Source organism: Streptomyces nigra, assembly GCF_003074055.1.
Lineage (GTDB): Bacteria > Actinomycetota > Actinomycetes > Streptomycetales > Streptomycetaceae > Streptomyces > Streptomyces nigra.
This window is the reverse complement of sequence record NZ_CP029043.1, coordinates 2,741,518-2,856,860: the sequence shown is the minus strand read 5'-3', so window position 1 is coordinate 2,856,860 and position 115,343 is coordinate 2,741,518. Positions and strand designations below refer to the sequence as shown.

At 70.7% G+C, this 115,343-nt stretch carries 92 protein-coding genes, 2 tRNA genes, 2 pseudogenes and 1 riboswitch (2 of these 97 only partly in view); of the genes and pseudogenes, 62 read left to right on the top strand and 34 right to left on the bottom strand.

Features of this window, described 5'->3' with window-relative positions; translation table 11 throughout:
- A protein-coding gene (locus DC008_RS13120; RefSeq protein ID WP_244221352.1) for an MFS transporter crosses the window boundary here: on the bottom strand, positions 1-1,269 show its 5' portion. The gene continues 12 nt to the left of window position 1, outside the view; 1,269 of the gene's 1,281 nt are visible here — the first part of the coding sequence; the start codon lies at positions 1,267-1,269; the stop codon falls past the left edge of the window.
- A 134-nt stretch (positions 1,270-1,403) separates the two neighbouring features.
- On the opposite strand from DC008_RS13120, the gene DC008_RS13115 reads away from it, so the two are divergent.
- The 4 genes from DC008_RS13115 to DC008_RS13100 all read left to right on the top strand — a co-directional run bounded on the left by DC008_RS13115 (position 1,404) and on the right by DC008_RS13100 (position 7,196).
- The gene (locus tag DC008_RS13115; RefSeq protein WP_108707136.1) at positions 1,404-2,372 is read left to right on the top strand and encodes a LysR family transcriptional regulator; all 969 of its coding nucleotides are present in this window, start codon (positions 1,404-1,406) and stop codon (positions 2,370-2,372) included.
- A gap of 248 nt (positions 2,373-2,620) precedes the next feature.
- Positions 2,621-3,679, top strand: coding sequence for a superantigen-like protein SSL4 (locus DC008_RS13110; protein WP_235072978.1), 1,059 nt, complete (start codon positions 2,621-2,623; stop codon positions 3,677-3,679).
- Positions 3,679-5,922, top strand: a complete 2,244-nt coding sequence (locus DC008_RS13105; RefSeq protein ID WP_108707134.1) for a bifunctional polysaccharide deacetylase/glycosyltransferase family 2 protein — start codon at positions 3,679-3,681, stop codon at positions 5,920-5,922. The genes DC008_RS13110 and DC008_RS13105 overlap by 1 nt, the downstream gene beginning before the upstream one ends.
- Before the next feature lie 74 nt (positions 5,923-5,996).
- Positions 5,997-7,196: an acyltransferase family protein gene (locus DC008_RS13100; RefSeq protein WP_108707133.1), complete on the top strand. Its 1,200-nt coding sequence runs from the start codon at positions 5,997-5,999 to the stop codon at positions 7,194-7,196.
- Between the two features lie 109 nt (positions 7,197-7,305).
- On the opposite strand, the gene DC008_RS13095 is transcribed toward DC008_RS13100, so the two are convergent.
- A complete protein-coding gene (locus tag DC008_RS13095) occupies positions 7,306-10,791 on the bottom strand; it encodes a DNRLRE domain-containing protein (protein ID WP_108707132.1) in 3,486 nt (1,161 codons plus the stop codon).
- Positions 10,792-11,347: 556 nt separating this feature from the next.
- On the opposite strand from DC008_RS13095, the gene DC008_RS13090 reads away from it, so the two are divergent.
- The 12 genes from DC008_RS13090 to DC008_RS13040 all read left to right on the top strand — a co-directional run bounded on the left by DC008_RS13090 (position 11,348) and on the right by DC008_RS13040 (position 31,390).
- The gene (locus DC008_RS13090; protein WP_244221351.1) at positions 11,348-18,604 is read left to right on the top strand and encodes a polymorphic toxin-type HINT domain-containing protein; all 7,257 of its coding nucleotides are present in this window, start codon (positions 11,348-11,350) and stop codon (positions 18,602-18,604) included.
- A 21-nt stretch (positions 18,605-18,625) separates the two neighbouring features.
- Positions 18,626-19,003 carry a hypothetical protein gene (locus DC008_RS13085; protein WP_108707131.1) on the top strand — a complete coding sequence of 126 codons (378 nt, stop codon included), beginning with the start codon at positions 18,626-18,628 and terminating at the stop codon, positions 19,001-19,003.
- A gap of 337 nt (positions 19,004-19,340) precedes the next feature.
- Complete coding sequence (locus DC008_RS35225) at positions 19,341-19,610, top strand: hypothetical protein (protein ID WP_123954003.1); 270 nt, start codon at positions 19,341-19,343, stop codon at positions 19,608-19,610.
- Between the two features lie 370 nt (positions 19,611-19,980).
- Complete coding sequence (locus tag DC008_RS13080) at positions 19,981-20,982, top strand: hypothetical protein (RefSeq protein ID WP_108707130.1); 1,002 nt, start codon at positions 19,981-19,983, stop codon at positions 20,980-20,982.
- A gap of 165 nt (positions 20,983-21,147) precedes the next feature.
- Entirely contained in the window at positions 21,148-22,530 is a 1,383-nt protein-coding gene (locus tag DC008_RS13075) for an MFS transporter (RefSeq protein ID WP_108707129.1), read from the top strand.
- 126 nt (positions 22,531-22,656) lie between these two features.
- Complete coding sequence (locus DC008_RS13070) at positions 22,657-23,808, top strand: uroporphyrinogen-III synthase (protein WP_108707128.1); 1,152 nt, start codon at positions 22,657-22,659, stop codon at positions 23,806-23,808.
- A gap of 486 nt (positions 23,809-24,294) precedes the next feature.
- Positions 24,295-24,894, top strand: a complete 600-nt coding sequence (locus DC008_RS13065) for a CGNR zinc finger domain-containing protein (protein WP_108707127.1) — start codon at positions 24,295-24,297, stop codon at positions 24,892-24,894.
- A 319-nt stretch (positions 24,895-25,213) separates the two neighbouring features.
- Positions 25,214-25,735: a sigma-70 family RNA polymerase sigma factor gene (locus DC008_RS13060; RefSeq protein WP_010039908.1), complete on the top strand. Its 522-nt coding sequence runs from the start codon at positions 25,214-25,216 to the stop codon at positions 25,733-25,735.
- 59 nt (positions 25,736-25,794) lie between these two features.
- A complete protein-coding gene (locus tag DC008_RS13055; protein ID WP_164492303.1) occupies positions 25,795-26,577 on the top strand; it encodes an anti-sigma factor family protein in 783 nt (260 codons plus the stop codon).
- An 82-nt stretch (positions 26,578-26,659) separates the two neighbouring features.
- On the top strand, positions 26,660-29,017 hold the full coding sequence (locus DC008_RS13050; RefSeq protein ID WP_108707125.1) for a HelD family protein: 2,358 nt from the start codon (positions 26,660-26,662) through the stop codon (positions 29,015-29,017).
- A 317-nt stretch (positions 29,018-29,334) separates the two neighbouring features.
- Complete coding sequence (locus DC008_RS13045; RefSeq protein ID WP_055624605.1) at positions 29,335-30,756, top strand: NAD-dependent malic enzyme; 1,422 nt, start codon at positions 29,335-29,337, stop codon at positions 30,754-30,756.
- Positions 30,757-31,108: 352 nt separating this feature from the next.
- On the top strand, positions 31,109-31,390 hold the full coding sequence (locus tag DC008_RS13040) for an HU family DNA-binding protein (protein ID WP_007498188.1): 282 nt from the start codon (positions 31,109-31,111) through the stop codon (positions 31,388-31,390).
- Between the two features lie 199 nt (positions 31,391-31,589).
- On the opposite strand, the gene murA is transcribed toward DC008_RS13040, so the two are convergent.
- The gene (gene murA, locus DC008_RS13035; protein WP_055624604.1) at positions 31,590-32,936 is read right to left on the bottom strand and encodes a UDP-N-acetylglucosamine 1-carboxyvinyltransferase; all 1,347 of its coding nucleotides are present in this window, start codon (positions 32,934-32,936) and stop codon (positions 31,590-31,592) included.
- Positions 32,937-33,234: 298 nt separating this feature from the next.
- On the opposite strand from murA, the gene DC008_RS13030 reads away from it, so the two are divergent.
- From DC008_RS13030 to DC008_RS12985, 10 genes are all read left to right on the top strand, one after another.
- A complete protein-coding gene (locus DC008_RS13030; protein WP_164492302.1) occupies positions 33,235-33,807 on the top strand; it encodes a YqgE/AlgH family protein in 573 nt (190 codons plus the stop codon).
- 29 nt (positions 33,808-33,836) lie between these two features.
- Complete coding sequence (locus DC008_RS13025; RefSeq protein WP_019754409.1) at positions 33,837-34,124, top strand: DUF3039 domain-containing protein; 288 nt, start codon at positions 33,837-33,839, stop codon at positions 34,122-34,124.
- Between the two features lie 216 nt (positions 34,125-34,340).
- The gene (locus DC008_RS13020; RefSeq protein ID WP_108707123.1) at positions 34,341-35,654 is read left to right on the top strand and encodes an extracellular solute-binding protein; all 1,314 of its coding nucleotides are present in this window, start codon (positions 34,341-34,343) and stop codon (positions 35,652-35,654) included.
- Positions 35,651-36,556 (top strand): carbohydrate ABC transporter permease, encoded by a 906-nt coding sequence (locus DC008_RS13015; protein ID WP_108707122.1) that lies wholly within the window; start codon positions 35,651-35,653, stop codon positions 36,554-36,556. Before DC008_RS13020 ends, DC008_RS13015 begins: the two co-directional genes overlap by 4 nt.
- A 5-nt stretch (positions 36,557-36,561) precedes the next feature.
- Positions 36,562-37,404: a carbohydrate ABC transporter permease gene (locus DC008_RS13010; protein WP_055624600.1), complete on the top strand. Its 843-nt coding sequence runs from the start codon at positions 36,562-36,564 to the stop codon at positions 37,402-37,404.
- A 1-nt stretch (position 37,405) separates the two neighbouring features.
- Positions 37,406-39,037 (top strand): beta-N-acetylhexosaminidase, encoded by a 1,632-nt coding sequence (locus tag DC008_RS13005; protein WP_108707121.1) that lies wholly within the window; start codon positions 37,406-37,408, stop codon positions 39,035-39,037.
- A 245-nt stretch (positions 39,038-39,282) separates the two neighbouring features.
- Positions 39,283-40,176, top strand: coding sequence for an FAD binding domain-containing protein (locus DC008_RS13000; protein ID WP_055624598.1), 894 nt, complete (start codon positions 39,283-39,285; stop codon positions 40,174-40,176).
- Positions 40,173-41,618 carry a 2Fe-2S iron-sulfur cluster-binding protein gene (locus DC008_RS12995; protein ID WP_108707120.1) on the top strand — a complete coding sequence of 482 codons (1,446 nt, stop codon included), beginning with the start codon at positions 40,173-40,175 and terminating at the stop codon, positions 41,616-41,618. The genes DC008_RS13000 and DC008_RS12995 overlap by 4 nt, the downstream gene beginning before the upstream one ends.
- Positions 41,615-43,927 (top strand): xanthine dehydrogenase family protein molybdopterin-binding subunit, encoded by a 2,313-nt coding sequence (locus tag DC008_RS12990; RefSeq protein WP_108707119.1) that lies wholly within the window; start codon positions 41,615-41,617, stop codon positions 43,925-43,927. The genes DC008_RS12995 and DC008_RS12990 overlap by 4 nt, the downstream gene beginning before the upstream one ends.
- Positions 43,928-44,191: 264 nt before the next feature.
- A complete protein-coding gene (locus tag DC008_RS12985) occupies positions 44,192-45,385 on the top strand; it encodes an SUKH-4 family immunity protein (RefSeq protein WP_108707118.1) in 1,194 nt (397 codons plus the stop codon).
- A 198-nt stretch (positions 45,386-45,583) separates the two neighbouring features.
- On the opposite strand, the gene DC008_RS12980 is transcribed toward DC008_RS12985, so the two are convergent.
- Positions 45,584-46,813, bottom strand: a complete 1,230-nt coding sequence (locus DC008_RS12980; protein WP_108707117.1) for an LPXTG cell wall anchor domain-containing protein — start codon at positions 46,811-46,813, stop codon at positions 45,584-45,586.
- A 200-nt stretch (positions 46,814-47,013) separates the two neighbouring features.
- Positions 47,014-47,088 (bottom strand) — tRNA-Cys (locus DC008_RS12975).
- Positions 47,089-47,297: 209 nt separating this feature from the next.
- On the opposite strand from DC008_RS12975, the gene DC008_RS12970 reads away from it, so the two are divergent.
- The 8 genes and pseudogenes from DC008_RS12970 to DC008_RS12935 all read left to right on the top strand — a co-directional run bounded on the left by DC008_RS12970 (position 47,298) and on the right by DC008_RS12935 (position 55,877).
- Positions 47,298-48,752, top strand: coding sequence for an MFS transporter (locus DC008_RS12970; RefSeq protein ID WP_108707116.1), 1,455 nt, complete (start codon positions 47,298-47,300; stop codon positions 48,750-48,752).
- A gap of 31 nt (positions 48,753-48,783) precedes the next feature.
- Positions 48,784-48,981, top strand: a complete 198-nt coding sequence (locus tag DC008_RS12965) for a hypothetical protein (RefSeq protein ID WP_108707115.1) — start codon at positions 48,784-48,786, stop codon at positions 48,979-48,981.
- A pseudogene (locus DC008_RS12960) lies at positions 48,978-49,349 on the top strand (type II toxin-antitoxin system death-on-curing family toxin). The gene DC008_RS12965 and the pseudogene DC008_RS12960 overlap by 4 nt, the downstream one beginning before the upstream one ends.
- 107 nt (positions 49,350-49,456) lie before the next feature.
- Positions 49,457-51,247: a DEAD/DEAH box helicase gene (locus tag DC008_RS12955; RefSeq protein ID WP_055624590.1), complete on the top strand. Its 1,791-nt coding sequence runs from the start codon at positions 49,457-49,459 to the stop codon at positions 51,245-51,247.
- Between the two features lie 353 nt (positions 51,248-51,600).
- On the top strand, positions 51,601-52,242 hold the full coding sequence (locus tag DC008_RS12950) for an IclR family transcriptional regulator (RefSeq protein ID WP_055624649.1): 642 nt from the start codon (positions 51,601-51,603) through the stop codon (positions 52,240-52,242).
- Between the two features lie 74 nt (positions 52,243-52,316).
- Positions 52,317-53,087 carry a chorismate synthase gene (locus DC008_RS12945; RefSeq protein WP_108707114.1) on the top strand — a complete coding sequence of 257 codons (771 nt, stop codon included), beginning with the start codon at positions 52,317-52,319 and terminating at the stop codon, positions 53,085-53,087.
- The gene (gene menC / locus DC008_RS12940; protein ID WP_108707113.1) at positions 53,084-54,193 is read left to right on the top strand and encodes an o-succinylbenzoate synthase; all 1,110 of its coding nucleotides are present in this window, start codon (positions 53,084-53,086) and stop codon (positions 54,191-54,193) included. Before DC008_RS12945 ends, menC begins: the two co-directional genes overlap by 4 nt.
- An 892-nt stretch (positions 54,194-55,085) precedes the next feature.
- Entirely contained in the window at positions 55,086-55,877 is a 792-nt protein-coding gene (locus DC008_RS12935; protein ID WP_108707112.1) for a YlbL family protein, read from the top strand.
- Positions 55,878-55,926: 49 nt separating this feature from the next.
- On the opposite strand, the gene DC008_RS12930 is transcribed toward DC008_RS12935, so the two are convergent.
- The 5 genes from DC008_RS12930 to DC008_RS12910 are packed head-to-tail and all read right to left on the bottom strand — an operon-like array spanning position 55,927 to position 60,147.
- Positions 55,927-56,886: a glycine betaine ABC transporter substrate-binding protein gene (locus tag DC008_RS12930; RefSeq protein WP_108707111.1), complete on the bottom strand. Its 960-nt coding sequence runs from the start codon at positions 56,884-56,886 to the stop codon at positions 55,927-55,929.
- Positions 56,887-56,936: 50 nt separating this feature from the next.
- Positions 56,937-57,764 (bottom strand): ABC transporter permease, encoded by an 828-nt coding sequence (locus DC008_RS12925; RefSeq protein WP_108707110.1) that lies wholly within the window; start codon positions 57,762-57,764, stop codon positions 56,937-56,939.
- The gene (locus DC008_RS12920; protein WP_108707109.1) at positions 57,761-58,999 is read right to left on the bottom strand and encodes a betaine/proline/choline family ABC transporter ATP-binding protein; all 1,239 of its coding nucleotides are present in this window, start codon (positions 58,997-58,999) and stop codon (positions 57,761-57,763) included. The genes DC008_RS12925 and DC008_RS12920 overlap by 4 nt, the downstream gene beginning before the upstream one ends.
- The gene (locus tag DC008_RS12915; RefSeq protein ID WP_108707108.1) at positions 58,992-59,639 is read right to left on the bottom strand and encodes an ABC transporter permease; all 648 of its coding nucleotides are present in this window, start codon (positions 59,637-59,639) and stop codon (positions 58,992-58,994) included. Before DC008_RS12915 ends, DC008_RS12920 begins: the two co-directional genes overlap by 8 nt.
- Before the next feature lie 28 nt (positions 59,640-59,667).
- Positions 59,668-60,147 carry an Lrp/AsnC family transcriptional regulator gene (locus tag DC008_RS12910; protein ID WP_055624583.1) on the bottom strand — a complete coding sequence of 160 codons (480 nt, stop codon included), beginning with the start codon at positions 60,145-60,147 and terminating at the stop codon, positions 59,668-59,670.
- Positions 60,148-60,272: 125 nt separating this feature from the next.
- On the opposite strand from DC008_RS12910, the gene hppD reads away from it, so the two are divergent.
- Positions 60,273-61,418: a 4-hydroxyphenylpyruvate dioxygenase gene (hppD, locus tag DC008_RS12905; RefSeq protein WP_108707107.1), complete on the top strand. Its 1,146-nt coding sequence runs from the start codon at positions 60,273-60,275 to the stop codon at positions 61,416-61,418.
- Positions 61,419-61,442: 24 nt separating this feature from the next.
- Here hppD and DC008_RS12900 read toward each other — a convergent pair whose 3' ends face one another.
- Complete coding sequence (locus DC008_RS12900; RefSeq protein WP_108707106.1) at positions 61,443-62,882, bottom strand: tetratricopeptide repeat protein; 1,440 nt, start codon at positions 62,880-62,882, stop codon at positions 61,443-61,445.
- A gap of 109 nt (positions 62,883-62,991) precedes the next feature.
- On the opposite strand from DC008_RS12900, the gene DC008_RS12895 reads away from it, so the two are divergent.
- A complete protein-coding gene (locus tag DC008_RS12895) occupies positions 62,992-64,392 on the top strand; it encodes an FAD-binding oxidoreductase (protein ID WP_244221350.1) in 1,401 nt (466 codons plus the stop codon).
- A 22-nt stretch (positions 64,393-64,414) separates the two neighbouring features.
- Here DC008_RS12895 and DC008_RS12890 read toward each other — a convergent pair whose 3' ends face one another.
- The gene (locus tag DC008_RS12890) at positions 64,415-64,828 is read right to left on the bottom strand and encodes an SsgA family sporulation/cell division regulator (RefSeq protein ID WP_055624579.1); all 414 of its coding nucleotides are present in this window, start codon (positions 64,826-64,828) and stop codon (positions 64,415-64,417) included.
- Between the two features lie 272 nt (positions 64,829-65,100).
- Here DC008_RS12890 and DC008_RS12885 point away from each other — a divergent pair, with 272 nt between their 5' ends.
- Both DC008_RS12885 and DC008_RS12880 read left to right on the top strand, forming a co-directional pair.
- Positions 65,101-66,573, top strand: coding sequence for an RDD family protein (locus tag DC008_RS12885; protein ID WP_108707104.1), 1,473 nt, complete (start codon positions 65,101-65,103; stop codon positions 66,571-66,573).
- 89 nt (positions 66,574-66,662) lie between these two features.
- Positions 66,663-67,382 (top strand): RDD family protein, encoded by a 720-nt coding sequence (locus DC008_RS12880; protein ID WP_108707103.1) that lies wholly within the window; start codon positions 66,663-66,665, stop codon positions 67,380-67,382.
- 10 nt (positions 67,383-67,392) lie between these two features.
- On the opposite strand, the gene DC008_RS12875 is transcribed toward DC008_RS12880, so the two are convergent.
- Positions 67,393-67,650, bottom strand: coding sequence for a hypothetical protein (locus DC008_RS12875; RefSeq protein WP_107096811.1), 258 nt, complete (start codon positions 67,648-67,650; stop codon positions 67,393-67,395).
- Positions 67,651-68,039: 389 nt separating this feature from the next.
- Between DC008_RS12875 and DC008_RS12870 the strand changes: the two genes are divergently transcribed.
- Together DC008_RS12870 and DC008_RS12865 are read left to right on the top strand one after the other, a co-directional pair.
- Positions 68,040-70,385: an immune inhibitor A domain-containing protein gene (locus DC008_RS12870; protein ID WP_108707102.1), complete on the top strand. Its 2,346-nt coding sequence runs from the start codon at positions 68,040-68,042 to the stop codon at positions 70,383-70,385.
- A gap of 122 nt (positions 70,386-70,507) precedes the next feature.
- The gene (locus tag DC008_RS12865; RefSeq protein WP_055623358.1) at positions 70,508-70,867 is read left to right on the top strand and encodes a hypothetical protein; all 360 of its coding nucleotides are present in this window, start codon (positions 70,508-70,510) and stop codon (positions 70,865-70,867) included.
- A gap of 13 nt (positions 70,868-70,880) precedes the next feature.
- On the opposite strand, the gene DC008_RS12860 is transcribed toward DC008_RS12865, so the two are convergent.
- Entirely contained in the window at positions 70,881-71,471 is a 591-nt protein-coding gene (locus DC008_RS12860) for an isochorismatase family protein (protein ID WP_108707101.1), read from the bottom strand.
- A gap of 138 nt (positions 71,472-71,609) precedes the next feature.
- Positions 71,610-72,968, bottom strand: a complete 1,359-nt coding sequence (locus tag DC008_RS12855) for a nicotinate phosphoribosyltransferase (protein WP_108707100.1) — start codon at positions 72,966-72,968, stop codon at positions 71,610-71,612.
- A gap of 91 nt (positions 72,969-73,059) precedes the next feature.
- Between DC008_RS12855 and clpS the strand changes: the two genes are divergently transcribed.
- From clpS to DC008_RS12820, 7 genes are all read left to right on the top strand, one after another.
- Positions 73,060-73,377, top strand: a complete 318-nt coding sequence (gene clpS / locus DC008_RS12850; RefSeq protein ID WP_055623360.1) for an ATP-dependent Clp protease adapter ClpS — start codon at positions 73,060-73,062, stop codon at positions 73,375-73,377.
- Between the two features lie 12 nt (positions 73,378-73,389).
- On the top strand, positions 73,390-73,998 hold the full coding sequence (locus DC008_RS12845; RefSeq protein WP_108707099.1) for a DUF2017 domain-containing protein: 609 nt from the start codon (positions 73,390-73,392) through the stop codon (positions 73,996-73,998).
- Between the two features lie 363 nt (positions 73,999-74,361).
- Complete coding sequence (locus DC008_RS12840) at positions 74,362-75,801, top strand: amino acid permease (RefSeq protein WP_108707098.1); 1,440 nt, start codon at positions 74,362-74,364, stop codon at positions 75,799-75,801.
- Between the two features lie 159 nt (positions 75,802-75,960).
- Complete coding sequence (locus tag DC008_RS12835; protein WP_108707097.1) at positions 75,961-76,383, top strand: M67 family metallopeptidase; 423 nt, start codon at positions 75,961-75,963, stop codon at positions 76,381-76,383.
- A gap of 134 nt (positions 76,384-76,517) precedes the next feature.
- Positions 76,518-76,613, top strand: a complete 96-nt coding sequence (locus DC008_RS36330; RefSeq protein WP_309544746.1) for a putative leader peptide — start codon at positions 76,518-76,520, stop codon at positions 76,611-76,613.
- A 115-nt stretch (positions 76,614-76,728) separates the two neighbouring features.
- Complete coding sequence (locus tag DC008_RS12825) at positions 76,729-77,007, top strand: MoaD/ThiS family protein (RefSeq protein ID WP_055623364.1); 279 nt, start codon at positions 76,729-76,731, stop codon at positions 77,005-77,007.
- 5 nt (positions 77,008-77,012) lie between these two features.
- Positions 77,013-77,963, top strand: coding sequence for a PLP-dependent cysteine synthase family protein (locus DC008_RS12820; RefSeq protein WP_108707096.1), 951 nt, complete (start codon positions 77,013-77,015; stop codon positions 77,961-77,963).
- Between the two features lie 12 nt (positions 77,964-77,975).
- Here DC008_RS12820 and DC008_RS12815 read toward each other — a convergent pair whose 3' ends face one another.
- Both DC008_RS12815 and DC008_RS35425 read right to left on the bottom strand, forming a co-directional pair.
- On the bottom strand, positions 77,976-78,392 hold the full coding sequence (locus DC008_RS12815; RefSeq protein ID WP_108707095.1) for a hypothetical protein: 417 nt from the start codon (positions 78,390-78,392) through the stop codon (positions 77,976-77,978).
- The gene (locus DC008_RS35425) at positions 78,389-78,526 is read right to left on the bottom strand and encodes a hypothetical protein (RefSeq protein WP_164492301.1); all 138 of its coding nucleotides are present in this window, start codon (positions 78,524-78,526) and stop codon (positions 78,389-78,391) included. Before DC008_RS35425 ends, DC008_RS12815 begins: the two co-directional genes overlap by 4 nt.
- A 307-nt stretch (positions 78,527-78,833) precedes the next feature.
- On the opposite strand from DC008_RS35425, the gene DC008_RS12810 reads away from it, so the two are divergent.
- The gene (locus DC008_RS12810) at positions 78,834-79,586 is read left to right on the top strand and encodes an MBL fold metallo-hydrolase (protein WP_108707094.1); all 753 of its coding nucleotides are present in this window, start codon (positions 78,834-78,836) and stop codon (positions 79,584-79,586) included.
- 62 nt (positions 79,587-79,648) lie between these two features.
- Here the strand turns inward: DC008_RS12810 and DC008_RS12805 are convergent, their stop codons facing one another.
- Together DC008_RS12805 and DC008_RS12800 are read right to left on the bottom strand one after the other, a co-directional pair.
- A complete protein-coding gene (locus DC008_RS12805; protein ID WP_108707093.1) occupies positions 79,649-80,902 on the bottom strand; it encodes a PTS transporter subunit EIIC in 1,254 nt (417 codons plus the stop codon).
- Between the two features lie 163 nt (positions 80,903-81,065).
- On the bottom strand, positions 81,066-82,355 hold the full coding sequence (locus DC008_RS12800; protein ID WP_108707092.1) for a PTS transporter subunit EIIC: 1,290 nt from the start codon (positions 82,353-82,355) through the stop codon (positions 81,066-81,068).
- 177 nt (positions 82,356-82,532) lie between these two features.
- Between DC008_RS12800 and DC008_RS12795 the strand changes: the two genes are divergently transcribed.
- The 4 genes from DC008_RS12795 to rdgB all read left to right on the top strand — a co-directional run bounded on the left by DC008_RS12795 (position 82,533) and on the right by rdgB (position 84,786).
- The gene (locus DC008_RS12795; protein ID WP_030610403.1) at positions 82,533-82,766 is read left to right on the top strand and encodes a PTS sugar transporter subunit IIB; all 234 of its coding nucleotides are present in this window, start codon (positions 82,533-82,535) and stop codon (positions 82,764-82,766) included.
- An 86-nt stretch (positions 82,767-82,852) separates the two neighbouring features.
- A complete protein-coding gene (gene rph / locus DC008_RS12790; protein ID WP_108707091.1) occupies positions 82,853-83,599 on the top strand; it encodes a ribonuclease PH in 747 nt (248 codons plus the stop codon).
- Between the two features lie 145 nt (positions 83,600-83,744).
- The gene (locus tag DC008_RS12785) at positions 83,745-84,149 is read left to right on the top strand and encodes a hypothetical protein (protein WP_108707090.1); all 405 of its coding nucleotides are present in this window, start codon (positions 83,745-83,747) and stop codon (positions 84,147-84,149) included.
- Between the two features lie 34 nt (positions 84,150-84,183).
- Positions 84,184-84,786, top strand: coding sequence for an RdgB/HAM1 family non-canonical purine NTP pyrophosphatase (gene rdgB / locus DC008_RS12780; RefSeq protein ID WP_108707089.1), 603 nt, complete (start codon positions 84,184-84,186; stop codon positions 84,784-84,786).
- A 47-nt stretch (positions 84,787-84,833) separates the two neighbouring features.
- Here rdgB and DC008_RS12775 read toward each other — a convergent pair.
- The 4 genes and pseudogenes from DC008_RS12775 to bcp all read right to left on the bottom strand — a co-directional run bounded on the left by DC008_RS12775 (position 84,834) and on the right by bcp (position 86,555).
- Positions 84,834-84,917, bottom strand: a tRNA-Leu gene (locus DC008_RS12775).
- Positions 84,918-84,949: 32 nt separating this feature from the next.
- The gene (locus tag DC008_RS12770; RefSeq protein WP_244221349.1) at positions 84,950-85,444 is read right to left on the bottom strand and encodes an HNH endonuclease signature motif containing protein; all 495 of its coding nucleotides are present in this window, start codon (positions 85,442-85,444) and stop codon (positions 84,950-84,952) included.
- A pseudogene (locus DC008_RS12765) lies at positions 85,441-85,932 on the bottom strand (HNH endonuclease signature motif containing protein); the annotation flags it as partial. The gene DC008_RS12770 and the pseudogene DC008_RS12765, both read right to left, overlap by 4 nt.
- Before the next feature lie 155 nt (positions 85,933-86,087).
- Complete coding sequence (gene bcp / locus DC008_RS12760; RefSeq protein ID WP_055623374.1) at positions 86,088-86,555, bottom strand: thioredoxin-dependent thiol peroxidase; 468 nt, start codon at positions 86,553-86,555, stop codon at positions 86,088-86,090.
- Between the two features lie 94 nt (positions 86,556-86,649).
- Here bcp and DC008_RS12755 point away from each other — a divergent pair, with 94 nt between their 5' ends.
- From DC008_RS12755 to DC008_RS12745, 3 genes are all read left to right on the top strand, one after another.
- Entirely contained in the window at positions 86,650-86,979 is a 330-nt protein-coding gene (locus DC008_RS12755; protein WP_055623375.1) for a DUF3618 domain-containing protein, read from the top strand.
- 51 nt (positions 86,980-87,030) lie between these two features.
- A complete protein-coding gene (locus tag DC008_RS12750; protein WP_029381647.1) occupies positions 87,031-87,387 on the top strand; it encodes a GroES family chaperonin in 357 nt (118 codons plus the stop codon).
- A gap of 46 nt (positions 87,388-87,433) precedes the next feature.
- Positions 87,434-87,503: riboswitch (guanidine-III (ykkC-III) riboswitch) on the top strand.
- A gap of 38 nt (positions 87,504-87,541) precedes the next feature.
- The gene (locus tag DC008_RS12745; RefSeq protein ID WP_108707087.1) at positions 87,542-87,862 is read left to right on the top strand and encodes a DMT family transporter; all 321 of its coding nucleotides are present in this window, start codon (positions 87,542-87,544) and stop codon (positions 87,860-87,862) included.
- Between the two features lie 7 nt (positions 87,863-87,869).
- On the opposite strand, the gene DC008_RS12740 is transcribed toward DC008_RS12745, so the two are convergent.
- Positions 87,870-90,227 carry a transglycosylase domain-containing protein gene (locus DC008_RS12740; protein WP_108710673.1) on the bottom strand — a complete coding sequence of 786 codons (2,358 nt, stop codon included), beginning with the start codon at positions 90,225-90,227 and terminating at the stop codon, positions 87,870-87,872.
- A gap of 232 nt (positions 90,228-90,459) precedes the next feature.
- Here DC008_RS12740 and DC008_RS12735 point away from each other — a divergent pair, with 232 nt between their 5' ends.
- From DC008_RS12735 to DC008_RS12720, 4 genes are read left to right on the top strand one after another with little or no spacing between them, the layout of a single operon-like run.
- Complete coding sequence (locus tag DC008_RS12735) at positions 90,460-91,260, top strand: ABC transporter permease (RefSeq protein WP_108710672.1); 801 nt, start codon at positions 90,460-90,462, stop codon at positions 91,258-91,260.
- Entirely contained in the window at positions 91,253-92,074 is an 822-nt protein-coding gene (locus tag DC008_RS12730; RefSeq protein ID WP_108707086.1) for an ABC transporter permease, read from the top strand. The genes DC008_RS12735 and DC008_RS12730 overlap by 8 nt, the downstream gene beginning before the upstream one ends.
- 9 nt (positions 92,075-92,083) lie before the next feature.
- Positions 92,084-93,091, top strand: a complete 1,008-nt coding sequence (locus DC008_RS12725; protein WP_108707085.1) for an ABC transporter ATP-binding protein — start codon at positions 92,084-92,086, stop codon at positions 93,089-93,091.
- 33 nt (positions 93,092-93,124) lie between these two features.
- Positions 93,125-93,820, top strand: coding sequence for a DUF1707 SHOCT-like domain-containing protein (locus tag DC008_RS12720; protein WP_108707084.1), 696 nt, complete (start codon positions 93,125-93,127; stop codon positions 93,818-93,820).
- A 14-nt stretch (positions 93,821-93,834) separates the two neighbouring features.
- Here DC008_RS12720 and DC008_RS12715 read toward each other — a convergent pair whose 3' ends face one another.
- Entirely contained in the window at positions 93,835-95,172 is a 1,338-nt protein-coding gene (locus DC008_RS12715) for an SGNH/GDSL hydrolase family protein (protein ID WP_108707083.1), read from the bottom strand.
- Between the two features lie 335 nt (positions 95,173-95,507).
- Between DC008_RS12715 and DC008_RS12710 the strand changes: the two genes are divergently transcribed.
- Together DC008_RS12710 and DC008_RS12705 are read left to right on the top strand one after the other, a co-directional pair.
- Positions 95,508-96,770: a DUF445 domain-containing protein gene (locus tag DC008_RS12710; protein WP_208645856.1), complete on the top strand. Its 1,263-nt coding sequence runs from the start codon at positions 95,508-95,510 to the stop codon at positions 96,768-96,770.
- Positions 96,771-96,866: 96 nt separating this feature from the next.
- Entirely contained in the window at positions 96,867-98,375 is a 1,509-nt protein-coding gene (locus DC008_RS12705; RefSeq protein ID WP_108707081.1) for an MFS transporter, read from the top strand.
- 129 nt (positions 98,376-98,504) lie between these two features.
- Here the strand turns inward: DC008_RS12705 and DC008_RS12700 are convergent, their stop codons facing one another.
- The 9 genes from DC008_RS12700 to DC008_RS12660 all read right to left on the bottom strand — a co-directional run bounded on the left by DC008_RS12700 (position 98,505) and on the right by DC008_RS12660 (position 112,998).
- On the bottom strand, positions 98,505-98,807 hold the full coding sequence (locus tag DC008_RS12700) for a hypothetical protein (RefSeq protein WP_108710671.1): 303 nt from the start codon (positions 98,805-98,807) through the stop codon (positions 98,505-98,507).
- A gap of 116 nt (positions 98,808-98,923) precedes the next feature.
- Positions 98,924-99,790 carry an LLM class flavin-dependent oxidoreductase gene (locus DC008_RS12695; RefSeq protein WP_108707080.1) on the bottom strand — a complete coding sequence of 289 codons (867 nt, stop codon included), beginning with the start codon at positions 99,788-99,790 and terminating at the stop codon, positions 98,924-98,926.
- 190 nt (positions 99,791-99,980) lie between these two features.
- Positions 99,981-100,190: a hypothetical protein gene (locus DC008_RS12690; protein WP_108707079.1), complete on the bottom strand. Its 210-nt coding sequence runs from the start codon at positions 100,188-100,190 to the stop codon at positions 99,981-99,983.
- Between the two features lie 196 nt (positions 100,191-100,386).
- The gene (locus tag DC008_RS12685; protein ID WP_108707078.1) at positions 100,387-100,632 is read right to left on the bottom strand and encodes a hypothetical protein; all 246 of its coding nucleotides are present in this window, start codon (positions 100,630-100,632) and stop codon (positions 100,387-100,389) included.
- A 182-nt stretch (positions 100,633-100,814) separates the two neighbouring features.
- Positions 100,815-102,677 (bottom strand): DUF1998 domain-containing protein, encoded by a 1,863-nt coding sequence (drmB, locus tag DC008_RS12680; protein ID WP_108707077.1) that lies wholly within the window; start codon positions 102,675-102,677, stop codon positions 100,815-100,817.
- A complete protein-coding gene (locus DC008_RS12675) occupies positions 102,674-105,931 on the bottom strand; it encodes a helicase-related protein (RefSeq protein ID WP_108707076.1) in 3,258 nt (1,085 codons plus the stop codon). Before DC008_RS12675 ends, drmB begins: the two co-directional genes overlap by 4 nt.
- Positions 105,928-107,832, bottom strand: a complete 1,905-nt coding sequence (locus DC008_RS12670) for a UvrD-helicase domain-containing protein (RefSeq protein ID WP_208645854.1) — start codon at positions 107,830-107,832, stop codon at positions 105,928-105,930. Before DC008_RS12670 ends, DC008_RS12675 begins: the two co-directional genes overlap by 4 nt.
- Positions 107,829-112,592, bottom strand: a complete 4,764-nt coding sequence (locus DC008_RS12665; protein WP_425276539.1) for a DEAD/DEAH box helicase — start codon at positions 112,590-112,592, stop codon at positions 107,829-107,831. Before DC008_RS12665 ends, DC008_RS12670 begins: the two co-directional genes overlap by 4 nt.
- Positions 112,593-112,770: 178 nt before the next feature.
- Entirely contained in the window at positions 112,771-112,998 is a 228-nt protein-coding gene (locus tag DC008_RS12660) for a hypothetical protein (RefSeq protein ID WP_055623390.1), read from the bottom strand.
- Between the two features lie 533 nt (positions 112,999-113,531).
- Between DC008_RS12660 and DC008_RS12655 the strand changes: the two genes are divergently transcribed.
- Positions 113,532-115,343, top strand: partial view of a helix-turn-helix domain-containing protein gene (locus DC008_RS12655; protein ID WP_108707073.1) — the 5' portion only. 345 nt of this gene lie beyond the right edge of the window; only the first 1,812 of its 2,157 coding nucleotides appear in the window; it begins with the start codon at positions 113,532-113,534; the stop codon falls past the right edge of the window.

Here is a 115,343-nt window from a genome sequence, read left to right as displayed (position 1 = left end):
TGTTGCCGGGCTGCCACCCTCCTGAGCGTCCCGCCCGCCCCGGCGTCCCAGGACCGGTGCCAGAGCCGCCACCAGCAGGGCGACCCCCGCCGCCGCGACCGGCACGGCGTACCCGGCGGACGGGGACAGGTGGTCCGTCGCGAAGCCGCCGGCCGCGCTGCCGCAGGCGATGCCGCCGAGCAGGGCCGTCACCGCCAGGGTCATGCCCTCGTTGAGACGGCCCGGCGGGGTGCGCCGCTGCACCAGGGCCATGTTGGTGATCATCGTGGGCGCGGTGGCCATCCCGGCGATCAGGAGGGCGCCGGCCAGGAACACGAGCGAGCCGGTGCCGGCAGCCACCGCGGGCAGGACCAGCAGCGCGGTCATCGCCGCCACGCACCACGGGTAGCGGCGCTCGGGGGACCCGGTGAGCCGCAGCCGCCCGTACAGCAGGCCCGCCGCGCAGGACCCGGCGGCCTGGAGTCCCAGCACCGCGCCCGCGGCCGCCCGATGACCCTGCTCGTCGGCGAACGCGAGCGTCACGACCTCCGTCGCCCCGAACACCGCGCCCAGCGCGAGGCAGACGGCGAGCAGCGCGGGCATGCCGGGCGCCCGCAGCGGCGCGGGGCCGGACGCCGAGACCGGGCCGTGCGCGGGCGGCTCGGTGGACCGCTGGGCGGCGAAGGCCAGCACCCCTGTCACGAGCAGGGCCACGGCGACCAGCGTGCCCGCCTCCGGGAAGACGGCCCCGCACAGGAAGGCCGCGAGCACCGGGCCCAGCATGAAGCACAGTTCGTCGACGGCCTGCTCGAAGGAGTTCGCGGTGTGCAGCGCCCCCGCGTCGTCCTTCAGCAGATGCGCCCACCGCGCTCGGGACATGCCGCCGGTGTTGGGCGTGGTCGCGGTGGCGGCGTACGACGCGAACAGCGTCCAGGCGGGGGCGCCGTACCGTACGCACAGCACCAGGGCGATGCTGCCCAGTGCCGCGAGGAGCGTGGCCGGGACGGCGACCCGGGCCTGCCCGTACCGGTCGACGAGCCGCGCGATCCAGGGCGCGACGACCGCGGTGGCCGCGAGCCCGGTCGCGGTGACGGCCCCGGCGAGGGCGTACGACCCACGTGTGCCGGCGATCATCACGACCGCGCTCACGCTGAGCATGCCCATGGGAAGCCGGGCCGCCAGATTGGCGACGGTGAAGGCGAGCGCGCCGGGCCGGGCGAACAGCCGCCGGTAGGGTCCCGGTGGGCGGCTCCGCCCTGGAGACAAAGGGGTCTGCTGGGCATTCGTCATGTTCCGGACTTCCCTGGCATCAGGGGCACTTCGTATGGTCGACTGCGGCATGCGCCCAGCCTCACCCGCCGCCGATCACGGGGTCCAACACCTGCTCCGCGCGGATTCACGCACCCCTGTTGTAAGTTCACCGCATGCCGGCCCCCTCCCACCTCGACCCCCGTCTGCTGCGCGCCTTCCTGGCCGTCGCGGAGGAACTGCACTTCACCCGCGCAGCCGCCCGTCTGTACGTCGCCCAGCAGGCGCTCAGCCGGGACGTGCGCCGCCTGGAGCGCGAACTCGGCGCCGAGCTGTTCGTGCGCACGACCCGGCAGGTCACCCTCACCCCCGACGGCGAGCGGCTCGTGCCGTACGCCCGCCGTGCCCTCCAGGCCCAGGACGACCTGCTCGCCGCCTTCGGGCAGGCCCGCCCCCTGCTCGTGGACCTGAACTCGCCCGGCCTGCGCACCACCCGCGCGGTCCTGCACCGGGCCCGCGAACTCGCCCCCGACCTGGAGCTGATGGCCCGCTACGAGAGCGGTCTCACGGGCGCCGCCGCCGACCTGCTCGCCGGGCGCCTCGACGCCTCGTTCGGCCGGTTCGCCGGCCTGGACCCGGCGCTGCGGGCCGGCCTCGACCACCAGCCGGTCCGGCTGGAGCCGATGGCCGTCGTCCTCCCCGAGGACCACCCCCTGGCCGCCCGGGACACGGTGCCGCTGGCCGCGCTCGCCGGGGAGACCGTCTACGCCGGCGCCGGCAACCCCCGTACGCCCGAGTGGACCGCCCTGGCGCGCGCCCTGTTCGAGGGGCGGGGTGTCGAGATCGCCGCCCCGGCGCCGCTGGCCGTCGGCGACGAGGAGTTCCAGCGGCTCATGGCGAAGACGCGTAACCCGGTGCTCGCCGTGGTCGGCTTCCCCCCGATGCCGGGCACCGTCCTCCGTCCGCTGACGGACCCGGTCCCACTGTCACCAGTATCACTTGTATGGAGAAACGGTCTCGAGCATCCCGGACTTATCGCCCTTCGGCGGGCGGCAGCGCAGGTCACAGGGGAGGAAGGGTGGCTGAATCGACCCCCTGAGGGATGGATTCCGGCCACCGACGCATGCGTCATGGGCGTCCATTAATTGGCACGTGGCAACCACGAAACCTCCGCGTGCGCTACATTCTTCGCCTGAGCACAGTGTGGTAAGGGGGGCGCTCGGACCGGGTGGGGGCTCGGTACGGCGACGAGTGCTCGGAGTCGTGTGCGCACCCGGAACGGTCCCGTGGGGGGATGTGGGTGCGCGTGAAGAAGTGGCGAGAAGACGCCCAACCGGAGTGGCCCCAGGCCGCGTACCGGTCTGTGGGCGATTCTTCCGCGGGGGGCGCCGGGGTGGACACCCAGGCATTCCCGGCGACCGGGGAGACCGGGCTCCCGGGTCGGGGGCCGCGCTCCCGGACCGAGGCAAGGGAGACGGACATACTCCAGGGTGGCAGGCGTGCCTCGACGGACGCCGACAAGACGGAGATCCTGCGCGGCGGCCCCGCCGCGCACGGCGACGAGACCGCGGTCCTCCCCGGCGTCGGAAGACCGGCGGAACCGCCCCGGCACGGCCGTCACGCGGCCCCCGGCACCGACCCGTTCGCGGCGTCCGGCGGTCCGCGCACCGCACCCGTGCGCGACCCGTGGGCCGAGCACGAGCAGACTGCGGGTACCGGCGCGACCCACGACCCGCACGAGGTCACCGTCCAGCTCGACGGCGTCGGCCTCCAACTGGACGGCATGCTGCGCGCCGCCAAGGACGCCCCCGGCGGCCCCGAGGGCTCCGACGGACCGGTGTTCGTCGACGAGACGGGCCGCCGCAGCCGCCGCTTCCGCCGGCTCGGCATGGCCGTCGCACTCGCCTGCGCCGTCTACGCCGTCGTCATCGTGACCACCCTGCTGTCCGGCAACTCCGACGCGCCCTGGCTGCCCGTCGAGGGCCCCAAGGAGAAGCCGGCCGGCCAGGTCGACACCTCACCGCAGCCCGCCGAGTCCGCGACCGTGCCCTCCGAGACCTCCGACGTCGCCCCGGGCGCCTCCCCGTCCGCCTCGGCCGGCGAGAGCGTCCTGCCCGGCGCCGGCAGCACCGCGCCCGGCGCGTCCGCCGACGCCCAGGACCCGGCCGCGACCGGCGCCGCGAAGCCGACCGGCACCAAGGGCCCGGCCAACCCCGGCGGCGGCAACCCGACACCCGACCGGGACCCGTCCACGGACCCGGTCACCGACCCCACCGCACCGAGCCCGACGGACGGCGGCGGCACCACCACGGAGCCGACCGACCCCACGACCACCGAAGACCCCGGCACGGGGACGGTCGCCAACGGCCCGAGCAACCCTGAGCCCGTCGCGCAGGAGCCCGGAGGCACCACCTCCGCTCCCGCCGCCCCGTTCCCGGAGAACACCTTCTGATGGCATCCCGCAACCGCCGCCGTGGGGCAGAGCACGGAGCCCGCGGCGGCTCCTCGCGTCGCCACGCACCCGAACACCGCGCCCGCCCCGCCGCCCCGCGCCGCCGCCGCGTCCCCATGCGCCTGCTCCTGCCCTGCCTGGTCCTCGTCGCGCTGATGGCGATGCTGATGCTGCGGGGCTACGTCCACAGCGAGATCCTGGCGGACCACCGGGTTGCGCCCGCAACCGCGAACGACAGGGTGCCCAAGGACGTACTCACGGGTGGTCCTGTCATCGACACCCGGAACGGTAAAGCCGCCACACTCCGGGTACCGGACGACAAGGTGGTGCTCACCTTCGACGACGGCCCGGACCCCGAGTGGACGCCCAAGGTGCTCGACGCGTTGAAGCGGAACAACGCGCACGCGGTCTTCTTCATCACCGGCACGATGGCCTCCCGCTACCCCGACCTCGTCAAGCGCATGGTGGACGAGGGCCACGAGATCGGGCTGCACACCTTCAACCACCCCGATCTCTCCTACCAGTCCAAGAAGCGCATCGACTGGGAGCTCTCGCAGAACCAGCTGGCGCTCGCGGGTGCGGCCGGCATCCGCAGCTCCCTGTTCCGGCCGCCGTACTCCTCCAAGTCCAAGAACATGGACAACAACTCCTGGCCGGTGACGGAGTACATCGGCAGCCGGGGCTACCTCACGGTGGTCAACGACAGCGACAGCGAGGACTGGCGCAAGCCGGGCGTCGAACAGATCGTCCGCAACTCCACACCCAAGAAGGGTGAGGGCGCCATCGTCCTGATGCACGACTCCGGCGGTGACCGCCACCAGACGGTGCAGGCGCTGGACACGCTCATCCCACAGCTCCAGGGCCAGGGCTACGAGTTCCGCAACCTCACGGAGGCCCTGAAGGCGCCGAGCGCACACACCCAGGTCACCGGCCCGGAACTGTGGAAGGGCAAGGCCTGGGTCTTCCTGGTCGGAGCCTCCGCCAGCATCACCTCGATCCTGGTCGTCGGCCTCGCCGCGATCGGCTTCCTCGTCATCGCCCGCTTCGGCCTGATGCTGCTGCTGTCCGCGATCCACGCCCGCCGGACGCGCCGCCGGGACTTCACCTGGGGCCCGAACGCACCGATCACCGAGCCGGTGTCGGTGCTCGTGCCCGCGTACAACGAGGCCAAGTGCATCGAGAACACGGTGCTCTCCCTGACGCGCAGCGAGCACCCCATCGAGATCATCGTCATCGACGACGGCTCCAGCGACGGCACGGCCCGCATCGTCGAGGCGATGGGACTGCCCAACGTCCGTGTCGTCCGTCAGCTCAACGCCGGCAAGCCCGCGGCGCTCAACCGCGGCCTCGCCAACGCGCGGTACGACCTGATCGTGATGATGGACGGTGACACGGTGTTCGAACCGTCCACGGTCGGCGAACTCGTACAGCCCTTCGCCGACCCGCGCGTCGGAGCGGTGGCGGGCAACGCCAAGGTCGGCAACAAGGACACGCTCATCGGCGCCTGGCAGCACATCGAGTACGTGATGGGCTTCAACCTCGACCGCCGTATGTACGACGTCCTCCAGTGCATGCCGACCATCCCCGGCGCGGTGGGCGCGTTCCGCCGCTCGGCCCTCGAGCGGGTCGGCGGCATGAGCGACGACACCCTCGCCGAGGACACCGACATCACCATGGCGCTCCACCGGGACGGCTGGCGTGTCGTGTACGCGGAGAAGGCCCGGGCCTGGACCGAGGCACCCGAATCCGTGCAGCAGCTGTGGTCCCAGCGCTACCGCTGGTCGTACGGCACGATGCAGGCGATCTGGAAGCACCGCCGCGCCCTCGTGGAGAAGGGGCCCTCGGGCCGCTTCGGCCGGGTCGGCCTGCCCCTGGTGTCGCTGTTCATGGTCCTGGCACCCCTGCTCGCCCCCCTCATCGACGTCTTCCTGATCTACGGCCTGATCTTCGGTCCGACGGAGAAGACGATCCTCGCGTGGTTCGGTGTCCTCGCCATCCAGGCGGCCTGCGCCACCTACGCGTTCATCCTCGACCGTGAACGCCTCACCCCCCTGATCTCGCTGCCCCTCCAGCAGATCCTCTACCGCCAGCTCATGTACGTCGTCCTGCTCCAGTCCTGGATCACCGCCCTCACCGGCGGCCGCCTGCGCTGGCAGAAGCTGCGGCGCATGGGCGGGGTGTCCGCCCCGCCGACCGTGCCGGCCCAGGACCGGCAGATCCTGGACGAGAGGCCCGTGCGATGAATCCTCCCTACGACCCCGCGGGGGCCACCGTCCCCGGCGCGGTCCCCGCAGCGCGCCATGCCGCGGACACGGCCATGGTCACCCAGCCCTACGCCGACATCGAGGGACCGGTCGCTCCGACCGCTCCCGAACAAACCCGGCCGGCCCCGAAGCGGGACCGCTACTTCGACCTCCTCAGGGCCCTCGCGCTGTTCCGCGTGGTGCTGTACCACCTGACCGGCTGGGCCTGGCTGCCGCTGGTGTTCCCCTCCATGGGCGTCATGTTCGCGCTCGCGGGCAACCTCATGGCCCGCTCGCTGAAGCGCCCGGCGATCCAGGTGATCAGGAGCCGCATCCGTCGCCTCCTGCCCCCGCTGTGGCTTCTGGGAGTCATCGGCGTCACGGGCATGGTGATCCAGGGCTGGGGTCCTGACCCCGACAACCACCCCGGCTGGTGGTGGATCCACCTCGCCTACTGGATCGTCCCGTTGAGCGACCCGCCCTATGCCGAGGGACTGCCCGGGCTCCACGGCGTCATCGGCGAGAACTGGGCCGCCGACCTCGCGGGCCCGCTGTGGTACATCCGTGCCTACCTCTGGTACGTCCTCCTCTCGCCGTTCCTGCTCAAGGCTCTGCGCGCCATGCCGGTGGCGACGATCCTCGCGCCGCTCGCGCTGTCGCTGGCCTTCGAACAGGGCTGGATCAACCTTCCCGGCGAGCGGTTCCCGTCGGCGCTCACCGACTTCAGCACCTTCGGCGCCTGCTGGATCCTGGGAATGGCCCACCAGGAGGGCGTACTGCGGCGGCTCCCGCGCTACATCGTGCCGTCGGTCGCTCCCGTCTTCGCCCTCGTCGGCCTCTGGTACGCGCTGAACCACGACTTCTCCATGGACCACGATCTGGACAGCATGCCGCTGGCCCAGGCGCTCTGGTCCTTCGGCACGGTCCTACTGCTGCTGCACCTCAGTCCGTCCTGGTCGGAGTGGCCTCGCCGGCTGCGACGCTGGGACCGGGTGATCACCCTGCTCAACTCCCGGGCGGTGACGATCTACCTGTGGCACAACATCTGCATCCTGATCGCCGCGACCATGTGGGACCAGCTGTGGCAGTTCGACGTGATGTGGATGCACTTCTCCTGGCTTCTGGAGAGCCCCTGGCCCGTGCTGGCGTTCACCTGGGTCCTGATCGGCAGCTGCATCGTCTGGTTCGGCTGGGCGGAAGACCTCGCCGCGAAGCGGAAGCCACAGCTGTGGCCGGACGGCTCGGCGAAGAAGGGACACCGCCGAGCCCGGTGATGACTCGCTCTTCCGGACCAGCCGCTTGATCTGATCACTCCCCGGCGCGATGACGAGGGCCCGCTTCCTTCGAGGAAGCGGGCCCTCAGTCATTTGTTCCTGACGGGGGTCACCCGATGGTGATGCGCTTCGGCCACCAATCGTTGGTGCTGATCACCTGGGTTCCGGGCTCGGCTACGGCTGTCTTGCCGCCCGCGTGGAAGTACACGGTGCCGTTCGGGCGTACGGACCAGATGTCAGGGATGCCGTCGCTGTTGGCATCCGGTGTGCCGTGCAGGAAGGGCATGCTGCTGCTGGACCAGCCTGTACCGCTGCAGTACGTATCCGTACCGCCGGCGGAGTTGGCTGCCGAGGCCAGGGAGTTCAGGTCGACCGCGTCGGAACTCGCTGCGATGCCCTTGCGCAGGAGCAGCCGACCCGAAGTGTCCGAGCGGTAGACGAGATCCGTGACGCTGTCGCCCGACATGTCCCCGACGATGACGATGTCGCGCCCCTTCCAGGAGGAGCTCGACAGCCGGACCGCCTGATCAACGGTCGCGCCGTGGTAGCCGGTGAACGCCCACAGCTCGTCGTCGGTTCCGGCAGCGTTCTCCACGGTGACGAAGAAGTCGGTGCGGCTGTCGCCGGTGACGTCGCCCGCAGCCACGATCTGAGTGAAGGACGCGGGGCTCGGCGCCCCGGCGGGCAGCAGGATCTCCTGGCGCCGATCGATGTTCACCGCTCCGTACCCGTCCCCGGGGTACACCCACAGCCTGCCACCGACCCGGACGACAAGGTCCTGCAGACCGTCGCCCCCGTAGATGTCGCCGTTGTGAGTGATGAGGGCGCCCTTGAAGTGACCACTGGGCGGAGCTGAGTACGGAGGCTTGTCGTCGTCGCCGTTCGGGTCCTTGTCGGGGTTGGCCCGGTAGGCGCCGGCCATGGAGTAGTCGAGGTCGCCGGTTCCCTTGGTCAGGTCGGAGCTCTTGGCCTGGGACGGGTACATGGCGAGGTTGCCGGCCTCGGTGACAGCCATGAGGTCAGGCAGCTGATCGCCGGTGAAGTCCCCTGCCTTGTCCGCCTGGTCACGTGGGGTGACGTAGAAGAAGTACTTCGTCGGCTCCGAGGGATTGTCGGAGCTGTCGACGGCCCGGACATAGAGCACGTTCGGCCCCGCGGTGGGTGGCTTGGCATTCGAGATGGTCGCACTGACGGTGGTGGCGGCGCCGGCGGTGCGGGCCACGCTGCCGGTGTAGCTGGGTGAGTTGAAGCCGTACTCGTAGCGCACGACGTCGGTGTTCAACGCCCGCACCGTGAAGGAACCCGGCGTCCCGAACTTCTTCTCGGACCAGTTGCTGTCCTCGCCGTCATTGCCGAAGCCGTCCTCCTCGCCGTCCGCATTCGGGAAGTCGATGGAGCTGACCTTGGGAGGCCGCGGCGCCGTCGTGTCGAGCACGAACCGGCACGGCGTCTTCGGGTACCAGCTCGAGGTGGAACCGGCGTCGTCGACGGCGCGCACTCGCCATGAGTACGTGGCTCCGCTCTTGAGGGAGTCGGTGGAGAACCCGGGGGTGGTGCGCAGTGCCGTGTCCGAGTCACCGCCTACGGGAACCTTGCCTTTGGACTTCAGCAGGTCACCGGTGCTGTCCCACTGTCCAGTAGGCCAGAGGTCGAAGTCGAAGAAGTCGAGGTTCTTGTCCTTGTCCGTGCTCTTGGCCGTGAAAGTGAGGTCAGCCGAACCCATCCGGACGTAGGGCTTGGTCGTGGTGCACTTGCCGTCCGGTCCCATGTCCAGGGAGTTCGCCACGATGGAGGGTTTGCGGTTGTAGACCAGCTCGAGCACCGGGGCGTGGTCGCCATTGGCGTGGAACTTCTTCCAGGCGTACTGGGCGTGCTCGTCCCGGGCCCGGAGCCCAAAGGTGATCATTTCGTCGCCCTCGTCGGCGGTCTTCTGAGCTCCCTTCTTGACGTCGAAGGTTTCGTAGGCGTCGCGGCAGTGGGACTTGTAGCCATGAGCGAAGCTCTTGGTGGCCAGTTTGTTGCCGTCGTGAAGTCCCGGGGCGTTCTTCCAGTTCGTGTGGGAGTCGATGTCGTCGGTGAGGTGGACGCTCATCGAGCGGGCCTGGCAGGACCAGGAGTAACTCTCCAGCATGCGCAACTTCGCGCTGGTGATCTTCGTACCCTTCAGATCCTTGTCGAAGGAGATATTGAAGAACGAGCGAGAGGTGCCCCATGTGTCGGATTCGAATCCGACGCGCGCTTCCTGGGTGCCGCCCTTATTGAAGCCCTTGCCGTTGTAGAAGGTGGCATTGGGATGCCGGTTGTAGGCCGTGGTCCAGTTCTGGGTGTGCTTCTTGACCGACGGGTCGATGAAGACCGGGTACGTCGTGTCAGGGTCGTTCAGGAATTCCTGGTCGGGTGTCAGCGTCCAACGCCCCGCTGCCAAATCGGCTTCCACGAGGTTGCCGCGCGAGTCGGGCGACGGCCCGTCCAGAGAGGGCAGGCTCAGGGTGGAGGCTGGTCCCGTCTGCGAGGGGCTGGGGGTGGGTTCGGCGGGTGCCGGAGGCAGGGACGATTCGCTGGCGGTGGGCTCCGGACCGTCGGTCGCGGAAGGCAGCGACTCGACGTCGGCGTCCCCTTGTTCGTCGGACTGAGGAGCCTCTTCCTCCGTTGCGCTCGGGCTCTCCGACGGGGATTCGGTCGCCGTGTCGGTCGGATCCGGTGACTCCTCCTCGGTCGGCTGGGCGCTCGCCCCGACACCGCCGTCGGTGACGGCCGGCTGTCCGCTGTTGTCCCACATCAGGGGGGTGGGTGAGAGTGCGACTTCCTCGCCGTAGGCGTTCTCCGCACCGACGATGCCCGAGATGGGATTGAGGCGGAACGTCAGACTCGCGGAGTGCAGGCCGTAGGAGAGCTGCTGCGCATGAGGGTCGGAAGCGGCTTCCCGGTTCTTCAGCACCAGGACCTGACCGAAGCCGTCGTCGTCGGCGGTCAGAACCAGGTCGCCGCCGGGGAAGATCTCCGGATACAGCGCACGGCTGCCATCGATGATCGGAGCGGGCACCGGCCCGGGCCAGGTGAGTTGGATCGCGTGCTGTTCGCCTTCGCTCCCCACATACAAGGTGACCAGGGGCGTTCCACTGTCGTCGGCTGCGACATCGCGCAGGAGCGAGACGCGACGCACAGTGGACCGCGAAGAGCGAGACTCACCACGTTCCTTCGAACCGGAGGAGAAGACCATCCGCGTATTGGTTGCCCTCGGTTCCCAGCCGGCCTTGGTCCGGCGCAGGCTGGGATCGATCGTCTTCCACTCACCCCCGACCTTCGCCCGGATGGGGGAGGAACGCAGATGTTTCTCCATCAGGCCGTCGGGTCTGGCCCAGGTGGTCGAGCGTTCCGTTCGCGCAGCCGTGACCTCGACGTTCCTGCCTGTCGTGGCTGCTTGAGCGAGCGCAGCGGGCTCGGTCACCGTTCGCGATGGACGGTCGCCGGGCCCTCCGGCTTCGTCGTCGGCCATCTGAAATCCGGCATACACCACACCGGTGGCAGCGACCGCGGCTGCGACCAGCGCGGCGGTGGACCGACGGCCGGGTGTGCGACGCCAGTTGCGCGTCATCGGGCGATTCCCCTTCCCAGAATGCCGACGGGCAGGCTGGGCGCCGCCGGTACGATCGGCCGGCCAAGGCCCATTCGACTCCTGGTCCCGGAGAGGGTCCCCCGATTCAGAATGGATATGGCGAGCGAGGCGATGATGACTCATGGAGAGGCTGTCGTCATCCGGTGGGTTTCCTGTGCCCGCGACAGCCGCTGACCCGTGCACCGTGAACGGCCGACGCAGGCAGGTCCTCTTGACGCCCGGACTCATTTGAAACCGAGATCAAAAAGTCCCATCTTCAGGTGAGAAAGGGTCAAAATGACGGCACTTTTACGGCGTTGGCGCACCGGGCTTCGCTTGTGGGGCTTATCGCAGCTCAAGCTTCCTTTGGTGAGTATGCAGCTCTGTATGTCCGGCTTGACGCGACGCATCCAATTACGTGGCGTGACCATGTTCACATCGTGCGTGACGATCTGGTGTTTCTTCACATTGGGGCCACAGAATCTCCGGGTCTGACAACAACATCATGCGTGGCCCCTAACCGGTCCCGCCTCGAGTGGTCCGGGGGGACCCCGTCGTGTTCGGCCACATCTCGCACACTCGTCGCCGTGTCGCGCGCACCACCGTTCCCACGGTGGCCGCCGCGTTGTTGCTGGCGCTGCTGCCCACGCAGTCGCTGGCTTTGCCGCCCGTCCCGAGCCCGTCGCAAGACGAGGCGGGACGCGAGACGGTGGAGTTGGAACGGCTCAAGGCCGAGGAGCCTGTCCCGGGACAGACTGTCTCTCGTGATCTTGAGACTCTGAAGGCGAAGGTACCCAGGGATCTGCTCCAGGCTCCTACGGGCAGCACCACCCCGCCGTCCAACCTGACGGGTACGGTGAACTTCGGTGCCACTGCGACACCGGCCTCCGCCGGTACCCCCCGCCAGGCCGCCACAACTCCGGTCGGCAACCTGCCGGTCAGCCTCGGTCAGGCCCCCGATCAGCCGGCGCCCACGGGTACGTGGCAGGTGACCATTCCCGACCGAACGTCTCCCGTGAGCGACGGGGTTGACGGAGCCGTCCTGACGGTGCGTGCTCCGGAGACCGGCGCGGTCCCGGTCAACGTGAGACTCGACTACGGCAAGTTCGAGAACCTCTACGGAGCAGACTGGGCTTCCAGGCTCCGTTTCGTGCAATTCCCCGAGTGCTACCTGACGGCGCCGGACGACGAGGCGTGCCAGGAGTACGAAGAGCTGGAGACCACCAACGACACCGCGTCCAAGTCGATCACCGCAACGGTCGATCCGGCGGCCGACGGGACGGTCACCCCCGCCGCTGCCGACTCTGGGCCCGGTGCCGGCGCGGGCGTGGTCCAGGCTGCCTACAACTCCGCGACGAAGGTGACGCCGGCGGCGGCAGGGGACACCGCCGTGATCGGAGCCACGGACTCGGGCGGCGGCAGCGGCGGCTCCTTCAAGGCCACGTCCCTCGCGTCCAACGGCAAGTGGGAGGTTGCGGGATCATCCGGTGCGTTTACCTGGGCTTATCCGTTGGACATCCCACCGGCGCCTGCCGGACCCACACCCAAGGTGTCGTTCGACTACAACTCGCAGAGCGTGGACGGCCGCACCGCCGTCTCCTCGCCCCAGGCATCGTGGATCGGCGAGGGCTGGAACTACGACGCCGGCTACATAGAACGCCGCTACCGCAGCTGCCAGGACGACCGGAAGGCGCTCGACGCGGGCACTGCGAACAACACGGCCAAGAAGGACAAGACGTCCGACCTGTGCTGGGTGTCCTACAACGCCGTGATGTCCTTCAACGGCAGGACCACCGAGCTCGTCCGTGATGCCTCCGCGTCCAGCAACCCCGAGACCGACACGGAGCGGTACCGCCCTCAGCAGGATGACGGTACGCGCATCGAGCACAAGGTGGGCGGGGCCAACGACGACAACAACGGTGAGTACTGGCTCGTCACGACCCGGGACGGGACGAAGTACTACTACGGCCTGGACGAGGTCGGCGGGGGCCACGCCGACACCAATTCCGTGTCCACCGTGCCCGTCTTCGGCAACCATCCGAAGGAACCCTGCCACGCCGACAGCTTTGCCGACTCGCGTTGCGGTGCCGGAAAGCAGCAGGCCTGGCGGTGGGGCCTCGACAAGGTGGTGGACGTTCACGGCAGCACGATGGTCGTCAACTGGAAGCAGGAGACGAACTACTACGCCGTCTACAAGAAGACCAAGACGCCGGAGCAGTACGACCGGCATGCGTACCCGGTGTCCATCGAGTACGGCATGCGCAGCGATCTCACCAAGCCCTCGGCGAAGATCGAGTTCAATGTCGCCCAGCGCTGCCTGAAGTCCACGACCGCCTGTGACTCGGCCAACTTCGCGAAGACCGCGGACCCGGGCGCCTACAGGCCTTGGTGGGACACCCCCGGCAACCTCAACTGCAAGTCGACGTCCAAGCTATGCCCGCGATTCCCGTCATTTTGGACTCAGCTGCGTCTGGACTCGGTGACGACGAAGGCTGCCCGCGCGGGGCAGACGGGACTCGGGCTCGTCGACAAGTACTCGTTGCATCAGTCCTTCCCCGAGGACTGGTACGACACTGCGCCCGGCCTGTGGCTCAACTCCATCACCCGCACCGGCTACGCGCCCGGCGACACCACGGGCACGCTGCAGTCCAAGGACGGGATCAGCTTCTCCGCCTATACGGTCGGCTCCACCTCCGAGTTGCACACCAGGCTTCTGGACCGCCAACTGCCCAACCTGGTGCTCACGGGCAAGAGCGACCAACGACCCGCTTTCACCCGACCCCGTATCGGCACCGTCTCCACCGAGCATGGTGGTGACATCGAGGTCGAGTACAAGGGCGGCTGCGCGACCGAACCGTCAACGGACAAGGGAAAGAGCAACAGCACCTGCTTTCCCGTGCGATGGTCTCCCGACGGTGATGAGCGAACGCCCGCGAAGGCGTGGTTCAACAAGTACGTCGTCCACTCCGTGACCGAGCGGGACAAGGTCACCTCGAAGGGCGAAGCCGTCATCTCGACGTACTCCTACTTCGATCCCGCCTGGGACAAGAGCGACGACGAGTTCACACGCCCCTCGCTGCGAACGTATCGCGAATGGAAGGGTTACCAAAAAGTCTCCATCCGCAAGGGCAGCAAGAGCACGTCTGAACAGGGCGACGTGAACTCGCAGTCGTACGTCGTGACCCGCTATTTCCGAGGCGTCGGCGGCGAGGTGAAGGACAGCACCGGTACCTACGTCCTCCTGGCGGACGACGGCCCAGAGTTCGCGGGTATGCAGGCGGAGAAGATCACTTACCGCGATTCCGACGGCAAGGTGCAACGGCGCGCTCTGACCTTCCCGACCTCGAAGCAGACCGCTTCCCGGCCGCGTGAGAACGAGGACGGCACCGCGGGAGAACCCCTGGTCGCCCACCGCGTCGGAGTGAAGCGGACCGACGACATACAGACGGCCGATCCCAGCTGGCGCGCCGTGCGGACGCTGACCACCTACGACGACACGTACGGTCTGCCCCAGCAGGTGGAGACGTCTGTCGTCAAGCCCAATGGGAGTGGCGGAGAGACTTTCTCCGACCGCAGTTGCACCACCACGACATACGTCCACAACACCTCGGCATGGCTGATCGGCCTGCCCAAGGAGCAGCACAGCACCGGCACCTCCTGCGCCGACGAGGCAACAGCCGATCCGGCCACACAGCTCAAGGCAGCACTACGCAACACATACGACGACAAGTCCTACGGTGAGGCACCGTCCCGCGGCCTGGTGACCACACAGGCCGAGATCGACGGCAGCGGTACGTCGTACTCCGTCGCAGCCAAGACGACCTACGACCCACTGGGCCGCATCCGCACCGTCACCCGCTCCGGCAAGGGTATGGAGGAGATTAAGTACACCCCTGGTGACGCCGGCGGCCCGGTGACCGAGGTGCAGTCGATCAACGCCAAGGGGCACACCACCACCACGGCCTACGAACCGGGGCGTGGCCTCGCCCTGTCCACCACCGACCCCAACGGCCGCGTCCAGCGGATGGAGTACGACGCCCTCGGCCGCCTGGTGAAGGGCTGGTCGCCCTCGCGCTCCGCCGCCGGCCAGTCGCCGAACGTGCAGATCTCCTACCAGATGGCCGTCGCGACCCCTGACAAGAGCCGTCCGGCAGCCGTCACCGTCCAGACGCTGAAGGACGACGGTACGTACGCACAGGCGACAACGCTCTACGACGGCCTCCTGCGGGAAGTCCAGAAGCAGACCGAAGCCCATGGCCCGGGCCGGATCATCGTGGACACCAAGTACAACGACCACGGTCTCCTCCTGGAGAAGACCGCGGGATACCTGGCGAAGGGCGAACCGAGCACCGAGCTCTTCGCGCCCAGGTCGAAGTCCCTGATCCCCAGTTGGACCAGATACCGCTACGACGGCATGGAGCGCCAAATCCGTGCATCCGTCTACCACAGCGGCCACTACAAGTACGCGTCGTACACCAGCTACAGCGACACCAGTACGTACGTCAACCCGGCTGGATCCACGGCTCCCCGGATCCGGACCTACCAGGACGCCCTCGGACGAGTCACCTCCGTCAAGCATTACAGCCAGGAGGACAGCGCATCGCCCACGGGCCGCACCACGACATACGACTACGACGCACGCGGCAACCGGGCCAAGGTCACCGATCCGGCCGGCAACGCATGGTCGTACGTCTACGACGCACGAGGCCGCGTCACCTCGGCCACGGACCCTGACACCGGTACCGCGGAGACCTGGTACGACGCGGCGGACCGGCCCATCCGTGTGAAGAACGCCCGCGGCCAGGAGTCGTTCACCGAGTACGACGTCCTCGGCCGTGTGCTGAACGTCCGTGAAGGATCAGCTTCCGCCGCCCCGACCAAGGAGTTCACCTACGACGCGGCGACCGGTGGTATCGGACAACCCGCCACCAGCAAGCGCCACACCGACAGCGGCGACTACGAGAACCGAGTCACCGGCTATGACGCGGAGTACCGCGTCACCGGTAGTGAGACGGTCATCCCGGCCAACTCGATGACCACCGGTCTCTCCGGCACCTACTCCTACGCCTACACGTACACCCCGACCGGAAGGCAGCACTCGGTCACGCTGCCCGCCGCGGGCGGTCTGGCGCGCGAGAAGGTCGTCACGCGTTACAACAGCGATGGCCTGCCGGAGACGACGTCGGGCCTGGCCTGGTACACCTCGGACGCGACCTACTCGCCCTTCGGCGAGCTGCTGCGCTCCGTCTCCGCCGCCCAGCCGTACCGGGTCTGGACGACCAATTTCATCGACCCACACACAGGCAGCCTGCAGCGCACGGTCACCGACCGGGAAACGAGCGGCGAACACCGGATCAGCGACAGCTACTACTCCTACGACGCCTCCGGGACCATCACCTCCAATGCCCGCCGGCTGACGGAGTCCACCGGCTCGACCTGGGACACCCAGTGCTTCACCTACGACGTCATGGGCGAGTTGGTGCACGCCTGGACGTCCAAGGTCACACCGACCGGAAGTGGCACTGGATGCAAGGCCGCGAACGGCGCCACGTGGGGCTACCGCACCGATTACGCCGCTTCCACGGGGCCGGTCGCGGACGCGCCTGACGAGGCCACGGACGCGAGCAGCCCGGATGCTTCCTTGTCATCGGGGCTCACCGCGACGGCTCCGGATGCCGAGACGGTGTCCACGGGTGCCACGGCCTACCGCCAGTCGTTCACGTTCGACTGGATCGGCAACCGCGCGACGATGACCGAGCACGACACGGCGGACGCGACGAAGAACGTCGCGCTGACCTACGGCTACGGCAAATCGGGCTCGAGCGGCAAGATCCAGCCGCACACCATGGCCTGGGCCAGTTCCAATCCCTCGGGCAAGGGTGGTTCCTTCACCTACGACGCCTCGGGCAACACGACCGTCAGGGACCTGGCCAGCACGACGCAGCGCCTCGTGTGGACGCCCGAGAACAAGGTCGACTCGATCACGGACGACGGCAAGAAGACGACGTACGTCTACGACGCACAGGGCAATCGCCTTCTGGAGAACTCGCCCTCCGGGTCGACGCTGTACTTGGGCGAGACGGAGCTGACCACGGACGCGTCGGGGACGTTGACCCGTGCCTCCCGCTCCTACAGCCAGCCCGGCGCTCCCACCGTGGTCCGCACGACGACGAACGGCGCCACCACGGGCCACAAGCGCACTGTGCTGCTCGCCGACCACCTCGGCACGGCGAACACATCCGTGGAGGTGGCAGCCGGTCAGGCGGTTTCCCGCAGGGCCTTCAAGCCCTACGGCGAAGTACGCGGAATCAAGCCGGGCACCTGGCCCAACAAGCGTAGCTACCTGGGCACGGGTATCGACGACGCGGCCACCGGTCTGACGCACATCGGCGCGCGCGAGTACGACCAGAACTCGGGCCGCTTCCTCTCGGCCGACCCGATCATCGACATGGCAGACCCGCTCCAGATGAACGGGTACGCCTACAGCAACAACAGCCCGGTGAGCAAGAGCGACCCGACCGGGCTGATGCTGGACGTCGGTCATGGGAGCGGAGCCCGATGTACGGCTGACTGTGTTCGTGACGTCTCTGACGACGAACGTCCCGCGGCGGACTGGACGCTCGAGGGAGAAGTACAGCAGGACGTCAACGGGGACGGTTACATCTCGATTTTCCCCACCGTCCACGTCGACGCCAAGTGGAAGAACGCCACCAAGTACATCAACGCTTTCTATAAGCAGATTGACGCAGTTTGCAGCGACTACGGCCGTGAATCATGTGCCGATACGTCCATCGCGCATAACGCGGCGACGGTAAACGTTGCGAAGGGTGGTGCCTGCTTGGACGCGGGGAGGAAGTGCCCAGCAGGCCTCGAATATGGGCTGTCTGCCGCAATGGCATCTGGGTTTATGGTTGCCGCAGAAGAGAGCGGAGGGCGGGGCGGCGCCCGTCTCGGCCGGAGCCCTAAATCTAAGGGGTCCAGTTCCTGTAAGTGTTTCCTCGCCGGCACCGACGTTCTAATGGCTGATAGAAGCTCCAAGGATATCGAGGATGTAGAGGTCGGCGATGAAGTGCTGGCAGCGGACCCCAAGACCGGTGAAAGCGGTCCGCGCAAGGTAACTCGCCTGATCGTCACCGACGACGACAAACTCTTCAACGAGCTGTCCGTCGCAACAGCGGACGGCATCGAGAAGCTGACAGCCACGCACGAACACCCGTTCTGGTCCCCATCCGAGCGGCGCTGGGTTGAAGCGCGAGGCCTGAAGAAGGGCTCCACCCTCCTCACGGAGGAGGGCGAGACGGTCGTCGTCACGGCCAATCGGCCATTCGCCAAGCGCGCACGCACGTACAACCTTACGGTTGATGACCTGCACACGTACTATGTGCTGGCGGGCGAAACGCCGGTTCTCGTTCACAACAGCAACTGCGGTGTCAGTGATCTCAGGGTTGCTGTCGGCAAGGGAGCTGCCCGGGATTACCAAATGTCTGTCGCAGGCATGGTAGAAGTTCGACTGCGCGGCGGAGGTGAGAAGATTTGGGCTGATGGTGTCGATGGCGCCTCGATTCTTGACGCAAAGTACGTCAGTGGTAAGTCGAGTCCATTCATCCCGCCGGGAATTAAGAACGCTAAGGTGCAAGGATTCATTGATGCTGATATCGCCAATGAGATGCGGCGCTATGCAGCGGTGATCGGTGACAGTGGGAACCACTACACAAATCTTAGAATCGTCACGAACAACAGTGCTGCGGTGCCGTACTTCGAAGGGATGATGGCGAAGTATGGTGTCCCTGGGAGTGTTTCAGTGGTGCCGTGAGGGCCGGAAGGGCGAGGAAGTATGACGTACCTCGTGTTCGCCAGTGAAGAGGATGTCGACTGGCGATTCGAGCAGGGGGAGCTGGCTGAGGTTCTCTTGCGAGACTGGCCTGGGGCGGAAATCCAAGATCCAACACCCGTGGATGCAGAAGCTGACGGGCGTGGCCTTCGCTGGATTTGTCACATTGGTGGTCATGAGATCGAGGCGTGGCTCAACAAGCAGGGCACATGCCTCTACATCGATGGCGAGTTCGACGCCGCGGCAGAGCTGACGAGTTGGTTTCGGGGTTGCACGCCTCGTGAAGTTGAACTCTCGATGTGTGACGATGTCTACTCGTTTCAAGTGGGCATCGGATACGGGGCCTCAGCTCGCGAGATTGTGGAATCTGTTCCAGACTGACTCTGCGATCTGACGGGTCTGCGGCTACCGTTGCTGACCAGTCCTGTTTACTCGCGAACATGAAGCCCCGTCAGGTGATGCCTGACGGGGCTGCTGCGTGGGGTGACGGCAGTAGTTGGCGGCAACGTCAGCGGACGAGGGCAGCGCAGGGTGGCGGGTTCATCGCCGTCGGAGCGTGCCGTCTTGGCGTTCTCGGGCTATCGAGGGCCGCGCCGAGGTGTCGATGGCATCGCGCTGGGGGTGGAGCCTGAGTGGGCGTAGGCGGTGGCGGTGACGCCGATGTGGGGCGTGGCCGAGGAGTTCCTGCGACGGAGGCCGGTCTTGCGGAGGAGTGGTAATGGCTGCTGCAGCTGTGGTCGCGGCCCATATTCCGGCCGGGCGACAGTTGGACTGGATTGATGAACATCCGAGCATTACAGAATGGCTGGCAAAGCCGAGTACTGCTTCCCTCGCCTCGGCTGTGCTTCAGGCGCTGGAAGTGACATTGCCTGCAGGTAGCTGGTTCTGGTTTAGCTGGGCTGACGCTGAAGAGAGGGACGAGCCTCAGGCTGAAATCGACAGTTTGAGATTTGTACTGCGCCCTGTCAGCGAAGGCGAATCTGCATAGTGCTGGCCGATCCACACATGATGGTTGGCGTGCATGTGAAAAGCCCTACCGAAGCGGGATTGGATGGGGCAGCGGTTTGGCGGCAAGCGCTGATGGCAATGTCAGCGCACGACAACAGCGGCAGGCGGGTCGCCGGGGTCGTGGTTCTGGCCGCTGAGGGCGTTGCCCAGGACTTCGTTGATCACGACGAGTTCGACACCGCGTTCCAGCAGGAGTGGTGGGGTAGAAGTGTTCTGCCCGCTCGGAGTGAAAGCCCTGTCCCACCTCCACGGACGTCCGGCGTCCTCGACGGCGGATTCCCATGGAAGACTGGCCCGGTCGCGGTGGTGGACGGGGTCGCCGGGTGGTCCGGTGGGGGAGTGGGTGACGCGTGAGCAAGCGGCAGGTCCAGAAGATGCTGCGGTTGATCGCGAGCGGTCAGCCCGTGGAGCTCACGAGCCCGATGGCCTCGGTGAAGAAGCTCGCCCATCTCGCCTTCATCGCCCAGCAGTTCGGCTACGAGTATCTGGACGTGAAGCAGGGCGGGCGCAACAACGCCCTCGTGATGCTGATCGCGCCCGACCCCAGCCCCCAGGCCCGCGCGCGGGCCGCGCAGAACTGGGCGCAGTACCCGGACGCCGGTGACGGCGTCTCGGTGCCGCCGCTCGTGCCCGACGCGCACGAACTGCTCAAGGCCCGCATCAACTTCGACCTCACCGGCCGGCATGTCGAGAAGCGCCTGTACTGGGCGGCCGCCGGTATCACCGGTGGCTTCTTCTTCTCCGCCCTGAAGGCGGACATCGAGGGCGACTCCGCCCTCTTCACCACCCTCACCTGGGTGGGGCTCATGGCGCTGCTCGCCGTCGGCGTCGTCGTCACCCGCAAGCGCAACGCCAAGTTCGCCGCGCGGCTCACGGCCGCCGGGTTCACGCCCGTGCGGGACGAGACGGGCCGGCTGCGGTATCTGCCGGCGAGCGGGAGTGGGCCGTACGGGCGACAGGCTCCGGCAACTCCTGGGGGATACGGGCAGCAGGCCCCGGCCGCCGCGCCGGGCGTCCCCGGTGGGTACGGGCAGCAGGCTCCGGTAGCTCCCGGTGGGTACGGACAGCAGGCTCCGGCCGCTCCCGGTGGGTACGGACAGCAGGGCCCGGCGTCCTACGCCCAGCCCGCCGCCCCGGGGCCGTACGCCGCGCCCCAGGCGCCTCAGCAGCCGTACCCGCCTCAGCAGCCCCAGCAGCCCCAGGGTCCCTACGCGGCGCCCCCGCAGCAGCCGTACGGGCAGGCATACGGTCAGCCGCAGCCGCCGTACGGGCAGCCGCCGCAGGCCTACGGGCAGGCGCAGCCGCCGTATCCGCAGCAGAACCCGCACTGGCAGCCTCCGCAGCAGCCCTGACCGGTCCGTACGGGCCGGGCTCGCGGGACCTCTCATCCGCCCCGCCCGGCGGGTGAGAGCAACGTTCCTTGCCGGTCACCGGGTGCCACAGACCGGAAACGCGGCCTCCCTACCTTCGGGACCAGCCACTCGCAGGCGACCGAGCCCGAAGACCGTGGAGGCGCCATGACAGCCCCGAGCACTGCCCCCGTCGCGAGCAGGGGAGGCCGCTGGATCGACCACTGGGACCCCGAGGACGAGACCTTCTGGAACACCACCGGGGAGCGGATCGCCCGCCGCAACCTGTTCTTCTCCGTGCTCTCCGAGCACATCGGGTTCTCGATCTGGACCCTGTGGTCCGTGATGGTGCTGTTCATGGGGCCGGAGTACGGCCTCACCCCCGCCGACAAGTTCACCATCGTCTCGATGGCCACCCTGGTCGGCGCCGTCGTCCGCGTCCCCTACACCTTCGCCGTCGCCGTCTTCGGCGGCCGGATGTGGACGGTGGTCTCGGCGAGCCTGCTGCTCGTGCCGACCGTCGCCGCCTTCGTGGTGATGGAACCGGGGACGTCCTTCACGACCTTCCTGCTCTGCGCGATGCTGGCCGGCGTCGGCGGCGGCAACTTCGCCTCCAGCATGACCAACATCAACGCCTTCTTCCCGCTGCGGAAGAAGGGCTGGGCGCTCGGCCTCAACGCGGGCGGCGGCAACATCGGCGTGCCCGTCGTGCAGCTCGTCGGTCTCGCCGTGATCGGCGCCAGCGGCGGCCCGCGCCTGCTGCTCGGCCTCTACATCCCGTTCATCGTGGTCGCCGTGGTCCTCGCCTGGCTGAAGATGGACAGCATCTCCTCCGTCCGCAACGACACCGGTGCCGCCAAGGACGCCGCGAAGGACCCGCACACCTGGATCATGTCCTTCCTCTACATCGGCACCTTCGGCTCCTTCATCGGCTACAGCTTCGCCTTCGGCCTGGTCCTGCAGACCCAGTTCGGCCGTACGCCCCTGCAGGCCGCCTACGTCACCTTCATCGGCCCGCTGCTGGGCTCCCTGATCCGTCCCCTCGGCGGCTCGCTCGCCGACCGCTTCGGCGGCGCGCGGATCACCCTGTGGAACTACGTCGCCATGGCCGCCGCGACCGGCGTCGTCATCGTGGCGTCCATCCGCGAGTCGCTGCCGCTGTTCACCGTGGCCTTCATCGCCCTGTTCGTCCTGACCGGGCTCGGCAACGGCTCCACGTTCAAGATGATCCCCGGCATCTTCCACGCCAAGGCGCTCGCCCGGGGCCTGGAGGGCGACGCGGCCGCCGCCTACGGCCGCCGGCTCTCCGGCGCCTCCATGGGGCTCATCGGCGCGGTGGGCGCCCTCGGCGGACTCGGCATCAACCTGGCCTTCCGCCAGTCCTTCCTCAGCGTGGGTTCCGGCACCGGCGCCTTCGTCGCCTTCCTCGCCTTCTACGGCCTCTGCTTCGCGGTCACCTGGGCCGTATACCTTCGCCGTCCGGCGCCCGCGGCGACCTCCACGGCTTCGGCGACGGAGACGAAGCAGCAGCTCAGCTACGCCGAGGTGTGACGTAACACCGCTGACACGTGGCCGATCCGAGCCTGTCACGCACCGTTGACAGGCTCGCTCGGCATGCGGACGCACGTGTGCGGGCGTCCGGCACCGGCACCACGACTCGAGTGCGGAACGAGAGTTATGTACGACGAACAGCAGCAACCCGACCATGGACCCCTCGCCGGGTTCACCGTGGGCGTCACCGCCGCGCGCCGTGCCGACGAGCTCGGGGCGCTGCTCCAGCGGCGCGGCGCCGCCGTCGTGCACGCACCGGCGCTGCGCATCGTGCCGCTCTCCGACGACAGCGAACTGCTCGCCGCGACGAAGGAGATCATCCAGCGGCATCCGGACGTCGTGGTCGCCACGACCGCGATCGGCTTCCGGGGCTGGATCGAGGCCGCCGACGGCTGGGGCCTCGGCGAGGATCTGCTGAACCGGCTGCGCGAGGTGGAGCTGCTCGCGCGCGGGCCCAAGGTCAAGGGCGCGGTGCGGGCGGCCGGGCTGACCGAGGAGTGGTCGCCGTCCAGCGAGTCCATGGCCGAGGTGCTGGACCGGCTGCTGGAGGAGGGCGTCGAGGGCCGCCGGATCGCCGTCCAGCTGCACGGCGAACCGCTGCCCGGCTTCGTGGAGGCCCTTCGGGCCGGCGGGGCGGAGGTGCTGGGGGTGCCCGTGTACCGGTGGCTGCCGCCGGTGGACATCGGGCCCGTCGACCGGCTGCTGGACGCGGCGATCTGCCGTTCGCTGGACGCGGTGACCTTCACCAGCGCTCCGGCCGCCGCCTCGCTGCTGACGCGGGCCGAGGAACGCGGACTGCTCGACGAGCTGCTGGCCGCGCTCGGCCACGACGTCCTCCCGGCCTGCGTGGGCCCGGTCACCGCCCTGCCGTTGCAGGCCCGGGGCATCGACACCGTGCAGCCCGAACGCTTCCGGCTCGGGCCGCTGGTGCAGCTGCTGTGCCGGGAACTGCCCGGCCGCGCCCGGTCGTTGCCCATCGCCGGGCACCGGGTCGAGATCCGCGGCCACGCGGTGCTGGTCGACGGGGAGCTGCGGCCGGTGCCGCCCGCCGGGATGTCCCTCCTGCGGGCGCTGGCCCGGCGGCCGGGCTGGGTCGTGGCCCGCGCCGACCTGCTGCGCGCGCTGCCCGGTGCCGGGCGCGACGAGCACGCCGTGGAGACGGCGATGGCCCGGCTGCGTACGGCCCTGGGGGCGCCGAAGCTGATCCAGACGGTGGTGAAACGGGGGTATCGGCTGGCGCTGGATCCGGCCGCCGACGCGAAGTATGGGGGCGAGTGAGGGGGTTGGGGTGAGCCCCTGTTGGGCTGTGCCCGGCGTGGGGGTGGCCGTCTCTCGGGGGCTGCCGCCCCCGAACCCCTGCTGTCGGCCCTGAACGGGCCTCGTCCTCAAACGCCGGACGGGCTGGGTGGCCGAGCCCGGCCCCGAAGGGTTCCGCCGGACGGGCTGGATGTGCCGCGCCCAGCCTCGAAAGGTCCCGCCGGACGGGATGGATGTGCCGCGCCCAGCCTCGAAAGGTTCCGCCGGACGGGCTGGATGTGGCCGCCCGGCCTCGATGGGTCCCGCCGGGAGGGCTTGGCTGGGTGTGGCCGGCCGGCCTCGAAAGGCTGCCCTCGGACGGGCTGGATGCCTGGGTGTGCCTCGGTACGAGGGGTTCCGGCGGAGCGCCGTGACGGGCACTGTGGGAGGGAACGGTTCCCCAGCCCCCTCACGCATCCACCGGCCCCCGCCGACGGGAGACGGTGACCCCTAGGCGGTGACAGGCACATGGCACCGGGTACGGCCACGGCCGCGTACGAGCTGCGGTTCGGCGCGGGGCGGATCAGTCTGGATCTGCTCGCGACCGCGCACCCTTGTGAACGGTTCGTCTCCGTCGAGGTGTTGTGCGCGTGGATCACCGGGTCGGGGCTCGTGCCCCCGCAGACCCCGCTCGGGCACGCCGACGACTCCTGGGTCACCGGCTTCCGGGAAGTACGCGCTTGCACCGATCAGTTGGTGCGCGGGGCGCTGGCCGGGCCGGCGTCCTGGCCGTCGTACGACAGGGCGCTGGAGCGGGTGAACGACCTCGCCCGTGCCGCGCCCCCCGCCCCGCGGGCCGTGCGCGGCGTGGACGGCTCGCTGGTGCGGCGGCTGGAGCGGCCGCCCGTCTGCGCGGAGTTGCTCGGCGCCCTGGCGCGGGACGTCCTGGAGCTGCTCACCGATCCCGTCGCGCGGGCGGGGCTGCGGGAGTGCGAGGGGGACAATTGTCCCCTTGTGTACCTGGACACTTCCCGGGGGCGGCGGAGGCGCTGGTGCTCCAGCGAGGTCTGCGGAAACCGCGAAAGAGTGGCCCGGCACCGTCGCCGCGCGGCCCTCGCGCGCAGCTGACCGCCCGTTATGTCCCTTGTGTTCGTGGGTCGTCGAAGTGATTTCGATTACACGTTGTTTGCCTACGCCACCGTAGGGAAGCGTGAAGACGATCTTGCCGATGTGACGGAAATGTAAAGATCGCACGGTGGGAATGTGGCGCCATGTCCCCCTCGTCACGTCACTCCGAAGAAAACTGTCGCCTCACGTTGAACACGCAACCCGCCGTCTGCGTACGGGTGGTCGAGCGACCGACTGGGGGAACCCCCGGACATCGGAGGTGGGCGTGCGCAAGGATTCCGTCGTGGCCAATGAACGTGGATCGAGGGCCCGACATCGCATGTCCCAGCCCTCGGAACCTGATGAGGAGCTGATGCGTGCGCTGTACAGAGAGCACGCCGGACCCCTCCTTGCGTATGTCCTCCGTCTGGTCGCCGGTGATCGGCAACGAGCAGAGGACGTCGTGCAGGAGACGCTCATCCGTGCCTGGAAGAACGCCGGACAGCTCAATCGAGCGACCGGATCGGTACGCCCCTGGCTGGTGACGGTCGCCCGGCGCATCGTCATCGACGGCCACCGCAGCCGGCAGGCCCGGCCGCAGGAGGTCGATCCGTCGCCGCTGGAGGTCATCCCCGCGGAGGACGAGATCGACAAGGCGCTGTGGTTGATGACGCTGTCGGACGCGCTCGACGACCTGACCCCCGCCCACCGGGAGGTCCTCGTCGAGACGTACTTCAAGGGGCGTACGGTCAATGAGGCGGCCGAGACCCTGGGCATACCCAGCGGAACCGTCCGTTCCAGGGTCTTCTACGCCCTGCGGTCGATGAAGCTGGCTCTGGAGGAGCGGGGGGTGACGGCGTGATGAGCGGATACGGGGGAAACCAGGGATTCGGCATGGGCGGGTCGGGTATGTCTGGCTCCATGAGCCCCACGCAGGGACGACCGGGCCCCAGCGAACACGAGACCGTCGGCGCCTACGCCCTCGGGATTCTCGACGACGCCGAGGCAACCGCTTTCGAGGCTCACCTGGCCACCTGTGAATGGTGCGCCCAGCAGCTGGACGAACTCGCCGGAATGGAACCGATGCTGGCCGCCCTCGCGGACCTGCCCGGAGCCGGCACCCCCGACATCGGCGACTCGCTGTCGGCCAAGCCCAGCCCGCGCCTGGTGAACAAGCTCGTCGACGAGGTCGCCGAGCGCCGCGCCCAGAAGCGCCGGCGCAGCTTCTACCTCGTGGCCGCGGCGGCCGCGCTGATCGTCGGCGGTCCCTTCGTGGCCGTCGCGACGAACGGCGACAGTGGAGGCGGCGGCACCGAGGGGAACCGCACGGTGCAGGCGGCCAACCCCGCCAAGGAGCTGTTCACCGGCATCGAGAACAAGGTCACCGGCACCGACGCCACCACCGGCGTCACCGCGACCGTCGGCCTGAGCGAGAAGCTCTGGGGCACCGAGACCGGCCTGGAGCTCAAGGGCGTCAAGGGCCCGCTCAAGTGCTCCATGGTCTTCGTCAGCAAGGACGGCTCGCGCGAGACGGCGGCCTCCTGGTCCGTGCCCAAGTGGGGCTACGGCCTCCCGGACGCGAAGACCGAACAGGCCAGGAACCCGCTCTACGTCAGCGGCGGCGTCGCCATGTCCCCGGACAAGATCGACCATGTCGAGATCATCGACTTCGACGGGAACAAGCTCGTGCAGGTCGACGTGTAGGCACCCCACAGGGCCTGTCGTAGCGCCATCGGCCCCCTTCGCGTACCTTTGACGGCTGCCCAGCACGTCAGAAGGGGGCCCGGTGGCCGCTCAGGCGCAGGACAGTGCGCTCGACTCCCTGCGAGACCGAGAGATCGGCGTCGAACAGGAACATCTCGACCGGGTGTACCGGCGTCTCGAGGAGAAGATCCACGAGGCCGAGTTCCTGATGAACGACGCCGCTCAGCGCGGCCAGGTCGGCACACCCGGCGCGCTCGCCGAACGCGACGCGCAGGTCTTCCGCGCCGGAGTGCACCTCAACCGGCTCAACAACGAGTTCGAGGACTTCCTCTTCGGCCGGATCGATCTGCTCCTCGGCAAGGACGGCAAGAAGGGGCCCGACGGCGCCTACACCGCGGTCGAGCCCGCCGAGGGCGCGGTCCGCGACGACAACACCGCCGACATCGCCGAGACCCTGCACATCGGGCGGATCGGCGTGCTCGACCAGGACTACGCGCCGCTGGTCATCGACTGGCGGGCCCCGGCCGCCGCGCCCTTCTACCGCTCGACCCCGGTCGACCCCGGGCGGGTCGTCCGGCGCCGGGTCATCCGCTCCAAGGGCCGCAGGGTCCTCGGTGTCGAGGACGACCTGATGCGCCCCGAGCTGAAGGCGTCGCTGAACGGCCAGGAGCTGCCCGTCATCGGCGACGGCGCCCTCATGGCCGCCCTCGGCCAGGCCCGCGGCCACACCATGCGGGACATCGTGGCGTCCATCCAGGCCGAGCAGGACATGGTCATCCGCGCCCCCGCAGCCTCCGTGACCTACGTCGAGGGCGGCCCCGGCACCGGCAAGACCGCCGTCGCCCTGCACCGCGCCGCCTACCTGCTCTACCAGGACCGGCGCCGGTACGCGGGCGGCATCCTCATCGTCTCGCCGACCCCGCTGCTCGTGGCGTACACCGAGGGTGTGCTCCCGTCGCTCGGCGAGGAGGGCCAGGTCGCCATCCGCGCGATCGGCTCCCTGGTCGACGGCGCCGAGGCCACGCTGTACGACTCCCCGGCCACCGCCCGCGCCAAGGGCTCGTACCGGATGCTCAAGGTGCTGCGGAAGGCGGCGCGCGGCGCACTGGAGCTGGGCGCGGGCAGCCGCGCCACCGGCGCCGACCGCGGCGGGCAGCTCGCGTTCGGCGACGACCCCGCGCCGGTGCCCGCGGGCCCCCCGACCCGGCTGCGCGTGGTCGCCTTCGGGCGCCGGCTGGAGCTGGAGGCCGACGCCCTCGACCGTGTCCGGCGCACCGCCCTCGGCGGAACTGCTCCCGTGAACCTGCTGCGCCCGCGCGCCCGCAAGCTGCTGCTCGACGCCCTGTGGGAGCAGTCCGGCGGCGCCAAACGGCACAGCGACCCCGAGCTCGCCGCCGAGCTGCGCTCCTCCTTCGACGAGGACGTGACCTCGGAGGACAGTTTCATCTCCTTCCTGGACGCCTGGTGGCCGGAGCTCACCCCGGCCGCCGTCCTCGCGGCGATGGCCGACGAGCGCCGGCTCGGCCGCTGGGCCCGCCGGGTCCTCAACTCCGGCGAGATCCGCAAGGTCGCCCGCTCGCTGCGCCGCGACGGCCTGTCCGTGCACGACATCGCCCTGCTCGACGAGCTCCAGGCGATCCTCGGCACCCCGGCCCGCCCGCGCCGCAAACGTGAACTGGACCCGCTCGACCAGCTCACCGGCCTCGAGGAGCTGATGCCGGTACGCGAGGAGTCGCAGCGCGAGCGCGCCGAGCGGCTGGCCGCCGAACGCGTCGAGTACGCGCACGTCATCGTCGACGAGGCCCAGGACCTCACGCCGATGCAGTGGCGCATGGTCGGCCGCCGCGGCCGGCACGCCACGTGGACGGTCGTCGGGGACCCGGCGCAGTCGTCCTGGTCCGACCCCGACGAGGCCGCCGAGGCCCGCGACGAGGCCCTGGGCAGCCGGCCCCGCCGCCGCTTCCAGCTCACCGTCAACTACCGCAACCCGGCCGAGATCGCCGAGCTCGCCGCGAAGGTGCTCGCCCTCGCCATGCCGGGCTCCACCTCGCCGTCGGCGGTGCGTTCGACCGGCGTACGGCCCCGCTTCACGGTCGTCCGGGACTCCCTGGCCACGACCGTTCGCGCCGAGGCCGCCCGGCTGCTGGACCAGGTCGACGGCACGGTCGGCGTGGTCGTCGCCATGCAGCGCCGCGAGGAGGCGGCCCGCTGGCTGGCCGGACTCGGCGACCGGGTCGTGGCGCTCGGCAGCCTGGAGGCCAAGGGCCTGGAGTACGACGCCACGGTGGTGGTCTCCCCGGCGGAGATCGCCGACGAGTCACCGGCCGGACTGCGTGTGCTGTACGTGGCGCTGACCCGGGCGACGCAGCAGCTCACGGTCGTGTCGGGGGAGCGCGACGAGCCGGACGCCGACGGGGTCCCGGACCTGCTCAGGGACTGATGAGAAGGAACACCGCCGGAGGGAATGGCCTCACGGCATCCGTTTGTTAGCCTGGACGTGACACCGGCTCGATCCAAGCCCCCGGGCCCAACCTTCGTCGCTACGAGCGACCACTTGCCGCGAGGCGAGCATGGCGGGTCGGTGTCACCTACGTAGGGCAGAGGCCCACGTCACGGATGTGACGTGGGCCTCTTCTCATGAGAAGACGTGGCGAACAATACGTTCGCAATGTCAGCCCGGCTAACTCCTACTCGACGGTAGGTGCGACGATCGGACGGCAGATCGCAGCTATACGGTGAAAGCAGAGGAAGTCGGCCATGGCAACGGCGCCCAGCGTCTCCTACTCGATGACGGTCCGGCTGGAGGTGCCCGCGAGCGGAACAGCGGTCTCCCAGCTCACCACGGCCGTGGAGTCCCACGGAGGCTCGGTGACCGGCCTCGACGTCACCGCGTCCGGCCACGAGAAGCTCCGCATCGACGTCACCATCGCCGCGACCTCCACCGCGCACGCCGACGAGATCGTCGAGCAGCTGCGCCAGATCGAGGGCGTCACGCTCGGCAAGGTCTCCGACCGTACGTTCCTGATGCACCTCGGCGGCAAGATCGAGATGGCGTCGAAGCATCCCATCCGCAACCGTGACGACCTGTCCATGGTCTACACGCCCGGTGTGGCCCGCGTCTGCATGGCGATCGCGGAGAACCCCGAGGACGCCCGCCGGCTGACCATCAAGCGCAACTCCGTCGCGGTCGTCACGGACGGCTCCGCCGTCCTCGGCCTCGGCAACATCGGCCCGAAGGCCGCGCTGCCGGTCATGGAGGGCAAGGCGGCCCTGTTCAAGCGGTTCGCGGGCATCGACGCCTGGCCGATCTGCCTGGACACCCAGGACACCGACGCGATCGTCGAGATCGTCAAGGCGATCGCCCCCGGCTTCGCGGGCATCAACCTGGAGGACATCTCCGCGCCCCGCTGCTTCGAGATCGAGGCCCGGCTGCGCGAGGCCCTGGACATCCCGGTCTTCCACGACGACCAGCACGGCACCGCGATCGTCGTCCTCGCGGCACTGACCAACGCCCTTCGGGTGACGGGCAAGGCCATCGAGAACATCCGTGTGGTCATGTCCGGCGCCGGCGCCGCCGGTACGGCCATCCTCAAACTGCTGCTGGCCGCGGGCGTGAAGAACGCCGTCGTGGCCGACATCCACGGGGTCGTGCACACGGGCCGTGAGGACCTGCGCCAGGCCCCGGCGGACTCCCCGCTGCGCTGGATCGCGGACAACACCAACCCGGAGAACCTCACCGGCACCCTGAAGGAGGCCGTGCGCGGCGCCGACGTCTTCATCGGTGTCTCGGCCCCCAACGTGCTCGACGCCGACGACGTGGCCGCCATGGCCGAGGGCGCGATCGTGTTCGCGCTCGCGAACCCGGACCCCGAGGTCGACCCGGCAATCGCCCGTCAGACGGCCGCAGTTGTGGCCACCGGCCGCTCGGACTTCCCCAACCAGATCAACAACGTGCTGGTCTTCCCGGGTGTGTTCCGCGGTCTGCTGGACGCGCAGTCCCGCACCGTCAACACGGACATGATGCTCGCGGCCGCGAAGGCTCTGGCCGACGTGGTCACCGAGGACGAGCTCAACCCGAACTACATCGTCCCCAGCGTCTTCAACGACAAGGTCGCCGGTGCCGTCGCCGGCGCCGTCCGCGAGGCCGCCAAGGCCGCGACCGCTTCCTCGGGGGCGTAAGCCCCGTGCGGCGGGGTAACCGGCACGTGTGACCGGGCTGTGAGGATCACCACGGCAAGCCCTTGTGACGGCGCGTCGCGGAACCTGAGGCCTGTTTTCGCCGTTTATCGTGACGGCCAGGCTCAGGCCCTCTCTTCGTGTGACTCCCAAGGGTGTTCTCACGACTCCTCCGGGTGCCGGATTGGCTTTCCCGCCGCAGGTAGGGGCAGGATGCGTCCCTGGGCGCGAGGGTCTGGCCACGGACCCGGTCCGGGGACCGACCGAGGACCCTGGCAGCATCGACACCGCTGTGCCCGACATGCGGCTCCGCCGCGTGGCACGCCTCAAGGCAATTGAACACGGGAGTAACAACATGAACCGCAGTGAGCTGGTGGCCGCGCTGGCCGACCGCGCCGAGGTGACCCGCAAGGACGCCGACGCCGTGCTGGCCGCGTTCGCCGAGACCGTCGGCGAGGTCGTCGCCAAGGGCGACGAGAAGGTCACCATCCCTGGCTTCCTGACCTTCGAGCGCACCCACCGTGCCGCTCGCACCGCCCGCAACCCGCAGACCGGCGACCCGATCCAGATCCCCGCCGGCTACAGCGTGAAGGTCTCCGCGGGCTCCAAGCTCAAGGAAGCCGCGAAGGGCAAGTAAGCGCTCCGCCTCGAGCGAGAGACGCCGAAGGGGCGGTCACCCGATTCCGGGTGACCGCCCCTTCGCCATGTACAGCCTCAGCCGAGCGCCTTGCCCGGGAGTTCGACCTTCGCGCCCAGCTCGACCAGCTTCTCCATGCTGCGCCTGCCCGGGGGATGACCCCCGGACCCCCAGCCGGGGACGGCGCCGCGTGGCACGGTCAGCCGAGCGCCTTGCCCGGGAGTTCGACCTTCGCGCCCAGCTCGACCAGCTTCTCCATGAAGTTCTCGTAGCCGCGGTTGATCAGTTCGATGCCGTGGACCCGGGACGTGCCCTGGGCCGCCAGCGCCGCGATGAGGTACGAGAAGCCGCCGCGCAGGTCGGGGATGACCAGATCGGCGCCCTGGAGCTTCGTGGGGCCCGAGACGACGGCGGAGTGCAGGAAGTTGCGCTGCCCGAAACGGCAGTCGGAGCCGCCCAGGCACTCGCGGTACAGCTGGATGTGCGCGCCCATCTGGTTCAGGGCGGAGGTGAAGCCGAGGCGGGACTCGTAGACCGTCTCGTGGATGATGGACAGGCCCGTCGCCTGCGTCAGCGCGACCACCAGCGGCTGCTGCCAGTCGGTCTGGAAGCCCGGGTGCACGTCCGTCTCCAGCGCGATGGACTTCAACTGGCCGCCGGGGTGCCAGAAACGGATGCCCTCGTCGTCGATCTCGAAGGCACCGCCCACCTTCCGGTAGGTGTTGAGGAACGTCATCATCGAGCGCTGCTGCGCTCCACGGACGTAGATGTTGCCCTCGGTCGCCAGCGCCGCGGACGCCCACGAGGCGGCCTCCAGGCGGTCCGGCAGGGCGCGGTGGGCGTAGCCGTCGAGTTTGTCGACACCGGTGATGCGGATGGTGCGGTCGGTGTCCATCGCGATGATGGCGCCCATCTTCTGCAGCACGCAGATGAGGTCCTCGATCTCCGGCTCGACGGCCGCGTTCGAGAGCTCGGTGACGCCCTCCGCGAGGACGGCCGTCAGCAGGACCTGCTCGGTCGCGCCGACGGACGGGTACGGCAGCCGGATCTTGGTGCCGCGCAGCCGCTGCGGGGCCTCCAGGTACTGCCCGTCGGCCCGCTTCTCGATCCGCGCGCCGAACTGCCGCAGCACCTCGAAGTGGAAGTCGATGGGCCGGCCGCCGATGTCGCAGCCGCCGAGGCCCGGGATGAAGGCGTGGCCGAGGCGGTGCAGCAGCGGGCCGCAGAACAGGATCGGGATCCGGCTCGATCCCGCGTGGGCATCGATGTCAGCGACGTTGGCGCTCTCGACGTGCGACGGGTCCATCACCAGCTCGCCGGGCTCCTCGCCCGGTCGGACGGTGACACCGTGCAGTTGGAGCAGGCCGCGGACGACCCGGACGTCCCGGATGTCGGGGACGTTGCGCAGTCGGCTTGGGCCACTGCCCAGGAGGGCGGCGACCATGGCCTTCGGTACGAGGTTCTTCGCACCGCGGACACGGATCTCGCCCTCGAGCGGGGTTCCGCCGTGGACAAGCAGTACATCGTCATTGCCGTTGACGGTCATGTATCTCGCGTTCCGATGAGTCGGGCAGGGGCCAGAAGGGAAAGGGTAATCGCCGCGCACCCCCCTGGAGTAAGCCCGAGCAGGGCTCAGCGACGTCATAGTCCTGTCACAACACGAACGGTTCCGCGCCGGGCACGAGCGGTCACCACCCCTCCCCGCGCCCCGGGGCGCACACCCGTGTCCCACCGCCCCCGGCGGACCCGGCCTCACCAGGACGCTCCCTCCCGCCCCGGCCGGGTTCCCCCGCGAAGCGGCATTGCCTCCCCATGTGGGGGGAAGATGCGGGATCATGTCTGGCATGACCGAGGTGTCCTCGCTCACAGGGCGGCTGCTCGTGGCCACGCCCGCCCTGGCGGACCCGAACTTCGACCGCGCGGTGGTGCTCCTTCTCGACCACGACGAGGAGGGCTCCCTCGGTGTCGTCCTCAACCGGCCGACCCCCGTCGACGTGGGCGACATCCTGGAGGGCTGGGCGGATCTCACCGGCGAGCCCGGCGTCGTCTTCCAGGGCGGCCCGGTGTCGCTGGACTCGGCGCTCGGCGTCGCCGTGATCCCCGGCGACGCGGCCGGGGACAGCGCCCCGCTGGGCTGGCGCCGGGTGCACGGTGCGATCGGCCTGGTGGACCTGGAGGCGCCGCCGGAGCTGCTGGCGTCGGCCGTGGGGTCGCTGCGGATCTTCGCCGGGTACGCCGGCTGGGGGCCCGGCCAGCTGGAGGACGAACTGGTCGACGGCGCCTGGTACGTCGTCGAGTCCGAGCCCGGTGACGTGTCGTCCCCCGCGCCCGAGCGGCTGTGGCGCGAGGTGCTGCGCCGCCAGCGCAACGAGCTCGCGATGGTGGCCACGTATCCGGACGACCCTTCGCTCAACTGATGGCTGTGAGCTTCAGTACCCTTGGCGGTATGAGCACTCTCGAGCCCGAGCGCGGGACTGGTACGGGGACCCTCGTCGAGCCCACGCCGCAGACTTCCCACGGCGACGGCGACCACGAGCGCTTCGCCCACTACGTCCAGAAGGACAAGATCATGGCGAGCGCCCTCGACGGGACCCCCGTCGTGGCGCTCTGCGGCAAGGTCTGGGTGCCGGGCCGCGACCCCAAGAAGTATCCCGTGTGTCCCATGTGCAAGGAGATCTACGAATCCATGGGCGCGGGCGGCGACGACAAGGGCAAGGGCAAGGGCGACAAGTAGGCCCGTCCTCCCCGGACCCGCGTGCCGAGGCCCCCAGGATGCGTTTCGCGCATCCTGGGGGCCTTTGTGCTGTTCGGCCGTTGCACGGAGTGCGTCGGCCGGTCACAGAGTGGTTGAGACCTCTTGTGGTCGTGTTCATGAACTCCCTAGCCTCCCGGTGTTGTGCACAGCGAAACCGTCATTGCGCGTGATGCAACGCCTCATCGGAGGAGTGCCATGAACACCAGGAAGCCCGCCGTCCGTGTCCTGGGCGCCACCGCCCTCGCGGCCACCGCCCTGATCGTCTCCGCCTGCGCCCCCCAGACCACCGGCGACTCCTCCTCCGACACGGACGAGAAGACCGGCACCCTGCGGGTCTGGCTCTTCCAGGAAGTCGGCAACAAGCCCAAGGAGAAGGTCGTCGAGGCCGTCGTCGCCGACTTCGAGAAGCAGCACGAGGGCACCAAGGTCGACGTCGAGTACATCCCCGTCGAGACCCGCGCCCAGCGCGTCAAGGCCGCCTTCAACGACCCCGAGTCGGCCCCGGACCTCATGGAGTACGGCAACACCGACACCGCCGGCTATGTGAAGGACGGCGGACTCCTCGACGTCACCGAGGACTTCGCCGCCTGGGACGAGGCCAAGGACACCGACCCCACCGCCCGCCAGTCCGTCACCGTCGACGGCAAGGTCTACGGAGCGCCCTTCTACGTCGGCGTCCGCGCCCTGTACTACCGCACCGACGTGTTCGAGGAACTCGGCCTGGAAGTGCCGGAGACCATGGACGAGTTGGCCACGACGGCCCGCAAGATACGCGCCGAGAAGCCCGAGTTGTACGGCCTGGTCGTCGGCGGCGCCTACACCTACGGCGCCATGCCGTTCGTATGGGCCAACGGCGGGGAGCTCGCCGAGGGCAAGGGCGGCTCGTACGCCTCCGCGATCGACAGCGCCGCGGCCCAGAAGGGCGTCAAGGCCTACACCTCACTGTTCTCCGACGACAACTGCCCCGCCGCCAAGTGCGCCGGCATGGGCGGCAACGACACCGTCACCGCGTTCGCGGCGGGCAAGGCCGGCATGGCCATCGGCGGCGACTTCAGCCACGCCGCCGTGGAGGCCGGCAAGGTCAAGGGCAAGTACGCCGTCGTCCCCCTTCCGGGGGTGAAGTCCGGATCGGTCGCGCCGGCGTTCGCGGGCGGCAACAACATCGGCGTCCTGAAGAGCACGTCGCACCGCACGCTCGCCGTCCAGCTGATGGAGCGGCTGGCCGCCAAGGACACCCAGGAGTCCATGTTCGAGGCCATGGGCTTCCTGCCGACGTTCGCCGACGTACGCCGTGAGGCCGCGGCGAAGAAGCCGTACGTGAAGCCGTTCGTCGAGACGCTCGCCGCGGGCACCAAGTTCGTCCCCGCCTCGCCCGCCTGGGCCCAGATCGACGCGTCGCTGGTCCTGCCGACCATGTTCCAGGAGGTCATCAGCGGCAAGAAGGACGTCGCCGGGGCCTCCCGCGACGCGGCGAAGAAGATGGACGCGGCGTTCGGCTCCGCCGGATGAGAGCGCCCGCCCGGCCGCGGGCCCGCCGCCCGCGGAGCACGACACCCTGGCTCTACCTCGCCCCCGCCCTCGTCGTCATCGGCGGACTGCTCGTCTACCCCGTCTACCAGCTCGGGCTGATCTCGTTCTTCGAGTACACCCAGGCCCAGGTCAGCGGGGGCGAGCCGACCACCTTCCAGGGGTTCGGGAACTACACGGAGCTGTTCTCCGACGAGCAGTTCTGGCAGGTGCTCATCGCCACGGTCGGCTTCGCGGCGGCCTGCGTCGTGTCGACCCTGGCGGTCGGCTGCGCGCTCGCCGTGCTGCTGACCCGGGTGCGGGCCGTGCCGCGGCTGGCGCTGATGCTGGCAGCGCTCGGCGCCTGGGCCACCCCGGCCATCACCGGGTCGACGGTCTGGCTGTTCCTGTTCGACCCGGACTTCGGGCCGGTCAACCGGCTGCTGGGGCTCGGCGACCACTCCTGGACGTACGGACGCTTCAGCGCCTTCTTCCTGGTGCTGCTCGAAGTGGTCTGGTGCTCCTTCCCGTTCGTCATGGTGACGGTCTACGCGGGCATCCGGGCCGTCCCGTCCGAGGTGCTGGAGGCCGCCTCCCTGGACGGCGCCTCCCAGTGGCGGATCTGGCGCTCGGTGCTCGCGCCGATGCTCCGGCCGATCCTGGTCGTCGTCACCATCCAGTCGGTGATCTGGGACTTCAAGGTCTTCACCCAGATCTACGTCATGACCAACGGCGGCGGCATCGCCGGCCAGAACCTGGTGCTGAACGTGTACGCCTACCAGAAGGCGTTCGCGTCCTCCCAGTACAGCCTGGGTTCGGCGATCGGCGTCGTGATGCTGCTGCTCCTGCTCGCGGTCACGCTCGTGTACCTGCGGCTGCTGCGCCGGCAGGGAGAGGAACTGTGAGGCCGATGAACGCGAGGCGTCTCGTACGGCGTCCCTGGCGGCTGCTCGCGGAGACCACCGCGCTGCTGATCGCCGTGGCGGTGGCCTTCCCGCTCTACTGGATGGTGCTCGGCGCCTTCAAACCGGCCGGGGAGATCGAGTCCACCGAGCCCCGGCCGTGGACCCTGTCGCCCTCCCTGGATTCCTTCCGGAGGGTCTTCGAGCAGAACGAATTCGGCCGCTACTTCGTCAACAGTCTTGTCGTCGCGTGCACGGTCGTGGTCGTCTCGGCGCTCATCGCCTTTCTCGCCGCGACCGCGGTGACGCGATTCCGGTTCCGCTTCCGGACCACCCTGCTCATCATGTTTCTGGTGGCCCAGATGGTGCCCGTCGAGGCCCTGACGATCCCGCTGTTCTTCCTCATGCGGGACTTCGGCCAGCTGAACACCCTGGGGTCGCTGATCCTGCCCCACATCGCCTTCTCGCTGCCCTTCGCGATCTGGATGCTGCGGGGGTTTGTGAAGGCCGTTCCGGAGGCCCTGGAGGAGGCCGCCGCGCTCGACGGAGCGAGCCGGTCGCGATTCCTGTGGCAGATCCTTTTCCCCCTGGTCTTCCCGGGCCTCGTGGCCACGAGCGTGTTTTCCTTCATCTCCGCCTGGAACGACTTCCTGTTCGCCAAGTCGTTCATCATCAGCGACACCTCCCAGTCCACCCTTCCGATGGCCCTGCTCGTCTTCTACAAGCCCGACGAGCCGGACTGGGGCGGAGTGATGGCGGCGTCCACGGTGATGACGATTCCGGTGCTGATCTTCTTCGTCCTCGTACAGCGGCGACTGGTGTCGGGGCTGGGCGGGGCGGTAAAGGACTGATGTGACTTCCGCTCGGCAACTGATTCCCGCGCCGCGCGCGACCGAGGGCCCGCGCGACGGCACCCTCACGCTCGGCGCCGACACCACTCTCTGGGCCGCCGACGGCACCGGGACCGCCGAGCGCTGGCTGCGCGCCACGCTCGGCGCGGCGTACGGTCTGCCCCTGCGACCTGGGCCGCCGGACGCGCGAGGCGGTGTCCGGCTGCTCCTGGACGACACCCTGGGCGCCGAGGCGTACCGCCTGCGCACCGACGCGCACGACGGTGTGGAGATCCGGGGCGGGGACGCCGCCGGCGTCTTCTGGGGCGCCCAGACCCTGCGTCAGCTCCTCGGTCCGGACGCCTTCCGCCGCGCCCCGGTCCGCCCCGGCGCCCTTCCCGTCCTCGCATCGGCGACCGTCGAGGACGCGCCCCGATTCCGCTGGCGCGGACTCATGCTGGACGTCGCCCGGCACTTCATGCCCAAGGACGGCGTCCTGCGCCACCTGGACCTGATGGCCGCCCACAAACTCAACGTCTTCCACTTCCATCTGACGGACGACCAGGGCTGGCGTATCGAGATCCGGAAGTACCCGCGGCTCACGGAGACCGGCGCCTGGCGGGCGCGCACCAAATTCGGCCATCGCGCCTCGCCGCTCTGGGAGGAGAAGCCGCACGGCGGCTTCTACACCCAGGACGACATCCGCGAGATCGTGGCGTACGCGACCGAGCGGCATATCACCGTCGTCCCCGAAATCGACGTGCCCGGCCACTCGCAGGCCGCGATCGCCGCGTACCCGGAACTCGGCAACACCGACGTCATCGACACCACCGCCCTCTCCGTCTGGGACACCTGGGGGATCTCTCCGAACGTACTCGCCCCCACCGACAGCACCCTGCGCTTCTACGAGGGGGTGTTCGAGGAAGTCCTGGAACTGTTCCCCGGCGAGTTCGTCCATGTCGGCGGCGACGAATGCCTGAAGGACCAGTGGCGCGCCTCGCCCACCGCCCAGAAGCGCGTCCGGGAACTCGGGGTGAAGGACGAGGACGGTCTCCAGGCCTGGTTCATCGGCCATTTCGACCGGTGGCTCTCCGCGCGCGGACGCCGGCTCATCGGCTGGGACGAGATCCTGGAGGGCGGGCTCGCACCGGGCGCCACCGTGTCGTCCTGGCGCGGCTACGCGGGCGGTGTCGCGGCGGCCCGCGCGGGACACGACGTCGTCATGTGCCCCGAGCAGCAGGTGTACCTGGACCACCGGCAGGACGGCGGCGCCGACGAGCCGGTGCCGATCGGATACGTGCGCACCCTGGAGGACGTCTACCGGTTCGAGCCGGTGCCGGGGGAGTTGACGCGGGACGAGGCCCGGCATGTGCTCGGCACGCAGGCCAACGTGTGGACCGAGGTGATGGAGGACGCCGCGCGCGTCGACTACCAGACGTTCCCGCGCCTGGCCGCCTTCGCCGAGGTCGCCTGGAGCGCCCTGCCCGCCCCGGCCGAGCGCGACTTCGCCGGCTTCGAGCGGCGGATGGCCGCGCACTACGCGCGCCTGGACGCCCTGGGCGTCGCCTACCGGCCGCCCACCGGCCCCCGGCCGTGGCAGCGGCGCCCCGGGGTCCTCGGCCGCCCGATCGACGGACCGCCCCCGCACAGGTGACCGCTCCGGGCGAACAGACAGGGGAAAAACCGGCAGCGGATCACCGAAGAGTGTCAATCGGTACTCATCGGTGATGCCGTGCCAAAACGGACCATCTCCCCGATGAGGTGGGCGAATGCCTCCTAGCGGACCCGTGTCCGCGTGCCCTGGGAAGATGTGCCAGAGTTGCCACGTCCGCCCTGTCAGCACGTACCGTACGGCAGCACAGGTGGGACCAGGTGGGGCAGCGGGAAGGGGCAGCCGGTTTGACCACGCACGCACCGCAGGCGGCGCAGGCCGTCACGCTGCCCACGACACTGGACGAGGCCGTGGCGGCGCTCACCGCCATGCCCGCCGCCGTGCCCGTCGCGGGCGGCACCGACCTCATGGCCGCCGTCAACTCCGGGCAGCTCAGGCCCGCCGCCCTGGTCGGCCTCGGCAAGATCAGCGAGATCCGCGGCTGGCAGTACCAGGACGGGCACGCCCTGCTCGGCGCCGGACTCACCCACGCGCGGATGGGCCGCCCCGACTTCGCCGCCCTGATCCCGGCGCTCGCGGCCGCCGCGCGCGCCGCCGGCCCGCCGCAGATCCGCAACGCCGGCACCCTCGGCGGCAACGTCGCCTCCGCGTCCCACACCGGTGACGCGCTGCCGGTCCTCGCCGCCCTCGAGGCGACCCTGATCATCGCGGGCCCGGGCGGGGCCCGCCGCGAGATCCCGGTGTCGCACCTGCTGGCGGGCGTGGACACGCTGCGCGCCGGTGAACTCATCGGCTACGTGCGCGTGCCGCTGCTGCACGCCCCGCAGGTCTTCCTCAAGGCCACCGGGCGCACCGGCCCCGGGCGGGCCCTCGCGTCCGTCGCGGTCGTCCTCGACCCGGCCCGGCGCGGCATCCGCTGTGCGGTGGGCGCCATAGCGCCGATGCCGCTGCGGCCCCTGGAGGCCGAGCAGTGGGTCGCCCAGCTGATCGACTGGGACAACAACCGCGCGGTCGTCCCCGAGGCACTGCAGGCCTTCGGCGAGTACGTCGCCGCGGCCTGCATCCCCGACCCGGCCCCGGCCGAGGACGGGACCGTCGCCCAGCACCCGCCCGCCGTTCTGCACCTGCGGCGCACCGTCGCCGCACTGGCCCGACGAGCACTGGGGAGGGCGCTGTCGTGACCGACGACCGGCACGGAGAGGGCGCGCCCCGCGGCAACGGCCGCTGGGATCCGCTGCCCCAGGGTGAGTACGACGACGGCGCCACCGCCTTCGTCGAGCTGCCCGAGGGCGGCATCGACGCGCTCCTGGCCTCCGCCGACAGCCCGCTCGCCGCCCCCGGCCAGGGCTATGTGCCGCCGCGGATCACCGCCGCGCCCGGCACCACCGACCCGGCGACGCCCGGCGGCTGGCCCGCCGCGGGCACGCCCCCCGAGGGCGCCGGCTGGCCCGACCCGAACGCCGCGCCCCAGGACGGCGGCGACCGGTTCACGTACAACCCCGCGGCCACCCAGCAGTGGCACCTCCCGGACGCCCAGAGCCGCCCGCCCGGCCAGGACGTCACCGGGCAGTGGTCGATCCCGCTCGCCGGAGGGGACCTTCCGGACGAGTCGGGCGAGTTCACCACGTCCTCGCTCGTCGAGCAGTGGGGCGGCGGAGCCCCGGCCACGCTGCCGGGCGGCGCGGCCGCCCCCTGGGCGCCCCAGCAGCCCTGGGAGCGCACCGCCCCCGGCGAGCCCGCGCCCGACGGCTACACGGCCGCCCCCGAGCGGCAGTCCGCGCCCGACGCCGCCGAGGAAGCCGCGGAGGCCGCGGAGAACGCCGCGCAGGCCGCCCAGGCGGCCCGTGAGGCGGGCGAGGCGGCAGCGGCGGCCGAGGACGCCCGGGAGGCCGCCGAGGCTGCACAGGGCCCCGCGGAGCCCTCCATCGAGGCCGAGATCGACGGCGACGGCGCCGAGGAGTCCGGCGAGACGCCCCCGCCCTCCGGCGAGGAACACCCCCTCGCCTCCTACGTGCTGCGCGTCAACGGCGTCGACCGGCCCGTCTCCGACGCCTGGATCGGCGAGTCGCTGCTCTACGTGCTGCGCGAGCGGCTCGGCCTCGCGGGCGCCAAGGACGGCTGCTCGCAGGGCGAGTGCGGCGCGTGCAACGTCCAGGTCGACGGCCGGCTCGTCGCCTCCTGCCTGGTGCCCGCCGTGACCGCCGCCGGCAGCGAGGTGCGCACCGTCGAGGGGCTCGCCCAGGACGGGCACCCCTCCGACGTGCAGCGCGCGCTCGCCCGCTGCGGCGCCGTCCAGTGCGGCTTCTGCGTGCCGGGCATGGCGATGACCGTGCACGACCTGCTGGAGGGCAACCCGGCCCCGAGCGAGCTGGAGACCCGGCAGGCCCTGTGCGGCAACCTCTGCCGCTGCTCCGGCTACCGCGGCGTCGTCCGGGCCGTCCAGGAGGTCGTCGCCGAACGCGAGGCCCACGCGGCCGCCGAGGCCCCCGAGGGCGACGACGGCGAGGCCCGCATCCCGCACCAGGCGGGCCCGGGAGCCGGCGGCGTCAACCCGTCGGCGTTCGAGGCGCCCGGCGCCATGGGACCGCATGACCCGTACGGCCAGGACGGAGGCCAGGCGTGAGCAACGAAGCCGCCACCGCGACCACCGCCGCGGAGGCAGCCCCCGCCCCCGAGCAGGTTCCGCACGGCCTCGGCGCCTCCCTGCCGGCCGCCGACGCCCGCGCCAAGACCGAGGGCACGTTCCCGTACGCGGCCGACCTGTGGGCCGAGGGCCTGCTCTGGGCGGCCGTCCTGCGCTCCCCGCACCCGCACGCGCGCATCACCTCCATCGACACCACCCACGCGCGGGAGATGCCCGGCGTCCGCGCCGTCGTCACCCACGAGGACGTCCCCGGCAGCCCGCTGCTCGGCCGGGGCCGGGCCGACCGGCCCGTCTTCGCCTCCGACGTCGTACGCCACCACGGCGAGCCCATCGCCGCCGTCGCCGCCGACCACCCCGACACCGCGCGCCTCGCCGCCGCCGCCGTCATCGTCGAGTACGAGGTGCTCGACCCGGTCACCGACCCCGAGCAGGCGTTCGAGGCCGAGCCGCTGCACCCCGACGGCAACCTGATCCGGCACATCCCGCTGCGCCACGGCGACCCCGACGCGGCCGGCGACGTCGTCGTCGAGGGCATGTACCGCATCGGCCGCCAGGACCCGGCCCCCATCGGCGCCGAGGCCGGACTCGCCGTACCGCGCCCCGACGGAGGCGTGGAGCTCTACCTCGCCTCGACCGACCCGCACACCGACCGCGACCGCGCCGCCGCCTGCTTCGGCCTGGAGCCCGAGCGCGTCAAGATCGTCGTCACCGGCGTCCCCGGCGCCACCGCCGACCGCGAGGACCAGGGCTTCCAGCTCCCGCTCGGCCTGCTCGCGCTGAAGACCGGCTGCCCGGTGAAGCTCACCGCCACCCGCGAGGAGTCCTTCCTCGGCCACACCCACCGGCACCCGACCCTGCTGCGCTACCGCCACCACGCGGACGCCGAGGGCAGGCTGGTGAAGGTCGAGGCGCAGATCCTGCTGGACGCGGGCGCCTACGCGGACACCTCCTCCGAGGCCCTGGCCGCCGCGGTCGCCTTCGCCTGCGGCCCGTACGTCGTCCCGAACGCCTTCATCGAGGGCTGGGCCGTACGGACCAACAACCCGCCCTCCGGCCATGTGCGCGGCGAGGGCGCCATGCAGGTGTGCGCCGCGTACGAGGCGCAGATGGACAAGCTCGCCAAGAAGCTCGGCGTCGACCCGGCCGAACTGCGCCTGCGCAACGCCCTGGCCACCGGCGACGTCCTGCCGACCGGCCAGAGCGTGACCTGCCCGGCCCCGGTCGCCGAGCTCCTGCAGGCCGTACGGGACCATCCGCTGCCGCCGCTGCCCAAGGACACCCCCGAGGACGAGTGGCTGCTGCCCGGCGGCCCCGAGGGCGCCGGTGAACCGGGCGCCGTGCGGCGGGGCGTGGGCTACGGCCTGGGCATGGTGCACATGCTGGGTGCCGAGGGCGCCGACGAGGTCTCCACGGCCACCGTGAAGGTCCAGGACGGGGTCGCCACGGTGCTGTGCGCCGCCGTCGAGACCGGCCAGGGCTTCACCACCCTCGCCCGGCAGATCGTCCAGGAGACCCTGGGCGTCGACGAGGTGCACGTCGCGCCGGTCGACACCGACCAGCCTCCCGCCGGCGCGGGCTGCCGCGGCCGGCACACCTGGGTCTCCGGCGGCGCCGTCGAACGGGCCGCCAAGATGGTCCGCACCCAGCTCCTGCAGCCGCTGGCGCACAAGTTCGGCATGTCCACCGAGCTGCTCCAGATCACCGACGGCAAGATCACCTCGTACGACGGCGTCCTGTCGACCACCGTCAGCGAGGCGCTGGAGGGCAAGGAGCTGTGGGCCACGGCCCAGTGCCGTCCGCACCCGACCGAGCCGCTGGACGGCGCCGGCCAGGGCGACGCGTTCGTGGGCATGTCCTTCTGCGCGGTCCGCGCGGTCGTCGACGTCGACATCGAGCTGGGCTCGGTGCGCGTGGTCGAGCTGGCGCTCGCCCAGGACGTCGGCCGGATCCTCAACCCGGCCCAGCTGGAGGCCCGGATCGAGGCGGGCGTCACGCAGGGCGTGGGCATAGCGCTCACCGAGAACCTGCGCTCCGCGCGCGGTCTGATCCGCCACCCCGACCTGACCGGCTACGCGCTGCCGACCGCGCTGGACGCCCCGGACATCCGGATCGTGAAGCTGGTCGAGGAGCGGGACGTCGTCGCGCCGTTCGGCGCCAAGGCCGTCAGCGCCGTGCCCGTGGTGACGTCGCCCGCGGCCATCGCCTCGGCCGTGCGCGCCGCGACCGGCCGCCCGGTCAACCGCCTCCCGATCCGCCCCCAGGCCGCGGTCGTCCACACCACCCGGTGAACGGGCCCGGCGCAGCCGCCGCCGGGCCCGGATCAGACGTGAATCCCTCATGAATCAGCGGCGAATTCGGCGCGTTGTGGGAACGTACCCGGGGTGCTCCGGCGTCTACTGAGGTGAAGCGCTCTCATGGGCTGTGCCGGGGCCGGTGCGTTGTCAGTGGTGGCGCGTAGTGTTCTGGGCAGTGGGGACGACGGCCGGGTCCGGTGACCGGCCGGTCAGGCGTGTCGTGCCCAGGGGCGGTGAGCAAGCGCATGCGGGGGAGCCATGAGCACGACGATCACGACCCAGGCGGGTGACCGGACGATCATCCTGTCCGAGCCCGAACTCGACCCGTACGTCACGCACGCGGCCACCCGCCGCTGGCTGACCGGCCCCGGACTCCCCGGCGACAACACGGTGCTGAGCTTCGCCGAGCTGTCCCGCGCGGGTCTGCGCACGGTCGCCGACTCGACCGGCGACGCGGCCCCCGGCCGGCTCACGGCCGAGCTGTGCGACCAGCTGGTGATAGGCGGACTGCTCGGCCCCGGCGGCCGCGAGACCGAGTCCGTCCTCCTCGACGGCGCGACCGGCGAGATTTCCACGGCCCACCTTCTGCGGGACCGGCCCGACCTGATGGACCGCCGAGCCCTCGCGCCCTCCCTGCGCACCCTGGTCCGCTTCGCCGAGGCCACGGACGAACTCGCCGGACTGCGCGGCCAGTTCGCCTCCTACGCCGGGCGCTACGGCACCAAGGCGGTCGCGGAGGCGTCCCGGCATCTGCTGTCGGTGTTCGAGGAGGGCACGAACGGCGAGCCCGCGCCCTTCTGGAAGATGGCCGCGCTGATCCGTCCGCTGGCGCTCGTCGCGGGCCGCGCCGGGCGGTCCGGGCTGGCCCTGGACCTGCCGCCGCGGCTGCTGGACGAGGAGTTCGGGCGGCGCGCGGTGGTGCGCTTCGAGGAGGTCGACTTCCCGTCCGCCCTCCGCCATGAGCCGACCCGCCGCTTCCTGCGCGAAGTGGGCCTGCCCGAGGGCGGGTTCCTCTTCACCCTGGACACGGACGCGCCGCTGGCGGCCCTGGACGAGTACGACACCGAGTGCGGCGCCCCGTGCGAACTGCCCTTGGCCGCCGCGTCCTTGATCCGCCTCGGCGACCTCGCGGAGGACGGCAGCCTGGTCCTCGACGGCATGACCGGCGCGGTCCTGCACTGGAGCGAGCGCGAGGGGCGTCTGTACCCGCTGAACACGGACGTCTCGACGCTGGCCTTCACCCTGTGGCTGCTGCACCGCGAGCGGGCGATAGACGCGGCGTCGGGCCACGAGTTGACGACCGCCACGTACGACCAGCTGGCGATGACGATGCTCCAGGTCCTGTCCACGGTCGACCCGACCGGCACTGCGACGGACGGTACGGCCCGGCACTACTGGACGGAGGCGTTCCAGGACGAGGCGGTGGGCGTGCTGGAGTCCTGCGGACGCTGATCCGGCGCCGGGCACTCCTGGAACGGGCGGCCCAGGAGCGGACGCACGCCGTCAGCCGGTCTCGGTCTGTGCGGCGCGCCGGCGGCGTACGCCAGGGAGTGAGTCCAGGTCGACGAGGCCGCCGGCGTGCCGGAGTGCGGTGCCCGCTGACCTGGCGCGGGTGCCCCCGGGGCGAGCTGCCCCAGGGGCGGGCGCCCGTCAGCCGGTCTCGGGTCCGGCGGCGCGACGGCGGCGCACGGCGAGGAAGAGGCCGGCGCCCAGGGCCGCTGCGGCGGCAGCGGAGCCCGCGATGAGCGTGGTGCCGTCCGAGCCGGTGCTCGCGAGATTGCCGTCGACGGAACCGGTGCCGGCGCCGGAGCCGCCGGTGGAGGAACCGCCGGTACCACCGGAGCCACCGGTGCTCTGCCCGGACGGGTCGTTGCCACCGGAGGAGCCGTTACCTCCTGTGCCGCTGCCGCCGGAGGACCCTTCCGACGGCGTCGGCTCGGGCTCGTAGTCCGTCGGGATGGCGATGCGGATGGCGGCCTTGTCGTTGGCGGGGTTCTTGTCGAAGGCGGGGTGGATGTCGTACACCGACGTCGCCTTCACCTCACCCGTCGTCGTCTCCGTGTCCTCGCCGATGTCCAGCGTGAAGGTGAACAGCACCTCCTCGCCGACGTCGAGGGTGTTGTCGTCCGGCACGCACACGTACGTCGGCTTGCCCGGCGTGCCGCCCGGCCCGCTCGGGCCGTCGATGCCGAACGGCGAGCAGGCCTTCGGCACCACGGCGGCGGTGGTGCCCTTGGGGATACGGACCATCAGGGCCGTCTGGTCGTCGCTCTCCTGGTTCTGGATCCAGCCGGGGCCGTCGTTGCGCAGCCGCACGGTGATCGACTGCCCGTCGCCCGCGAGGGCCTCGGTGTCCTCGCCGACGGCAGCCAGGTCGGCCGAGCTGTCCGCCGTCAGCGTGAGCCGCCGGTGGCTGTCGTCGTACCCCTCGCCGGGGGCCTCACCGGTGGCGGAGGTGCCGTACTGGACGGCCTCCATCAGGGCGTTGGGCAGCGCCTTGAACCGTACGGGCGTCTCGATGGAGGCGCCCGGCTCGATCACCTCGTCGATCTCGCACAGCGCCTGGCGGACCTTGTCCTCGACGGTCGTGTAGGTGCAGCCCGGCACCTGGGCGGGGAAGTCCAGCCCACGGGTCAGCCGGACCCGGAAGGTGATCCCGTCCGCCGGGGCGGTGCCCTTGTTGGTGATGACGACGTTCTCGTCGTACACGTCGCCGGGCTTCGGAGACGTCTTCGGCAGCTCCGATATCACCAGGTCCGCCGCACCCTCCTCCGCGTACGCCGACGGAGCGGCGAGCGCGGGTACGGCGGCGGCGATCGCGGCGGCGGCCACGAAGGCGGCCGGGGTACGAAGGTGCGAGGTGCGGATGCGCTGGCGCACGGATGGGTCTCCTCGTCGGACAGAAGGCACGGCGACCGGAGTCTGCGACCCCGACACCAACAGGACCCGCCGGGGCGGCGGAGGGTTGCGCTCCTGTTTGGGGAGAGACGGGGGAGGACTTGTGGGGCGAGGAGAGACGGACAGAAGAAAAGGGGGCGGCACCTCGGGGGTGCCGCCCTCTGTCTCGCTCGGTCGGGCTGTGGAGGCCGTGGCGGGAATCGAACCCGCGTAACTCGCTTTGCAGGCGAGTCCCTGAGCCACTCGGGCACACGGCCGTTCGCAGGGCCCGTGGGGCGGGCCTGGTCGGTGGTTCGACGGTACGGGCGGGGTCCTGCGGGGCTCAAGGGAAGCGGGCCGTGTGCAATGTGACTGCCATGCCGCGTTCACAGAGGGAGGGGGAGCGGCGGTCGTACGACCAAGGTCCCAGGGGAGGTGAGGCCCCCGACAGGGGTCAATGTCAGTCACGGCCCTTACGCTGGCGACCATGACTGCCCTCGAGCCGCGCGACGCCGATGTCGCCAAGACGTCCGCCGTTTCCTCCGCAGCCGCACCGGAGGAGAGCGTGCTGGGGCGGTCGTATCGGGCGCTCAGCATCGGGATCGTCTCCGTCGTGCTGCTCATCGCCTTCGAGGCGACGGCCGTCGGGACGGCGATGCCGGTCGCCGCGCGTGAGCTGGACGGGGTGTCGCTGTACGCCTTCGCGTTCTCCGGGTACTTCACCACCAGTCTGTTCGGCATGGTGCTGTCCGGTCAGTGGTCCGATCGGCGTGGTCCGCTCGCGCCGCTGACCTGCGGGATCGCTGCCTTCGGGGCCGGTTTGTTGTTGTCGGGCACCGCGGGGGTCATGTGGCTGTTCATCCTCGGGCGGGCCGTCCAGGGGCTCGGGGGCGGGCTGGTCATCGTCGCCCTGTACGTCGTCGTCGGCCGCGCCTACCCCGAGCGGCTGCGCCCGGCGATCATGGCGGCGTTCGCCGCGAGCTGGGTCGTGCCGTCCATCGTGGGGCCGCTGGCCTCCGGTGCGGTGACCGAGCATCTGGGCTGGCGGTGGGTGTTCGTCGGGATTCCTGTGCTGGTGCTTCTGCCGCTGGGGCTCGCCCTGCCGCAGATACGCCGTCGCGCCGCCGGGCCCGTGCCGGGCGCCGGGGGTGACGCCTCCTTCGACCGGCGCCGTATCCGGCTCGCCCTCGCGATCTCCTTCGGTGCCGGGCTGCTGCAGTACGCCGCGCAGGACCTCCGGTGGATCTCCCTCGTCCCCGGCCTCCTGGGCGCCGGGCTTCTCGTCCCGGCCGCGCTCGGCCTGCTCCCGCGCGGCACCTACCGGGCGGCGCGGGGCCTGCCGTCCGTGGTCCTGCTGCGCGGTGTGGCCGCCGGGTCGTTCATCGCGGCGGAGTCCTTCGTGCCGCTGATGCTGGTCACCCAGCGGGGCCTGTCGCCGACGCTCGCCGGGTTCTCGCTCGCGGCCGGCGGGGTCACCTGGGCGCTGGGTTCCTGGGTGCAGTCCCGGCCGCGCGTGGAGCCGTACCGGGAGCGGCTCACGACCACCGGGATGGTGCTGGTCGCCGCGGCCGTCGCGGCGGCGCCCAGTGTGCTGATCCACTCCGTGCCGGCCTGGACGCTGGCCGTCGCCTGGGCCTTCGGCTGCTTCGGGATGGGCCTGGTGATCTCCTCCACCAGCGTGCTGCTGCTCAAGCTCTCCGCCCCCGAGGAGGCCGGCACCAACTCCGCCGCCCTCCAGATCTCCGACGCCCTGTCGAACGTCGTCCTGCTCAGCCTGGGCGGCGCGGCCTTCGCGGCCCTCGGGGGCGGCGCCCTCAGTCACATCCCCACAGCCGCCTCCGCCTCCACGCCGGGGGCCTTCGCGGCGGTGTTCCTGCCCATGGCGGCCGTGGCACTGGCGGGGGTGTGGGTGACGCGGCGTCTGCGCGTGGAAACGCCGTGACACCGTTTGGTACCACGTAATACCGTCGAACATGGCCGGACTGAACCTGCGCTTCACGGAAGAGGAACTCGATGCTCTGCGCGAGCGGGCGGCGGCGGAGGGCCGCAGCATGCAGGCCTTCGCGCACGACGCCGTGATCGCGGTCATCAACGAGCGGTCGCGTCTGTTCAATGAGGCTGCCGACCATGTGCTGAAGGGCAGTGCCGAGCTGAACCGGAGGCTCGCCTGAAGCACTACCTCACCCTGCCCGAGCTGCTGCACCTGGCAAAGCGGCTCGGGGCGGACGAGGTACGTGACCACGGGCTCCTCGACTCGGCCCTCGCGCGCCCGCAGTCGAGCGTGTTCGGACAGGATGCTTACCCGGACGTGTGACAGAAGGCTGCGGCGCTGATGGAGTCCCTGGCCCGCAACCGCGGCCTCGTGGACGGCAACAAGCGCATCGCCTGGTACGCGACCTGGGTCTTCCCGCATCTCAACGGGCATCCCCTGGACGCGGAGTTCGACGTGGACGAGGCCGAGCAGTTTGTGCTCGATGTCTGCCAGGGTGCCCTCGATGTGCCCGAGATCGCGGCTCGGCTGCCGGGCTTCGCGCGCTGATGTGACGTCGGTCCCACCCCCGGGTGACGCGGGCCGGTGCGCGCGTTGTGGGGGTGGGGCGCCGGTAGGGTGACCCGGTCGTCGTACGCAGCCGAGAACCGGAGACCGTGACTACCACCGCCGCCTCCTCCCACCACCTTTCCCCCGCCTTCCCCGGCCGGGCCCCCTGGGGCACCGCGAGCAAGCTGCGCGCCTGGCAGCAGGGCGCGATGGAGAAGTACATCCAGGAGCAGCCGCGCGACTTCCTCGCGGTCGCCACGCCCGGCGCCGGAAAGACGACCTTCGCCCTCACCCTGGCCTCCTGGCTGCTGCACCACCATGTCGTGCAGCAGGTGACGGTGGTCGCGCCGACCGAGCATCTGAAGAAGCAGTGGGCGGAGGCCGCGGCCCGCATAGGCATCAAGCTGGACCCGGAGTACAGCGCGGGCCCGCTCGGCAAGGACTACCACGGCGTCGCCGTGACGTACGCGGGCGTCGGCGTGCGCCCCATGCTGCACCGCAACCGCGTCGAGCAGCGCAAGACCCTGGTGATCCTCGACGAGATCCACCACGCCGGTGACTCGAAATCCTGGGGCGAGGCGTGCCTGGAGGCGTTCGAGCCGGCCACCCGGCGGCTCTGCCTGACCGGTACGCCGTTCCGGTCCGACACCAACCCCATCCCGTTCGTGACGTACGAGGAGGGGCAGGACGGCATCCGCCGGTCCGCCGCCGACTACACCTACGGCTACGGCAACGCGCTCGCCGACCACGTCGTGCGCCCCGTCATCTTCCTCTCCTACAGCGGCAACATGCGCTGGCGGACGAAGGCCGGCGACGAGATCGCCGCCCGGCTCGGCGAGCCCATGACCAAGGACGCGGTCAGCCAGGCCTGGCGCACCGCGCTGGATCCGCGCGGCGAGTGGATGCCGAGCGTGCTGCGCGCCGCCGACCAGCGGCTCACCGAGGTCAGGAAGGGCATCCCGGACGCGGGCGCCCTCGTCATCGCCTCCGACCAGGACTCCGCCCGCGCCTACGCCAAGCTGATCCGGGAGATCACCGGCAGCAAGGCGACCCTCGTGCTGTCCGACGACGCCGGCGCCTCGAAGCGGATCGACGACTTCAGCGCCAGCGACGACCGTTGGATGGTCGCCGTCCGGATGGTGTCCGAGGGCGTCGACGTACCCCGGCTCGCGGTCGGCGTGTACGCCACCACGATCTCCACGCCGCTCTTCTTCGCGCAGGCCGTCGGCCGTTTCGTACGGTCCAGGCGGCGCGGCGAGACCGCCTCCGTCTTCCTGCCGACCGTCCCCGACCTGCTCACCTTCGCCAACGAGATGGAGGTGGAACGGGACCACGCCCTCGACAAGCCGAAGAAGGAGGGCGAGGAGGACCCGTACGCCGAGTCCGAGAAGGAGATGGAGGAGGCGAACAAGGAGCAGGACGAGGACACCGGCGAGCAGGAGCAGTTCTCCTTCGAGGCGCTGGAGTCCGAGGCCGTCTTCGACCGGGTCCTCTACGACGGTGCCGAGTTCGGCATGCAGGCCCACCCCGGGAGCGAGGAGGAGCAGGACTACCTCGGTATCCCCGGGCTCCTCGAACCCGACCAGGTGCAGCTGCTGCTGCAGAAGCGGCAGGCCCGGCAGATCGCGCACAGCCGCAAGAAGCCGGACTCCGAGGCCGACCTCCTCGAACTGCCCGCCGAGCGGCGCCCGGTCGTCTCGCACAAGGAGATGATGGAGCTCCGCAAGCAGCTCAACACGATGGTCTCCGCCTACGTCCACCAGAGCGGCAAGCCGCACGGCGTGATCCACACCGAGCTGCGCCGGGTGTGCGGGGGACCGCCGAGTGCCGAGGCGACGGCCGGGCAGCTGCGGCAGCGGATCGCCAAGGTGCAGGAGTGGGCCACCCGGATGCGGTGATCCCGGGCGCGAGTGACCCGCCACCCGCGTACCGCGCCGTCGCGCGCCCCACCCGGCACCGCACGCCCCTCCCGCAACTCCGTGCACCGCACATATAGGGCCGAACCCGCCCGGTCCGTCCCCGGCCATGCCCGGATTCTGGACGGAGCCTTCCGCTCAGCGAACCGGCTTCGCTAATGTCCGCCTACGCACACGCCCCGTGGCAGCGCCGCCGCGGAGCGCAGCCGTGAAGCGACGCGGTCCGGAAGGCCGGACCGCCGGCCGATCGGCGGCCTCTGAAGCGCGTGACCGACGGGACTCGGTGACGCCCGCCGTGACGAGGCCGTCGACCTCACCACTAAGGAGTGGGCGTCGTGACCGCGGAGACCTCTCAGACGCTCGACCGGGGACTGCGCGTCCTCAAGCTGCTGGCCGATACGGACCACGGACTGACCGTCACCGAGCTATCCACCAAACTGGGCGTGAACCGGACCGTCGTGTACCGACTGCTCGCCACGCTCGAACAGCACGCCCTCGTCCGCCGTGACCTCGGTGGCCGCGCCCGCGTCGGGCTCGGCGTGCTGCGGCTCGGGCGCCAGGTGCATCCGCTGGTGCGCGAGGCGGCGCTGCCCGCGCTGCGCTCCCTGGCCGAGGACATAGGCGCCACGGCCCATCTCACGCTCGTGGACGGCTCGGAGGCGCTGGCCGTCGCCGTGGTGGAGCCGACCTGGACCGACTACCACGTGGCCTACCGGGCGGGTTTCCGGCACCCCCTGGACCGCGGGGCCGCGGGCCGTGCCATCCTCGCCGCCCGCAAGCAGCCCCCCGAGGGCCCCGGCTACACCCTGACCCACGGCGAACTGGAGGCAGGGGCGAGCGGAGCCGCCGCCCCGCTGATAGGCGTCACCGGCGTCGAGGGCAGCGTAGGCGTCGTGATGCTGGCCGACGCCGTACCCGAGCGGGTGGGGCAGCGGGTCGTGGACGCGGCCCGGGAGGTCGCCGAAGCACTCCGCTGACGCGCCACGCCCCCCGGCATGATCGGCGCGACACCCCCTAGGCAGCCCCCGCGCCCTCTCGCGACACTCGTGTCATGACCTCACTGAGCATCCGCACCGTGCACGAGACCGCCGGGTTCGCCGCCATCGCCGACTACTTCAGTGATGTGTGGAAGACCCCGCGCAGCGCGCCGCCACTGCTGCCGGAGACGCTGAACAGCCTCGCCCACGCGGGCGGCGCGGTGCACGCCGCCTACGACGGGGACCGCCTCGTCGGCGGCTGCGTCGCCGTGTTCGGGCCGCCGGCGGCCAGAGAGACGTACTCGCTGCTCGCCGCCGCCGAGCGCGGGCTCGGGCCGCGGCTCAAGGAGGCTCAGCGGGCCTGGGCGGTGGGGCTCGGGGCACGCACCATGCGCTGGACCTTCGACCCGCTGGTGGGCCGCAACGCCCGCTTCAACTTCGCCAAGCTGGGCGCCGAGGGCACCGGCTACCTCGTCGACTTCTACGGCCCCATGGCCGACGGCGTGAACGACGGCGACGAGACCGACCGGCTGGAGGCCACCTGGGACCTGACCGGCACCCGACGGCCGTCCGCCGCCACGGCCGACGGGCGCGAGGCCGCGCCCGTCACCCACCGGGCGCCGGACGGCGGGCCGCTCGCCCGCCGTGACCCGGGGGACCGGTATGTGTGGTGCCGGGTGCCGGAGGACGTCGTGGCGTTACGGGTGACGGACCCCGAGCAGGCCCTCGGCTGGCGGCGGGCCGTGCGCGAGGTGCTCACCAAGGCGTTCGCCGAGGGGTTCACGGCCACGGACATGTCCCGCGACGGCTGGTACACACTGACCCGCCGGGAGGACACCCCGTGAAACTCGAACGCGTCGAGCTGGTCCACATCGCCATCCCGCTCGTCACCCCGTTCCGCACCTCCTTCGGCACGATGACGACGAAGGACACCTTCCTGCTGCGGGTCGTCACGGACACCGCCGAGGGCTGGTCGGAGTTCGCCGGCGACCCCGAGCCGCTGTACTGCGCGGAGTTCGTCGCCGGCGCCGAGATCGTGCTGCGGGACGTCCTGCTGCCCCGGGCCGCTGCCCTGCCCGCGCTCACCGCCCCCGCCCTCGGCCCGGCCCTCGCCGGGGTCAAGGGGCACGAGCTGGCGAAGGCGGCCCTGGAGACGGCGGTCCTCGACGCCGAGCTGCGGTCGTACGGCATGTCGCTGGCGACCTATCTGGGCGCGGTGCGCGAGCGCGTGCCGGCCGGGGTGTCGGTCGGGATCCGGCCGAGCATCGGCGAGCTGCTGGACGACGTCGAGGGGTACCTCGCCGACGGGTACGTGCGGATCAAGCTGAAGATCGAGCCGGGCTGGGACCTGGAGCCGGTGCGCGCCGTACGGGAGCGCTTCGGGGAGGCCGTGCCGCTCCAGGTCGACGCCAACGCCGCCTACACGCTCGCGGACGCCGAGCATCTGCGCCGGCTCGACGCGTTCGGGCTGCTGCTGGTCGAGGAGCCGCTCGCGGGCGGCGACCTGTACGGCCACGCCCGCCTCCAGCAGCGCCTGGCGACCCCCGTCTGCCTGGACGAGTCGCTGCACAACGCCCGCGACACCGCGTCCGCGATCGCCCTGGACGCCTGCCGGGCGGTGAACGTGAAACCGGCCCGGGTCGGCGGCTATCTGGAGGCGCGGCGCGTCCACGACGTGGCGTACGCGCACGGGGTGCCGGTGTGGTGCGGCGGCATGCTGGAGACGGGGATCGGCCGCGCGGCCAACCTGGCGCTGGCCGCGCTGCCCGGCTGCACCCTGCCCGGCGACACCTCGGCCTCCGCCCGCTACTTCGCCGAGGACCTCACGGAGCCGTTCGTCCTGATCGACGGCCACCTCCCCGTGCCCAAGGGCCCCGGCATCGGCGTCCGCCCGCTCCCGGAAACCCTGCACCGCTTCACGACGTCCCGCCGCGCCCTGTACGCCCCCTGACCCGACGCCCCGCGCATCGCACACGGCACCCCCGGTCCGCCCCCGAGGCCCCGGCCCCGGTCCACCCCGAGGCTCCTGCCCCGGTCCGGCGGCCCCGGACCGAACCCGACGCCCCCGCCCCGGTCCGACGGCCCCGAACCGCCCTGCCCCCGCCCCGGTCCGACGGCCCCGAACCGCCCTGCCCTCGTCCCGGTCCGGCGGCCCCGGACCGAACCCGACGCCCCGGCCCCGAACCGCCCTCCCCCCGCCCCGGTCCGGTGCCCCCGCCCCGGCGTCCCGTATCGCCCCCGGTGCGTTTGCCTCGGGCGGCGGCTGCGCACCGCCCCGATGCCCTTGCCCCCGACCTGCGCCCGAAGCCCCCGCCCCGGTCCGGCGGCCCCGGACCGAACCCGACGCCCCGGCCCCGAACCGCCCTCCCCCGCCCCGGTCCGGTGCCCCCGCCCCGGCGTCCCGTATCGCCCCCGGTGCGTTTGCCTCGGGCGGCGGCTGCGCACCGCCCCGATGCCCTTGCCCCCGACCTGCGCCCGAAGCCCCCGCCCCGGTCCGGCGGCCCCGGACCGAACCCGACGCCCCGGCCCCGAACCGCCCTCCCCCCGCCCCGGTCCGGTGCCCCCGCCCCGGCGTCCCGTATCGCCCCCGGTGCGCTTGCCTCGGGCGGCGGCTGCGTACCGCCCCGATGCCCTTGCCTCCGACCTGCGCCTGAAGCCCCCGCCCCGGTCCGGCGGCCCCGTCCCGCCCCGATGCCCGGCCCCGCCCCGGTCCGGCGGACCCGTACCGCATCCGACGGCCCCTGCCCGGTCCGGCGCCCCGGTACAGCATGCGACGCCCCCGCCCCGCCCCCGACGCCCCCGCCCCGGTCCGGCCCTCCAGCCCGCCACGTTAGATTTGCTCCGTGCTCTCTCGCCTCACGCGCCCCCGGGCCCTCGCCGTCTGCGCTCTGCCGGTCGTGGCGTTGCTCGCCACCGCGGCCTTCGCGCCCTTGCCGTTCACGCTGACGCAGCCCGGTCTGACGGCGAACGTGCTCGGTGAGAACCGGGGTGAGCCGGTCATCACGATCTCCGGTGCGCCGACCCGGAAGACCAGCGGCCAGCTGCGCATGACGACGATCGAGGCGACCTCGCCCGACACCACCGTGCGGCTCGGCGATGTGATCGACGCCTGGTTCCGCACCGACCAGGCGGTCATGCCCCGCGACTCGGTGTACCCGAGCGGCCAGAGCGTCCGGGAGATCGAGCGGTTCAACACCCGGCAGATGAAGGAGTCCCAGGACGACGCCACCGAGGCCGCCCTGAACTACCTCGACCGCGACGACAAAGACGTCGAGGTCACCCTGAGGCTCGCGGACGTCGGCGGCCCCAGCGCCGGTCTGCTCTTCTCGCTCGGCATCGTCGACAAGCTCGAAGGCGACGGCAGCGGCGGCGACCTCACGGGCGGCCGCACCATCGCCGGCACCGGCACCATCGACCCCGCGGGCAAGGTCGGCGCGGTCGGCGGGGTCTCCCTGAAGACGCAGGCCGCCCGCCGGGACGGCGCGACGGTGTTCCTGGTCCCGAAGGCCGAGTGCGGCGACGCGAAGGCGGAGCTCCCCAAGGGGCTGCGGCTCATCCCGGTGACGACCCTCAAGGGTGCGGTCGACGCGCTCGACGCGCTCCGGACCGGCGAGGGCACCGTCCCGGCCTGCTGAGGCCCGTGCCGCTGAGGCCTCGCGTCCCCAGGCCCCGCGGCCGTACGGCCTACTTCACGAAGCCCTCCTGCTTCATCCAGTCCAGCGCGACCTGGTGCGGGTCCTCCCCGTCGACGTCGACCTTCGCGTTCAGGGTCTGCGCCATCGTGTTGTCCAGCTTCGCGGTGATCGGGTCCAGCACGTCCGGGATGGCCGGCCACTTCCGCAGCGTCTCGGTGTGGATCATCGGCGCTGCGTTGTAGTTGGGGAAGAAGTGCTTGTCGTCCTCCATCACGACCAGGTTCATGGACTTGATCCGGCCGTCGGTCGTGAAGACCTCGCCGTAGGTGCAACTGCCCTTCGCCGTCTGGGTGTAGATGATCCCGGTGTCCATCTGCGTGATGTTGCTGGACGGCACGTCCATGCCGTACGTCTTCTCCATGCCCCGCAGTCCGTCGGCCCGGTTGGCGAACTCGACCTCCACGCACAGCGTCACCGCGGACGGGTCGGTCCGCGACAGCTCGGCCACGTCGGAGAGGGTGTCGGTGCGGTATCTGCGGTGGTTGGCCTGGTTCATGGCCAGCGCGTAGGTGTTGTCGAGCCGGGACGGCGGCAGCCAGGTCACGCCGTTGCGGGCGTCCTCCTTCTTCACCGCCTCCCACTGCTCGTGCGGGTCGGTGATCGGTTCGCTGTGGCCGAGGTAGGTGATCCAGGCCGTGCCCGTGTACTCGTACCCGGCGTCCGCCTCCCCCTTGACCACCGCCTCCCGGCTGCCGATGGAGCCCTGGATGCCGGTGCGGTCGATCACCTCGGCACCGGCGGCCTGGAACGCGATGCCCATGATCGCGCCGAGGATCAGCTGCTCCGTGAACGACTTCGACGTCACCGTCAGCTTGGCGCCCTCCAGCGGCTCGCCGCGCCCGATGCTGCCGGGCTCCACGTCGTCGACCATGGGGGAGCCGCTGGTCAGCCCGCAGGCCGACGCCGCCACCAGCAGCGCCGCCGTCAGCAGCACGGCCCGCCGCCTCACAGATCCAGCCTGCTTCACAGGTCCGGCCCGCGTCACAAGTCCAGCCCGCCTCACAGGTCCAGCCCCCTCGGCCGCAGCAGCACCTCGGCCAGCGACGCCAGCCAGTCGACCAGCAGCGCCAGCGACACGGTGAGGATCGAGCCGAGCACCAGCACCGGCATCCGCTGGTTGGTGATCCCGGCCGTGATCAGCACGCCCAGCCCACCGCCCCCGCCGAACACCGCGAGGGTCGCCGTACCGACGTTGAGGACGAGGGCCGTGCGCACGCCCGCCAGGATCAGCGGCACCGCCAGCGGCAGCTCCACCCGGGTCAGCACGCCCGACGACGACATCCCGATGCCGCGCGCCGCCTCCAGCAGCGTCGGGTCGTTCGCCTTCAGACCGGCGATCGTGTTCGACAGCACGGGCAGGACGGCGTAGATGATGATGCCGATCAGCGCGGCCCGGCGGCCGATGCCCAGCCAGATCACCAGCAGGGCGAGCAGACCGATCGCCGGGGTCGCCTGACCCATGTTGGCGAACGCCAGCGCCACCGGGGCGGCCTTGCTGAACGCCCGCCGGGTGAGCAGGATGCCCAGCGGGATCGCGATGATCAGCACGAAGAACGTGGAGATCACCGTGAGTTCGATGTGCTCCCACAGCGCCTGGGAGACCTGGCCGTCCGACAGGGCGTTCTCGGAGACCGGGTCGAGGTCGGCCTGCCGGAACCACAGCCAGGTCGCGAGCAGCAGCACCACCAGCATCGTTGGCACGAAGGTCAGCTTCTGCCAGCTCAGCTTGCGCGGCGGCCGCTTCGGCGGCGGGGGAGGCGTCTCGTCGTCCTCGGGCGGGGCGGGTCTCTCCCGGGCCGGTGCGCCCGGGGCCTGCGGGGTGCTCATCCCTTCTGCCCTCCCGCGCCGCCCTCCTGCTCGGCGTGGGTGACCCCGCTGCGCGAGTCCTCCAGCTCGTGCTGCGCCTCCAGCGCCTCCAACCGGTCGGCCTCCAGCAGCTCGTGCACGGAGTTCATCAGCGTCTCCATGTCGACGACGCCCTCGTACTCGCCGCGCCGCCCGGTCACCGCCACCCGTCCCGTGTTGTCGGTGAGGACCGCCTCCAGGGCGTCCCGCAGGGTGGCGTCCCGGGTCACGGTGTCGCTGACCAGCGTCCCGGCCCGGGCCAGCGAGCCGCGCGCCCGCATCAGATCGCCGCGCCGCAGCCACTTGTAGGGGCGGCGCCGCTTGTCGAGCAGCAGGATCTCGTTGGTGCCGCTGGAGCGCAGCCGGTTGAAGATCTCCTGGAGCGGGTCGTCGATGGTCACCGTCGGGTACTCGGTGATCTCCACGTCCCGTACACGGGTCAGGTTGAGCCGTTTCAGCGCCGCGCCCGCGCCGACGAACCCGGAGACGAAGTCGTCGGCCGGGTTGGTGAGGATCGCCTCCGGGGTGTCGAACTGGGCGATGTGGGAGCGTTCGCGCAGCACCGCGATCCGGTCGCCGATCTTGATGGCCTCGTCGAAGTCGTGGGTGACGAAGACGATCGTCTTGTGCAGCTCGTGCTGGAGCCGGATCAGCTCGTCCTGGAGGTGGTCGCGGGTGATCGGGTCGACCGCGCCGAACGGCTCGTCCATCAGCAGCACGGGCGGGTCGGCGGCCAGCGCCCGGGCCACGCCGACCCGCTGCTGCTGCCCGCCGGACAGCTGGCGCGGATAGCGGCCTTGGAACTCGCCGGGGTCCAGCCCGACCAGGTCGAGCAGCTCCTCGACGCGGGAGGCGATCCGGGCCTTGGACCAGCCGATCATCTTCGGGACGAGGCCGATGTTCTGCGCGACCGTCATGTGCGGGAACAGCCCGGCGGACTGGATGGCGTAGCCGAGGCGCCGGCGCAGCTTCACCGGGTCCATGTCGGTGACGTCCTCGCCGTCGATGCGGATCCGGCCGCCGGTCGGCTCGATCAGCCGGTTGATCATCTTCAGCGTGGTCGACTTGCCACACCCGGAGGGGCCGACGAAGATCACCACCTCGCCCGCCTTGATCTCCATGTTCACGTTGTCCACGGCCGGCTGCGGGCTGCCCGGGTAGCGCTTGGTCAGGTTCTCCAGCTCGATGGAGGCGCCGTGGTGCTCGCTCTCAGACACGGATCCCCCTGGGGATGGTCAGCCGTCCGAGGACGACGTACGCGGCGTCGAACAGCAGCGCGAGGATGATGATGCCGAGGGTGCCCGCGAGCACCTGGTTGAGCGCGTTGGCGCTGCCCAGCGAGGCGAGCCCGCGGAAGATCACGTTGCCGAGGCCGGGGCCGGAGGCGTACGCCGCGATCGCCGCGATGCCCATCAGCATCTGGGTGGCGACCCGGATGCCGGTCAGGATGGGCGGCCAGGCCAGCGGGAGCTCCACCCGCAGCAGCTGCGCGAGCCGGGACATCCCGATCCCGCGGGCCGCGTCCACCAGGGAGGGGTCGACCCCGCGCAGCCCGACCACGCAGTTGCGCACGATCGGCAGCAGCCCGTACAGCGTCAGCGCGATCACCGTGGGCGCCACGCCCAGCCCCACGATCGGGATGAGCAGACCGATCATGGCGAGCGAGGGGATCGTCAGGATGCCCGAGGTGGTCAGCGTGGCCAGGTTCCCGGCCCACTCGCTGCGGTACGTCAGCACCCCGATCAGCACCCCGATGAGGGTCGCCACCACCATGCACTGCAGGACCGCGCTGGCGTGCTGCAGGGCGTCGGCGAGCAGCTGCTGGTGGCGGTTGCCCAGGTACTCCCAGAAGCTCACGGCTGACTCACCCCCACCGGATCGCGGGCTAGCTGCTCTCCCGGTCCTCCGCCGCCTGCTCCACCAGCGGGATGACCCGCAGCGGGACAGGGTTCTCCATGACGATCGCGGTGGAGGCCCGGACGATCCCATCGAAACCGACGACCCGGTCGATCACACGCTGAAGATCGGCGTTCGAGCGCGCCACCAGACGGCACAGCATGTCCCCGGTGCCGGTGGTGGTGTGCAGCTCCAGCACCTCCGGCACGGACGCCAAATGGGCCCGTACGTCGGCCCCTTGGCCCTGCCGGATCTGGAGCGTGGCGAACGCCGTGACCGGGTAGCCGAGGGCCGCCGGATCGACCTCGGGCCCGAACCCGCGGATGACTCCGTTCGACTGAAGACGGTCCAGGCGGGCCTGGGCGGTGCCGCGCGCCACGCCCAGCCGCCGGGACATCTCCAGCACCCCGATCCGCGGCTCGCGCGCCAGCAGCGCGATGATCCGCCCGTCCAGCCGGTCGATCGCCATACGGCCCCCTTCCGGGGTGGTCATCCTGTACAGAAAGTCCGCGTGCAGGGCTCTGTCGCCCTACAGATTGCCCAGCGGAAAACGAAACTATTGCGCACCTTGCCGTGCCGGGTGAGGCTGCGCCTATGACGCAGACCACACACCACACTCCCGACACCGCACGGCAGGCCGACCCCTTCCCGGTCAAGGGAATGGACGCGGTCGTCTTCGCCGTGGGCAACGCCAAGCAGGCGGCGCACTACTACTCGACCGCCTTCGGCATGCAGCTCGTCGCGTACTCCGGACCGGAGAACGGCAGCCGCGAGACCGCCTCGTACGTGCTGGAGAGCGGCTCGGCCCGCTTCGTGTTCACCTCCGTGATCAAGCGGTCCACCGAGTGGGGCGCCTTCCTCGAGGACCATGTCGCCGCGCACGGCGACGGCGTGGTCGACCTCGCCATCGAGGTGCCGGACGCCCGCGCCGCCTACGCGTACGCGATCGAGCACGGCGCCACCTCCGTCGCCGAGCCGTACGAGCTGAAGGACGAGCACGGCACCGTCGTGCTGGCCGCCATCGCCACCTACGGCCAGACCCGCCACACCCTGGTCGAGCGCACCGGCTACGACGGCCCGTACCTGCCCGGCTACGTCACCGCCGACCCGATGGTCGAGCCGCCGGCCAAGCGGTCCTTCCAGGCGATCGACCACTGCGTCGGCAACGTCGAGCTCGGCCGGATGAACGAGTGGGTCGAGTTCTACAACAAGGTCATGGGCTTCACGAACATGAAGGAGTTCGTGGGCGACGACATCGCGACCGAGTACAGCGCGCTGATGTCGAAGGTGGTGGCCGACGGCACGCTCAAGGTCAAGTTCCCGATCAACGAGCCCGCCATCGCCAAGAAGAAGTCCCAGATCGACGAGTACCTGGAGTTCTACGGCGGCGCCGGCGTCCAGCACATCGCGCTGAACACCAACGACATCGTGCACACCGTCCGCCAGATGCGCGCCGCCGGCGTGCGGTTCCTGGACACCCCGGACTCGTACTACGACACCCTCGGCGAGTGGGCGGGCGAGACCCGCGTGCCCGTCGAGACGCTGCGCGAGCTGAAGATCCTCGTCGACCGCGACGAGGACGGCTATCTGCTGCAGATCTTCACCAAGCCGGTCCAGGACCGCCCGACCGTCTTCTTCGAGCTGATCGAGCGCCACGGCTCGATGGGCTTCGGCAAGGGCAACTTCAAGGCCCTGTTCGAGGCGATCGAGCGCGAGCAGGCCAAGCGCGGCAACCTCTGACGACGGCCCGGTCCGCCGGGGGGCTCACTCCCCGGCGGACCAGTCCTCGAAGTCCGGGACGTCCTCCAGCGACGGCTCCCCGAGCTCCTGCAGCGCCTCCTGGGCGCGCGGCACCAGCGTCGGCGAGAAACGCGGGCTGATCCGCAGCGCCTCCTGGAGGTGCCGCCGCGCCGGGCCCTCCCGGCCCAGCTCCCGCTCGATCATGCCCAGGTGGTAGCTGTACAGCGCGGAGCGCACGGTGCCGCCCTTGGCCCGGTCGGTGGCCCGCCGGGCGAACCTCAGGGCCTCCTCGCCGTCCCCGGCCCGGTGCAGCGCCCAGCCCAGCGCGTCCGCGACCGCGATCCCCGGCTGCCGCCGCCACTCCTCCCGCAGTCGGTCCACCGCCGACTCCGGGTCCCCGTGGTCCGCCTCGAAACGGCCCAGCACCAGTTCCTCGTCCACCCCGGCCGCCGTGGCCCGCGCCGCCCGCTCCCGCAGCAGGTCGTACTGCACCCGCGCCGCGTGCCCGAGCCCCTGCGACTCGTACAGCTCGCCCAGCTCCAGCGCGTACTCCGGACGGGGTTGGCGCGCGAGGGCCGCCCGGTAGGCGGTCACCGCCTCCGCCGTGCGGCCCAGGGCGGCCAGCGCCCGGCCCTGCCCCGCCAGCGCCGCCCGCTGATCGGGGTCGAGCCGCACCGCCTCCCGGAAGTGCCGCAGCGCCACGTCCGTGTCGCCGCGCTCGAAGGCCAGCTGTCCGGCCCGTTCCAGATAGGCGGCCCGCTCCACCGGGGTCCGCGCTCCGGCCGCCGCGTCGGACAGGGCCGCCGCCGCGTCCTCGTCCCGCCCCCGGTCCCGGTACACGGCCGCCGCCGTCGCCCGCACCGCCGGGCCCGACCGCAGTTTCAGCAGCCGGTCCAGGGCACGCTCCGCCGCCTTGTACCGCCCGAGGCCGGTGTGCGCGTCGATCAGCTGCGGATACGCCGTCCAGCGCTTCGGGTCCGCCTTCAGGGCGGCCTCCGCCCAGGTCAGCGCCGCCCCGAAGTCCCGTCGCGCGTTCGCCAGGGCCGCCATCCCGTCCAGCGCCCCGGCGTTGCGGGCACGGACCTTCAGCGAGGTGCGCAGCGCCTTCTCCGCCTTCGGGTAGTACGCCGGCCGCGCGGTCCGGCGCCCCTGCTCGACGTACGCGGCCCCCAGCACCGCCCACGACGCGGCGTCCCGGGGACGGTCGCGCACCCGCCGCTCACGCCGTTCGATCAGCGCCGCCAGATCGGGCAGCGAGGCCGGCACCCCCGAGGTCACCGCGGTCAGCGCCCGCGCTCCCGGAGCCGGCGCGGGCGGCCGGGCCGGTCGGCCCGGCCCGGACGGCAGCAGTGCCAGTACGCCGCCGAGCACGGCACACCCCGCCACCGACGCGACGAGGACCCGGCGCCGCAGTCGGCGGCGGGCGGTCGCGTCCTGTTCCTGGTCCACGGCCTCGTTGTCCATGGCGCTCACTGTGCGCGAAACGGGGCGTGGACACGACGATCACAGCCGCCCCGGCACGGGTGCCGCGCGCGGGGTTCACACCGATGGCCCCGGGTGTCACGCTGTGATCATGAGCCGTACCGAAGCCGCACCCGACCAGGCCCTGGGTGACCTCACCGAGCGGCTGCTCGCCGGTCTGCCCGCCGACGCCGTCCTCACCGACCCCGACGTCACCGCCTCCTACGCCCACGACATGGCCAGCTTCTGCCCGGCCGGCGCCCCCGCCGTCGTCGTGCTCCCGCGCACCGTCGAACAGGTCCAGCACGTGATGCGCACCGCCACCGCGCTGCGCGTCCCCGTCGTCCCGCAGGGCGCCCGCACGGGCCTGTCGGGCGGCGCCAACGCCTCCGACGGCTGCATCGTGCTGTCCCTGACCAAGATGGACCGCATCCTGGAGATCAACCCCGTCGACCGGATCGCCGTCGTGGAACCCGGCGTCGTCAACGCCACGCTGTCCCGCGCGGTCGGCGAGCACGGCCTCTACTACCCGCCGGACCCCTCCAGCTGGGAGATGTGCACCATCGGCGGCAACATCGGCACCGCCTCCGGCGGGCTGTGCTGTGTGAAGTACGGGGTGACGGCCGAGTACGTCCTCGGCCTCGACGTCGTCCTCGCCGACGGACGCCTGATGAGCACCGGCCGCCGCACCGCCAAGGGCGTGGCCGGCTACGACCTGACGCGGCTCTTCGTCGGCTCCGAGGGCTCGCTCGGCATCGTCGTACGGGCGGTGCTCGCGCTGCGCCCGAAGCCGCCCCAGCAGCTCGTCCTGGCCGCCGAGTTCGCCTCCGCCGCCGCGGCCTGCGACGCCGTGTGCCGGATCATGGCCGGCGGCCATGTCCCGTCCCTCCTCGAACTGATGGACCGTACGACCGTCGCCGCGGTCAACTCCATGGCGAAGATGGGGCTGCCGGAGACCACCGAGGCCCTGCTGCTGGCCGCCTTCGACACCCCCGACCCCGCCCCCGACCTCGCCGCCGTCGGCGCGCTGTGCGAGGCGGCCGGCGCCACCCGGGTGGTCCCGGCGGACGACGCCGCCGAGTCCGAACTCCTGCTCCAGGCACGGCGGTTGTCCCTGACCGCGCTGGAGGCCGTGCGGGGCGTCACCATGATCGACGACGTGTGCGTGCCGCGCTCCCGGCTCGGCGACCTGATCGAGGGCGTGGAGCGGATCGCCGGGAAGCACCGGCTCACCATCGGGGTCGTCGCACACGCGGGCGACGGCAACACCCACCCCACCGTCTGCTTCGACGCCGCCGACCCCGACGAGTCCCGGCGCGCCCGTGAGTCGTTCGACGAGATCATGGCGCTCGGCCTGGAACTCGGCGGCACCATCACGGGCGAACACGGCGTGGGCGTGCTGAAGAAGGAGTGGATGGCGCGCGAGATCGGCCCCGTCGGGATCGAGATGCAGCGCGGGATCAAGCGGGTCTTCGACCCGCTGGACCTCCTCAACCCCGGCAAGCTGTTCTGACCGGCCTTCCGCGCAGAGCCCGTCACCGGGCGAGCAGCTCGTCGAGCGCGTCGTCGATGCCGAGCTGCTCGCCCTCCGTCCCCGGCGGCACCACCCGCAGCGTCCGCTCCAGCCACGCCGACACCGGCGCGGCCGGCGCCTCCAGCAGCGCGTCGCCGTCCGGTGAGCTCAGCGCCATCAGCACCACGCTGCGGCCCTCCGACTTCGTCGGCCACACCCGCACATCCCCGTGCCCGCACGGCCGGAACACCCCCTCGACCAGCAGATCGCGGGAGAACGTCCAGTGCACGGGCCGCTCGGACGTGATGTGGAACGTGACATGGACGGCGTACGGGTCGTCGCTGTGGTAGCCGAGACGGGCCGGGACGGGGACGCTGCGCTCGGGCGACAGGACGAGCCGCAGCTCCAGTTCGCGCTCGACGACGGTGTGACGCATGACAGGGGTCCTCTCTCGTGACACGTACGGGTTCCCCGGACGGGCCCGTACGAGTGGAGAGGGACGACCCCGTACGGCATTACGCGACTCGCGCGGACTTTTTCCGGCCCGGCCCCCGACCCCGGTCTCCCACCCGCTTTCGTACCGGTGACGTACGTGCACGAGGTTGCCCGGAAAGGGGCGGGTCCGGTGGGACCGGCCGTGGCGGGTGCGTCCGTCTGATAGATGTGGAGGCCCCGAAGTGACCCACGAGCAGATACCGGACGACGGACATGAGCGCCCCAACCCCGGCCCCCGGTGACGACCGGCCCCGCGAAGGGTATTACCCGGACCCGTCCATTCCTGGATATGTCCGGTACTGGAACGGCGCCTCCTGGGTGCCGGGCACCAGCCGTCCCGCCCCGACCGACGGCGAGCCGCTCGCCCCGCCGCCGGGCGCACGGCCGGCCGACCCGCCCGCCGCCCCGGTGGAGGAGACCGGCCCGCACTTCTTCGACGAGGAGCCGGCCGCCCGGCCCGCACCCGGCGACGCCCAGCACGGCAGCCGCCCCGAACCCGCCTCCGCCTGGGGCGCCGACCGCTCCCGGCAGACCGGGTTCGGCGGCGAGCAGGACCGCCGGATCTCCTGGGGCGCCCAGCAGGAGGGCGCCGACCCGCGCGTCCCCGCGCCCGCCGAGCCCGAGGCGGAGTCCGGTCCCGGAGCAGGTGCCGCGCCCGACACGTTCATGATGCGGCGCCCCGTGACGGACGGCGGGGGAGCGCGGTCCGGCGCCCCCGACCCCGGCACCATGGCCATCCGCACGGTCAACCCCAGCGCGGGCCGGCAGAGTTCGCCGTCCGCGCCGGGCACGGACGCGCCCCCGGCGGCGAACGCCCCGCAGGGCCCCGGCTTCAGCGCCGGCCAGTCCGCCGCGGAACGGGCCACGGGAGCCCCGTCACCGGCCCAGCCGTCCGCCGCGGCCCCGTCCGCCGCCCAGCCCGCCGCCGCGCCCCCCTCGGGCCCCCAGCAGGCCGCCGCGGGCATCCCCCAGCAGTCGGGCGGACCGCAGTCGGCGCCCGCCGCGTCCGGGGCGCCGATCGCGCCGGGTCCCGGCGGCGGTCAGTCCTCCTGGGCGCAGCAGGTCCACCGGCTCGCCGAACCGGGCGCCGACGCCCGTCCGGCCGCCCCGGCCCCGGCCGCAGCCCCCGCGGACGGCAGGCCGGTCGCCCCCTGGAAGCCCGTGCGGGAGGACCCGTTCGCGGCCGCCGCCCTCCGGCAGGCCGCCGCCCGGCCCGCCGGCCTCGGCAAGCGGCTGGCCGCCCGGCTGGTGGACACGATCGTGCTGGCCGCCATCACGGCGGTGGCCGCCGTGCCGCTCGGCACCAAGGCGCTCGACCACATCGACGGCAAGATCGAGGCCGCCAAGCTCTCCGGCCGCACGGTCACCGTCTGGCTGCTGGACGGCACGACGTCGGTGTACCTCGGCATCATCCTGGCCGTGCTGCTGGTGGTGGGCGGGCTCTACGAGGCCCTGCCCACCGCCAAGTGGGGCCGCACACTGGGCAAGAAGCTGTTCGGCCTGGAGGTCCGCGACATCGAGGCCCACGAGCCGCCGGAGTACGGTGCGGCCGTGCGCCGCTGGCTCGTCTACAGCGTGCCCGGCGTCCTCGTCATCGGCGTGGTCGGGGTGTTGTGGTGCCTGTTCGACCGGCCCTGGCACCAGTGCCTGCACGACAAGGCGGCCCGTACGTTCGTCGCCGGATAGGCGGGTCGGCCGTTCGGCCCGGATGACTCCGTACTCCGGACGGCCCCGCGCCGGATGCGCGGCGGCGCGGTTCGCGGTCGACTCGGGCCATGAGCAGCGAACCGCCCCCCGGCCAGCAGCCGCCCCCGGACGACGACCCGTTCAGGAAGCAGCCCCCGCCCGGCGACACGGGCGGTCCTTCCGGCGGTCAGCCCCCGCCCCCGCCACCCGGTGGTGAGGGCGGTGGCCCCTACGGCGCGCCGCCCCCGCCTCCGCCCGGTGGCGGTGGCCCCTACGGGGGAGGAGGCCCGTACGGTGGCGGTCCCTACGGCGGTGACCCGTACGGGGGCGGCGGCGGGCCCGCCGACCCGCTGGCCGGGATGCCGCCGCTCGCCGACAGCGGCAAGCGCACACTGGCCCGCCTCATCGACCTGCTCCTGGTGGCGGTCGTCGTCTGGTTGATCACCTGGGGCTTCGGGATCACCGAGTACGACGTCGACACCGACAAGGTGCAGTACGGCAAGTCGTTCGCCCAGTCGCTGGTCGCCGCCGTGCTGTTCGTCGGCTACGACACGGTGATGATCTCCCGGACCGGCCAGACGCTCGGCAAGAGGCTGCTGCATCTGAGGGTCGCCAACCTGGACAACGGGGCCACACCCTCCGTGCAGACCACGCTGATCCGCTCGCTGGTGCTGTGGGTGCCGTTCGCCTTCTGCTGCGCCTGCATCTGGACCGCGATCGCCGGCGGCTGGAGCTTCTTCGACCGGCCCTACAAGCAGGGCCTGCACGACAAGGCGGCGAAGACCGTGGTCGTCAGCACGCGCGGCTGAGCGCCGGCCCTCAGGACTTGGAGAGCGCGGGCTCCTCGGTCTTCTCGCGCTCGGCCGCGGCGGTCCGGCCCACCGTCACCACACGGGTCCCGCGCGGCACGGGCACCGTCATGGCGACCAGCAGTCCGAGCAGCAGAGCGGCGAAGGCGATGACCGCGATCCCGGCGCCCGAACTGGTCTGTGACAGCAGCAGCATGGCGAGCGTCGAGAAGACCACGGTGCACGAGCCGTAGGTGAGCTGTGCGGCAGTCGGACGAGGCATGGTCATCGTGTCCTCGGAATCGGGGGTGCACGGGGGATTCGGCCTGGCTTTGCGCCGACGTCCGGGCGTTCCGCCATCCGACTCTAACCGCGTCCATGCCCGAGAGGAACGTTCGGTAAGCGTGACCTGACCAACAGTGCCGGTGCACGGGGGGCGCACGGATTCATCGTGTCCACCCTGTGGACGGCGGTGCGCGCCCGCCCCCCGGACGCCGTTCGGTAAGTGGACAGCGACTCCGCATAGTGCAATTGACCTGTCCAAGTCAAGGTCTGTTTTTTCTTCCTAACCTCTAGTCAAATGACGTCACTTGACTACACGCGTTGATCACGCGCGCGCGGATCCTATGTTGACCAGGACCCTCCTTCCGCGCGCCCGAACGCGGGGGAGGATCTCAAGTGACCAGTAGACCCTGGACGTTCCGTACGGCGGCGACCGCCGTCGCGCTCGCGACAGCCGCGGCGACGTTCTCGACCTTCGCGGTGGCTCAGGCCGACGAAGGCGCACCGGCCTCCGTGGACCGCCGTGACCCGGCGGACCGGCAGCACGCCGACCACGACCTCGAAGGCCCCCTGAGCAAGACGGTCGAGGCGCAGCGGCAGGAAGCCCTCAACCAGGTCATCTCCGGCAAGGCCAAGGTCAAGAGCCGCGACGGCTCGAAGGTCGTCGAGCTCAAGAGCAAGAAGGGCGACAGCAAGTACGTCGAGCTGGGCCGGGAGAAGACCGACAAGATCTTCACGATCCTGGTCGAGTTCGGTGACCAGATCAGCGAGTTCGGCGGCACGCCGGGCCCGCTGCACAACCAGATAGCCAAGCCGGACCCGAAGAAGGACAACTCGACGGCCTGGAAGGCGGACTACGACCGCAAGCACTTCCAGGACATGTACTTCGGCACCGGCAAGAACACCGAGTCGGTCAAGAAGTACTACGAGAAGCAGTCCTCGGGCCGCTACTCGGTCGACGGCGAGGTCTCGGACTGGGTCAAGGTGCCCTACAACGAGGCCCGTTACGGCAACAACGCCTGCGGCGACTCGAACTGCTCCAGTGTCTGGAACATCGTGAGCGACGGCCTGAACGCCTGGGTCGCGCAGCAGAAGGCGGCCGGCCGCACCGACGCGCAGATCAAGGCCGACGTCGCGGAGTACGACCAGTGGGACCGCTACGACTTCGACGGTGACGGCGACTTCAACGAGCCGGACGGCTACATCGACCACTTCCAGGTCGTGCACGCCGGTGAGGACGAGTCCGCGGGCGGCGGCGCCCAGGGCACGGACGCCATCTGGGCCCACCGCTGGTACGCGTTCGGCACGGACGCCGGTGCCACCGGGCCGGCCGACAACAAGCTGGGCGGCGCGCAGATCGGCTCCACCGGCATCTGGGTCGGTGACTACACGGTCCAGCCGGAGAACGGCGGACTCGGCGTCTACGCCCACGAGTACGGCCACGACCTCGGTCTGCCGGACCTCTACGACACGCAGGGCGGCGAGAACTCCACCGGGTTCTGGACGCTGATGTCCTCCGGTTCCTGGCTGGGCACCGGCAAGAAGGAGATCGGTGACCTGCCCGGCGACATGACCGCCTGGGACAAGCTGCAGCTGGGCTGGCTGAAGTACGACACGGCCAAGGCTGCCACCAACTCGTGGCACAAGCTGGGCGTCGCCGAGTACAACACGAAGCACAAGCAGGCCCTCGTGGTCGAGCTGCCCAAGAAGAAGGTCACCACCGAGATCGTCCAGCCCGCGCAGGGCGAGAACCAGTGGTGGAGCGGGAGCGGCGACAGCCTCTCCAACACGCTGAGCCGTTCGGTCGACCTGACCGGCAAGACGGCCGCCTCCCTGACGCTCGACGGCTGGTGGGACATCGAGGCCGGTTACGACTACCTCTACACCGAGGTGTCCACCGACGGCGGCGCCAACTGGACCGCTCTGGACGGCACCGCCGACGGCACCGCCCTCGGCAAGGACGCCAGCGGCAAGCCGGCGATCGACGGCACCTCCGGCGCCTGGAAGAAGCTGGTCTTCCCGCTCGACGCCTACGCGGGCAAGAAGGTCGACCTGCGCTTCCGCTACCAGACGGACGGCGGCGTGGCCCAGAAGGGCTTCGCGGCCGACAACATCGCGGTGACCGCGGACGGTTCGGCGGTGTTCTCGGACGACGCCGAGAGCGCCGACGACGCCTGGGCGAAGAAGGGCTTCTCGCGCATCGGCGCGTCCATCACGGACGACTACGCCCAGTACTACATCGCCGAGAACCGCCAGTACGTGTCGTACGACAAGACGCTGAAGACGGGCCCGTACAACTTCGGCTTCTCGACGACCCGTCCGGACTGGGTGGAGCACTACGCCTACCAGAACGGTCTGCTCATCTGGAAGTGGGACACCTCGCAGCTGGACAACAACACCAGCCAGCACCCGGGTGCCGGTCTGATCCTGCCGGTCGACTCGCACCCGACCCAGCTGAAGTGGACGAACGGCACGCTGATGCGCAACCGCATCCAGGCCTACGACTCCCCGTTCAGCACCTTCCGCACGGACGGCATGACGCTGCACAACGCGGACGTCGCCGCGAAGATCCCGTCGCGTCCGGGTGTGGGGGTCTTCAACGACCGCACCAACACCTACTACGACGCGTCGAACCCCTCCGCGGGTGTCAAGATCACTGACACCAACACCAAGATCAAGATCGTCAAGGAGGCCAAGGACGGCTCCACGATCGAGCTCGAAGTGGGCCCCGCGGCGAAGTAAAGAGTAAAACTGCAGGTCAGAGCATGATCGGCGGCAACCCCCTGGCGGGGTTGCCGCCGGTCGTGTTTAGGTGCACCCTGTGCTTCCGTTATTGACACCGACTCGCACGGGGGTGTGACCGTATGGCCGCAGGAGGTTTCTGCAAGCTGCCGACCGGCAGCGTGGTGGTGGCGCTGAACCTGCCCAGACCCACCGCCGACGGCACGGGCAGCGTCCGTGTCCTGGTACACGCCCGCAACCGCGCCCGAGCCCTGACCAGGCTCCGCAACCTGGGCATGCGCGCCGTCTACCTGCGGGGGAACGCCGCCCCGCCCACCCCGGACGAGATCACGGCGGTCCTGCACCACCCCGACGGCCTGATATGGCGCACCGCGCCCTGCCCGGACGTCGTCCCCGCCGTGCCACAGCTCGTTCCCGGACCGGCCCAGGAGCTCTGGCACCCGATCCGCGCCCTGAAGCGCCGGCCCGCCGCCCCGGCCTAGCAGGCCCCTGGGGCTATGCCACGACGGGCTTGCCGGTCAGCTCCACACCGGCCTCGCGCAGCTCCTCCAGGGCCCGTTCCGTGGTCTCGGCGGACACCCCGGCGGTCAGGTCCAGCAGCACCTGCGTACGGAACCCCTCGCGCGCCGCGTCCAGCGCGGTGGCCCGCACACAGTGGTCGGTCGCGATGCCCACGACGTCCACCTCGGTGACCTCCCTGGCTCGCAGCCAGTCAGCGAGCCGTACGCCGTTCTCGTCGGCGCCCTCGAACCCGCTGTACGCCGCGGCGTAGGCCCCCTTGTCGAAGACAGCGTCGATCGCGCCGGAGGCGACCGCGGGCGCGAAGTTCGGGTGGAAGCCCACGCCCTCGGTGCCCGCCACGCAGTGCGCCGGCCAGGAGCGGACGAAGTCGGGGTGGGCCGAGAAGTGCCCGCCCGGCGCGATGTGGTGGTCGCGCGTGGCCACGACGTGCTGGTACCCGGACCCGGCAGCCTGACCGATGAGCTCCGTGATGGCGGCGGCCACGTCGGCGCCGCCGGCCACCGCGAGGCTGCCTCCCTCGCAGAAGTCGTTCTGCACGTCTACGACGATCAAGGCGCGGCGCATGGTCGGTGTCCTTCGGTTATGGACGCTGAGGTCGGGACGGTGGAGCGGTACGTGCGGCCCGGCCGTGAACCTCCGAGCCTAGAGACTTCGTGTGCGGTGCGGGAGGGGCATGGGGTGGGCACTGCGGGCGCGCCCGTTTCACGCCCCCGTCTGGCTACCCGGGCGCCCGGTGGCGTACTCCGTCGGAATGACGGGTTCCCCCCGGGAGAGCTGCATCGCGGACAGCGGCAGGTTCGCGCGGGCCGCCGCGTGCCGGTCCCGGACGGCGTCCAGCGGCTCCCGCCCCACGACCTCCCCGCCCTTCACGAGCGGCACCAGCAGCTGCCGGTCGGCGAGCTCGGCGGGCACCGGCCCGGTGCCGATCACCTCGGCCTCCGCGACCCCGTCGGCGTCGAGCCGGCGCGCCGCCCACTTGCGCCCGCCCACGGAGGTCTTCCCGCCGGTCGACCGCTTCGCCACCGGCACCAGCGGCGCCCCGGCGTCGGTGGACCCGGCGCGGGCGACCAGCTTGTAGACCATGGAGGCCGTCGGATGCCCCGACCCGGTCACCAGCTGGGTGCCGACGCCGTACGCGTCCACGGGCGCCGCCGCCAGCGAGGCGATGGCGTACTCGTCGAGGTCGGAGGTGACCAGGATCCGGGTGCCGGTCGCGCCCAGCTCGTCCAGCTGGTGGCGGACCCGGTGCGCGACGAGCAGCAGGTCGCCCGAGTCGATACGGACGGCGCCCAGCTCGGGCCCGGCGACCTCCACGGCCGTACGGACCGCCTCGCCGACGTCGTAGGTGTCGACCAGCAGCGTGGTGCCGCGGCCCATGGAGTCGATCTGCGCCCGGAAGGCGTCCCGCTCGTGGTCGTGCAGCAGCGTGAAGGCGTGGGCGCTGGTGCCGACGGTGGGGATGCCGTACCGGAAGCCGGCGGCCAGGTCGGAGGTGGAGGCGAAGCCGCCGATGTAGGCGGCCCGGGAGGCGGCGACCGCGGCCAGCTCGTGGGTGCGGCGGGCCCCCATCTCGATCAGCGGGCGGTCCCCGGCCGCCGCCGACATCCGGGAGGCGGCCGCGGCGATCGCGGAGTCGTGGTTGAGGATGGAGAGGATCACCGTCTCCAGCAGCACGCACTCCGCGAAGGTGCCCTCCACCCGAAGGATCGGCGAGCCGGGGAAGTAGACCTCGCCCTCCGGATAGCCCCAGATGTCGCCGGAGAAGCGGTAGTCCGCGAGCCGCTCCAGCGTCGGCTCGTCGACGATGCCCCGCTCGTGCAGGAAGCCGAGGACGTCCTCGTCGAAGCGGAAGTTCTCCACCGCGTCCAGGACGCGTCCGGTGCCGGCCACCACGCCGTAGCGCCGGCCGTGCGGCAGCCGCCGGGTGAAGACCTCGAACACGCTGCGCCGGTCCGCGGTGCCCGCCTTCAGGGCGGCCTGCAGCATCGTCAGCTCGTACTGGTCCGTGAAGAGCGCCGTCGACGGAACGTCCACCGGCAGCCTGAGGTCCGCTGTTCCCATGGCCATGCATCGTACCCCCATTTCGTCACTCTGACGATTTAGGGGTGGGGCGGGCCGGGGATTTGTGCGACCACCCCCCTGCGGTGGCAGCATGGGCACTGTGACGTCACCCGCTCCCCTAGAGATCGAACGCACCGAGTCGGCGGAGGAAGTGTTCGCCGTCCCCGAGCCCGACGTCCCCTGGGTCACGATCGTGCACAACGACCCGGTCAACCTCATGAGCTACGTGACGTACGTCTTCCAGACGTATTTCGGGTACAGCAAGGACAAGGCCACCAAGCTCATGCTCGACGTCCACCACAAGGGCCGGGCGGTCGTCTCCAGCGGAAGCCGCGAGGAGATGGAACGCGACGTGCAGGCCATGCACGGCTACGGCCTGTGGGCCACCCTTCAGCAGGACCGGAAGTAGCGAATCGTCTCCATGCCAGGAACCTTCGAACCCGTCCCCGGCGGCGGCGCCGCCGTCGTCCTCGACGAAGTCGAGATCTCCATCATCCGGTCGCTGGCCGTCCAGCTGCTGGAACTCATCGGACCCGGCCCGGCCGGCGAGGCCTCCGACGACCCGCTCGCCGAGCTGTTCGCCGAGGGCCCCAGCGAGCCGCCCTCCGACCCCGTGCTCAAGCGTCTGTTCCCGGACGCGTACGGCGACCCCGACGGCACCCCGCAGGCCGAGGAGGCCGAGGAGCAGAAGGCGTACTCCGCCGAGTTCCGCCGCTACACGGAGAACGACCTGCGCGCCGGCAAACGCGAGAACGCCCTCGCGGTGGTCCGTACCCTGGACGCGCTCAGCGCCGAGAGCGCCGGTGAGGGCGGCGCGGTGCTCAAGCTGTCCACCGAGGAGTCCCAGCGGTGGCTCGGCGCCCTCAACGACCTCCGGCTCGCCATCGGGTCCCGGCTGGAGATCACCGACGAGGACGACACCGATCTGCTGTACCGCCTCCCGGACGAGGACTCCCGCAAGCCGATGGTGATGGCCTATCTCTGGCTCGGCGGCCTCCAGGAGACCCTGGTCGCCACCCTGATGCCCTGAACATCGCCTGTCCACCCGGCTTTCGCGACCATTGTGTGCCGATATGTGATGGTTCTGTGTTCGCTCAGCGGACGCTCAAATCCGGATAACGATCCCGTCACCGCCGCCACCCGCTATGCGGGGCGGCGGTGATTTTGTCCGGTTCTCCCTGTGGGGTGCGCCACACGCGCCCCCGTCGATCGGTGTTGCCGCCGTGATAGATCTTCACGACCGCCCGCCGAACACCACCCGAATGTTCGGCAGGGTGCGCCACAGGGCCGGCGGATCGCCGGCCGGGCACAGCTCCAGCAATCCGGGGGGATCGAGACCCGATCCGCGGCCGACGAAAGGCCTCGGGTCGGCATGGAGAAAGGCGCACAACACATGACCTCTTCGAAGGTCACTGACGCGACGGCCACGGGTGCCCCCGAAGAGGGGTACGAGCGCGGCCTCGGCAGCCGTCAGGTCCAGATGATCGCGATCGGCGGCGCCATCGGCGTCGGCCTGTTCATGGGTGCCGGTGCGAACATCGCGAAGGCCGGGCCCAGCATCATCCTCATGTACGCCCTCGCGGGCGTCGTCATCTTCTTCATCATGCGGGCCCTGGGCGAGCTGCTCCTGTACCGGCCCGTCTCCGGCTCGTTCGCCGAGTACGCCCGGGAGTTCCTCGGCCCGTTCTTCGGCTTCGTCACGGGCTGGACGTACTGGCTCATGTGGGTGGTCACCGGCATGGCCGAGCTGACGGCCGCCGCGATCTACATCCACTTCTGGTTCCCGGAGATCCCGCAGTGGGTCAGCGCCCTGGTGTTCCTCGTGGTGCTCTTCGGCGTCAACCTGATCTCCGTCAAGATCTTCGGCGAGGTCGAGTTCTGGTTCTCGATGGTCAAGGTCACGGCCATCATCGGCATGATCGTCATCGGCCTCGGCGTGCTCACCCTGGGCTTCTCGGACGCCGGTGACACCGCCGCCGCCTCCAACCTCTGGTCGCACGGCGGGTTCTTCCCCAACGGCATCGGCTCCAGCCTGATGACGCTCCAGGGCGTCATGTTCGCCTACCTCGCCGTCGAGCTGGTCGGCGTCACCGCGGGCGAGTCCGAGAACCCCGAGAAGACCCTGCCCAAGGCCATCAACACGCTGCCCTGGCGCATCATCGTCTTCTACGTCGGCGCCCTGCTGGTCATCCTCTCCGTCGTCAAGTGGACCGAGTTCTCCGCCGGCGAGAGCCCCTTCGTGCACGCCTTCGGCAAGATCGGCATCCCGCTCGCCGCGGGCATCGTCAACTTCGTCGTCCTCACCGCGGCCCTGTCGTCCTGCAACTCCGGCATGTACTCCACCGGCCGCATGCTGCGCGACCTGGCGTCCAACAGCGAGGCCCCGCAGGCGTTCGGCAAGCTCAACCGCCGCAAGACGCCCGCCGTCGGCATCACCGTCTCCGTGGCGCTCATGGGCATCGGCGTCGTCCTGAACTACGTCGTCCCGGAGAAGGCGTTCCTCTACGTCACCTCCGTCGCCACCGCGGCCGGCATCTGGACCTGGATGATGATCCTCGTCAGCCACATCCGCTACCGCGCCGCCGTCGACGCGGGCCGGCTGCGCGCGTCGTCCTTCCCGGCCCCCGGCGGCGCCCTGTTCAGCTGGGTCGCGCTGCTCTTCCTCATCGGCGTGACCTGCATGATCGCGTACGACAAGGACGCGCGCGTCTGCCTGTACGTCGCCGCCGGCTGGGCCGCCGCCCTCGGCATCGGCTGGGCCTTCCTCAAGAGCCGCAACCCCGCGATCGCCATCCGTGGCGGCGAGGAGCCGGAGCTCGAGAAGGTGGGCTGATCCCGGCGCGGACGTCCGGCCGCGGGGAGCACTCGTGGTGCCCCGCGCGGCCGCCGCTCAGGACGTCCACGCCCCCCGGGACGTGACCGCACGTCCGGCATGTGGGCCGCTCCGTACCATCCCTCGGTACGGGGCGGCCCCTCTGCTTATCCTGGCCGCATGCTGACCATCACCCAGGCACTCGTCGACCAGATCGTCGCCCACGCCCGCAAGGACCACCCGGACGAGGCCTGCGGAGTCGTCGCGGGCCCGGCCGGCTCGGACCGCCCCGAACGCTTCATCCCGATGCTGAACGCGGCGATGTCCCCCACGTTCTACGAGTTCGACTCCGGCGACCTGCTCAAGCTCTACCGCGACATGGACGACCGCGACGAGGAGCCGGTGATCGTCTACCACTCGCACACCGCCACCGAGGCCTACCCCTCGCGCACCGACATCTCCTACGCGAACGAGCCCGACGCCCACTACGTGCTCGTCTCCACGGCGGACACCGACGGCCTCGGCGAGTTCCAGTTCCGCTCCTTCCGCATCCTCGAGGGCGAGGTCACGGAGGAGGAGGTCAAGATCGTCGAGTCCTACTGACCCGGCCGCGGATGCCGTCCGACAGACCCCCCGCGGGGCCGTCCGGGCGGCCCGGTCTCACCACGCGGCCCGCGACCGTCCGCGATGTGGGATCACATTCCAGGACCCGGACCGGGAATCGATACGATGACCCCATGGTTCTCCACGACGTGAGCGGGAAGACGCCGGGCATGCTGCTCGTGGCGCGGCTGCACGTCGACCTGTGCAGGCTCGCCAGCGCCATCTGTTGACGCGACACCCTGCCGCCGTACGGCCGTGCGCCGCGGCGCCGCACTCACACACCCACGGCTGTCCCTGCGCTGCCGCGCGCCCCCGACCGACTACTCCCGACAGGAGCCCCGACCCATGGCCATCGAGGTCCGCATCCCCACCATCCTCCGCACCTACACCGACGGTCAGAAGGCGGTGGAGGGCAACGGCGAGACCCTCGCCGAGCTGTTCGCCGACCTCGAGACCCGCCACACGGGCATCCAGGCCCGCATCGTGGAGGGTGAGCAGCTGCGCCGCTTCGTCAACGTCTACCTGAACGACGAGGACGTCCGCTTCCTCGACGGCATCAACACCAAGCTCAGCGACGGCGACAACGTCACGATCCTGCCGGCCGTGGCCGGCGGTATGGCCTGATCGGGATGCGGTACGACTCCCCCCTCGCCGCGGTCGGCAACACCCCCCTGGTGCGCCTGCCGCGGCTGTCGCCGTCCGACGACGTCCGGATCTGGGCCAAGCTGGAGGACCGCAACCCCACCGGCTCCATCAAGGACCGGCCCGCCCTGCACATGATCGAGCAGGCGGAGAAGGACGGCCGGCTCACCCCGGGCTGCACGATCCTCGAGCCGACGTCCGGCAACACCGGCATCTCCCTCGCCATGGCCGCGAAGCTCAAGGGCTACCGCATGGTCTGCGTGATGCCGGAGAACACCTCCCAGGAGCGCCGGGAACTGCTCGGCATGTGGGGCGCGGAGATCATCCCGTCCCCGGCCGCGGGCGGCTCCAACACGGCCGTACGGGTCGCCAAGGAGCTCTCCGCCGAGCACCCCGACTGGGTGATGCTCTACCAGTACGGCAATGCGGACAACGCGGGCGCGCACTACGCGACGACCGGCCCGGAGATCCTCGCCGACCTCCCGTCGATCACGCACTTCGTCGCCGGGCTCGGCACCACGGGCACGCTGATGGGCGTCGGCCGCTATCTGCGCGAGCACCAGCCGGACGTGAAGATCGTCGCCGCCGAGCCGCGCTACGACGACCTGGTCTACGGCCTGCGCAACCTCGACGAGGGCTTCGTCCCCGAGCTGTACGACGCCTCCGTGCTGACCACCCGCTTCTCGGTCGGCTCCGCCGACGCGGTCACCCGCACCCGGGAACTCCTCCAGCAGGAGGGCATCTTCGCGGGCGTCTCCACCGGTGCCGCGCTGCACGCCGCGATCGGCGTCGGCAAGAAGGCGCTGAAGGCGGGGGAGAGCGCCGACATCGTGTTCGTCGTCGCCGACGGCGGCTGGAAGTACCTGTCGACGGGCGTCTACACGGCCGCGACGACGGAGGAAGCCATCGAGACCCTCCAGGGCCAGCTCTGGGCCTGACCGCCCTCACGATCACCGGTCACACCCGAGGCCACCCGCGCCGCCCGGAAGGGCGCGAGCGCGGGTGGCCCCGTCGTCCCAGCGGCCGCGCAGGTCGCCCGCGCGGAGATACGGAGGCAGGGGCGGAGGCGGCTGCGGGGGCGGAGGCGGGCCGGGCCGGCGGGCCCCCTCGGGCCACAAGGGCGGCCCACCCGCCGAGACCCGGGCCCGTGTCTCCTCGGCACGTCTGCGGGCCAGGGGGTCGTCGTCCCGGACGAAGTGCAGCCGCACCACGTTCTTGCTGCGGACATCCCTGGAGTGCAGGGCGTAGCCCAACTCGTACGCGATCGCCCCGACCCGGCCCGCGCGCGCGACGCGCAGGCCGCGAAGGGTGATCTCGACGCGCCCCCGCCCGTCGAAGTGCCCGAGGATCTCGGCGACCGACTTCACTCCGCCTCCCCCTCCCGGTCCGGCCGCCGGTCTCCCCGCCGCGGCCTGCGGCCCCGCCCCCAGCCGTCCACCACGGCGGCGACCAGCGCGAGCACCACGACCACACCGAGCGCCGGCCACCATGACATGTCCATACGCCCGAAGGTACCGGCGCCGCACACCTACCGCCGGGTCCGGACTCCGGAGGCGGAGAGACGGGGACGGTTGGTGCAGCCCCGGGAGGTGCCCCATGGGCATGGACACGCACTGCGGCTGGACCTTGATCGAACGGCTGCGCGTGCTGTAACCCGGATGGCAGCGTCTGTCAGGTGAGTTCGCCCACAACAGAGCTGTGCGGAGGAGCGACCGGAGGTTTTGCGCCTTACGCTCGACGAACCGCACGACCCCCGACGCCCCCATCCCCGATCTTCCGGATTTCCCGCCAGCGGAGGTTTCTGGCTCATGAAGCTCACCGTCGTCGGCTGCTCGGGGTCGTTCCCGTCCGCGGAATCGGCCTGCTCGAGCTACCTCGTAGAGGCCGACGGCTTCCGGCTGCTCCTCGACATGGGCAACGGCGCCCTGGGCGAGCTGCAGCGCCACTGCGGTCTCTACGACCTCGACGCGATCTACCTCAGCCACCTGCACGCCGACCACTGCATCGACATGTGCGCGTACTTCGTGGCGCGCTACTACCGGCACGACGGCGGGCGCTGCGAGCCCATCCCGGTCTACGGCCCCGAGGGCACCGAGCACCGGCTGACCACCGCCTACGCCGACACCCCCACCGCGTCGTCGATGAGCGAGGTCTTCGACTTCCACACGGTCAAGCCGTCCACCTTCGACATCGGCCCGTTCACGGTGCACACCGAACGCGTGGCCCACCCGGTGGAGGCGTACGGCATCCGGATCGAGCACGGCGGCCGGGTGCTGACCTACTCCGGTGACACCGGCATCAGCACCGCCCTGGACGAACTCGCCCGCGACGCCGACCTGTTCCTGTGCGAGGCGGCTTTCACGCACGGCAAGGAGAGCATCCCCGACCTGCACCTCAACGGTCGCGAGGCGGGGCAGTCGGCGGCCCGCGCGGGCGCCCGGCACCTGGTCCTCACCCACATCCCGCCGTGGACGAACCCCGAGGTCAACCTCGCCGACGCCCGCGAGGTCTACGACGGCCCGGTGTCGCTGGCGGCGCCCGGCCGGACGTACGAGATCTGAGGACCGTACGGCGAAGGCCCCGGAACCGTGAGAGTTCCGGGGCCTTCGTCATGCCGTCGGGGTCACGCCTTGGTGAGGTCCTCGATCTCCTCCTCGGGCTCGCGGCCCGGGGTGGGGAGGTTCCACTTCGTGATGGCGAAGCGGAAGACGGAGTAGTAGATCGCGGCGAAGACGAGACCGATCGGGATGATCAGCCAGGGCTTGGTCGCCAGGTTCCAGTTCAGGAAGTAGTCGATGAAGCCCGCCGAGAAGGTGAAGCCCGCGTGGACACCGAGCGCCCAGGTGATCGCCATCGACAGGGCGGTGAGCACCGCGTGGATCACGTACAGCACCGGCGCGATGAACATGAACGCGAACTCGATCGGCTCGGTCACACCGGTCACGAAGGAGGTCAGCGCCAGCGAGATCATCATGCCCATCACGGCCTTGCGGCGCTCGGGACGGGCGCTGTGCGCGATGGCGATGGCGGCGGCCGGCAGGCCGAACATCATGATCGGGAAGAAGCCGGACATGAACTGACCGGCGGTCGGGTCACCGGCGAAGAAGCGGTTCAGGTCACCGTGGACGACGTCACCGGCGGCGTTCGTGAAGTCGCCCAGCTGGAACCAGGAGACGGTGTTCACGAACTGGTGCATGCCGACCGGGATCAGCGCGCGGTTGATCAGACCGAACAGACCCGCGCCGACGGCGCCGAGACCGGTCATCCACTCGCCGAAGTCGGAGATGACCTCACCGATCGGCTCCCAGACCAGGCCGAAGAAGACACCCATCGCGGTGCCGACGAAGGCCATGATGATCGGCACGAGCCGGCGGCCGTTGAAGAAGCCCAGCCAGTCCACCAGCTTCTTGCGGTGGTAGCGCTGCCACAGCACGGCGGCCAGCAGACCCATGATGATGCCGCCGAGGACACCGGGGTTGTTGTACGTCGCGGCTATGTCCTCGCCGGCCTGGACCTTCGCCTCGGTGACGGGGAACGCCTTCAGCACGTTGCTGTAGACCAGGAAGCCGACCAGCGCGGCCAGCGCGGTGGAGCCGTCGGCCTTCTTCGCGAAGCCGATCGCGACACCGATGCAGAACAGCATCGGGAGGTTGTCGAAGATCGCACCGCCCGCGGTGGCGAACACGGCGGCGACCTTGTCCCAGCCGAGTCCGTCCTTGCCGAACACGTCGGGCTGGCCGAAGCGGAGCAGCAGACCGGCGGCCGGCAGCACGGCGATCGGGAGCTGAAGGCTGCGGCCGACCTTCTGAAGGCCCTGGATCAGGCCTGATCCCCACTTCTTCGTGGGGGCCGCCGTTGGCGAGGTGGCGGTGCTCATAGACTTCCTCCATCGGGTGGTGGTCTACACCACTCAGTGGTGTAGACCTGTTGTACACGATGAAGGTGCGATAAGGAACCCGCGATTCCCGAGCGTTGCCCGGACCGTTATGAGGCCTTGTTCGGAGCTTTGCGGAGGCCCCCCGTGGCCTTCGTCCGGCGCCTCAGACCTTGGTGACGTCCTCCACTTCCTCTTCCGCCTCCCGGCCCGGCGTCTTCAGGTCGAACCTGGTGATCGCGAACCGGAAGATCGCGTAGTAGACGACGGCGAAGCACAACCCGATCGGGATGATCGCCCACGGTCTCGTCGCCAGATTCCAGTTGATGACGTAGTCGATCAGCCCCGCCGAGAAGCTGAACCCGTCGTGCACCCCCAGCCCCCACGTCACCGCCATCGACACACCCGTCAGCAGCGCGTGCACCGCGTACAGCAGCGGTGCCACGAACAGGAACGAGTACTCGATCGGCTCGGTGATCCCGGTGACGAACGACGTCAGCGCCACCGACAGCATCAGACCGCCGACCTCCTTGCGGCGCTGCGGGCGGGCGCAGTGCGTGATGGCCAGCGCCGCCGCCGGCAGCGCGAACATCATGATCGGGAAGAACCCCGAGGTGAACTGGCCGGCGTCCGGGTCGCCCGCCAGGAACATGTTGATGTCGCCGTGCACCACCCGGCCATCCGGCGTCGTGAACGTGCCGAACTGGAACCAGATGGGCACGTTCAGGAACTGGTGCAGCCCCACCACCAGCAGCGCACGGTTCGCGATCCCGAAGACACCCGCGCCCCACGCCCCCAGACCCGTCATCCAGTCGCTGAAGCTCTCCAGCGCGTCACCGATCGGCGGCCACACCCACAGACACAGCGCCGCGAACACGATCGCCACGAACGCCATGATGATCGGCACCAGCCGGCGGCCGTTGAAGAAGCCCAGCCAGTCCACCAGCTTCGTCCGGTGGAACCGCGCCCAGAAGAACGCCGAGAGCAGCCCCATCACGATGCCGCCGAACACCCCCGGATTCTGGAACTCGAAGACCGTCACCGAGCCGTCCTGCAACTGACAGCCCACGTTCGGGACCGCCTTCGACCCCTCCGGACAGTCGTCCGGGAACTGCCGCAGCACCGTGTAGTAGACGAGGAACCCCGCCACCGCCGCCAGCGCCGTCGACCCGTCCGACTTCTTCGCCATGCCGATGGCCACACCCACACAGAACAGCAGCGGCAGCCCCAGCGAACCGTCCAGCAGCGCGCTGCCCGCCCCCACCATCACCCGCGAGACATCGGTCCACCCCAGACCGTCGTCCCCGAACACATCCGGCTGCCCCAGCCGGTTCAGGATGCCCGCGGCCGGCAGCACCGCGATCGGCAGCTGAAGACTGCGCCCCATCTTCTGCAGCCCCTGGAACAGCCTGTTCCAACGGGCCCGCCCGGGGCTGACCGTACTGTCGGCAGTCATCCGAACCCCTGTCGTCAGTGGGCGGTTTGTCGGGCGTCCCCCTGGTGGTGTAGACCAGTCGACGGACGGTTCCGCTGTCGTGAAGGCCATCCTTCGACACAGACGGCACGACCGCTCGCGAAGATGGGCCAACTGTGGGTTACTGCGACCAAGCGGTTCGGATCAGGGAGAGGCAACATGGCCAGCAAGGCTGAGAAGATCGTCGCCGGGCTCGGCGGCATCGACAACATCGAGGAGATCGAGGGCTGCATCACCCGTCTCCGCACCGAGGTCAGCGACGCCTCGCTCGTCGACGAGGCCGCCCTCAAGGCCGCGGGCGCCCACGGCGTCGTCAAGATGGGCACCGCCATCCAGGTCGTCATCGGCACCGACGCGGACCCGATCGCCGCGGAGATCGAAGACATGATGTGAAGCGCGGGCATCGTCCCCGGCTTCACCCCCTGAAGGGCCCTCCCCAGGTGGGAAGGGCCCTTCGCCCGTCCCGCTAGGCTCGGGCCATGTCCTCACAGCCCCGCATCGACGGCCGCACCCCCGACCAGCTCCGCCCGGTCACCATCGAACGCGCCTGGAGCAAGCACGCAGAAGGCTCCGTCCTCGTCTCCTTCGGCGACACCAAGGTGCTGTGCACCGCCTCCTTCACCGAAGGCGTCCCGCGCTGGCGCAAGGGCAGCGGCGAAGGCTGGGTCACCGCGGAGTACGCCATGCTGCCCCGCGCCACCAACACCCGCGGCGACCGCGAATCCGTCCGCGGCAGGATCGGCGGCCGCACCCACGAGATCAGCCGCCTCATCGGCCGGTCCCTGCGCGCCGTCATCGACTACAAGGCCCTCGGCGAGAACACCGTCGTCCTCGACTGCGACGTCCTCCAGGCCGACGGCGGCACCCGCACCGCCGCCATCACCGGCGCCTACGTCGCCCTCGCCGACGCCATCGGCTGGGCCCAGGGCCGCAAGCTCATCAAGCCTGCCCGCAAGCCCCTCACCGGCACCGTCAGCGCCGTCTCGGTCGGCATCGTCGACGGGGTCCCCCTCCTCGACCTGCGCTACGAGGAAGACGTCAAGGCCGACACCGACATGAACGTCGTCTGCACCGGCGACGGCCGCTTCGTCGAGGTCCAGGGCACCGCCGAGGCCGAACCCTTCGCCCGCGCCGAACTCGACACCCTGCTCGACCTCGCCGTCGCCGGCTGCACCGAACTCGCCGACCTCCAGCGCAAGGCCCTCGACGCCGTCCTCGAACAGTAAAGAACAAACCAAGACACCGGGCCGGCCCGGGCAACCGCACCGCCCTCCCCGGCGTCACTACGGGTACGGGCGTACGGCACACCGCTGTGCGCCCGGCCAGTGCACGGGGGCCCGCGAGGCCCGCGCAGGGAGGGGAACGACCACCATGGCCACGAGCCGACGCCGCCGGAGCCGCATCGCCACAGCCGCCGCAGCCGTCGCGGCACTGGCCCTCACCACCGGGCTCACCACCGGCTGCGACGCCGTCAGCAAGGCGATGGACTGCGTCAAGACCGCCGACGCCATCGCCGACAGCGTCACCGAACTCCAGCAGGCCGTGGAGAACGCGAGCGACGACCCCACCCAGCTCGAGGAATCGCTCACCTCCATCGACAAGAACCTCGGCGAGATCGGCGACCAGACCGACGACGCCGACGTCAACAAGGCCGTCGACGACCTCCAGAAGGCCGTCACCAACGTCCGCGACGCCATCGAGAACGGCGACGAGACCCCCGACATCAGCCCCGTCACCGACGCCGCCGGCGAACTCACCAAGGTCTGCACGCCCTGACCGGCGCCCACGGCAGGCCGCCATACTGGGGGCCATGACCCGCCTGATCCTCGCCACCCGCAACGCCGGAAAGATCTCCGAACTCCGGGCCATCCTCGCCGACGCAGGACTCCACCACGAACTCGTCGGCGCGGACGCCTACCCCGAGATCCCCGACGTCAAGGAAACCGGCGTCACCTTCGCCGAGAACGCCCTCCTCAAAGCCCACGCCCTCGCCCAGGCCACCGGACTGCCCGCCGTCGCCGACGACTCCGGCCTCTGCGTCGACGTCCTCGGCGGCGCCCCCGGCATCTTCTCCGCCCGCTGGGCCGGCAAGCACGGCGACGACCAGGCCAACCTCGATCTGCTCCTCGCCCAGCTCGGCGACATCGACGACCGCCACCGAGCCGCCCACTTCGCCTGCGCCGCCGCCCTCGCCCTCCCCGACGGCACCGAACGCGTCGTCGAGGGCCGGCTCGACGGCACCTTGCGCCACAGTCCGTCCGGCACCAACGGCTTCGGCTACGACCCGATCCTCCAGCCCGACGGCGACACCCGCACCTGCGCGGAACTCACCCCCGCCGAGAAGAACGCCATCAGCCACCGAGGCAAGGCGTTCCGCGCCCTGGCCCCGGTGGTCCGCGAACTGCTGGGCTGAACGACGAAGGTCCGCCCGACAGCGGGCGGACCTTCGAATCACAGGTGTGCGGCCGGAGGGACTCGAACCCTCAAGGGATTTCTCCCACAACATCCTAAGTGTTGCGCGTAGGCCAATTCCGCCACGGCCGCATGCACGCACATCGTACCGGTCGTGCATCGGCTCATTGAGGGGAAGGGCGACGGCCGCCCCGGCACCACGTCGCCGTGGTGGCGTGGCAGTTGGGACACAGTAGCCGCAGATTCTCCCGCCGGTCGTCGCTCGGGTTGCCGTTGATGTGGTCGACCTCCAGGGTCATCGGCTTCCCGAGCCACTCCGGCCCCGTACCGCACTCGGCGCACGCCTCCGGCACGCCGATCTCGCGCAGCGCCCGGCGCAGCAGCACCGTCCTCGTCCGACGGCCGCCCTCGTGCCGGACCAGGATTTCCTCGGGACGCTTGAGCGGGACCACGCCCGGCCTCCCGCGTCGATGGCCCCGGCCCAGGAAGTGCGCCGTCGAGATGCCGGCCTCGGACAGCCACCGCCGCAGGAGAATTCGCTGACCGCCGTTGTCGGGGCGCCCGAGCAGACGCAGGACTGCGGCGAGCGACTCCGACCGGGCCACCGCCTCGCGCAGCTCCTCGACGGTGGGGCGCTCCTGTGCCCCGGCCGCCCTCACGCCGCACCCTTCCCGGCCCGCCGCTTGGCCCGGCCCCGGTACCCGTCCGTCGTCGCATGGCAATTGGGACACAGCAGCCGGAGATTGCCGATGCGGTTGTCGCGCCAGTTGCCGTCGATGTGATCGACCTCCAGGGGGAGCGGGCGGCCTCGCCAGGCCGGCGGCGTACCGCACAACGCGCACCGCTCGGGTACGCCCACCGCCGCCATCGCCCACTTGAGCCGGTCGCTCGGGATGCGCCGGGCCTCACCGGAGGGCTGCTCGACCAGGAACTTCTCGGGCGTACGCCGTTGCCACGGCCGGCCGCGCCGGGAGGGGAGGCGGAAGTGCGACGTGTCGATGCCGTACGCCTTGATGCGGCGGCTGATGTGCGTGTGGTGGCCGCCCACCACGTCCAGGCCGAGGTGGCGGAGGACCTGGGACATGTTCGTCGAGGCCGTGACCGCCTCCTGGAGCACGTCTCGCGTCCACTTCACGCCCCCACGCTCCATGCCCGCCCCCATCGCGTCCCTCCCCGGACTCGACCGCCCGTTCGCGGCTCGTACGGATCAACGAGTCGATCCGGGGGGGAGTCACGCACGGAAAGCGGAACGGCTCCCACCGGGGTGGCCGGGTGGGAGCCGTCGGGGCGCGCCCGCAGGCGTCAGATGCCCAGATCCTTGATGATCTTGGCGACGTGGCCGGTGGCCTTCACGTTGTAGAGGGCGCGTTCGACCTTGCCCTCCTCGTCGACGACGACCGTCGAGCGGATGACGCCGACCACCGTCTTGCCGTACAGCTTCTTCTCGCCGAAGGCGCCGTACGCCTCCAGGACCTTCTTGTCCGGGTCGGCGACCAGCGTGACCTTCAGGGACTCCTTGTCGCGGAACTTGGCGAGTTTCTCCGGCTTGTCGGGGGATACCCCGATGACGTCGTAACCGGCGCCGGTCAGCAGCTCCAGGTTGTCCGTGAAGTCGCAGGCCTGCTTGGTGCAGCCGGGCGTCAGGGCGGCGGGGTAGAAGTAGACGATGACCTTGCGGCCCTTGTGGTCCGCAAGGGACACCTCGTTGCCGTCGGCGTCGGGAAGGGTGAAGGCGGGGGCCACGTCCCCCGGCTGGAGTCGCTCGCTCATCGGACCAGCGTAACCGGGGAGCCTGACGGTGCGGTTCGCCGTAGAGCTGACAGACTGTCCGGAAACATCATCAGTTCACTTCGGAGGCCGTACGGTGGCGGAGACGTCGGACACCAGGACCCCGGCACAGATCGAGGCGGACATCAAGGCCCGCCGCGCTGTGCTGGCGGAGACGCTCGATGAGATCGGGGTGCGGGTGCACCCGAAGACGATCGTGGGCGACGCCAAGGCCAAGGTCGTGGCGAACATCGACCACACGCTCGGACGGGCCTACGTGGGCGTCAACCGGGCCGTGAGCGACGTCAGGGCCAAGTTCACCGACGAGGAGGGCGCGCCCCGTCTGGAGCGCATCGTGCCGGTCGCGCTCGTCGCGGTCGGACTGGTCGGGCTGCTGGCTCTCGGCACCCGGCGCCGCAAGGGCTGAGGGCCCGACCCGGCGGCGTGCACCGGCGGCACAGGCAGGTAGGTTCGAGACGTGAGCGCCAACAGAAACGAGCACAGCACCCAACACGACAAGCTGCCCATTCGGATGCTCCACGACCGCGTACTCGTGCGGCAGGACACCAGCGAGGGTGAGCGGCGTTCCGGTGGCGGCATCCTGATCCCCGCGACGGCCGCCGTGGGCCGTCGGCTGGCCTGGGCCGAGGTCGTCGCGGTGGGGCAGAACGTACGTACCGTGGAGCCGGGCGACCGGGTCCTGTTCGACCCGGAGGACCGTGCCGAGGTGGAGGTGCGCGGTGTCGCGTACGTGCTGATGCGCGAGCGCGATCTGCACGCGGTGGCCGCCGACCGGTTCGAGGGGTCGGAGGACTCCACGGGGCTCTATCTGTGAGACCGGAAGAGGGGGTCGGTGACCAGCGTCACCGGCCCCCTCTTCCGTGGGCTTGCTAGCGTGGGGGGTGCCCGACGAGACGCGCCGTACCGGGACGCAGGCAAAGACGACGCACCCGTTTCCACGTCGTCGTCACGTCTCGGAGGTTTCCGTCATGGCCTGGGTGCTGCTCGTCGTCGCCGGTCTGCTCGAGGTCGCCTGGTCGGTGGGCATGAAGTACACCGACGGTTTCACCCGGCTCGTCCCCAGCCTGTTCACGGGCGCGGGCATCGTCGCGAGCATGCTGCTGCTGTCGTACGCCGCCCGTTCGCTGCCCATCGGCACGGCCTACGGGGTGTGGGTCGGGATCGGCGCGGCCGGTGCCGCGGTGGTCGGCATGGGGGTGCTGGGGGAGCCGGTCACCGCGGCGCGGATCTTCTTCGTCTGTCTGCTGCTGGTCGCCGTCGTGGGGCTGAAGGCGACCGGCGGCCACTGAGAGCCCGCTATGGCCTTCTGGTGGGGAAGCCCGCCGTCGTGCCCGTCGTCCCCGGCCCCCCGGTGTTCGTGCCGCCGTCCTGGCCGGTGGTGGTGCCGGCGTCGGCGCCGCCCGGGCCGCCGGTGCCGCCGTCGGTCGTACCGCCGTCGGATGTGCCGCCGTCCTGGCCGCCGTCCGTGGTGCCTCCGTCGGTCGTGCCGCCGGTGTCCGTGCCGCCGTCCTGGCCGGTGCTGGTGCCGCCGTCGGGGCCGCCCGGCGTCTCGCCGCCGGTCTGTCCCTCGGTGCCGGAGGTCGGCTCCCCGGAGGGGCCTTCGTCCTCGTCGCCCTCGTCCTCGTCACCCTGCGTCGGGTCGGCGGTGGGGTACTGGGGAACCTCGGCGTTCTCCTGGAGCTCCAGGTCGAAGTCGGTGACCGGCTTCCCCTTCAGGGCGGCCTTGGTGTACTGCGCCCAGATCTCGGTGGGCGCCCCGCCGCCGTTGATCCGGTCGAGGCCCATGACGCCGTACAGCGACTTGTGCTTGGCGGTGACGGGGTCCTGGCCCATGACGGCGACGACGGTGGCGAGGTCGGGGGTGTAGCCGGCGAACCAGGCCGCGGTGTCCTCCTCGGCGGTGCCGGTCTTGCCCGCGGCGGGCCGGCCGGCGGCCTGGGCGGCGGTCGCGGTGCCGCTGTCGACGACGCTCTGCAGGATCGAGGTCGTGGTGTCGGCGGCCTCGCGGCTGACGACCTGGGAGGGCTTGCGCGTGGGGAGTTCGACGACCTCGGCGCCGTCCTTGGTGACCTTCTCGATCATCGTGTAGGTGCCGCGCTTGCCGTGGTTGGCGAGGGTCGCGTAGGCCTCCGCCATGTCCAGGACGCTGGCGGTGGCGGTGCCGAGCGCGATCGAGGGGTAGGGCTCCAGGTCGGGGGTGGCCGAGGGCAGGCCGAGCTCGACCGCGGTGTCCTTGACCTTCTCGGGGCCGACGTCGACGGCCATCTGGGCGTACACGGCGTTGACGGACTTGTTGGTGGCGGAGCGCACGGAGATGTCGCCGTAGGAGACGTCGTCCTCGTTGGCGGGGGCGTAGTACTTGCCCTGCCAGCCCTGCACGGGGCGCCGGTTGGTGCCGTCGTAGATGGTGTTGGGGGTGATGGGGCGGCCGTCGCGGGTGGTCGACTCGTTCTCGACGGCGGCGGTGAACACGAACGGCTTGAAGGTGGAGCCGACCTGGAAGTCCCGGCGGGTGGCGTTCGGGGTGTACTGCTTGACGTAGTCGATGCCGTTGTACATCGCGACGACCTTGCCGGTCTTCGGGTCGACGGACGCGCCGCCCGCGCGGACGTAGTTGTCGACCTTGCGGTCCTTCTTGTCCAGCTTGGACATCAGCTTGTCGTTCACGGCGTCGACGAAGGCGTCCTGGCGCTTCTTCTCGAGTGTGGTGGTGATGCGGTAGCCGCCGAACTCGAGGTCCTCCTTGTCGACCATCCGGTTGCGGATCAGATAGTCCTGGACGGTCCGCACGATGTAGCCGCGCTGTCCGGACAGTCCGGTGGAGGTCGCGGACTCCTTCGGCATCGGGAACTTCAGCCCGGCGCGTTCGGAGGCGCTGAGCCAGCCCTTGGTGACCATGCCGTCGAGGACGTAGTTCCAGCGGGCGACGGCGCCGGCCTTGTTCTCCGGGTGGGCGACGACGTCGTACTCGCTGGGGGCGTTGACCAGGGCGGCCAGATAGGCGGCGTGGGCGGCGTCGAGGTCCTTGGCGTCCATGCCGTAGTAGGCCTGGGCGGCGGCCTGGATGCCGTAGGCGTTGCGGCCGAAGAAGCTGGTGTTGAGGTAGCCCTCGAGGATGTCGTCCTTGCTCTTCTCGCGGTCGAGCTTGATCGCGATGAAGAACTCCTTCACCTTGCGGGTGACGGTCTGCTCCTGGCGCAGGTAGTAGTTCTTGACGTACTGCTGGGTGATCGTGGAGCCGGACTGCTTGCCCTTGCCGGTGGCGGTGTTCCAGGCGGCGCGCAGCATGGCCTTGGGGTCGACGGCGGACTCGGTGTAGAAGTCGCGGTCCTCGGCGGCCAGGATGGCGTGCTGGGCGGGCTTGGACATCTGGGCGAGGGTGACGTTCTCCCGGTTGACCTCGCCGTCGCGGGCGATCACGGAGCCGTCGGCGTACAGGTAGACGTTGGCCTGCTTGGTGGCGAGCGCGTTGGCGGGCGGGATCTTGACCAGGGAGTAGCCGAGGAAGAACAGGCCGGCGAGCAGGAGCACGCCGATGACGAAGGTGCCGAGGACCATGCGCCAGGTCGGGACGATGCGTCGCCAGCCCGTGCGCGGGGGTCTCTTCTGCTTCCCGGCCGGCTGCTGCGGCTGTGGCTGCGGCTCTTCGCTCATGTCGTGCTCGGACTCCTGATTCACGTCGTACTTCCCGTACGCCCTCGTACGCCTGCTGCGCCCCCATTGAAGACTCTCGCGCCGGGTGTTCCGTTCCCGGAAAGGCGCGCGTGTTGGGGGAAAGTGAGCGGGCTCTCGCCTCAGGGTGCCCCGGAAATCGGCTGGCAGGCCGTGCCGTGCCGCCATTAGGCTCCTGCGCTTCGGTGCCGGTGCGGGCGAGAGGGCGGTGGGCGTGGGTGCGGGGCGGTTGTATCTGGCCGTCGCGGCCGGAGGGTTCCGGCGGTACGCGACCTATCGGCTGGCCACGGCGGCCGGGGTGTTCACCAACACCGTCTTCGGCGTCATCCTCGTCTTCACCTATCTGGCGCTGTGGGAGGAGCGGCCGGGGCTCGGCGGATACGACCAGGCGCAGGCCGTCACCTACGTCTGGCTGGGGCAGTGTCTGTTCGCGACGCTGGCGATCCAGGGCGGGGGCGCGGAGAAGGAGCTGATGGAGCGGATCCGCACCGGGGAGATCGCGGTCGATCTGTACCGGCCGGCGGATCTGCAGCTGTGGTGGCTGGCCGGGGATCTGGGGCGGGCGGCGTTCCAGCTGCTGGGCCGGGGGGTGGTGCCGTTCCTGTTCGGGGCGCTGTTCTTCCCGATGGCGCTGCCCACGGACGTGGCCCGGTGGGCGGCGTTCACGGTGGCTCTGCTGCTGGCCGGAATAGTGAGTTTCGCGATCCGCTATCTGGTGGCGCTGAGCGTGTTCTGGCTGATGGACGGCACGGGGGTGAACCAGGCCCTGATGATCGCGGGCATCTTCTTCTCGGGCATGGTGCTGCCGCTGAACGCGTTCCCGGGGGCGTTCGGCGAGGTGGTGCGGGTGCTGCCGTGGGCGGCGCAGCTGCAGATGCCGGCGGACGTGCTGATGGGGGAGACGTCGGTACCGGGGGCGCTGGCCTTCCAGGCGGGCTGGGCGGTGGTGCTGCTGGCGGCGGGGCGGGCGCTGCAGTCTGCGGCGACACGGCGGGTGGTGGTGCAGGGTGGCTGAGCGCGGCGCGGTGCGGGAGGGGCTGCGGGCCTACGGGCTGATCGCCGGGATGTGGGTGCGGTCCAGCATGACGTACCGGACGTCCTTCCTGGTCACGGTGGTGGGGAATCTGCTGCTGACGGGGCTGGACTTCGTCGGGATCCTGCTGATGTTCTCGCAGGTCGACACGTTGGGCGGCTGGACGCTGCCGGAGGTGGCGTTCCTGTACGGGCTGTCGGTGACGGCGTTCGGGATCGCGGATCTGGTGCTGGGCTCGATGGACGTGCTGGGCGCCCGGATGCGGGACGGGTCGTTCGACGTGCTGCTGGTGCGTCCGGTGCCGGTGCTCGCGCAGGTCGGCGCGGACCGTTTCGCGCTGCGCCGGCTGGGCCGGATCACGCAGGGTCTGGCGGTGCTGGGCTGGGCGCTGTCGGCGGTGGACGTGGAGTGGACGGCGGCGAAGGTGCTGCTGGTGCCGGTGATGGTGGTGAGCGGCGCGGTGATCTTCGGCGCGGTGTTCGTGGCGGGCGCGGCGTTCCAGATCGTCGCGCAGGACGCGGCCGAGGTGCAGAACGCGTTCACGTACGGCGGGACGACGCTGCTGCAGTATCCGCCGACGGTGTTCGGCAAGGACCTGGTGCGGGGTGTGACGTTCACGCTGCCGCTGGCCTTCGTCAACTGGGTGCCGGCCGCGCATGTGCTGGGGCGGCCGTACCCGGTGGCGCTGCCCGGCTGGACGGCGTACGTGTCACCGCTGGTCGCGGCGGTGTGCTGTGCGGCGGCGGGGCTGGCGTGGCGGGCGGGGCTGCGGGCGTACCAGAGCACGGGGAGCTGAGGAGCGGGCATGGAGGACGAGGCGTTCATCGAGGTCGACGGGGTCGAGAAGGTCTTCGACGTCCGCCGCAGGACGGGTTTTCTGAAGCGGGAGCGGCGCCAAGTGCGGGCGGTCGACTCGATCTCCTTCCGGGTGGCGCGCGGCGAGATGGTGGGCTACATCGGGCCGAACGGCGCCGGGAAGTCGACGACGATCAAGATGCTGACCGGGATCCTGACGCCGAGCGGCGGCCGGCTGCGCGTGGCCGGGATCGACCCGTCCCGTGAGCGGACCCGGCTGGCGCACCGGATCGGGGTGGTGTTCGGGCAGCGCACCACGCTGTGGTGGGACCTGCCGCTGATCGACTCGTACCGGCTGATGCACCGGATGTACCGGATCCCGGACGCCCGCTACCGGGAGAACCTGGACCGGCTCGTCGATCTGCTCGGTCTGGAGGAGCTGCTGGACGTGCCGGTGCGGCAGCTGTCCCTCGGGCAGAGGATGCGCGGGGACATCGCGGCGGCCCTGCTGCACGACCCGGAGGTTTTGTACCTGGACGAGCCGACGATCGGTCTGGACGTGATGTCGAAGGCGCGGGTGCGGACCTTCCTGCGGGAGCTGAACGCCGAGCGGGGCACCACGGTGCTGCTGACCACGCACGACCTGCAGGACATCGAGCAGCTGTGCTCCCGGGTCATGGTCATCGACCACGGGCGGCTGGTCTACGACGGGGCGCTCGCCGGGCTGCACGAGGTCGGGGAGAGCGAACGGACGCTGGTGGTCGACCTGGAGCGTGAGCTGCCGCCGATCCAGGCGGCGCCGGCCCGGGTGGTGAAGGTGGACGGGCCCCGGCAGTGGCTGGCGTTCCCGGCGTCCGAGTCGGCGGCGGTGCTGGTGGCGCGGATCGCCGCCGACTACCCGCTGGTGGACCTGTCGGTGCGGGAGCCGGACATCGAGGCCGTGATCGCGCGGATGCTGCGGACCTCGGCCGACCCGTCCGGGCCGCCGGTCGAGGGCGCCGGACGGGTCATCTCATAGCCCCCGGGCGGGAGTTGCTCGTAGGCTGCTGTCATGACCGACAACGCCCCGGAGCTGCGCGCCTCCGACAGCGACCGTGAACGGGTCGCCGAGGTCCTGAGGGACGCCCTCGCGGAGGGGCGGCTCGACATGGAGGAGTTCGAGGAACGGCTGGACGCCACCTACCGGGCCCGCACCTACGGCGAGTTGGAGCCGCTGACCCGGGATCTGCCGGCCGGCGCGGCGCCCGGGCCGCGGGTCGACATGGTGAAGCGCCCGGCGACGGCGGACGAGCCGTGGCCGGGACGGATCGTCGGCGGTGACGACTCCCCGTCGTGGGCGGTCGCCGTGCTGTCCGGGTTCCAGCGCAAGGGGCGGTGGACGGCGCCGAAGCGGCTCAACTGCGTGGCGTTCTGGGGCGGCGGGGAGATCGATCTGCGCGACGCGGACTTCGCGGACCGCGAGATCCGGATCAACTGCGTGGCCGTCATGGGCGGGGTGCAGGTGATCGTGCCGCCCGGCGTGGAGGTCGTGGTGCGCGGCGTCGGCGTCATGGGCGGCTTCGACCACCGGGAGAACGGCGTCCTCGGCGATCCCGGCGGGCCCCGGGTGATCGTGTCCGGGTTCGCGTTCTGGGGCGGGGTCGGCGTGGAGCGCAAGCTGACCCGCGCCCAGAAGCAGGAACTGCGCGAGGAGCGCCGCCGCGAGAAGCTGGAGCGCAAGGCCGGGCGGCGCGAGGCGTCTGACTGAGGGACAGCCCTTGGCTAGAGCTCGGCGGGGGCCGCGCCCTTCAGCAGGCCGAGGTCGAAGCTCTCCGCCATCCGCTGGTAGCCGCGGTCGCTGGGGTGCAGATGGTCGCCCGAGTCGTAGTCGGCGCGCAGCCGGCGCGGGTTGTACGGGTCGCGCACCGCCGCGTCGAAGTCGACGACCGCGTCGAAGACGCGTCCCGCGCGGATCTGCGCGTTGATCTGCTGCCGCACCTGCTCGCGGGCGTCCGTGTAGCCGCGGTGCCCCTGGAAGGGCATCAGGGTCGCGCCGACGACCTTCAGTCCGCGGGCGTGGCCCTGCCGGACCAGGGTGCGCAGCCCGTCGAGGATGCTCTCGGGGTCGGCGACGCCGGGGTTGCGCAGGATGTCGTTGACGCCGAGGTCGATGACGACGACCTTGACGCCGGTGCGGGACAGCACGTCCCGGTGGTAGCGGCCGAGGCCGGCCTGGTTGTCGGCGGGGCGGCCGGTGCCGCTGGCCAGGACCTGGTTGCCGCTGATGCCCTGGTTGACGACGCTGTAGCGGGGCAGCTCCTGGCCGGCCGCGATCGCGGTGCGCAGCCGGCGGGCGAGGACGTCCGTCCAGCGGCGGTTGGCGTTCAGCGTGGACGTGATGCCGTCGGTGAGGGAGTCCCCGAAGACGACGACGGTGCCGTCCGACTCGTTGCTGAGGACGTCCAGCGCGGTCAGATACCGCCAGGAGGTGACCTGGCCGGTGTACGCGGCGCCGGTGGTGTCCTCGGCGAGGTCGCCCTCGGCGACGTAGCTGGTCTGGCGTGCGTGCGGATGCCAGGTCACCGGGCCGGACGGGGTCGGCGAGTACGTGGTCACCAGCACGTCGGAGTCGGCGGGGATCGCGATGCGCACCGCGTCGCTGAGCACCTGCTGCCCGGGCGGTACGACGACGGTGGTGCTGCCGCCGAAGGTCAGCCGGCGCATGGTGTCCGCGACGGCGGCCGCGGTGCCGGTGCCGGCGGCGACGGCCATCGACGCGTGCGTGATCGTCAGCGCGGACTGGCCGTAGAGATTGGACAGCGTGATCCGGGCACTCGTACCTCCGACGTCGACGTGCACGACGTTGCGCAGGGAACGGCCCACCAGGCCCTCGACCTCGGTGCCCGGCTCGGCGCCGACCGGGGACGCCGACCAGGCGCCCACCCACAGGCCGGTGGAGGCGGGGGCGGCGGGGCCACGCCCGGCGCCGCGCTGTGCCGGGGCGGTCTTGCCGGTGGTGCCGCCCTGGTCGGCGGCGACGCCGACGTACAGGGCGACGGACAGGGTGACGATCAGTGCGACGATCGCGGCGAGCAAGGCATAACCGTTACGCCTGGTCATGCGGTGCGTTCTCCTCGGACGGATGGGAGCCCGAGGCTCCGATGTGATCACCTCATGATGCGTCATAAGGCGGAAGGGAGTTGCACAGACCCCCCATTGGGCCGCCCGGAGTCCTCCGGAGTCGTCATCGCTCTCCCCCCAAGGCACAGACGCCGGGAACTCCTGATTCGTTCCAGGAGTAGGTCGGGAAGGGACAATGTGTGCGGGGGATCACGGACGGACGGAGCGGAATGGAACGTACGAATCCGGAGGAATCGGCGACGCGTGGCGTAGGGGAGCATGCCCGGCCGCAGCCGCCCGGTAACCGGGACGTGCCCGCGGCGGCCGTCCGCGCCATGACCACGTTCACCGCCGCCGACGAGGAGAAGCGGCGCGGCGTACGGCGGATGAAGCTCACCGCGACCGGCCTGCTGCTGTTCGTGGCGCTGGTGTACGTCCTCGCCGAGGTCGCCTCCCACCACGGCGCCGGCCCCTGGGCCGACTACCTCGCCGCGGCCGCGGAGGCCGGCATGGTCGGCGCGCTCGCGGACTGGTTCGCCGTCACCGCCCTCTTCCGGCATCCGCTGGGCCTGCCCATCCCGCACACCGCGATCATCCCGAACAAGAAGGACCAGCTCGGCGTCTCCCTGGGCGAGTTCGTCGGGGAGAACTTCCTCTCCGAGGACGTCGTACGGCAGCGGCTGCGCGCCGTCGGCATCGGCAGCAGGCTCGGCGCCTGGCTCGCCGAACCGGACCACGCCGACCGGGTCACCGCCGAGCTGGCGACCGCGCTGCGCGGCGCCCTGACGGTCATGCGGGACTCCGACGTGCAGGCCGTCGTCGGCGAGGCCATCACGCGCCGCGCCGACGCCCGTGAGATCGCGCCCGGCGTCGGCAAGATGCTGGAGGGCATCGTCGCCGAGGGCGGGCACCGGCGGGCCGTCGACCTGATCGTGGCCAAGGCCCACGACTGGCTCGTGCTGCACGGCGACGACGTCATGGGGGCCGTGCAGGGCGGCGCGCCCGGCTGGACGCCGAGGTTCGTCGACCGCAAGGTCGGCGAGCGCGTCTACAAGGAACTGGTCCGCTTCTGCGTCGAGATGCGGGACATGCCGTCCCACCCTGCGCGCGGAGCCCTCGACCGGTTCCTCATCGACTTCGCCTCCGACCTGCAGTCCGACACCGAGACCCGGGCCCGGGTCGAACGGCTCAAGGGCGAGGTGCTGGCCCGCGGCGAGGTGCAGGACCTGATCGCCTCCGCCTGGACGGCCGTACGCGCCATGATCGTGTCCGCCGCCGAGGACGAGCGCAGCGAGCTGCGGCTGCGCGTGCGGTCCTCCCTGCTGTCCCTGGGCGCCCGGATGGCCGCCGAGCCGTCCATGCAGAACAAGGTGGACCGCTGGGTGGAGGACGCCGCCGTGCACGTCGTGACGACGTACCGGGCGGAGATCACCTCCCTGATCACGGACACCGTGGCGGGCTGGGACGCCGAGCACACCACCCGCAAGATCGAGGCGCACATCGGCCGTGATCTGCAGTTCATCCGGATCAACGGCACCGTGGTCGGCTCGCTGGCCGGACTGGTGATCTACACGGTGGCGCGCGGGCTGGGGGCGTAACCGCCGGGGCCGGGCGCGCAGCCGCCCGGGCCGGGGGCGTAGACCTGCCGTTTCGCGGGCACTCGACGAGCCTTCCACTCGCCGAGGGAGGAGCCCATGAGCACGGCACAGGCCGAGATCGGCCGCACGATCACCACGGACATCCCGGCCAGACTCGACCGGCTGCCGTGGTCCCGCTGGCACTGGACCATCGTCATCGGTCTCGGCACCGTCTGGATCCTCGACGGCCTCGAGGTCACGGTCGTCGGAAACATCGCGCCCCGGCTGTCCGAACCGGGCAGCGGACTACCGATCACCTCGGGCCAGGTCACCGGCCTGGCCGCCGCGCTCTATGTAGCCGGAGCCTGCCTCGGCGCCCTGTTCTGGGGGCGGCTGACCGACCGCTGGGGCCGGAAGAAGCTCTTCATGATCACGCTCGCCGTGTATCTCGCGGCGACCGCGCTGACCGCGTTCAGCTTTCACACCTGGTGGTTCTTCCTGTTCCGCTTCCTGACCGGCTTCGGCATCGGCGGTGAGTACGCGGCGATCAACTCCGCGATCGACGAGCTGATCCCGGCGAAGTTCCGCGGCCGTGTCGACCTGATGATCAACGGCAGCTTCTGGCTGGGTGCCGTCGGCGGCGCCCTGCTGTCGATCGTCGCCCTGGACACCGCGATCTTCGCCGCGGACGTCGGCTGGCGGCTCACCTTCGCGCTCGGCGCCGTCCTCGCCCTGGTGATCCTCCTCGTACGACGGCATGTCCCGGAGAGTCCACGGTGGCTGCTGATCCACGGCCGCGACGACGAGGCGGAACGGATCGTGTCCTCCATCGAACGGAAGGTCGAGGAGGGCCGCGAGGAGCCGCTGCCGCCCGCCGAGGGCGAGATCACCATCAAGCAGCGCCGCAGCGTGACGTTCATGGAGATCGGCCGCACCGTCTTCGCCAAGTACCGCCGGCGCGCCACCCTCGGCTTTGCCCTCTTCATCGGCCAGGCGTTCCTGTACAACGCCATCACCTTCGGCTTCGGCGCGATCCTCACCCAGTTCTTCGACGTGCCGAGCGGCAACACCGGCTACTACTTCGCGGTGATCGCGGTCGGCAACTTCCTCGGCCCGCTGCTGCTCGGCCGGCTGTTCGACACGGTGGGCCGGCGCGTGATGATCTCGTCGACGTACCTGCTGTCCGGGATCCTGCTGTTCGGCACGGCCTGGCTCTTCGACCAGGGCTCGCTCAGCGCGACCACGATGACGGCGTGCTGGTGCGCGGTGCTGTTCTTCGCCTCGGCCGGCGCGTCCAGCGCCTATCTGACGGTGTCCGAGGTCTTCCCGATGGAGACCAGGGCCATGTCCATCGCCTTCTTCTACGCCCTGGGCACCGCGGCGGGCGGCATCAGCGGCCCGCTGCTGTTCGCCAAGCTCACGGAGACCGGCGTGGTCGGCGACACGGTCCTCGCGTTCCAGATCGGCGCCGGGCTGATGTGTGCGGCCGGCCTGGTCGCGGCGTTCCTCGCCGTGAAGGCCGAACGCCGGTCCCTGGAGGACATCGCCCGCCCGCTGTCGGCGGTCACGAAGTCGGCGACGGAGGGGGCACGTCCGGCGGCGGCGCCGGGGACTACGGGGTCGTAGCGGCGTCTGTCCTCGACACACCGGACGTGAGCGAGGCGCCGAGCCCGTCCGGGCCCGGCGCCTCGCGCATGAGTCATCCCCGGCGGTCGGACTGCTGGGGAGGTGAGGTCGCGGAGCCTCGTGTGCGCGTCATCCCCTGCGGTCGGCGACCGCCCAGGACGCGAGGGCGACGGCGCCCGCGACCCCGAAGACGGCCGGCCAGGCGCCGACCTTCCTGGCCAGCGGATGCGACCCGGCGAAGGCGGCGGCGTAGCCGACGGTCAGGGCCACCGCGGCCCGGTCACCGGCCTGCCGCCGCCACTGCTGCGCGGCCGTGGCCCCCGCGACGGCCAGTACGGCCCCGCCCAGCTGCCGCTTCCTGGTCCAGCGGGCCACGCCGTACCCGCCGACGAGCCCGCTCGCGGCGACCACCGCGCTGGGGATCCTCGCCATGTGTCCCTCCAACCGCTTGCGCCGGCCGCTGCTGCCGGCCGTGCTGTAGAGCATGAATCTAACGGGCGGTCCGTCGCGGCCTTCCACCGGCGAGGCCCTCCGCCTCCGCCCCGGCGTCAGAGCACGTCGGCCAGCCGGTCCACCTGGTCGGGGTCGACGCCGTAGCAGTAGAGCATCACCTCGTGTACGCCCAGACCCGCGTAGGCGGAGAGCGCGGCGCGGATGGCGGCCGGGGTGGTGAGCAGCCCCTCGGCCATCCGGTCGGCCATGCCGGTGAAGGCGTAGTAGGCGAGCAGCCGCGACCGGGCGTCCTCGACCACGTCCGCCGGCCCCAAGGCCACATTGACCTGCGCGACCAGCCGGGGCTCGCCGTCGCGGCCGTACGCCGCCCAGAACCGGCGGACGGTGTCGAAGAGACCGCCCGCCCAGGAGGGCGGAGCGGCGGCGAGGAAACCGTCGCCCCAGCGCGCGACGCGCTCGAGCGCGGCGGGCTGGAAGCCGCCGAAGAGCACCTGCGGCCCCCCGGCACGGGCGGGCGCGGGCCCGACCGGACCCGCCCCTTCCCCATACGCCTCACCGGCCCACAGGCGCCGCATCACACCCATCTGCTCATCGAGGAGCCGCCCCCGGCTCCGCAGATCGGTCCCGGCGACGAGATGGTCGTCCTCCCGGCCGCCGACCCCCAGCCCGAGGACGAACCGTCCCCCGGTCATCCGGTCGAGGGTGGCCGCCTGCTTGGCCAGCAGGGCCGTGCCGCGCAACGGGGCGAGCAGCACCTCCGTCTGCACCCGGACCCGGGAGGTGGCACCGGCGAGGACGGAGAGGGCGACCAGGGGTTCGGGGTTGTCGTGGACGAGCCGGTCGAGCAGACCGAGCGTGCTGAAGGGCCCGGCGTCGGCACGCCGGGCCCAGGTGAGCAGAGCGGCGGGGTCGCCGATGGGCAGGCCGAGGCCCACGTCGAGAGCGGTGTTCGCGGTGTTCATGAGGGAGACCTCCGAGTCGAGGGGTCGACAAAGTCGGCTGCCGCCCCTCCTGCACCTCATCGAGGTGGGACGCTCCCACGCTGCGGCGTGTCTCCGGGGAACGTCTCGTCGAAGTGCTCGCACGGTATCCGCCCCGGAATCCGCACGCGAACGATTTACGGCGGCTCAATCCCCCGCATCGGAACGGAACTCAGTCACCCGAATCGGAACTGGAACTCGACCCGGACCCGGACTTGGAAGACCCCATGCCCCGGACGAGCGTCTTGACGACGTCGGCCACCCCCAGCGTCACGGCGGACACCACCCGGACCCACCGCGGCCCACCCCGCGACGCCCACACGACGCAGACGCAGCCCACGACGACGAGCAGCAGAATCCCGGCCAGTACGAGCACACCCATGCGCCCTCCCCTCGTGCGCCCCGGACGGTCACCCCGGGGACTCGGTACGGTCCGCCATCCTCCCTCAGCGGCCCCGGGCACCACCCGCCCGGGTCCGCCGCCGGAACACCGGGCGCGGACGAGGGCCCCGGGCACCGGGCTTGCGCCCAGGCACGGGGCCCTCGTCGGGGTGAGTCGCCTGCTGCGAACGTGCCGCTCAGTGGCCGCCACCGCAGCTGGAACCCAGGTGAGTGTGTTGCGCGCCGGGGCTTCCCTCACCGTTGATGAGATTGCCCCCCAGCCCGTTCAAAAGCCCGACCTCACCGAGGATGTCGAGGTTGAAGTCGTGCGAGTGGCAACCGTCGCCACCGTAGGCGGGCTGCGCGCTGGCCGTGCCGGTGGCTATGCAGGTGAGGCTACCGATCACCGCGGCCGCGAGCGCGGCCCTCTGAAGCTTGCGCATTTCTCCTCCTACGGGTGGTTTCGTCCGAGCGCACACCAAAGATCCGCTTTGCGCTCATCTCGGAGGCTAATCCGATATCCCGCCCCCTGCCGCTCGAGGACTGCCGAACGGGGCATGGGGGTGAGGGGGCATCAGAAGCAGCGGGCTGATGAGGGGCTGACCGGGCATCAGCCGACTCGGCGTCAGTGCGGCAGCAGGGCCGAGAAGTAGCCCACCTCCGGGTCCTCCGGTGTGCCGACGAGCAGCGCGCGGTCCAACAGGATGTTGTTGTGCTCGCAGCTGGTCTCCGGGAGCATCACGCAGGCGTGGCAGGCGGCGAGGTTCGTCCCTCCGGTGCCGGAGGCCTCGGTCTCGACGCACAGCGGGTCCGCCGAGCACCAGGAGGCGCGGCGGACGGCGGATCGCAGCGTGTCCGCCAGCCGCTCGGGCTCTCCCTGGGCGACCAGCCCGCCGAGACTGCCCGCCGAGTCGCTGGTGGCCGTGTAGACCAGCAGGCCCATCATGTCCTCGTCGGCGTAGAGGCGTTCGCGCAGCGCGGCCGCCGGGTAACCGGCGTCCAGGCTCCACTCGTTGATCAGCACATGGGCCAGGGTGTGGAGCAGCACCATCCGGGGACTGGCGGGCGAGGGGCGGACCTGGGTCGGGTCCGACGCCCTTCGCTCCAACAGCCGGCGGTGGGCGGTGCGGAGGCGTGCCGCGCGCTGTGCCACGGCGGGGATGCTCTCCCAGGCGTGGAGCCGGTCCTCGGCCAGCCGCAGGAAGACTCCCTCTCCGCGGACCTCCATGGCGGGGAGCCAGTTCAGGGGCGATGCCGAGAGAGCGGCCTCGGCGGCCTCCGTGGCCGAGTCGGGCTCGGCGAGCCGGGTGAACGCCTTGAGCGCACGGACCTCGCGGAGCTTCTTGACCAACATGGGGCCGGTCACTCCTGTGCCATCCAGGGCGGTCGGGTCACCGAGCGGGCTCTCACAGATGAACTGTTCCTCCCGCGAGCGCTCCCGTTCGTCGTTGCCGGAGCGCAGGCGCTCGTACTCCTTGTTGCGCAGCGCCCGGTAGTGATGGTCGAAGGTGGGCTCCTCGTCTCCGGTGGCGTCCTCCTCCTGCTCCGCGGCCAGGAGTTCCATGACCTCGTCGACGGAGACGGGGCACTCGTCCCCGAAGAGGACCTTGAGGCACATCTCGGCATCGGCCCGGGAGTCCAGCTCGCGCAGGCGTCCCCAGTAGGGGGCCAGGGGGTCCGCCCGACCGTCGCTCCACGGAGGGATGGACAGCGCGGACCGGAGCACGGGCTGCCAGACGGCCGAGGAACCGCGCTGGAGGGTGCGCGGGGTCTGGTCGCAGTGCTCCGCCGGGACGGAGCCGGCCAGCCACGGTCGGGTGCCGCGACACCGCAGACCCAGATCCTTCAGCGCGTTCCTGCGGAAGGAGCCCTCCATCGACACCTCGGGCACTCCACAGCTGCAGGACACCAGGATGGAACGCAGCGAGGAGCTGCGGCCGGACGTGCGCAGGCGCAGCGTGCCTCCGCACTGCCCCGCGGTGCCGGCGCCGCGCCCCGCCGCGCGGTGGACCCAGTGCCAGTACGGGAACTCGTCGAGGTGGCCCGCCTCGCAGGCGATGACGAAGCGCGAGGGGATCAGGTCCGCCTCGCAGGTGCCGCAGACGCTCCGGCCGGGCGGAGGGTTGAAGTCCCGATGGCGACGCAACTCGTCGCACTCGGGACACGAGTGCATCAACGGGAAGCGCCGGACGCGCAGTCCGTCCTTGCTGTGCTCGTCGGAGGCGGGCGGCAGCCGGAAGTGCTGGACGCCGAGGATCCGGGCGAGTCGGCGTTCATGGATCTTCGGCGACTCGTCCGAGCTCCAGTGCTCGTCGGCACCGTCCAGACCCGAGACCACGAAGGACTCGTGGTCGACGGCGATCAACGAACCGACGCCGTACGTGGTGATCGCCTGGGCCCGCCGGACGGCACCCCGGCGCGGCAGGTTGTGGGCGGGTGCCGTGCCACCGGCGGCGGAACGGCGACGGCGTGCGGGGGGCGGGGTCATCGGCTGGCCTCCAAGAACAGGGCGGACTCGGCGTCGACGTCACGCAGGCTCCACAGCGTGGGCCAGGCCTCCGCGTCCTCGGCCTCGTCGTCGTACGGCTGCAGGAGTGAGGGGACGCGGCTGCCCCTCCTCGGTTCGAAGAGCAGGCCGTTGTGCACGTCGGCCTCCGCGCACCACCAGTCGACGAACCCGTCGAACTCCCGGGAGACCTGATCGGCTTCCTCGGGCGTGACGGCTGCGACACGTCGGAGCAGCACCGGCTTGATCTCGTCGCGGATCCGGTGCTCGTACGCCTCCACGTCGCCGGCAGCCTCGTTGGGACGTGCCTCCGGGAGCATGATCCTCGTCAGGGCGACGATCACCGCGTGCAGCCCGCGTTCGCGTGCCCGGGCGGAGAACGGGGTGACGGAGGTCGATTCGACCTCGCGGTACAGCGCGGAGTGGAAGTGCAGGAAGTTCTCGTAGTGGGAGCGGTCGCGTGAGCGGGTCGCGTTGAGCATCACGGCGACCAGACCGGGGTGGGCGCGGCCCACGCGGCTGGTGGCCTGGATGTACTCGGCGGTCGTCTGCGGCTGGCCCATCACGGCCATCAGCCCGAGCCGGTCCACGTCGACACCCACCGCGATCATGTTGGTGGCCAACAGGACGTCCACCACGTCCGGATCGGGGAACCTTCGCTCGATGGCCTTCAGCCGGGCGGGGATCTCGCTGGCGTCGATCCGACTCGTCAGCTCCGAGTAGTTGGCGACGGTACGCACGGTCGTGGCCTCGCGGGCGGCCAGCAGCTCCAGGTAGGCCACCACGTCGTCGTGGACCTGCAGTTCGGCGGCGGACAGCAGACGCAGGCTGTTGAAATAGCCGATCAGACTCCAGTAGGCGTCGCGGACCTCGTCCGAGGTGGTCGCCTGCTTCGCCCGGTGCAACAGGGTCGCGTAGGTGCGGATGAGCAGGGTCGACTGACTGGTGCCGGGCGCGAGGAGGCCGACGTAGCGGCGGCTGGCCTTGTCCTCGCGCGGGGTCTCCACGGCGAACCAGGAGTCCCGGGCGTCCAGTCCGGCCGGCGGGAACTGGCGTACCTCGCGGTCGAAGAGATTGCGGCCCTGGGCGCCGGCGCGCCGGATGGTGGCCGTCGAGGCGATCACCTTGGGACGACCGGCGAGCTCGTCGACGGCGGTCTCGTAGAGCCCGGTCAGGGTCCCGAGGGGCCCGGAGATGAGATGCAGCTCGTCCTGCACGATCAGCGCGGGCGGCGGCGTGGGGTCGTTCGGGTCGTCCCGGTTGAACAGGGCCGCGGTGTCCGGACGCCAGGGCATGGAGGCGAACTTGTCGACGGTGGCGATGACCAGCGTCGGCCGTGCGGCGTACACCGCCTCGTCGATCAGATGGACGGGCAGGCCGTCCGTGAAGTCGCAGTCCGGTCCGGGGCAGCGGACATGCATCCGGCTCGCGTCCTCGTCGACCTCGTAGGCTCGGGCGTCCAGACGGGTGCCGCACCACGGGCACGCGTGCAACTGGACGGGGTTCTTCGTCGCCAGCCGGCGGTCGAGATCCCTGCGCAGTTCCGCCAGTTGGGCCGCCGCGTCCTTCAGCTTGTTCGGAGTGGCCGACTCACCGACCCACATGCCGAGCGAGAACGGCTCGGACCCCAGTTCCGTGAGGTGGTCCTTGCGCAACAGTTCCATGGCGCAGAGGAGGATCGTCGCTCGTTCGAACTGCTGGAGGGTCAACAGGCGCAGCGTGTACCGCATGAGCACGGTGACGCCGCCACCGTTCTCGCCGAGTCGGATCCTGCGCAGGAAGGACGTCAGCGCGATCAGACCGAGGTACGCCTCGGTCTTGCCGCCACCGGTGGGGAACCACAGGAGATCGGAGATCTCCCGATCGGGATGCTCGGGGTCGTCGACACCGGCCAGGCAGAGCAGGACGAACGCGATCTGGAACGGGCGCCAGCGGCCCTCGGACGGCTCGGGGGAGCCGACGCGGCCGCTCTTCACCCACGCGCTGCGAGCCCGCTGTTCGGCCATGGCCCGGTTCGCCAGTCGGAACGCCCGCATCAGGTCGGGCTTGTCGCGGAGGAGGCCGATGCCCGCACGGATCCGGTCCAGTGCCTCCCGGCAGGCGGCGACCTGCTGGGAGGCCGCTTCCTCGTGGAGGCCTCCGATCAGGTCGGCGGCCTCGGCCTCCTTGCGGACGATCCAGTGCTCGTATCCGGTGGCCAACGCCTCCAGCGCGGCGACGACCTCCGCGTCGGGACGCTCGGCCAGACCGAGCATGGACAGGGCGGAGCTGTCGATCTCGGGGTTGGAATCGGTGAGCAGCACTTCCACGCTCGGCACGAACTCGCTCCGGACCTCGGACACACCGGCGTCCTGGGAGTCCGTCACACCGACCGGCGAGGGCGTCCAGTCCCACTCGGCCGCGCAGCCGTGCCCGACGGCGAAGGTCGGCGCGTGCCGGTGCAGCAGGCGACTGGTGGCGACCTCAGGGTCGTGCGCGAGATCGGGCGCGGGGCGTTCGACGAAGGCGCTGGCCCTGTCGGCGGCGCGCACCACGAGCCCGCACTGGAACAGGGAGAAGGCGTCCTGGAGCTCCCGTTCCCCGACCTTGTGGGTGTTGACGAGGGTCACCGTGACGGTCACCGTGCCCTCCGTCGCGTCGGGCCGTCGGACGTTCACCCGCAGAAGGACCCCCTCCGCCAGGTCGAAGCGCAGGTCGGGGTCGGGCGTGGTCACGTCGACCGTGGAGTCGGGCAGCGCGAGTTCCTGGCGACGCCAGTGCTCCTGCTGATCGGAGACCGTACGGGCCTCGGCGCGGCGGGCCGGGACCGGCTTGCCGTCCGCGTCCGTGGGACGGTAGACGGCCGCCCGGGCACTGATCACGACGTGCCGGCTTATGGCGGGTCGGACGGCAAAGGTCAGCCCCATGGACGAGGGGCGACGCGACCCGGCGGCCCCGACCTCCTGCGCGGTCCCGGACTCCTCGACGTCCTCGCGGGTCCGCATCGGGGCGGCGTCCAACCCGTCGTGCTCCGCCTCGTCCTCACGCAGGCGCTGCTCGGCGTCGGCGTCCGCGGGCCGGGGGTAGAGGACACCGGCGAGATAGCGGTCGATCGGGGCGTCCTGAGCCAGTACCTCCTCGCGCTCCTCCGGCGGCGCGTCCGGCGCGGGGCCGAGCAGTTCCCTGCGGAGACCCGCCAACAGTTCCTCGTCCCGCACCCGATAGTGCTCGGCATGCCGGGTCTTCGAATGGCTCATGCGCGCTGCTCCTCGAGGCCGTCCGCACGTCTGTATCTTCCGATTCCGCTGATCCGCGGCGCGATCCACACCCCGCGGTCACCGAGGCCGGCGTTCGCGCCGGCGGCGATGCTGCCCGCGACGGACTCCAGGGCGTCCACCCGCAGGCCGTGGATCTCGTCGGGCCACCAGGGCTCCCACGTCCGGCTGACCTTCTGCACCTGGAACAGCTCCTTGCGGAACCTCTCCGAGGCCTCGCCGATCTCCCGTCCCCGGTGCAGCAGCACGTACGGCGGGCTCTGCGACTCACCGAGCGGCAGGTCGTGGCTCCGCCGCAGCACCACGTCGTGGCCGGGCCGCACCTCCCGCAGGAGGTAGGCCTGGGTGGCGACGGCGTCGCCGTCATGGCCGGGAGGCTGCTCCGCGCAGACGTCCCCGCCCGCGCCGACGATCCCGTACCGCAGGTGGGAGCGCCATCCGCCCACGAACCGGCGACCGGTCTCCCGGCCGCCGACCCGTCGGAACACCGGCAGTGTGGGCGGCTCCACGTGGTACAGGTCCTGGCGGGCGCGCGTCAGCGCCACGTACAGGGCGCGGGCCTCGCCCGGCAGGTCGAGATTCTCCTTGAACTGCCGGCGCAGCTCGGAGACGCTCGGCGGGGCGAGCACGATCACACGATCGAACTCGAGGCCCTTGGCCCGGTGCACGGTGGACACCACGACGCGCTCCGTCTCGGGGTCCGCCAGCTCGTCCGGGAAACGACCGTCGGCGACCAGACGCCGCAGCCGCTCGAGGTCGAGGATGCCTCGACCGGGTCCCCGAGCCACCCGGCGCAGCACGGCCCACACCGCGTCCGTGTTCGGCTCGTACGGCAGGGGTATCTCCGCGAGCAGCCCACGGAACCGGTCCTCGGAGAGCGTCGAGGACTCCGTACGGCGCAGGAGTTCGGCCGCCCAGTACGGGACGGGGCGGTCCTCCAGCGGGCGCCGCAGGCGGTGCGGCACATCGTGTCGGTGCAGGAGGTCCGACACGACGAGGGCCTGCCGGTTGTCGCGGGCCAGCAGTGCGCACGTGTCGGGGAAGTCGCGCAATCCTCCGAGCGTGAGCGGGTCGGTCAGAGGCTTCATGCCGTTCGCCGGGTCGACGAGCAGTTCGCGCATCTCCTCGTAGAGCGTCGCGGCCTCGTCGGCGTCGGTGACGTGCTGGAGACGCGCCCCGTGGGCCAGCGCGAGGCAAGCCTCGGGGGTGACCGCCCGGAAGTTGCGCGTCAGCCGCAGCTCGACCAGGTCGTCCGGGTAGGAGGCACGCAACCAGTCGAAGAACCGACCGGTCTCGTCCGCCCGCTCACCGAGGTCGGAGATCTGGAAGCCGTAGATCGACTGGGCGGCGTCGCCGACCACCGTGAAGCCGCAGCTGTCCTGGTAGCGATCGAGCAGCGTCTCCACGAGATCCCTGCGGTCGCCCAGCAGATCCTGCACCTCGTCGATGACTACATGCGCCGGAGGCACGGCGTCGCCGGCCTCCAGCGCCCCGTGCTCGACGGCACGCGCCGCCGCCTCGAGCCGCTCCAGGAAGGACGTCGCGGCCCACTCCTTGTCCGGGTACGCCTGACGCAGCACCCCGTACGCCCAGGCGTCGAAGGTCTGCGCCCGCACCCGCCGGGCCCGTTCGCCGTGGCGTGCGATCCGTTCCCGCAGCTCCCGGGCGGCGGCCCGGGAGAAGGTGAGCACGAGGATCTCGGTGGCCTCGAGCGTCTCCTCGAGGTCCTCACCGCCGCACAGCGCCTCGAGCCGGCGCACCAGCGTGTGGGTCTTGCCCGCCCCGGCTCCCGCGGTCACCAGGACCCGTGCGTCCCAGGGTTGCTCGACCACGGCCCGCTGTTCCTCGGTGAGCGGCGGGCTGTCGAGATAGGCGTCGGTCACGGACGGCTCCAGAGATGCTCGAACTCGGTGAAGGCGAGCTGGGTGTCGAAGTTCTCGATGTTGTCGCTGACGTTCAAAATCAGGCAGCTGTCCTTGCCGCCGTTCCGGGGTCCGCGCAGACCGCGACCGATCATCTGCTGGTACACGTTCGCGCTGAAGACCGGCCTGGCCACGACCACGGCGCGGGTGGCCGGGGCGTCGAATCCCTGGGTGAGAACACCGTAGTTGGTGAGCACGCGAATGCGACCGTTCCGGAAATTCTCGATACGGGTGCGACGGTCCTGGGCGCTGGTGGTCGAGTCGACGGCGGCGGACCGCACACCGCGGTCGTTCAACATGGCCGCGAGGTACTTGGCGTGGTCCACGGAGGTGGCGAAGAGCAGCGTCGGCCAGTCCTCCGGCAGATCCGCCACCTCGTCGACGATGCGCAGGCTGCGCTCGTGGTCGTCCGCGAGGCGCTGCTCCGCGGAGCGGGACAGCATCGCCATGCGGTCGGCGTGGGTGCGCTCGTCCCGGGTCAGGGCGATCTCACCGCCGCGGAGTGTCCGATGCTCGACCTGGGCGAGCATCCCCCACTCCTGCAGGTCCCGGTACGGATCGCCGGACGGGAAGACGCCCTCGTCGAGGCGGCGGTTGCCGAAGCGGTTGACCAGACGGCGGGTCTCCTCCTCGTTCTTGTTGCGGAAGGGGGTCGCCGTCAGCCCCAGCAGATGCCGGGAGGTCTCGTACTGGGTGAGCCCCAGACGGCTCAGGATCTCGGTGTAGCGCTTGGAGATGGCGGTGTGCGCCTCGTCCACGATCACCAGGGCGGAGTCCCGGAGCCAGGAGTACTGGTCGGTGCCCAGGCACCGCTCCAGCTTGGCGTCCGTGGCCACCACCAGGTGCGGGTGGTCGACGACGTTCCCGACCTCGTTGCCGCTCCACAGCCGACTTATGGTCAGCGGGCGCTCGGCACCCACCTTGCTCCAGACGAACTTCCAGCTCTGGACGGCCTGCTCGCACAGCTCCTCGGTCTGCGCGATCCACAGCAGCGGACCCTCCAGGTCACCCACCCGCTTCACCCAGCGGATCACGGCCTCGGCGGTGACCCGCGTCTTGCCGGCGCCGGTGGGGAGCGACAGCATGCCCCGCTGCGGAGCCAGCCGGTCGAGCATGGTCGAGATGCTCCGGACCAGGTCCTCCTGATAGGCGTGGAGCCTCGGGAAGTCGCGCGGTCCGTCGACGGTCTCGAAGGACGGGGGTGCCGGCGTCCTCGACCCGGCGAACGCGATGGGCAGCCTCAGGTCGGAGACGAAGGCGACGGCGGCGGAGGAACCCGTGTAGCCGACCGGCGCGTTGGGGAAGCGGGCCTGGACGTCCCGTGCGTGCTGCTGGAGCACACCGTCGCCGTGCGCGTTGAACGCCATCTGCGCGATACGACGTCCGGACGGCTCCACACCGCCGGTGGCCCGCAGTTCGGCCTCCGTCAGCCCCTCCGGAAGACCGGCACGCAACGCCTCCGCCCCGACCAGGAGCTCGATCTTGGTGACGACGTCCTCGGCATCCCGTACGGCCTTCAACGCGGCCTGCATGGCGCTGTCCCGTGCCATGCGCTCCTGATGCTCCAGTACCGCCCGGCAGCCGGCAGGGCCGAGACCGAGTCCCATCTCGCGGTCGATGAGGACCAGCATCGGCTCGGCGTCCACCGGGACGCGAACCTTGACGAGGCCCTGCTGGGCGACCGCCTCGAGCGGGACGGCGCGGGTGCCGTTCGGGGTGCGGGTGATCTCCTCCAGCTCCGCGCAGCGTTGCACCAGGGTGTTGCGGTTCCCACTGCTGAGGCGCTGGCGCAGGGCCGGGTACAGCTCGATGAGCGGCACCGGCTCCCCTTCGGGCACTTCGCGGGTCTCCCGGCTGATCACGTCGGAGTAACGGAGCATGCCCCACTTGTCGATCATCAGCTCGGCGTCCTCGGCCGTCGGCACGAGCAGCGCGGGGAGCTGTTCGGCGCGCAGCGCCCGGTACTGGGCGTCGTCGGCGGCCACCGTGATCTCGCCGTCGGGACGGGTGCCCCACAGGTCGCCGATCCGGCACCGGGTGAGCGAGTTCTCGGGGAACTCCGCGCCGAAGCGGGTCAGCATCACATACGTGGCGCCGACGAAGGTGTCGTCCTCGCTGCGGGACACGGCGTCCAGCAGCGCCTCCCAGCGGTCGGACGGTACGTCGTCGATGGTGGTCGGCAGACCCAGCTTGCGTGCCTTCTCCGGCGAGATGTCGGCGACCGGCAGCACGTCGCGATAGGCGGCGAGCTGAGGCCCCACGGCGTCCTTCAGGGGCATGATTCCCCGCGAGGTGGCGACCGTGCCGTACTTGCGGAGCATCCAGCGGATCGGCGAGGGGATCGCCTGCCGGGTGCCGGTCTGGGCGCCGAACTGGCGGGTCCACCGGTCGATCACCGCGTCGTCCGGGAGCGCATCGAGGAAGGCGGCCCGGGACTCCTGGGACAGCCGGGGGAAGAGGTGGAGCGGGCCGCCCATGGCGGCACCCTCGACCTTCATCCGGTTCAGGGTGGGACGGGGCGCGCGGCTGTCGAGGCTGCGCAGGTGGGCGGCGTGGATCGCCTGCCGGTACTCCTCGAACCAGGCCTCGCCCTCACCGGGTTGCACTCCGGTGGTCGGCCTCCCGCGCAGGCCGACCTGGGAGAAGAAGGGCGTGTCGTCGGAGTGGAAGGTCATGTCGACCGCGACGGAGGGGTCCCGCCGCGCGTCGACCACGTCGCCCGGCAGCATGCAGTCCTCGATCGGTCGGAACCGCGCGTCGGCGGTCCGCACGCAGAGGGTCCTGCGGGGCGTGGGCACGCGCTCCAGGACCCTGTGCGCCAGTCGTCGGACGCCGGCCTGACGGAAGAGCTCCCAGAAGCGCTCCCAGTCCGACGGGCGGTAGTGGTCGAATCCCTGGTCGAGGACGCTGACGAACCGGCCCTCGACGTCGGCCTCCCGGATGCCCAGGACGTTCAGGGCATGCGCCAGGGCCGGGTCCTGGGACAGTTCGTCGACGACATACACCAGGGACTCCCGCAACCCGCCCTGGTCGGCCCGGCGGAACACCTTGCCGTGCGTCGGAGCGACCAGGCCGTGCTCCTCCGTGAGCACGATCCGCGCCTTACGGGCCTCCTCGGCGTACGGCGAACGGCTTTCGACCATGTCCGCGAGGATCCTGACGGCCACCGCCGACGCCTGTGCCGTACCGCCGGCGACCAGGGCCTCCAACCACTCTTGGACATCGGCCCTCTTGTGCTCGGCCGCCTCGAGGATGTGCTCGACCTTGCCGGAGCGCAGCGCGTTCGCCTCCACGCTCGGGTGCAGCCAGTCGGTGGGGTGGCCGGGGCACTCGTGCCACATCCGCAGCCACTTCGACAACTGCTTCAGATCCTTGTCCAGCCGGGGATGGATCCGCAGCTGAGTCGGGGCGCGCAGGACGCCGTCCTGGTCGGGCAGCGACGGGGACTTGGCGGTCAGGGCCCAGATGGCACGCGTCAGGAACTCGTCGGCCCAACTGATCGCCTCCTTGACACGGCCCGGCAGCAGGGGGAGATAGGCGGCGGGGTCCTCGGCCGGCGCCAACGCGGGGAGCGAGTCGACGACGAGCTTCGCCGATACGCGGAGCATCTCCTGGTTGAAGGGGGAGGAGTCGAGGAGGTTCTGCCGGTCCTCGTTCGTCTTCCACGCCCCGTTGAGGATGCCGCTCAACGACATCTCGTACTTCGTCGGGAAGAAGGACCAGAACGTGCCGCGGCCCCGCGTCCGGGCGTTGACGTACAGACCGCTCTCCGGGTCCTTCCGCAGGGCGGGGACTCCCCACGCGAGGTCGAGGGCGAGCCGGTCGTGCAGCTCACCCGCGTCCGCACCGGCCTCGACGCCGGGTCGATGGGTGGTGGTGAACACCCGCCACCTGTCCGTGGCCGTGACCTTGCCGGTCCGCTCCTCCACCACGGTGTGCAGGTCGCCCTCCTGGTGCGTGGTGAGGGTGCGTCGCACGACGGGGCGCGGCCTGCGGTCCTCGAGCACGACCTTCGCGACGTGCGGGGAGAAGAGTTGGAAACCGACCGGGAACTCCTGGCGCGGCTCGCCGTGATCCTTGCCGCGACCGCCGTGCATGTCCTTGCCCAGCCGGTCGTCGGCCTTGCGGAGAAGGGGGAGTCGCACGACGGTGGTGGCCCAGGTCAGCAGTTCGTCGAGGACGGGGTCGGCGGCCCGCTCGGCCGAGTCGTCGAGCGGGCGGGCCATGCGCAGGACGGGGGCGGCGAACTCATCGCCGTAGCGCTGGGTCACTCCGGGGACGGCCTTGATCTGCTCGTACGACCATGAGCGGTCGAACCCGAAGCTCCCGGTGCGACTGAAGAATTGCGGGGTGTCCGTCACCACGAGCACCGATTTCACGCCCACTCCGAAACGCCCGATCTGGCCACCCCGCTTGCGCGACATACTCATCCGGAGAATTGTCTCCGCGCCTTCAGGGGTCATCGGATCGCCCTCATTGGCGCAGTACAGATGATTTTCGGTGAGGACGACTTGAATGCGTCCGCCCGGCTCGGCGGCGATCTCGTCGGCAGCGTTCTGGACAAGTTCGAAGAGTTGGCGGTCGCCGTATCCGCCCTGAGTGATACGGCGCTCCCCGTTCGCGTGTTCGGCCACGAGGCCGGCGTCGACGGCATACGTCTGCAGGACGCGGGAGGATTGTTCGAGAACGGTACGGACTACCTCTGAGGATGACGACGACACGGCTCTCCACTCCTGAATGTTCTCGCGGTTCGAGCAAAGTCTTGGGGCGGGCCGGCGGCGGAAAGCGCGCGCGGCCGGCCCGCCCGGGTCGATGGGTACGCCTATGTGCTGGTGAGACATCTTCAGCCGACGGGCGAAGATGTCGGTGATGGGTGCCCGAGAACGGCCGAACGGCAGCTCAGTCGCTATGTCCGTCGGAGTGGGGGAGCGTGTCCGGGAGAACCTGGACGCGCTTGGCCAGTTCGGGGAACCTGTAGACGAATTCTTCCTCGGACAACTGGTGCTCGCGAAGGATACGGCTCGCTTCCGCCTTGCTCCCAGCCATCCAGATGCTCGTGTGGAACGAGCTTAATTCCCGGGACGACTCCAGTTGAAAGTAGTCGCCATTGTCCTGCTCTTCGGTCATGACGTGACCCACCCCCGATATATTTCGCGTAATCCTCGTCGATCTGCGCAGGGGTGAGCATATGGGTCTGCAACACCCGTGGGAAAACTGTTGTCCGATGAGACGAGATCCCCCGTGAAAACGCTAGCGGAGAGAAACGTTCGACCGCCAGCACTTTCGTTGAAGTCCTTGCCCGGAGCGGCACCTCCGGGCGGTTCTGCCTGAGGGTGGACGCACCTCTCCCAGGGCCGCCCTGGAATCTCCTTGCGAGATTCGAAAAGCGAGCTGGGTATCCCAACGTCAACAAAGGTATCGGCGGTCACTCGAATGTGCAAGTCCCAATCTGGCGCCACCTAAGGGGAGTTGAGCGTTCCGCTTGGAGGTGGGTCACAGAGGCGCATTGGGTGGCAAAGTGGACAAATGGGGTGTCATCTCAAGGTCGTTCGAGGGGTGGAGCGAGGTCAACTGCCAATTGACGTGGCGGCTTGTGTCAAATTAGCCTGCTGATCGCCGGTCCGATCCGTCGTGGGACGCCGAGGAAGAGCAGGTAACGCGTGGAGACAGGTGAGGAGTTCGGGCCCTGGCTGGCCCGACAGCTCAAGCTCTCGGGGAAGACACAGGCCGAACTGGCCGAGGAGCTCGGGCTGACGAGGGCGGCCGTGTCCGCCTGGATCACCGGCCGGTCGACGCCCCGCCCGACCGTGATGACGGACATCGCGAGGGCACTGGGCACGGACGTGGGCACGGTGCACACCCGCACCACCGACACCCGGGCCGGCCTGCCCGTCACCTGGTACCACCGCCCCGGTTACCCCGACGGAGGGCGTGACCTGGGAAATGCCGCGGCCTTCGCCTTCGATGCCGATGTGCAGGTCCTGGCCCGTGAGACCTGTCAGAACAGCCTCGACGAGCGCCTGACGGACAACGGCCGCCCGGTGCGGGTCCGCTACACCCTGCACGAGCTGACCGGTGAGGCGCTCGACGCCTTCCGCGAGGCGATCCTGTGGAACGATCTGTTCCCGCACTACTCCGCGGTCTCGGACACCGTCGGCAGCCAGAAGGTCGGCAGGGTCGTGGACGCCGGGGTGCGCGACATGTACGAGAAGGGCCGACTGGTCCTGCTCCGGGTCGACGACTACAACGCGTCCGGGCTCATCGGCGACGACTACGCGGACGGCAAGTTCGCCGCGGTGGTGAGGCGTCAGCTGGAGAGCCTCAAGTCGGGTCCGGCCGCCGGTGGTTCGTACGGCCTGGGCAAGGCGACGCTGTGGGCGACCAGCGCGCTCGGTCTGGTGCTCATCAACTCCACCCTGTCCGAGCCGCATGAGGGACGCACCGAGCGACGCGTCATCGGCCGTCTCGAACTGCCCTGGCGCGAGGTCGACGGCCGGCCCTACGCGGGCCCCGCCTGGTTCGGGCGCCCGGACCCGGACACGCCCGGCGCCGACGTCGCCCGTTCCTGGTGGGCCGACGAGGAGACCGTGGCCCGTCTGCACCTGACCCGGGAGAGCGACGAGCCCGGCACGTCCTTCCTCATCGTGGGCGCGCACGACGTGGCCAGCCTCGACGACCACGCGTACGGCAGCGACATCGACACCGAGGAGGAGATCCCGGAGGAGGAGAACGGCGGGGACACCCGGGACATCCGGAAGATGCACCGCCGTCTGGTCGAGGCCCTGGGACGGGACTTCTGGGCCGCGATGATCGGTGGAGGCGGCAAGCTGCCCCTGCTGGAGGTCTCCGTCCGGACCCTGCGCAACGGCGAGGTGGTCGTGCCGGAGGAACAGGTCGACCCCTCCGTCGAGCAGCCCTCCCGCACCCGTGCCCTGCGCGCCCACTACGAGGGCACCACGGTGGACCGGCTCACCGAGGCCGGTCAGGTCGCCACGCGGACGGTCCCGCTGAGGCTGCCCCTGTCCGGGGGCGCCCGGGGCACCCTCGGCACGCATCAGGCGGTCCTGCTGGTCACCGAGGCGGCCAACGACAAGGACACGCCGAAGAACCAGGTGCACTCCTTGCGCGGCAATCGCATGACGGTGAAGAAGGCCGGCGTCCCGAACCTGCCGCTCGGCACCAATCCGTTCCAGGCTGTCCTCCTGGTGGGAGAGGCCGCCGGTGAATCGGCGCCCTTCGCGAAGGAGGCCGAGGACTTCCTGCGGGCCGCCGAGCCCCCCGAGCACGACCGCTGGGGGCAGACGGAGGAACTCACCCTGCGCTGGTCGCCCTCCGCCTACCGCCGCATCAACACGCTGACGACCGAGGTCAACCACGCCGTCCGGGAACTGGTCGCGCGGCCGAAACGGGGCGGGAGCCAGGGCGGTGAGGCGCTGCGCAAGGCACTGACGGTGAAGACACGTCCCAAGGCC

What these genes read in the sequence shown, in the direction of transcription:
- DC008_RS13115 (WP_108707136.1), top strand. Translation starts at nt 1,404, where the DNA reads ATGCCGGCCCCCTCCCACCTCGACCCCCGTCTGCTGCGCGCCTTCCTG.
- DC008_RS13105 (WP_108707134.1), top strand. Translation starts at nt 3,679, where the DNA reads ATGGCATCCCGCAACCGCCGCCGTGGGGCAGAGCACGGAGCCCGCGGC.
- DC008_RS13100 (WP_108707133.1), top strand. Translation starts at nt 5,997, where the DNA reads ATGGTCACCCAGCCCTACGCCGACATCGAGGGACCGGTCGCTCCGACC.
- DC008_RS13095 (WP_108707132.1), bottom strand. Translation starts at nt 10,791, where the DNA reads ATGACGCGCAACTGGCGTCGCACACCCGGCCGTCGGTCCACCGCCGCG.
- DC008_RS13085 (WP_108707131.1), top strand. Translation starts at nt 18,626, where the DNA reads ATGACGTACCTCGTGTTCGCCAGTGAAGAGGATGTCGACTGGCGATTC.
- DC008_RS35225 (WP_123954003.1), top strand. Translation starts at nt 19,341, where the DNA reads ATGGCTGCTGCAGCTGTGGTCGCGGCCCATATTCCGGCCGGGCGACAG.
- DC008_RS13075 (WP_108707129.1), top strand. Translation starts at nt 21,148, where the DNA reads ATGACAGCCCCGAGCACTGCCCCCGTCGCGAGCAGGGGAGGCCGCTGG.
- DC008_RS13070 (WP_108707128.1), top strand. Translation starts at nt 22,657, where the DNA reads ATGTACGACGAACAGCAGCAACCCGACCATGGACCCCTCGCCGGGTTC.
- DC008_RS13065 (WP_108707127.1), top strand. Translation starts at nt 24,295, where the DNA reads ATGGCACCGGGTACGGCCACGGCCGCGTACGAGCTGCGGTTCGGCGCG.
- DC008_RS13060 (WP_010039908.1), top strand. Translation starts at nt 25,214, where the DNA reads ATGTCCCAGCCCTCGGAACCTGATGAGGAGCTGATGCGTGCGCTGTAC.
- DC008_RS13055 (WP_164492303.1), top strand. Translation starts at nt 25,795, where the DNA reads ATGAGCCCCACGCAGGGACGACCGGGCCCCAGCGAACACGAGACCGTC.
- DC008_RS13045 (WP_055624605.1), top strand. Translation starts at nt 29,335, where the DNA reads ATGGCAACGGCGCCCAGCGTCTCCTACTCGATGACGGTCCGGCTGGAG.
- DC008_RS13040 (WP_007498188.1), top strand. Translation starts at nt 31,109, where the DNA reads ATGAACCGCAGTGAGCTGGTGGCCGCGCTGGCCGACCGCGCCGAGGTG.
- murA (WP_055624604.1), bottom strand. Translation starts at nt 32,936, where the DNA reads ATGACCGTCAACGGCAATGACGATGTACTGCTTGTCCACGGCGGAACC.
- DC008_RS13030 (WP_164492302.1), top strand. Translation starts at nt 33,235, where the DNA reads ATGACCGAGGTGTCCTCGCTCACAGGGCGGCTGCTCGTGGCCACGCCC.
- DC008_RS13025 (WP_019754409.1), top strand. Translation starts at nt 33,837, where the DNA reads ATGAGCACTCTCGAGCCCGAGCGCGGGACTGGTACGGGGACCCTCGTC.
- DC008_RS13020 (WP_108707123.1), top strand. Translation starts at nt 34,341, where the DNA reads ATGAACACCAGGAAGCCCGCCGTCCGTGTCCTGGGCGCCACCGCCCTC.
- DC008_RS13015 (WP_108707122.1), top strand. Translation starts at nt 35,651, where the DNA reads ATGAGAGCGCCCGCCCGGCCGCGGGCCCGCCGCCCGCGGAGCACGACA.
- DC008_RS13010 (WP_055624600.1), top strand. Translation starts at nt 36,562, where the DNA reads ATGAACGCGAGGCGTCTCGTACGGCGTCCCTGGCGGCTGCTCGCGGAG.
- DC008_RS12985 (WP_108707118.1), top strand. Translation starts at nt 44,192, where the DNA reads ATGAGCACGACGATCACGACCCAGGCGGGTGACCGGACGATCATCCTG.
- DC008_RS12970 (WP_108707116.1), top strand. Translation starts at nt 47,298, where the DNA reads ATGACTGCCCTCGAGCCGCGCGACGCCGATGTCGCCAAGACGTCCGCC.
- DC008_RS12965 (WP_108707115.1), top strand. Translation starts at nt 48,784, where the DNA reads ATGGCCGGACTGAACCTGCGCTTCACGGAAGAGGAACTCGATGCTCTG.
- DC008_RS12945 (WP_108707114.1), top strand. Translation starts at nt 52,317, where the DNA reads ATGACCTCACTGAGCATCCGCACCGTGCACGAGACCGCCGGGTTCGCC.
- DC008_RS12925 (WP_108707110.1), bottom strand. Translation starts at nt 57,764, where the DNA reads ATGAGCACCCCGCAGGCCCCGGGCGCACCGGCCCGGGAGAGACCCGCC.
- DC008_RS12910 (WP_055624583.1), bottom strand. Translation starts at nt 60,147, where the DNA reads ATGGCGATCGACCGGCTGGACGGGCGGATCATCGCGCTGCTGGCGCGC.
- hppD (WP_108707107.1), top strand. Translation starts at nt 60,273, where the DNA reads ATGACGCAGACCACACACCACACTCCCGACACCGCACGGCAGGCCGAC.
- DC008_RS12900 (WP_108707106.1), bottom strand. Translation starts at nt 62,882, where the DNA reads ATGGACAACGAGGCCGTGGACCAGGAACAGGACGCGACCGCCCGCCGC.
- DC008_RS12895 (WP_244221350.1), top strand. Translation starts at nt 62,992, where the DNA reads ATGAGCCGTACCGAAGCCGCACCCGACCAGGCCCTGGGTGACCTCACC.
- DC008_RS12890 (WP_055624579.1), bottom strand. Translation starts at nt 64,828, where the DNA reads ATGCGTCACACCGTCGTCGAGCGCGAACTGGAGCTGCGGCTCGTCCTG.
- DC008_RS12885 (WP_108707104.1), top strand. Translation starts at nt 65,101, where the DNA reads ATGAGCGCCCCAACCCCGGCCCCCGGTGACGACCGGCCCCGCGAAGGG.
- DC008_RS12880 (WP_108707103.1), top strand. Translation starts at nt 66,663, where the DNA reads ATGAGCAGCGAACCGCCCCCCGGCCAGCAGCCGCCCCCGGACGACGAC.
- DC008_RS12875 (WP_107096811.1), bottom strand. Translation starts at nt 67,650, where the DNA reads ATGACCATGCCTCGTCCGACTGCCGCACAGCTCACCTACGGCTCGTGC.
- DC008_RS12865 (WP_055623358.1), top strand. Translation starts at nt 70,508, where the DNA reads ATGGCCGCAGGAGGTTTCTGCAAGCTGCCGACCGGCAGCGTGGTGGTG.
- DC008_RS12860 (WP_108707101.1), bottom strand. Translation starts at nt 71,471, where the DNA reads ATGCGCCGCGCCTTGATCGTCGTAGACGTGCAGAACGACTTCTGCGAG.
- DC008_RS12855 (WP_108707100.1), bottom strand. Translation starts at nt 72,968, where the DNA reads ATGGGAACAGCGGACCTCAGGCTGCCGGTGGACGTTCCGTCGACGGCG.
- clpS (WP_055623360.1), top strand. Translation starts at nt 73,060, where the DNA reads ATGGGCACTGTGACGTCACCCGCTCCCCTAGAGATCGAACGCACCGAG.
- DC008_RS12845 (WP_108707099.1), top strand. Translation starts at nt 73,390, where the DNA reads ATGCCAGGAACCTTCGAACCCGTCCCCGGCGGCGGCGCCGCCGTCGTC.
- DC008_RS12840 (WP_108707098.1), top strand. Translation starts at nt 74,362, where the DNA reads ATGACCTCTTCGAAGGTCACTGACGCGACGGCCACGGGTGCCCCCGAA.
- DC008_RS12835 (WP_108707097.1), top strand. Translation starts at nt 75,961, where the DNA reads ATGCTGACCATCACCCAGGCACTCGTCGACCAGATCGTCGCCCACGCC.
- DC008_RS36330 (WP_309544746.1), top strand. Translation starts at nt 76,518, where the DNA reads ATGGTTCTCCACGACGTGAGCGGGAAGACGCCGGGCATGCTGCTCGTG.
- DC008_RS12825 (WP_055623364.1), top strand. Translation starts at nt 76,729, where the DNA reads ATGGCCATCGAGGTCCGCATCCCCACCATCCTCCGCACCTACACCGAC.
- DC008_RS12820 (WP_108707096.1), top strand. Translation starts at nt 77,013, where the DNA reads ATGCGGTACGACTCCCCCCTCGCCGCGGTCGGCAACACCCCCCTGGTG.
- DC008_RS35425 (WP_164492301.1), bottom strand. Translation starts at nt 78,526, where the DNA reads ATGGACATGTCATGGTGGCCGGCGCTCGGTGTGGTCGTGGTGCTCGCG.
- DC008_RS12810 (WP_108707094.1), top strand. Translation starts at nt 78,834, where the DNA reads ATGAAGCTCACCGTCGTCGGCTGCTCGGGGTCGTTCCCGTCCGCGGAA.
- DC008_RS12805 (WP_108707093.1), bottom strand. Translation starts at nt 80,902, where the DNA reads ATGAGCACCGCCACCTCGCCAACGGCGGCCCCCACGAAGAAGTGGGGA.
- DC008_RS12800 (WP_108707092.1), bottom strand. Translation starts at nt 82,355, where the DNA reads ATGACTGCCGACAGTACGGTCAGCCCCGGGCGGGCCCGTTGGAACAGG.
- DC008_RS12795 (WP_030610403.1), top strand. Translation starts at nt 82,533, where the DNA reads ATGGCCAGCAAGGCTGAGAAGATCGTCGCCGGGCTCGGCGGCATCGAC.
- rph (WP_108707091.1), top strand. Translation starts at nt 82,853, where the DNA reads ATGTCCTCACAGCCCCGCATCGACGGCCGCACCCCCGACCAGCTCCGC.
- DC008_RS12785 (WP_108707090.1), top strand. Translation starts at nt 83,745, where the DNA reads ATGGCCACGAGCCGACGCCGCCGGAGCCGCATCGCCACAGCCGCCGCA.
- rdgB (WP_108707089.1), top strand. Translation starts at nt 84,184, where the DNA reads ATGACCCGCCTGATCCTCGCCACCCGCAACGCCGGAAAGATCTCCGAA.
- bcp (WP_055623374.1), bottom strand. Translation starts at nt 86,555, where the DNA reads ATGAGCGAGCGACTCCAGCCGGGGGACGTGGCCCCCGCCTTCACCCTT.
- DC008_RS12745 (WP_108707087.1), top strand. Translation starts at nt 87,542, where the DNA reads ATGGCCTGGGTGCTGCTCGTCGTCGCCGGTCTGCTCGAGGTCGCCTGG.
- DC008_RS12740 (WP_108710673.1), bottom strand. Translation starts at nt 90,227, where the DNA reads ATGAGCGAAGAGCCGCAGCCACAGCCGCAGCAGCCGGCCGGGAAGCAG.
- DC008_RS12725 (WP_108707085.1), top strand. Translation starts at nt 92,084, where the DNA reads ATGGAGGACGAGGCGTTCATCGAGGTCGACGGGGTCGAGAAGGTCTTC.
- DC008_RS12720 (WP_108707084.1), top strand. Translation starts at nt 93,125, where the DNA reads ATGACCGACAACGCCCCGGAGCTGCGCGCCTCCGACAGCGACCGTGAA.
- DC008_RS12715 (WP_108707083.1), bottom strand. Translation starts at nt 95,172, where the DNA reads ATGACCAGGCGTAACGGTTATGCCTTGCTCGCCGCGATCGTCGCACTG.
- DC008_RS12710 (WP_208645856.1), top strand. Translation starts at nt 95,508, where the DNA reads ATGACCACGTTCACCGCCGCCGACGAGGAGAAGCGGCGCGGCGTACGG.
- DC008_RS12705 (WP_108707081.1), top strand. Translation starts at nt 96,867, where the DNA reads ATGAGCACGGCACAGGCCGAGATCGGCCGCACGATCACCACGGACATC.
- DC008_RS12700 (WP_108710671.1), bottom strand. Translation starts at nt 98,807, where the DNA reads ATGGCGAGGATCCCCAGCGCGGTGGTCGCCGCGAGCGGGCTCGTCGGC.
- DC008_RS12695 (WP_108707080.1), bottom strand. Translation starts at nt 99,790, where the DNA reads ATGAACACCGCGAACACCGCTCTCGACGTGGGCCTCGGCCTGCCCATC.
- DC008_RS12690 (WP_108707079.1), bottom strand. Translation starts at nt 100,190, where the DNA reads ATGGGTGTGCTCGTACTGGCCGGGATTCTGCTGCTCGTCGTCGTGGGC.
- DC008_RS12685 (WP_108707078.1), bottom strand. Translation starts at nt 100,632, where the DNA reads ATGCGCAAGCTTCAGAGGGCCGCGCTCGCGGCCGCGGTGATCGGTAGC.
- drmB (WP_108707077.1), bottom strand. Translation starts at nt 102,677, where the DNA reads ATGACCCCGCCCCCCGCACGCCGTCGCCGTTCCGCCGCCGGTGGCACG.
- DC008_RS12675 (WP_108707076.1), bottom strand. Translation starts at nt 105,931, where the DNA reads ATGAGCCATTCGAAGACCCGGCATGCCGAGCACTATCGGGTGCGGGAC.
- DC008_RS12660 (WP_055623390.1), bottom strand. Translation starts at nt 112,998, where the DNA reads ATGACCGAAGAGCAGGACAATGGCGACTACTTTCAACTGGAGTCGTCC.